Origin of the sequence: Actinotalea lenta (assembly GCF_030586465.1) — a bacterium.
GTDB classification, from domain to species: domain Bacteria; phylum Actinomycetota; class Actinomycetes; order Actinomycetales; family Cellulomonadaceae; genus Actinotalea; species Actinotalea lenta.
Window position 1 is genome coordinate 847,400 of the sequence record NZ_JAUQYP010000001.1, and the last position, 110,004, is coordinate 957,403.

The window sequence follows — 110,004 nt, forward strand, 5'->3', positions numbered from 1 at the left end:
CTCGGCGGCCCCGGCCCGGACGGCGAGGGATGGCTCGTCGGGGTCGAGGATCCGCGCCCGGACGCCACCGACCCCGTCCTGGTGCTGGCGCTGACCGACCTGGGCGTCGCGACGTCGTCCGTGCGACGGCGGCGCTGGCGCGCCGGTGCGACCGCCGTGCACCACCTGGTCGACCCCCGGACGGGCCTGCCCGGCGGCCAGGGGCTGGCCCAGGTCACCGTCGTGCACCAAGACCCGGCGTGGGCCGAGGTGTGGAGCAAGGCGCTCTTCCTCGCCGGAGCCGACTCGGTGGCCGCGCAGGCCGAGGCCCGCGACCTGGCTGCCGCGTGGGTCGACGCGGACGGGGTCACCCACACCTCGCCGGCCATGGATCCCCGTGTCGTCTGGAGGGCCGCATGAGGACCCACGAACGCCCCTCCCTCGCCCTGTCGCTGGCGACCGTCGCGCTCGCACTCGCCACGGTCGCGACGCTCGTCGCCGTCGGGTGGCTGGTGGCGGGCGCCATGAGCGCGGCCGGCAGCTCCGTCACCTGGATGCTCGGGCGTGCCGGAGGAGTCGCGTCCTACGTGCTGCTGGTGGCGCTGGTCGTCACGGGCCTGCTCCAGGCGCACCCGTGGTCACGGCACTGGCACCGGCCCTCGCCCCGGACGCGGCTGACGGTGCACGTCTCCCTGGCGACCTTCACGCTCGTGTTCACGGCGCTGCACGTGGTGGTCCTGGTGCTCGACCCGTGGGCGCACGTCGGGTGGCGCGGTGCGCTGGTTCCCCTGGCGTCCGGCTACCGACCGGTCGCGGTGACCCTCGGTGTGATCGCCGTGTGGGCGGGGCTCGTCACCGGGCTGACCGCGGTGCTCGCGGGTCGGGTCGCGGCGCGCGTGTGGTGGCCGATCCACAAGGTGGCGGTCGTGACGCTCGGGCTGGTGTGGGTGCACAGCGTGCTGGCGGGCTCCGACGCGGTCGCGCTGCGCGGGTTCTACCTCGCCACCGGGGCAGCCGTCATCGCCCTCGCGGTGACCCGCTACGCGGCGCGGACCCCGGCCGACCGGGTGGCCGAGCTGACCGAGGACCTCGCCGAGAGCCGCCGGGGTCTGCGGCCGACGTCCCTGCGCACCGACGCCTACACCCGCCTGGGAGGGCACCGATGAGCGAGACCGCGGTGGCCGGGACGGGCGTGCGCGCCGCACGCCTGCTGCTGACCGACGCGGTGCTCCCGGCGCACGGTCCGGCCGAACCCACCGATCCGACGCCGGCCGAGGGCTGGCGAAGCCACCTCGCGGCGTTCGGCCCGCGACCGGGTGGGACGCCTGCCCTGGTCGCCGCGCTGGAGCGCAGTCGACTGACCGGACAGGGCGGTGCTCACGTCCCGGTAGCGGCGAAGTGGCGGCGCACTCTCGCGGGCCACGGGCCGCTCACCCTGGTCGCCAACGGGGCGGAGAGCGAGCCCGTCGCTGCCAAGGACGGCACCCTGCTGCGTCAGCGTCCGCACCTGGTCATCGACGGCCTGCTCCTCGCCGCCGAGGCGCTCGGCGCCCAGCGCGCGGTGATCTGGTTGCACGGCGACGACCTCGGGGCGCGGCGTGCGCTACGCATCGCCCTCGCGGAGCGGCCGTGGGAGGGCACCGCCCCGAGCGTGGAGCTCCTGGACGGCCCGGTGCACTACCTGGCCGGGGAGGCGAGCGCCATCGCCCAGGCGGCCGCGGGCGGTCCTGCGCTGCCCACAGTGCGCAGGCGGGAGGTCCCCGGCCGGCCCAGGACCCTGGTGCACAACGTGGAGACGCTCGCCCGGATCGCGCTGCTCGCCCGGGACGTCGAGGAGACCGGGACGCGGCTGGTGACGGTGCTCGGCAACGGGCGGGCCGTCGTCGAGGTCGAGTCCGCCACCACGTTCACGGAGCTGCTGGCGGACCTGGGCTGGACGGAGGCACCCCAGGCGGTCCTGCTCGGTGGCTACGGCGGGCTGTGGGCTTCGTGGTCCCGCGTGGCGCACCTGTCGGTGGACGAGGCGGCGTTGCGCCGCGAGGGTCTGAGCCTGGGCGCCGGCGTCGTCGCGCCACTGGGCGCGTGGGCGTGCGGGATCCACCAGACCGCGCGGCTCGTGGACTACCTCGCCTCGATGAGCGCCCGCCAGTGCGGTCCGTGCGTGTTCGGCCTGCCGGCTCTGGGGGAGCGGTTGGGCGCGCTTGCGGTCGGCTCGGCGGACGTCGGCCGCCTGCTGGACGACGCGGCGAGCATCGAGGGCCGGGGCGCCTGCCACCACCCGGACGGGGCGACCAGGCTGGTCGCGTCCGCGGTGTCCACCTTCGCCGACGACGTCGCCGCGCACTCCGCCGGACGGCCGTGCGGGTCGGGCGCCCTCGCCTGGCCGGAGCTGGCGCTGTGAACCGCGCGCCGAGCGCAGGACTGGTGCTGCGCGTGGATCCCGTCGCCTGTGAGGGTGTGGGGCTGTGCGCCCAGGTCGGCGACCGCGTGGTGGATCTGGACCGCTGGGGCTACCCCGTGCTGGAGCCGCTGGGGAGTCCGGCCGACGTCCGGGCCGCGCGCCGGGCCGTGCGGGCCTGCCCCCGCCGGGCGCTGTGGGTCGAGGAGGTCGACCCCGGCCTCTGACCGCCGTCGCGCCCGACACCGTGCCACCCCTGAGAGTGGTGCGGCTTCCGGGGGATGCACAGGAGGCGTTCAGCGGCGGTTCAGGAGCGGCTGGCAGCCTGGCGCCGGTGCTCCGGCGGGAGGTGGGCGTGTGCGTGTGCGTGTGCCACAGCTTCGCCGCGCGGCCGTGTGGCCTGCCGTGCTCGTGAGCGCCGTGGTGGTCGTGGTCTCCGGCGGCGCGGTGGCGGCGATCGAGACCGACACGGTGGAGTCGTTCTGGCGGGGTCTGTGGTGGTCGATCAGCCTCGTCACGACGGTCGGCTTCCTCGGCTCTCCGCCGCGCACGGGTGCCGGTGCGGCGCTGTCGGTGGTGCTCATGGTGGTGGGATTCGTCCTGCTGGCGATGGTGTCCGCCGCGCTGGCCTCGCTGTTCGTGCGGCAGGACGAGCAGCCGCGCCAGGCTGCCGAGCGCGAGGTCGACCGCGCCGTGCTCGAGGCCCTCGCGTCCGTCGAGGCGCGACTGTCGGTCATCGAGGCCCGGCTGGACGACGCGGGGGGTCTCGACGGCGAGAACCTGGAGGCCCGGTCCGGCACTCTGGACGCTCGGCTCGAGGCGGGTGCCGGCGCGGACGGTGCAGCAGACCAGGTGGGTGCCGGCCCGGACTGACGCCCGGTGAGCGCGCGACGGGCTGCGGTCATGACCGCAGCCGCGCCCGGCCCCGCGACCGGCAGCAGGTCGTGCTCATGGAGCGCGGTGCGGTCCCGGACCGCCCGGAGGCGGTGACGTCGTCCGGTCCGGCATGAGGACGGTGGACAGCAGACGACGCGTGCGTCCCTCACCCGGTCCTCGGTTTAGCAGCCGGAGCACCGGCGCGGACATCTCGGCGGCGAGCGCGGCCATCTCCTCGTCGGTGACCCACAGGGCGACCGTGCGGTAGCCGAGCTGGTCGGTCGCCGGGTCGGATGTGCTGGAAGCCAGGTAGGCGTCCAGCTGGGCGAGCAGGCCCGCGACGAACGCGGTGAACCCCTGGCGGTGCTGCTCGGGGGTGAGCGCCGCGATGTCCTGTGCGGAGACCTGCGCGGCGGCGACGTCGAGCGCGTAGGTGCGCTGCACCGCCCCGCGCACCCGCTGCTCGTCCACGACCAGCAGGATGCCGGCGTCGGCGAGGGTCGAGACCTGCCGGTAGACGGTCGCCGGGGAGACCTCCGGGAGCTGGGCCACGAGGTCCGCGGTGGTCAGCTCGCGGCCCCCCAGCATCGCCTGGACGATGCGCAGCCGGACGGGGTGCAGGAGCAGCGCGGCGGTGTCCATGGCGCTAACAATCGCATGCTTGACAACATTCGCACAAGTGAGAACAATGGAGCCATGACAACGAGTGCAACCCACCCCGTCCCTGTCGTCACCGAGGTCCGCATCCCCGGGCCGGCCGGTGACCTCGCCGCCACCCTGCAGCTGCCCGCCGGCCCAGGGCCGCACCCCGCTGCGCTGCTGATCACCGGTTCGGGTCCCATCGACCGGAACTCCGACCACCGCCGCATGGCGATGGGTGCGACCCGCCAGGTCGCACAGGCGCTCGCTGACGTCGGCGTCGCCTCGCTGCGCTACGACAAGCGCGGCATCGGTGGTTCGGACGGCGACTACCTCTCGACCGGGTTCGGTGACGCGACCGCGGACGCCCGTGCCGCGCTCGCTTGGCTGTCCGCGCTGCCCGAGGTGGGCCCCGTCGTGGTGATCGGCCACAGCGAGGGGGCGCTGCACGCCCAGTCGCTCGCCGCCGACGGCGACGTGGTCGGCGCCGTCCTGCTCGCCGGCCAGGCACGTCCCGGCCGGGACCTGCTCGAGTGGCAGGGAGCGCAGGTGGCCGCGAGCCTGACCGGCCTGACCGCGCGCCTCGTGCGCCTGCTGCGGATCGACCTGCTCGCCAAGCAGCGTGCCGCGCTCGACAAGGCCGCAGCGACCACCAGCGACGTCGCGCGGGTCGGCGGTCGCCGGAGCAACGCCCGCTGGCTGCGCGAGTACCTGAGCTACGACCCGAGGCCCACGCTCGCCCGGATCGACGTACCGGTGCTGGCGATCACGGGCGAGAAGGACCTCCAGGTCCCGGCCGAGGACCTCGACGCCATCGCAGCCACTGTGCCGGGGCCGGTCGAGACCCTCCGGCCCGCCGACCTGACCCACATCCTGCGCCGCGACGTCGGCCGGCCCAGCCTGCAGGCGTACAAGAAGCTCGTCGCGCAGCCGGTGGACGCCGAGGTGCTCGCCGCAGTGACGGAGTGGGTGGCGCGCGTGGTCGGCGAGCACTGAGCCCGGTCGCCGAACCCGCGCCGGCGTGTCCCGGTCAGGGCGCCGCAGGACAGGAGCTGTACTGCGCGAGGTCGTCGGCGGTCCACATCGACGCAAGGAGGGGGACGTCGGCCCGGGTGCCGAGCGCCGTTCGGAGGTGGGCCACGGCCGCGTGCGGGTCCGGTGCGGGGTCGACGACCCAGCCCTGACCCTCTCCGGAGACCGCGTACGCGGCGCAGTCGGTGATCTCGAGCAGGGTGACCAGCTGGTAGTGCTGCCCTGGCGCGAGGCGCACCGGCAGCGAGTCCGGCAGGCCGGACGCCTCCGCGACACCGATGACACTGCGCTGGCCCAGGTCGCCGGACGGCACCTCGGACGCCGGCACCGCCCACACGTGCACCAGCCGGGCGCCGGCGGGCGGGGTGAGCTCCGCCAGGGTGAGCCCCGGCCAGCCGCTGGCCACCACGTCCGTGGTCAGCTCGACCCGCCGGTCCGGCAGCAGGCTCGAGCTGCCCCCGCCCGTGGCCAGCGACACCCGGCTGCCCGCGCCGACGACGCCGGCGAGCACCAGGACGCCCACGGCCACCACGGCCACGGCGGTGGCGCGCCATGTGGTGCGTGGGACGAGGATGTCCAGCGTCGGGTCTGGGCTTGACGGCTCGGTCTCAGCAGGCATGATTGGCACAGCATAGTGTGCCAATGTTGCTCGGCGGAAGGGATCGGGATGGCGGTCGCGGTGCTGACGCTCGCCGCGCTGGCGGTGCTCGTGCCCGTCGGGCTCGGGCTGGCGGTGCGCGTCCCCGCGACGGACCGGGACACCGCGTGGCTGGCCGGGGGCACCCTGCCGGCCGCCGAGCAGGTGCGCGACGTCTACCGGCGCTACCTCGTGCGGCACCGGTCCTACCGGCTGGCCGCCGCGTGGTTCGGGGCCCTGCTGGCCGTCGTGGTCGGTGTCACGGCGGAGGGCGGGGTGCATGCGGGGATCGGCCGCGGCAGCCCACTGGCCGATGTGTGGTTCTGCGCGGTCGCGGGCATCCTGCTGGGTGCCCTGCTGGCCGAGTCGTACCGGCTCAGCCAGCCGCGGGGGACCGTCGCGACGGCGTCCCTCGCACCACGGCCCGCGCCCGGCGAGACGGGGCGGGTGGTCGCCGCGCGGGTGCTGGCTGCCGCCTCCCTCGCGACCGGCGCCGGGGTGCTGGCGGCAGCGGGCGACGCGACGAGTCTGGCCGTCGCGGTCGGTGGCAGCGCGCTCGTCGGTGTCGCGGAGCTCACCCGGTCCGCCATCCGCAGCAGGCGCCGGCCCGTGATGTCCGAGCAGGCGGGCGAGGTCGACGTCCGGCTCCGCAGCTACGCGTGGCGTGCCGTCGCTCACCTCGAGCTCGCCGCGGCGGCGCTCGCGCTCGGCTGGGCGGTGTCCAAGACCCCGTCGCCCGGCGGCCCGCTGACGACGGTGGTGGTGCTGGTCCTGCTCGTGCTCGCCGTGGTCGAGCTGCACCGGGCGCGGCCCCGGCCCCCGCGGTCGTTCGTGCCCGTCCAGGAGCCCGCGGTCCCGTGATCGTCCAGGTCGACCCCGGCTCGCCGGTCCCCGTCTTCGAGCAGCTGCGTGCCCAGATCGAACGGCTGATCGTCTCCGGCCAGCTCGCCGTGGGCAGCACGCTCCCGCCCATCCGGCACCTGGCCACGGACCTGGGCCTCGCCCGCGGCACGGTCAACAAGGTGTACGAGGCCTTGGCGCGTGACGGGCTGGTCCAGACGGCCGGTCGCCACGGCACCGTCGTGCGTGGCGGGAGCGGGCGCGTCCGGCCCCCCGCACGGACGGACCTGGACGCGGCGGCGGACACCCTGGCTCTCGTCGCCCGGCAGCTCGGCACCCCGGCGGCCGAGGTCCACGAGGCGGTGGAGCGTGCGCTGGGACGCTGGTAGGTCCCGGAGCTCTCAGGCTTCGCCCAGGTAAGTTCGGCACCCTGCGACGCTGACGACCGATCGCGGAGGAACGCCGTGCCCACCCAGCTCACCAAGGCCCAGCTGCGCGCGCTGCCCAAGAAGCAGCGGCGCGAGGTCGCTCGCCAGGTCGCGCGCGAGCAGCGGATCGCCGAGCAGCGCCGCCGGCGTCGACGTCGCAACGTCGTGCAGGTGGTCGCCGTGGTCGTCGCGGTGGGCGTGCTGACCGGCGCCGTGCTGGGGGTGCGCACATGGGTGGCGGAGCGCAACCGCGGACCGCTGAACATGGCCTCCGACGGCATCCTGCTCAGCGGCTACCAGGGCAACGTCTACGGCGTTCCCACCGGGTCCGTCGCGCAGGGCGGCACCCCGACGGCGAACACCCCCAACCGCAACCTCGGTGTGCTCGACGCCGTGCTCTACGTCGACTACTCCAGCCCCACGGCCTCGACGCTGTGGTCCACCGCCGGCCCCGAGCTCGTCGCGGGGCTGAAGGCCGAGACGACGTCGCTGGAGATCCACCCGATCGCACCTGACGGGTCCGCCTCCGCGGTCCGTTCGGCAGCGGCCCTGGCGTGCGTCGCCGAGCTCGACCCCAACCAGGCGCTCCCTGCGCACCAGGCGCTCGTCTCGGGCGGCGCGGACTGGACCCCCGCGTCGGTGATGAAGGCGTTGACCGACGCGGGCGTCAAGGCCCCGGGGCTGGACGGCTGCATCACCTCGGGCAGGTTCACCGGCTGGGTGCGCGAGTCGACCGCCCGCGCCGCGCGCTCGGTGCCCTTCGACGTCGGCTCGGTCACCTCGACCACGCTCCTGCTCGCGGGGACCGCCTACACCGGGGCGCCGGACGACGCCAAGGCGTTCGCATCCGCGTACGCGGATGCGCAGGCGGTCGTGGCCAAGGCGTCGGCGAGCTCGTCGCCGAGCCCGACGGCCGGCGCCACGAGCAGCCCGACGAGCGGTGCCACGCAGGCGCCATCGCCTTCCACCAGCCCGACCTCGGGAGGCTGAGCCGTCCGGCGACCTGCGACGTGCTGGTTCGACCGGAACGGTCACTGGGCGGTCCAGCCGCCGTCCACCGGGAGCACCGTGCCGGTCACCATGCCGGACGACGGCGAGGCCAGGTAGAGGACGGCGGCGGCCACGTCGGCGGTGCTGGCGAACCGGCCGGTCGGGATGCGGGCGAGGATGTCGGCCGCGACGGCCGGGTCGTCAAGCCGGTCGGCGGTGCCCGGGGTGTAGGCGTACGTCGGCGCGACGGTGTTGACCGTCACACCGTGCGGCGCCCACTCCAGGGCGAGCACCTTGGTCAGCAGGTCGACCCCGCCCTTGCTCGCCGAGTAGACCGCGTGCCGCCGGATGCCGACCTCGCCCGCCTGAGACCCCAGGTTGACCACCCGCCCGTAGCCTCGCGCGACCATCCCGCGCGCCACGGCCTGCGTCACGAAGAACAGGCCCTTGAGGTTGACGTCCATGATCTGGTCCCAGTCGGCCTCGGTGACGTCCAGGGCGTCGTGGTTGAACCCGAGGCCGGCGTTGTTGACCAGCACGTCGATCCGGCCGTGGTCCGCCTCGACAGCGGCGACGGCAGCCTCGATCGAGGCATGGTCGGTGACGTCGAGCGCGACCGCCGACGCCGAGCCACCCGCGGCCCGTACCTGCGCGAGCAGCCTCGCCGCGTCGTCGGTACGCCGGACGCCCGCGATCGTGTGCGCCCCGGCGCCGGCGAGGGCGAGCACGAGGTCGTGCCCGATCCCGCGTGACGCGCCCGTGACGAGCGCGACCTGACCCTCCAGGGAGAACGACACCGTGTCCATGCCCCGACCCTAGGGCTCGGTGCGGCGCCACGTCTCGGACGGCCACGCCCGCGGGCGCCACGCCCCGAGTGGCGCACTCCCAGCCCAGAGGCGCACCCCCAGGCACACCCCTCGACTGGGAGCACACCGCTCGCGAGGAGGGGGTGCTTCCGCGGAACCCGGCTCCCGTGGGACCGGTGTCCCTGGTTTGCGGGCATCGCGTGCGGTACCCATGGCTGGCCGGTGCGCGCCGACGAGCGCCGGCCAGCCAGCACCCGGGAGGACACATGGCAGCGGTCGAGGTCGAGGGGCTGCGCAAGACCTACGGCGACGTGGTCGCCGTCGACCGGATCGACCTGGAGATCGCCGAGGGTGAGGTGCTTGCGATCCTCGGGCCGAACGGGGCCGGGAAGACCACCACGGTGGAGATCCTCGAGGGCTACCGCACGCCGGACGCCGGCAGGGTCCGGGTCCTGGGTGCCGACCCGCAGACCGGTGGCCGGGCGTGGCGCGAACGTATCGGCATCGTGCTCCAGGAGGCCGGGTTCGAGGAGCTGTTCACCCCGCGCGAGCTGATCCGGCTGCACGCCGGGTGGTACCCGCACCCGCGCGCCGTCGACGAGGTCATCGAGATGGTGGGCCTGGAGGACAAGGCCGACGCACGGGTGCGCACGTTGTCCGGCGGCCAGCGCCGACGGCTGGACCTGGCGCTGGGCATCGTCGGCTCGCCCGAGCTGTTGTTCCTGGACGAGCCGACCACCGGCTTCGACCCGTCGGCGCGGCGGCGGGCCTGGGAGCTGGTGGACCGGCTCCGGGACACCGGCGCGACGATCCTGCTGACCACGCACTACCTGGACGAGGCCCAGCACCTGGCCGACCGGCTCGTGGTCGTCGACCACGGGCGCGTCGTGGCGCAGGGCACCGCGGAGCAGCTCGCCGCGACGGCGGGCATGGGCGCGGTGATCTCGTTCCGGCTCCCGGACGGCATCGAGGTCGCTGACCTGCCGGACCTGGGCGACCCGGTGCGCGCCGTCGGCGCGGTGGCCGAGGTCCGCACCGTGCACGCCACCGCCGACGTCGCCAGGCTGGCGGGCTGGGCCGTGGAACGCGGCGTCGAGCTCGCCGACCTCACCCTCACCAGGCCCAGCCTCGAGCAGGTCTACCTCGACCTCGTCGGGGCGGAAGGGCTGGCCGAGGAGCCCGTCGCCGCCGAGCCGGGCGTCATGTGATGTCAGCGCTGCGGATGCTCGCCGCCCAGGTGTGGCACGAGCTGACCCGGCTTCGCCGCACCCCCGTGGTGATGGTCATGGGGATCGGCTTCCCTGTCGCGTTCTTCATCCTGCTGTCCTCGCTGCTGGGCAACGAGACGCTGGACACCCACCAGGGCATCCGTCTGGCGCAGTTCCTCGCGCCGGGCATGGCCTCGTTCGGGGTCGTGATGTCCACGTTCTCGTTCCTTGCGGTCGGGTTCGCCGAGGCGCGTGCCACCGGCGTGCTCAAGCGCACCGTCGGCACCCCGCTGCCGACGTGGGTCCTGCTCGGCGGCCGGATCGGTGCGGCGACAGTGCTCGGCCTGACCGCGGCCGCGCTCGTGCTGGGCATCGGCGTCGGGTTCTACGACGTCCAGCTGTTCGGCCGCGCGGCTGCGGCCGTCGTGGTCACGCTGCTGCTCGGCTCGCTGTGCTTCGCGGCGCTCGGCCTGCTGCTGGCCGCGCTCGCCCCGTCGCAGCAGGCCACGCTGGCGATCGCGAACGGCCTGGTCATCCCGCTGTCGTTCATCTCCGACGTGTTCATGTCCGGGTCCGGGATGCCGGACTGGATGGTCCGGCTGGGGTGGTTCTTCCCGCTCAAGCACATGGCGGTGCTGGTGGGCGACGCCCTGAACCCCTACCTGGCCGGCAACGGCTTCCAGGTCGACCACCTGCTCGCACTGGCCGGCTTCACGGTCGCCGGGGCGCTGGCGGCGGGACTGGCCCTGCGCCGCGGTCGCGATGCCGTGCGGCGTGCCAGGCGCACCCGGTCCCACCCCGCGGACCGGGTCGCTCGGAGCGGCGCGCCGTCGCCGGTGTCGCTGGTGCTCGGCCAGGTCAACCACACCCAGCTGGCGCTGCGTCGCGAGCCGTCCTCGCTGTTCTTCGCCGTGGTGTTCCCGGTCCTGCTGGTCGCGGTGATCCCCGTGGTCAACGGCGGGGGTGACCAGCTCATGTCGGACGGCCGTACGCTCGGCAGCCTCTTCGCCGCGACGATGGCGGCCTACGGCGCTGCGGTGACTGCCTACGTGTTCATGCCCACGGGTCTGGCCGAGGCACGCGAACGGTTGGTGCTCAAACGGCTGCACGGCACGCCGCTACCGGCCTGGCCGCTGCTGGCGGGCCGGGTGGTCGGTGCCGCGGTCATCGCACTGGCGACGCTGGTCCTCGCCTACGCGCTGGCGGCCGCCCTCTACGGGGTGGGCGTGCCGCCCCGCTGGCCGCTGGCGCTCGGGGTCCTGGTGCTGGGGACGAGCTGCCTGGCGGTGGTCGGGATGGCGGTCGCGTCGATGGTGCGCAGCGCGCAGTCCGGAGTCGGCCTGGCGCTCGGGACGCTGCTGCCGGCGGCGTTCATCTCGGACATCTTCGTGATCGGGGTGACGTTGCCACCGGTCCTCGACGCGATCGCCGGTGCCCTGCCGCTACGGCCGATGGTTCGCCTCATGGTCGCGGCCACTGCGCCGACACCGCAGCCACTGGACCCCGCGGAGCTGCTCGTGGTGCTCGCGTGGCTGGTGGTCGGTGCCGCGGTCGTCGCACGGCTGTTCGACTGGGCTCCCCGGGACGTGGGCGCCCGCACGCGCCGGGAGCCGGCGGACCAGGCATCATGACCGGGTGAGTGGCGCGGCGGGCTCGGACGGCGAGACACCCGCAGGCGCGGACGGTTCGGCGCCCCGCGCCCCGGACGGCTGGGCGCCCGCGGAGGCGGTCCCGGACGTCTGGGTGGTCTCCGCGGGCGAGGTGCGCACCGCGCGCCTGCTCGTGGCCGCGCAGTTCGTGCTGCTCGGCCTGATCGCGGTGCTCCCGGGCGGGTGGGGGTGGCCGGTGCCGGCGTGGCTGCGGTGGTCGGCGCTGGCCGGAGTGGTCGCGGGGCTGGTGGTCATGCTGCTGGCCGGGACGGCGCTGGGCCGCGGCCTGACAGCAGTGCCGATCCCCAACCGGCACGCCGTGCTGCGCACCGGAGGGCTGTACCGGGTGGTGCGCCACCCGATCTACACCGGGCTGCTGCTCGCCGCCGGCTCGTGGACCGTGGGCTCGGGTTCCGGGTGGCGGGCACTGGCGTTCGTCGCCCTGGTGGTGCTGCTCAGCGTCAAGGCGCGCTGGGAGGAGGAGCGGCTGGCCAGGCGGTTCGCCGCGTATCCCGACTACGCGTCGCGCACGCCCCGGTTCGTGCCGGGCTGGCGGGTGCGCTGACGGGCGGTCCTACCCCGGCAAGCACCCGTGGCACGACGTGGGACGCTCGGCCCGCTAGCCTCCGTCCATCCCCGACGACGAGGAACGACGATGGCCGAGAGCCCCGTGGCCGATCCGTACTCCGCGCCGGTCGCCGACCGGCCGCTCCCCCGAGCGCGGGTCGTGGTGGCCAGCACGGCCGGGATCTTCGTGGAGTCCCTGGACTGGGCGATCTACGGCCTGGTCGCCCCGTACTTCGCCGAGCAGGTGTTCCCGGGGGCGGACCAGACGGCGGCGCGGCTCGGGGCGTACGCGGTGTTCGCCGCGGGGTTCGTCGCGCGCCCGCTCGGCTCGTTCGTGATGGGCCGCATCACCGACGTGCGTGGTCGGCGCGCCGGCCTGACCGCGAGCGTGGCGCTGATCGCCGTTGGCTCGCTGCTCATCGCCGCCGCCCCGACGCACGCCGTCGCCGGCCTCGCGGCTGCGGGCGTCGTCCTGGTCGCACGACTGCTCCAGGGGATCGCGATGGGCGGCGAGGTCGCTACGGCCGCCACGTACGTGGTCGAGGTCGCACCGCCGAACCGCCGGCACCGCTACGGGGCCTTCGCCTACTCCGGCGACGCGCTGGGCACCCTGGTGGGCAACGTCCTGCTCGCCGTCCTGCTGGCCGTGCTGGGGACCGCGGGCGTCGAGAGCGGGGGGTGGCGGATCGCGTTCGCGGCCGCCGGGCTGTGCGGCGCGCTCGCGTTCTGGATTCGGCGCGGTGTGCCGGAGTCGGACGTCTTCGCGACGGCGCGCGAGGCCGGCTACCTGCCGGCCTGGCCGCAGATCGCCGCTCACCTGCCCCGCATGCTCCTGGCGTTCGGCCTGACGATCGGCTCGACGATGGGGATCTACTTCGGCTCGATCTACCTGCCCACCTGGGCCGCGCACACCGGCCGGCTCACCGAGGCGGCAGCGACCGGGCAGCACAACGTTGCGCTGATCACCCTGCTGATCGCGATGATCACCGCCGGGTTCCTGTCCGACCGGTTCGGACCCCTGGCGCTCATCCGCGCCGGGTTCACCGGGGCCGCGGTCCTCGTGCTGCCGCTGATGATCGGGTTCCAGACCGGCCACGTGCCATACCTGGTCGCGGCGCCCGTGTTCACCGCGTGCATCGGGCTCCAGCTCGGCGTCACCCCGGTGGCCGGCGCGCGCCTGTTCCCGGTGCCGATCCGGGCCGTGGCGCTGGGCATCCCGGCCGCTGTCGCGATCGCGGGCTTCGGTGGGACGTTCCTGTTCATCGCGGAGTGGCTGGTCGACCACGGTCACCTGCTGCTCGTACCCGGCTACGCGGCGGCGGGGCTGACCATCTCCGCCGTCGGGTCCTGGCTCGTGCGCTACTCGTTGCTGTATCCCGTCGACACGATGGTCGGCACCGGTGCCGACACCGACACTCGAACGGAAGGCTGACCGTGACCACGCTGCTCGACGACGCCCGCGCTCTCGCCCCGGACCTCGTGGCCCTGCGCCGCGACCTGCACCGCATCCCGGAGCTGGGTCTTCAGCTGCCCAAGACCCAGGCGCGGGTGCTCGAGGCGCTGCGAGGGCTCGGCCTGGAGATCAGCACCGGGGAGTCGCTCAGCTCCGTCACCGCCGTCCTGCGCGGCGCGCACCCCGGACCCGCGGTGCTGCTCCGCGCGGACATGGACGCGCTCCCGGTGACCGAGCAGTCCACCGAGCCAGTGCGCTCGGAGCACGAGGGTGTCATGCACGCGTGCGGGCACGACCTGCACACCGCTGGTCTGGTGGGCGCCGCGCGGTTGCTGGCCGCCCGGCGCGAGGAGATCGCCGGGTCGGTCGTCCTCATGTTCCAGCCCGGTGAGGAGGGCGACGGCGGGGCCCGGCTGATGATCGGCGAGGGCGTGCTGGACGCCGCGGGGGAGCGGGTCGTCGCTGCCTACGGGCTGCACGTCGCCTCCGCCCTGCTCCCGGCCGGGCTGCTCACCTGCCGTGCCGGGACGATGCTCGCGGCCGCCGACGAGATGTTCGTCACCATCCGCGGCCGGGGTGGCCACGGCTCGATGCCGCACCTGGCCGCCGACCCGGTCACCGTGATGGCGGAGACGATCCTCGCGCTGCAGTCGGCGGTGACCCGGCAGTTCGACGCGCTCGACCCGGTGGTGGTCTCGGTGGGCAAGGTGGCAGCCGGGACCGTCAACAACGTCATCCCGGACACCGCGCGGATCGAGGCGACCGTGCGCACGTTCTCCGAGGAGGCGCACGCAGCGGTCGAACCGAGGCTCCTGCGCGTCGTCGAACGCGTGGCGGACGCGCACGGCCTGACCGCGGAGATCGAGTACGCGCGCGGCTACCCGACCACCGACAACGACCCGGTCGAGGTCGAGCGCGTCGAGCGGGTGATCGGCGCGCTGACAGGTGGCCGGGGGTACCTCCCGCTGCCCCGCCCGCTGCCCGGAGCCGAGGACTTCTCCTACGTGCTCCAGCAGGTGCCCGGCGCCTACCTCGGTCTCGGCGCCACCCCCGCCGGCGCCGACCCGGCTACGGCTCCGTACAACCACTCGCCGCAGGCGACCTTCGACGAGTCCGCCCTGCCGGTGGGGGCCGCCGCGCTCGCGGCCCTAGCCCTGGACCGGCTCGCGCAGGGCTGAGCTCGGCAGCCAGGCGCGATCGGCTGAGTCGACGCGACGAAGCATCAGCGGGCCTCCACCTGGTGCGGGACCTCGACGGCACGGCGCCGCGCGGCGAGCCAGGGGCCGAGCTGCTCGGCCGGCAGCGGGGGGGACAGGTAGTACCCCTGCGCCTGGTCGCAGCCGATGCGTGCGAGCGTGCGGTAGGCGTGCCCGTTCTCGACTCCCTCGGCGACCATTCGCAGCCCGAGGCTGTGCGCGAGCCCGATGGTCGAGGAGACCAGCGCGACCGCGCGGGGGTCGTCGGACATGGGGAAGACGAAGGAGCGGTCCAGCTTGAGCTCGTCGATCGGGAGGTCGCGAAGGTAGGCCAGCGACGAGTACCCGGTGCCGAAGTCGTCCACCGCGATCCGTACCCCGTTGTCACGCAGCTCGGACAGGATCGTCCGGGCCCGCGCGCGGTCCGACATCAAGGACTCCTCGGTGATCTCCAGCTCGAGCGCGGTGGCGGGGAGCCTGCGTTCGGCGAGCATGACCTGGACCTGCGTGGGCAGGTCGACGTCGACGAGGATGCTCGCCGGGAGGTTCACGGCCACCGAGACGGCGGCGCCGGCCAGCCGCCAGGTCGCGACCTGGTCCAGCGCGGTGCGCAGCACCTCGTCGGTCAGCGCGCGCATCAGGCCCGTCTCCTCGACCACGTCGAGGAACGCGTCGGGATAGAGCAGACCGCGTGTCGGGTGCTGCCAGCGCACCAAGGCCTCCACCCCGACGACGACGCCGGTGCTCAGCGCGACCTTGGGCTGGTAGTGCAGCACCAGCTGGCCAGTGGCGAGTGCTGCGCGGAGCTCGGTCGCCGTCCGCTCCCGGTCCTCGCGCTCCGACCCGTGGGGGTCGCCGTGCAGGCACACGGGGCCGACCCGCTTGGCCCGGTGGGTCGCGGCGTCGGCCAGGCGCACCAGGGTCTCGACGTCCGAGGCGTGGTCGGGGTGCAGCGCCACACCGATGCTGACGTCGATGCCCACGGCGACGTCGCCCAGCCGGAACGGTGCGGTCAGCTGCTCGGCGAGCCCATCGGCGACCAGTTCGGCACGTTCCCGGTCGGCGTCGCGCAGCAGGACCGCGAACTCGTCGCTTCCCAGCCGCGCGAGCACGTCGTCGGGGGACAGGCCCTCCCGGAGCCGGCGGGCGACCTGCACCAGCAGCTGGTCGCCCGCGCTGTGCCCGAGGGAGTCGTTGACCTCGGTGAACCGGTCGAGGTCCAGCAGGAGCAGCGCGCCGCGTGAGCCCGGCGCCGCGAGTCGTTCGCCTGCCACGGTGAGCAGCGCGCGACGGTTCGACAGCCCGGTGACGTCGTCGGTGGTCGCCTGGCGGTTGATCTGGCGCACCATGGCGACCATCCGCACGGCCACCAGCACGACGATGACCGCGGAGAACACGGTCACGGATGCGGCGCTGATCGGTCGTCCGGTGCTCAGCTCCCAGCCGAGCAGCGCTGGGCCGGTCAGCATGGCCGCCAGCAGCCAAACCACGGCGCGCTCGCTGGCGGGTTCCCGGCTCGCGCGGGGCGCCGACAGCAGCCGCATCGACGGGTGTAGAGCGGCGGTGCCCGCGATCACGAACCCGATCAGCCAGCGGCCGTCGAACGGCACCGGGTGCAGGGACGGCAGGGCGACCCCCGAGACCGCCTCGACCGGCCCCAGGGCCACCATCGCGCCGACGAACGCCACCGCGGTCACGAGCGTGCTGCGGTACGCACCGGCCCGCGTGGACAGCCGCGCGAGGCCGCCAAGGATCGCGACGTCGCCCAGGGGCCACACGAGGTTGTACACGGCGGCGAGGTCGTACCCCGCGCGCGTCGTCCACACGGGCTCGACGATCAGCACCCAGATCGTGAGCCCCGCCGCCGTGGTACGGACCCAGGCGTCCAGCTGTGCGGTGCGATCCTCCGGCTCGTGGTGACCGACCGCGAGGACGAGGGCGACGAGCTCGAGCGGGTACATCGCCAGGAAGAAGGCGTCGCCCATCAGGGCACGGGCCCACACGTCGCCCGGCCCGATCACGGTGGGGACCACAGAGCCCGCGATCCAGCAGGCCATGCCTGCGGCGATCAGGCGCCAGATCGCAGGACGGTGGGGCCGGTTCCGCCGGACGCCCTCGACGACGGCGAGGACGCCGCTGGCCGCTGTGAGCGTGTACAGCGCGTCGTGGGCGGCGCCGGCCGGCGCGGCGACGACCGTGCCGGTCAGAGCGGTGCCCAGGATCAGGTACACCGCCCACGGTCGACTCACCCGGCTCACGTCAGCCCATCGGCTGGGTGCCGAGGTTGGTGAGGGACGCTGGCGGATCGGGACTGCTCGCTGCGCGGCGTGAGGCATCCTGGGCGCGTGGAGGACGACGTGCTGGACCGGGCCCGGTCGGGTTCCGCCGACGCCTTCACCGCGCTGTACCGCGAGCTCGCGGGGCCGGTCGCCGCCTACCTGCGGGCGAAGGGCGTGCCGGACGTCGAGGACGTGACGAGCGACGTCTTCGTCGCGGTGTTCACCGGGATCGCACGGTTCGAGGGGGACGCCGCGGGGTTCCGGGCGTGGGTGTTCACGATCGCGCACCGCCGCGTGGTCGACACGTGGCGGCGTGCGGGGCGACGTCCGGTCTCCGAGCCGTTCGAGGCGCACGAGGATCCGCGTGTGGTCCCCAGCGCTGAGCAGGAGGCGCTCGAGCGGGTCGGCCAGACGCGCGTGCTCGAGCTGTTGGGCCTCCTCACGGAGTCCCAGCGGGAGGTGCTCCTGCTGCGCATCCTCGCCGACCTCAGCCTTGAGGAGGTCGCGGCGGTCGTCGGGCGGCCGGTCGGCGCCGTCAAGTCGCTGCAGCACCGCGGCCTGGCCGCATTGCGCAGGATCCTGGCGAAGGAGGGCGTATCCCCGTGAACCCCCTCGACGATGATCCTGGTGTGAGCGACGCCCGGGACGAGGGTGTCATCGCCGGACGGGCGGTGGCACCGCAGGACGCTGCGCTGGCAGCGTTCGTCGCCGAGCTGCGGGAGAGCACATCGGCTCCGGCGCCGCAGCCGACCCCGGCGTTGGCGGCCCTGCTGTCCGATGGGCTCGCGGGTGGCACCGCCGAGGTCGCGGCGGACGCCGCCGGCTCGACGGCGGAGGTCGTCCCCCTGCGTCGTCGGCGTCGTGCGCTGCGCTACGTGGTCGGCGGCTCCGTGGCAGCCGCGCTGGCCCTGGGTGGGACGGCCGCGGCCGCGGCCGTCCGCGATGGCGTCCCGTTCTCTGAGCTGCCCGGTGCGATCGGCGAGCGCGTCGCCGCCACGGTGGGCGGCGCCTTGGAGGGGGTCGGGCTCCGGCACCGTGCGCCCTCCGACGACCACGGACCCGCCGACGACCGCGCGCCCGGGCCCGAGCATGTCGGCCCGGCCACGACCCCCTCCGACGACCGCGAGGGCGACGTCGCGCCCCTAGCGCCCAGCCCCTCCGGCGAGGTCCCGGGACGGCCCAGCGAGGTCCCGGGCCACGCGACGGACACGCCCGGTGACGGCACCGAGGCACCGGGCCGCTCGCAGGACGCGCCCGGGCGCGACCAGAGCCCGGCGGACGGGGGCTCGCACCCGACGGATCCCGGCACCTCCCCTGAGCCAGGCCGGGACGTCGGGGACGGGCAGGGAGAGGGCACGGGCCGTGACTCCGGCGCTACTCGCGGCATCGAGCCCGGCGACGGGGCGTCGGAGGGGAACGGTGCCGGAGGATCCGTCGGCGACGACGCGACCGCGCAGCCGTCCAGCGCCCCGACGAGCCCGCGCGCCTGAGGCCCGGCCCACCTGAGGTCCGGCCGGACGTTCTGGCGCGAGGCCGTATCCCGCGCGGCACGTCGGGCGATGACCAGGTCGGAAGCGGCTCACGCCGCTCGTGCATCAGCGGGCCACGTGCCCGGCCGAAGGAGGACAGATGAGCACCACCGCATTCGCCGCAGTGCTGGCGAAGTTCGCAGGCCTGAGCGCGGCCGCCAAGACCGCCGTGGGTGTCGCGGTCGCCGCAGGGGCGATCGGGGCGGCGACCGGGGTCCCGGCCGTCGTGGCCGACCTGCAGGGGCCCTCCAGCGAGCAGGTCTCGGTGGACGACGCCACGGCGACGCCGACCGCGGAGCCGACGTCGTCCGCGACGGACCAGCCGACCGCGACGCCGACCGACGAGCCGACCACGGACGCGACGCAGGAGCCGACGGCCGAGCCGACCGGCTGGCAGGACTACAGCACGTTCGGTGCCTGGGTGCGCACCCAGGCGCGCGAGGGGGGCGTCGACGGGCAGCAGATCGCGACCGCCGCGCACGAGCGCAACCAGGTCCGTGCCCAGAACCGGGTCGGTGACGACGCCACCGCCGAGCCGACCGAGGCGGCCACGTCCGAGAGTGACCAGGACCAGGTCAAGGACCAGACCAGGGACCAGCTCAAGGACGGGTCCTGCGACAGCACCTGCGACGGCGACCAGGCCGAGGACCAGGACCAGGTCCGCGACCAGGACCAGGTCCGCGACCAGGACATGAGCCACGACGGGACCGGTTCGGGTGAGGCCCACGGTCAGGGCCACTGAGCGACCCAACCGACGGCGCGGCCGTCCGGGACCATCCCGGGCGGCCGCGCCGTCGTCTGCCCGGCCGACGCGACGCGGTGAGCTCCCCTCACGGGGGTGGGCGGCGGTCCGCTGAGGGGCGGTCCTTGGGACGTTCTTGAGGCAATTGCGGACGTTGTGTGTAGGGTCGATGACAGCGGTGTCGGGCTGCCGCGGTCCGACCGACCGGGAGGAAGGCCTACGCGTGGACGGATTTTCGAGCTGGTTCGCCTATGTCGGGGACCACTGGTCCGACGTTCTGACGGGCACCCTCGAGCACGCCCGGATCGTCGCCATCGTCGTCGTGACGGCGACCGTGTTCTCCGTCATCCTCGGCATCCTCGTCGAGCGGCACCCCGCCGCCCGAGCGGCCTCGCTGAGCATCGCGGGGATCTTCCTGACCATCCCTTCGCTGGCCATGTTCGCGCTGTTCATCCCGCTGGTCGGGATCGGGAACCCCCCGGCGGAGATCGCCCTCTTCCTCTACGCGATCCTGCCCATCCTGCGCAACACCGTCACCGGGCTCGACTCGGTGAGCCCTGCGGTGGTCGAGTCGGCCAAGGGCATGGGCATGGGTAACACCCAGCAGCTGCTGCAGATCCGGCTCCCGCTCGCCTGGCCGATCATCATGGCCGGGATCCGGATCTCTACCCTCATCACCGTCGGTATCGCGGCCATCGCGGTCCTCGTCGGTGGGGACGGCCTCGGCGGGTTCATCCAGGGTGGGCTGACGCGGCTCGGCCTGCCCAACAGCTACGAGTCGGTCTGGGTCGGCACGATCTTCACGGTCGCGCTCGGACTTGTCCTCGACATCCTTTTGTCCCTGGCACAACGCCTGACCACATCCCGAGGCCTGCGTATCTGACCGGCCGACGTCCCGAGAGGCATCATGAGCTCCGAAGCCAAGATTCGACTCGATCGTGTTGAGAAGAAGTACCACGGCACGTCGGTACCTGCCGTCGAGGAGCTGTCGCTCGACGTGCACGAGGGCGAGATCCTCGTCCTGGTCGGCCCGTCCGGTTGCGGCAAGTCCACCACGCTGCGGCTGATCAACCGGATGATCGAGCCCACCGGCGGCAAGATCTACCTCGACGACGAAGACGTGACGACGGTGGACCCGGACAAGCTCCGGCGCCGCATCGGTTACGTCATCCAGCAGATCGGGCTGTTCCCCCACCAGACGATCGCCCAGAACATCGCCACCGTCCCCCGGATGCTCAAGTGGGACAAGGCCAGGATCGCCGCCCGCGCCGACGAGCTGCTCCACCTCGCGGGCCTCGACCCGGAGATCTACCGGGACCGTTACCCCAAGGAGCTCTCCGGCGGGCAGGCCCAACGCGTGGGCGTGGCCCGGGCGCTCGGTGCCGACCCGGAGATCATGCTGATGGACGAGCCCTTCGGGGCCATCGACCCGATCACGCGCGAGCGGCTGCAGAACGAGTTCCTCCGCCTGCAGGCCGAGCTGAAGAAGACGATCGTCTTCGTCACGCACGACATCGACGAGGCGATCAAGATGGGTGACCGCATCGCGATCCTCGGGGAGCGCAGCGTCATCCGCCAGCTCGACACTCCGGAGCGCATCCTCGCCTTCCCCGTCGACCAGTTCGTCGACGACTTCATCGGCGCCGGATCCACGATCAAGGGACTGAACTTCGAGCAGCTCAGCGGCCTCAGGCTCGGCGGTTACCCCACCATCCGGTCGGACCAGTCGCCGCAGGCCGGGCTCGAGGCGCTGAACGAGAGCAACAAGACGTGGCTCCTGGTCGTGGACGAGCAGAACCGTCCGATGCGCTGGATGCGCGAAGGCGACCTCCAGCAGTCGACCGGGTCCTACCAGGACGAGGGGTCGGAGGTCCGCATCCGACTCAACGCAGAGGACACGCTGTTCGACAGCCTCGAGCAGATGTTGCAGAGCGAGTCCGGGTCCTGCTGCGTGGTCGACCGGCACGGTGCTCTCACGGGCGTCGTCGAGATGGCCCACCTGAGGCGGGCGATCCGCCGCGCCCAGGTGGAGGCCCGGCGCCACTATGAAGATCTCGAGGACAACGCATGACCGACCAGATCACGCACCGGGAGATGCCGACGGGCACCGAGGGCTCGGAGGCCGGCCCTCCTGTGGTCCCGCGCGAGGGCTTCTTCGCCATGTGGCGCCGGTTGCAGCTGGGGCTGTGGCTTGCTCCGCTCGGCATCCTCGCGCTCGTCGGCGTGCTGTACATGTACTACCAGAACCTCGACCTGGCCAATGCCGTGCGCCAGACGCGGTCAGCGCTGCAGTGGGAGACGAAGCTCTGGCCGCAGATGCTCCAGCACGTCCAGATCGCGTTCGTGGCCACCGTGGTCGTGGTGATCGTCGCGGTGCCGCTCGGCATCATCTTGACCCGACCGGCGTTCCGGCGGGTCGGCCCCTACGTCGTCGCGGTGGCCAACTCCGGGCAGGCGCTGCCGGCCTACGGTCTGCTCGTGCTCTTCGGGGCTGCCATGGGGATGAACCGCACGGCGGCGATGTGGGCCTTCGTCGTGTACGCGCTGCTGCCCGTGCTGCGCAACACGATGGTGGGTCTGGACCAGGTGGACAGGTCGGTGATCGAGGCCGGCCGTGGGATGGGCATGACGAGGATGCTGGTCCTGACCCGGATCGAGCTACCGCTCGCCGTCCCCGTGATCCTCGCCGGCGTGCGCGTCGCGATGGTCCTCAACATCGGCATGGCCACCCTGGCCTTCCTGATCGGCGGTGGCGCGCTCGGCGTGACCATCTACTCGGGCATCGAGCTCAACCAGAACTCGGTCCTGATCGTCGGTGCCGTGCTCGTGGCGATCGTCGCGCTGACGTTCGACTGGCTGGGCGCGGTCGCCGAGCGGTACCTGCGCCCGCGCGGCATCTGACACGACGGCGCCGACCGGCGCTCCTGACGCGCGGTGTGGCGCCGCACTGCCACACCGTGCGTCTGGCGGTGCAGGGTGTGGCAGGCGGGGTGCGCGGTTGGTCCGGCACCCTGCGCTGCCTCTGGCGCCACGGCAGTGCCGCGGCGACCCACGGCGGGGTCGCCGCCGAGGCGACCCCTCTGCCCTGGGGGCGCCGTCCTGAGCGTCGGGCCCCTGCACCCCGCACTCGGTTCGCGCGCACCCGACTCCGCCTCGCGCCCTGTTGCGACCGGCCCCCGGCGCGGTCGACATGCCGGAGACGAGCGACGCCCCCGGCCGCAGGTGCGGCCGGGGGCGTCGGCGTTCACGGAGCGCTCCGCGCTCCGGACCCGTGCGGTCAGAGACCGATGGAGTCCAGGTAGGACGCTGCCACGTCCTTCGCATCCTTGCCTTCGACATCGACCTTCGCGTTGAGCTCGGCCATCTTGGTGTTGTCCAGCGAGTCGAGGATCGTGTTGGCAATCTTGTCGTACGTGTCGGCGTGCGCCTCGTAGACCTTGTCGCGGAAGGTGTAGGAGGCGTTGTACAGGATCATGACGCCCGGGTCGTTGACCAGGCTCAGGTTCAGGGCGCTGATGCGCCCGTCGGTCGTGAAGACCTCACCGAACTGGCACTCGCCCTGCGACGTCTGGGTGTAGATCAGACCCGTGTCCAGGATCTTGATCTGGCTCTGCGGCACCGAGTACCCGGTGGCGTTCTCGAACAGGATGAGCCCGTCCGGACGGTCCGGGAACTCGCTCTCCAGGCACAGCGTGGCGTCCGGGTTCGCCTTCAGGTAGTCGGCCATCGACTGGAAGTCGAAGCTGCCGTCGGGCTGCTTCTTGGCCAGGTCGCCGTTCGCCGCGAAGCCGTAGGTGTCGTTGAACTTCGACATCCCGACCCACTTGATCTGGTTCTTCTCAAGGTCCATCTTGGCGGTCTTGTCGAACAACGTCTGGGGGTCGTTGCTCGGGTCCTCCTGGCCAAGGTGCACGGTCCAGCCGGTGCCGTTGTAGTCCGGGTAGACGTCGATGTCCCCACTCATCAGTGCCTGGCGGTTGACGGACGTACCGCCGAGGTTGGTCTGGTCCGTGACGTTGGCGCCCTGGTGCTCGAGGGCCTGGACGAGCATCTCGCCGAGAAGGATGTTCTCGGTGAAGTTCTTCGAGCCGACGGTGATGCTCACGCCATCGAGCTCGTTGCCACCGGCCGAGCTGGACGTGCTCGAGTCGCCCCCCGCGGCGCTTGACGTGTCGGAGCTGCTGCTGCCGCTGGAGCACGCCGCGAGGCTGAGACTCGCGACGATGCCGAGACAGGAGATAAGTACGGACTTCTTACGGTTTCGCATCCTGTTCACCTTTGGTCGGGTTCAGAGCAATCCCGCGCAACGGGCCACACAGGGCCCCGGGCCTCACGTTGCCGGCCAACTCACAGGTGCACCTCTTGCGGCATCTCCCGCGAACACGAACGACAGCCAGACCCGGCTGCGGGGGTCTTCCAGCATACCGAGGGCTGTGGACGGGCCCCCGGGCAGGGAGGGCGATCAGGGAACCTGCGACCGGGTCGACACCTAACCGGTACCACATCGATATGCGCCAGCCCTGGACAAACGAGGCCTGATGTGCACAGGGGTACCTGCTCCGGCGCCTCGCCGGGGTCTCAAGTGTTCTGCGCCCTCTGTCCCGAGTCAATCCCCGCGGGAGGGCTTCGTCGTCGCGGACGCGTCACTCCGACCGCCCCCGACGCGGCCGGGTGGGCTGTCATCGCGGGCTCGTGACGACAGGCCGGCAAGGATCAGGTCGAGCCCCACGTCGAACGAGTCTGCGAACCGGTAACCCGGCTGCAGGACGTGCTCGACGGTGAACGCCACGAAGTGTGGGTAGCGATCCGTCGGCAGCGCCTCGGTGAGCTCGGAGGCGAGGTCGCCGAGCTCCTCTCCTCCGCCGAAGGGCAGCGCGGCCTCCTGGAGCGCGAAGCCGTAGACGAACGCGTCGAGCGTGGCGTACGCGTGGGCGGTCCACTGCCACGAGAGCCCTCCCTCGCGCAGGCAACGGATCACGGCGTCGTGGTGGGCCAGCGACAGCGGACCTGGTGACGTCCGGGACTCCATCAGCGGTGGTGCCCAGGGGTGGCGGCGAAGCACCTCCCGGGCGGAGCGGCACCGGCGGCGCATCGCCTCGGTCCAGGGCAGAGACGTCGGCGGGGCCTCGATCTCGCCGAACACCAGGTCGACGATGCCGTCGAGGATCTCCTCCTTGCCTGGCACGTGGTAGTAGATCGACATCGGCTTCGTGCCCAGCGCAGCGGCCAGGCGCCGCATCGTGAACGCCTCGACGCCGATCTCGTCGGCCAGCGCCAAGGCGCCCGCGAGCACGCGGTCCCGGGTCAGCGTGCGGTCGGCCATCGGTTCTCCTCCTCGTCACCGGCAGAGCCTTGACCATCGTACTAAGTACGGCTACCGTCAAGACGTTCTCGTACTAAGTACTACACGTCTATCGCCCAGGAGTGATCATGTCCACCACTACGGAGTCCGACACCGCGGTCCGATTCCCCCAGCCGGCCCCGCCGGCTGCGGCGGACCGGGCCGCCGGCGTCTTGCCTCGCCGCGCCGCCCGGGTCGCGGGGGTCGGCTACCTCGTCATCTACGTGCTGGCCGTGCTCGCGAACTTCGGCGTGCGCAACCGGCTCGTCGTCGACGGGGACGCGAGCGCGACCGCGGCGAACATCGCCGAGAACCTCGGGCTCTTCCGCCTCGGCCTGGTGGCGTTCCTGGCGGTCTTCCTCGTGGATCTCGTCATCGCCTGGGCGCTGCACGTGGCCCTGCGCCGGGTGCACCACGACCTGTCGATGCTCGCAGCGTGGTCCCGGCTGGCCTACAGCGTGATGCTGGGCGCGGGCCTGGTGTTCTTCGCCCAGGTGCCGGTCATGCTCGGCGGTGCGTACCCCGACGCGCTCGGGGCCGCGACCGATGCGCAGGTCATGCTCGCGGTGCGGTCGTTCGACGCCGCGTGGCTGATCGGGCTGGCCGTGTTCGGGCTGCATCTCGTGCTCGTGGCGGCGCTGCTGCTGCGCTCGGGGTACGCCCCGCGCGTCCTGGCTGCGCTGCTTGCGCTGGCGGGTGTCGCCTACCTCGCGGACACGGTCGCACACCTCGTGCTGCCCGACTACGGCGCCGTCGCGTCGGTGATGCTCGCGGTGGTCGCGCTGCCGTCCATGGTCGGCGAGGGCTGGTTCGGACTGTGGCTGCTGCGCACCCGGCGCCTGCCGGCCTGAGTCGCTGCTAGGTCAGGCTGATGCTGGTCGCCCCACCCGCGACCTCCTCGACGATGGTCGCGGCGCCGACGATGCTGGCCCCCTCGAGCAGGTGCTCGTCGGTGATCCCGCGCGGTCCGGTGCACGCGCTGCACAGCCAGATGGAGCCGCCCGAGGCCAGGAGGGTGTCGACCAGCTCCGCGACGGGCGTCATCCCCGGGGCGGTGACGTCGGTGGCGCCGCCCCGGGTGCCCAGCGGCACCGCGTCGCTCGTGCAGACCACGGTGACCGTGTGGCCCGAGACCGCAGCCGCACACGCCGCGTTGAACGGCACCGTGGCACGTTCCGGGTCGTCCGCACCGTGGCTGCAGGTGAACAGGAGTCGTGCCATGGGGTCCTCCGCCGTCGGGTGGCGCCAGTGTGGAGGACCCCGGGTGTCCGGTGCACGTCGGACCGGCGACCAGGGTCGGTGCCGTGGTCAGGTGGGCGGCCCGGCGCTGACGCGTTCGAGGAGCTCGGTGGGGCTGCCCCGTAGCCCGAACAGCGACTCGAACCACCACGTGGCGCCAGCCTCCTCGTACTGCGCAGGGAGGCGGTCGCCCGGCTCGGTCGTGCCGTTGACGGCGACATCCACCGGGGACGCGCCGTACCCGCGCAGCTCGTCGACGCGTTCGGCGATCCGTTCGGGTCCGACCAGGACTCGCCTGGCCTCGTCGATGCAGCCGGCGAACCAGCCGTCCCAGCGGGCCGCGCGCCGGAGTGCCGCACCGCTGCTCCCGCCGACCCACACCGGCACGTGGTCCTGGACGGGACCTGGGCACACCTGCACGGCCTCGGCGCGGTAGTGCGCGCCGGCATGGGTGACCGTCTCGCCGGCGAGCCATCTCGTGATCAGGGGGAGTGCCTCGTCGGTCATCGAGGCTCGGACTCGGGCGGCGGCACCGTCGCCCACCGGGTCCAGGTCCTCGTCCACCCCCAGGCCTGCGCCGAGCGTGACCCGCCCCTCGCTCAGCGCGTCGAGGGCGTGCAGCGTGCGGGCCAGCAGGTGCGGGCGGTACCGGGGCACGGGGGTCACGCCGGTCAGGAGTCTCAGCCGCGCCGTCCGCACCGCCACGGCCGCCAGCGTGACCCAGGGGTCGCCCACGCCTCCCCAGAAGTGCGCGTGGTCCCACACGGAGATGGCGTCCCACCCCGCGTCCTCGGCCGCGTGGGCGAGCTCCACCACCCGTCGTGGGTCGGTGTACTCGCCGAACGGCACGACCTCGATCCCGTACCGCATCATGCCTCCCAGGCGCCGCCCCCAGCGCCGACGACCCTAGGCCCGCCCACCGACACCCAAGCGGCACGCCCCGCCACCGCCCCGCCCGTCGAGATCGGGGGTGGGAATCCCCGGGCTCGGCGTAGCCCCGCGGGCTCGGCGCAGACCCGTAGGGGCGGATCAGGCGCTGATCGCGCCGTGCACCACCGCGAGGGTGCGGCTCGTCACCGCGTCGAGCGGCCGGCCGGCCAGCACGGCGTGCACCGCAGCCTGCACCACACCCATCAGGAGGTCCGTCGTGAGCTCCGGTTCGGCGACGTCGAGGTCGACGAGCGCCGCGCGCAGCGGTGCGGCCTGGTCGCGGTGCAGCTCCGCGAGCCGCGCGGTGCACTCCTCGGGTACGGCGTCCGCCGGTCCGGAGGTGAGCTCCGCCAGGGCCCGGTGGGTCGGGTCCGTGGCGGTCCGCAGCGCGGCCCGGACGAAGGCCTCGACACGGTCGGCCGGTTCGCCCGGGGTGGCGGCCGACGCGAGGTGCTCGGCGGAACGGGGCATGAGGTCTTCGACCAGGGCGGCGATCAGGGCGGCGGGGGAGTCGAAGTACTGGTAGACGCTCGACCGTGCCAGCCCGGCCGCACGTCCCACCGCGGTCAGCGTCAGCGACTCCAGACCGCCGGTGGCCACGAGCTCCTGGGCGGCACGCAGCAGGGCGGCCCGGCGCAGGCGGTGGTGCTCGGCCACCGTGGGGGCGTCGATCTTCGGCACGGGACCTCCTGTCCTGACGGGTCCGCCCGCTCGACTTGTTACCGACGCGCGCGTCGATAAGATGCCGACGTGAACGTCGACAAAACTACCGCACCCGCTCGACCCGCCCCTGCTCACCGCTGGTGGGCGCTCGCGGCGGTCGCGCTCGGAGTCTCGCTGATCATCATGGACGCCACGGTGGTGAACGTCGCACTGCCCGTCGTGATCGAGGACATCGGCCTCAGCGCCACCGAGGCCGAGTGGATGAACGCCGTCTACTCGCTCCTGTTCGCCGCCCTGCTGCTCACCCTGGGGAGGGTCGGCGACCTCTACGGGCGCCGTCGGCTCTTCGCGCTCGGGATGACGATCTTCGTGCTGGCCAGCCTCGCGGCCGGGGCCGCCGGTTCAGGTGCCCTGCTGATCGCCGCGCGGCTCGTGCAGGGCATCGGGGCGGCGATGATCCTGCCCGCGACGTTGTCCACCCTCAACGCGATCTTCGTCGGCCGGGAGCGGGCCATCGCCTTCGCGGTGTGGGGGTCCACGATCGGCGGCATGGCTGCCGTCGGCCCGCTGGTGGGTGGCTGGCTGACCACCGACGTCTCGTGGCGCTGGGCGTTCTGGCTGAGCGTCCCGGTGGGCATCGCGGTGCTGGCCGGCATCCTCACCGTGGTGCCGGAGACGAGGGACGAGAGCACCGAGCGGGGGCTCGACTGGGCGGGTGTGCTGCTGTCGGCCGTGGGCATGGGGGCGATCGTGTTCGCGCTCATCGAGAGCCGCACCTACGGGTGGTGGCGCCAGGGGTCCGGCACGCTGTCCCCCGTCCCGGTCGCGCTGACCGCTGGGGTCGCCCTCATGGTCGGGTTCGTGCTGGTGCAGCGCCGACGCCGCAGGACGGGGAAGGTCGTGCTCGTCGACCTGTCGCTGCTGGGCGTGCGGTCCTTCCGGTTCGGGTCCATCGCCGCGCTGATCGTCGCGCTGGGCGAGTTCGGGCTGATCTTCACCCTGCCGCTGCTGCTGCAGAACGCCCTCGGCTACTCCGCCCTGGGAACCGGATGGCTGATCGTCAGTCTCGCGATCGGCACGTTCCTGGTCTCCGGGGCGACCCCCGAGCTCACCGCCCGGCTGGGCGGCCGAGCAGTGGTCCGGATCGGCCTGGCGCTGGAGGCCGTCGCGGTCGGCGGCCTCGCCCTCACCCTGAGCCAGGGGCTCAGCGGCTGGGTGATCGCCGCGTGGCTGTTCGGGTACGGTGCCGGCGTCGGCATGGCCACGGCCCAGCTGACCAGCGTGATCCTCGCGGAGATCCCGGTCGCCGAGTCCGGGCAGGCCTCGGGCCTGCAGAGCACCTTCCGGCAGCTCGGGTCCGCCCTGGGGGTCGCCGTGCTCGGCACCCTCCTGCTCACCTCGCTCGGCACCACCACCAGCAGCCGGTTGGCCGACGCGGGCGTGCCCGCAGCCCAGCGCGAACCGGTGGTGCACGCGGTGACGAGCTCCGCCGGCTCGGCCATCCCCGGGCTGCAGGCCGACCCGGCCACCGCGACCGCCGGTGACACCGCCGCCGCCGCCCTGGTGCACGCGAGCAAGGTGACCACGGGCGGGGCAGCCATCGTCATCGCGGTCGGGCTCGCCGCCACCTGGGCGCTTCCGTACGTGCCCCCGACCCCGCGCGGCGCGGCCGCCGAGGCGGCGCGGGAGCCGCGCCGCCGTCGCCGCGCTCAGCCCATGTCGCGGTAGCGCTGCGCGCGGCCGGCGGCCTCGGCCAGGTCGCCGGCCGTGACCTGCCTCGGCGGCGCCGAGAACCAGTTGGCCGGGTCGGAGGCGTAGATCAGCCCGTACGCCGACGTGTCGCGCTGGGTGCGCCAGCCCTCGGCCAGCGGCCCCAGGTCGTACGCGTCGTACCCGATCTCGTCGAGCAGCCGCGTGACGGCCGCCTTGGCCTGAGCGTCGTCACCCGCGATCGCCAGGGCGCTGCGCTCCGGGCTCCCGGAGGGTCGCGCCAGCCCCGCGAGGTGCGGGTAGGCGATGTTGTTGAACACCTTCACCACGTGGCTGCCCGGCAGGTGCTCCTGGAGCAGCTCGGAGGTGGTGGTCGACTCCTCGTCGAGCTCCGGGATCTGCCCGTCGCGCTGCGGGTAGTAGTTCATGGTGTCCATGACCACCTTGCCGTCGAGCTCCGCCACCGGGACGTCGCGGTAGGCCTTGAGCGGGATGGTCACGACGGCGACGTCGCCCTCGGCGGCCGCGGTGCGTGCGTCCGCGGCGCGCGCGTGCGGTCCGAGCTCCGCGACCAGGTCCGCGAGGGTCTCCGGCCCTCGGCTGTTGCTCATCACGACGTCGTGCCCGGCGTCGACCGCCAGCCTGGCGACGGTGCTGCCGATGTTTCCGCTACCGATGAATCCCCATGTGGTCATACCTGCGGCAAGCGACGACGGGGTCGCGGAATTCCCGCCCTCGGCGCTCGGGATCGGCGGAGTGGGGTGCGAGGCGCGTCGCACGAGTGATCAACGGGCGGGAGCCTGGCGGCGCGATGCGCGAGCACGGCATGATCGACGGGTGCGACGACGCCGCGGGACGGCCTGGGTGGCCATGCTCGTGCTGTGTGCCGGCGTCCTCGGCGTCGCGGCCCCGACGGTCGCGGTCGCGTCCTGCGTCGCACCGCTGGTCTGGGTGGCTGCCGGGGAGGCCGAGCCGGTGGCCGCCGACGGCACGGTGGTGCTGCACGTCGAGGAACCGATGACCGTCTCGGGCGAGTGGTTCCGCAACGGTTGTGACGACACCGGGTCCGTCCAGATCGGCGGGCCGGGCTGCGGCGGACCCGTCGTCAGCCGGGGTGATACGGAGTCGCCGATGCGCGACGTCGCCGTGGTGCTCACCCAGGGGAGCCACCGCTGGGAGCTCGGCTCCGCGGACGCCGCCGGTGCCGCGGACCGCTACGCGCTGCGCTTCCACACGACGGTGCCGACGGACGCGGAGCCGGGTCCCGCGACGCTGGAGGTGGGCCCCGTGACCGTGAGCGTCCTGATCGAGCCGTGGCCTCAGGACGGCGGTTCCTAGCGCGGAGCGGTGACGCGGCTGCCCGGTCGGCGCGGTCGGGCGGGCCCCGGCGGGTGGCAGAGTTGCGCCGTGACGACTCCCGCGCTGGTCCAGGTGGAGGAGCTGCGGGCCGAGCTCGCATCGGGTGGTCGGCCCCTGCTGGTCGACGTCCGATGGGTGCTGGCCGGCTCCGACCACGAGAGCTACCTCCTCGGACACCTCCCCGGTGCGGTCTTCTGCGACCTGGACGCCGAGCTCGCGGCCCCTCCGGGCGACGGGGGTCGCCACCCGCTGCCCTCCTCGGCGCAGCTCACCGCGATGATGCAGCGGCTGGGGATCTCGCCGGACCGCGACGTCGTCGTCTACGACGGGGGTGCCGGTGGGCCGGCGGCGCGCGCCTGGTGGTGCCTGCGGTGGGTCGGTCACGAGGCCGTGCGGGTGCTGGACGGTGGCTATCAGGCCTGGGTCGGCGCCGGGGGCTGACCGAGACCTGCGAGGTCGTGCCCGAACCCACCGAGGACGTCGTCGTGCGCCCGGGCGCGATGCCCGTCGTGGACGCGGACCAGGTCCTGGCCGGTGGTCTGGGTCGGTTGCTGGACGCGCGGGCCGCGGAGCGGTTCCGTGGTGACGTCGAGCCGGTCGACCCGGTGGCCGGTCATATCCCGGGCGCGGTCAGCTGCCCCACCACGGCGGTGCAGCGTCCCGACGGCCGCTACCTGCCGCCCGACGAGGCCCGTGCGGCGCTGCTGCCCGACGGCGACCTCACGGGTGTGGTCGCCGCCTACTGCGGCTCCGGTGTCACCGCGTCCCAGCTGGTCCTGGCCGGGCGCGACGCCAACGTCGAGATCGCCCTGTACCCGGGCTCCTGGTCGCACTGGGTGCGGGATCCCCGCCGCCCGATCGCCACCGGCGACTGACGGTCAGCGGCGGGCGGCGCGGGCCTTGGCCGCGGCACGCAGCAGCGCGGCCGCTCGCGCCGACCGGCTGGGACCGACGTTGGCCGACCGTACGATCCGGCCGATCGCGACGAGCATCCCGACGCTCGTGAGCCCGGCCACCGCCATGATGCGGACGGGGTCGACCGCCGGGATCCACCGCACCTGGCTGCCGGTCACGACGTACACGCCGACAGGGCGGGCGTGCACCGCGAAGCCACCGCCCTCACCGTCGTCGCCGCGCGCGTTCTTGCCGCCGCCGCCCCCGGCGCTGCCGTAGACCTTGGCCACGGGCACGACGGTCCGGTCGCCCCGCTCGATCGGTTCGCCGAACACGCGGCGCACCGTGAGGGCATCGCGGACGCCCTGCATCATCTCGTCGACGTTCACGTGAGTCTCCTCCGCTCGGCGCGGGTGCGCCGTGGCGGTCCAGTCTGGCGTGCGGCAGCCGTGCAGGCGAGGGCCGTGCGACCCGGGACCTCACTCGGCGGGCGTCAGGCGGAGCGTCTGGAGGCGCCGGACGCCCAGCACCACTGCGCCCACCGTGACGACGCCGAGCAGCACGAGCGCGGCGGGCAGTGCGACGTCCGAGGTCACCCCCCACGGACCGGCGTCGCCCCCCAGCGTCCGTTCTCCCGCCGCGAGGGCCCACTGCCGGACGCTGACGTCCCGGACCCCGGGCACGTAACCGCCGAGCACCGACTCCCACAGCAGCGCGTACAGCAGCCCGAGGATGACCGCGTTGCGGGTCACCACCGACAGTGCGACGAAGATCGCCACGTAGGCCAGCGCCGCGAGCGCGGCGGTGACCCCCACCCCCAGCGCGAGTCGCGCACCCTCGTCGCCCGCGACCTCCACGGCGAGCACGGTGGGCAGCACCGCGAACACCAGCGCCGCGCCCCACGCGACCACGAGCTTCGACAGCAGGATCGTGCGCCGGGCAACGGGCTTGGCCAGCAGGTACACGATGGAGCCGTCGTCGATCTCGGAGCCGATCACCCCGGTGCCGATCAGCAGGCAGGTCAGCGGCAGCAGCGTGCCCAGGCCCAGCCCGTCGACCAGCGGCACGGTCTGGGCCGGGTCCGCGCCCGAGGCCCAGCGCACCAGGCCCGCCAGACCCACCAGCAGCAGCGGCAGCAGTACCAGAAGCACGGACCGGCGCCGGCCGAGCAGGCCGCGCAGGGTCAGGGACATCACGACGGGGTTCATCGGGCCACCAGGTAGGCGAAGACGCTCTCCAGCGACTCGTCGGCGGGAGAGACCTCGAGCAGTCGGACGCCGTGCTCGCGCGCGAGTCGAGGCAGGGCGTGCACGAACGCCCCCAGGTCCGGAGCCTGCACCGCGAGCGTGCCGGCGGTCAGGTCGACGGTGTCCGCGCAGCCGTCGGCGATGATCGCAGCCGCGAGGCGACGGTCGTCGCTCGAGGAGATCGTGTACTGGTGCGGCCGTTCCGTCATCAGACGGCGGATCCGCCGGAAGTCGCCCGACGCGGCGTGCCGGCCGGCCACCAGCACCTCGATGGTCCCGGCGATCTCCTCGACCTCCTCGAGGATGTGGCTGGAGAACAGCACCGTGCGGCCCTGGTCGCCGAGCCTGTGCAGCAGGTCCATCAGGTGCAGGCGCTGGCGCGGGTCCATCCCCGTGAAGGGCTCGTCCAGCAGCAGGACCGACGGGTCGTGCACCAGGGCCGTGGCCATCTTGACGCGCTGCTTCATGCCCTTGGAGTAGGTGGCCACCTCCCGGTCCTTGGCGTCCGTCATGCCCACGGTCTCCAGCGCGGCGCGGGCGGCAGCGGTGGGGTCCGCCAGGCGGTGCAGCCGGGCGTTCGCCAGCACCAGCTGCCAGCCGGTGACCATGTCGTACATCGCCTCGGTCTCCGGCACGAGGCCGATCTGGCGGTAGATGCCGGGGTGGCGCCACACCGGGGCGCCGTCCAGGGTGACCGTGCCCGTCGACGGCGCGAGGAAGCCGCCCATCATCGCGATCAGGGTGGACTTCCCGGCGCCGTTGGGGCCGAGCAGCCCGGTCACCCCGGGGCCGACGGTCATCGTCACGTCGTTGACCGCCACCACGTTGCCGTACCAGCGCGATACACGGTCCAGGACGAGCGTGCTCACAGCCCACCGCCCTTCCGGTAGCGCCGGACCAGGAGCGCGAGACCGCCCGCGACCACGGCCGCGAGGATCGCGGCCAGGACGAGCGCGCCACCCACACCGGCCGGGTAGGTCATGCCATCGGCCGCGCCCACGCCCAGCACACGCACCGCCAGGGCGTCGACCAACCGGTACGGGTCGAGCACGGGCAGGTAGGACGCCAGCGCGTCGTACCCGCGCTCCGACGCGATCGCGGTGAGCAGCTGGGCCACGCCGGTGATCACCACCAGGCCGGTGATGATCGCGGCGACCCCCAGGCCGCGCCGCGGGGTGACCGCGGCGACCACCAGGCCGATCACCGCGAGGAGCACGGACAGCACCGCCGCGGTGACCAGCCCCCCGGCCCAGCCACCGAGCTGGTCGCCCACCGGCAGCTTCGCCAGCAGCGCACCCACCAGCAGCAGCGTCTCGGCCGACGCGAGCACCGCGAACAGCGCCAGGCTCAGCCCCGCGACCTTGGCCAGCACGTAGTCCGCGCGGGTCATCGGGCGGGACAGGTACAGCGGCATCACGCCGTGCCGCAGGTCCCGCGACACGCAGTACGGCGCCGCGCCGGCCACGAAGAGCGTCACGACCAGCTGCATCGCCACGGGGTAGGCCGTGTAGGACAACGGCAGCTCCCGGCTGCGGGTCAGGAGCACGGACAGCGCGAGCACCAGCGGTGGTGCGAGCAGGATGCCGATCAGCACCCACGGCATGATCTTGGACCGGGCGGGTCTGCCGAGCCCGAACACCCCGCGCACGGTCTCCACCAGCAGCGAGCGCACCACCCACCCGCGGCCGAGCCGCGGCCCGTCGTAGTGCCGGAAACCGAGGTCGTGGATGACGTCTCCCGCTGGGCCGGGGTCACCGGGCGGCACGGGTGCACCGATGGGTTCAACGCCGGACATCGGTGACCTCCTGCTCCCGGAACATCTCGGTCAGGTGGTGGCGCCGCCGCTGCATGCGCACCAGGCCCACGCCCAGGTCGGCAGCGCCGCCCTGCACGGCGTCCAGGACCGCGTCGTCGGTGGGTTCGACGGTGAACGACTGCCCGCCGCCCTCGGCCACCCGGGCGCCGATCGCCCTGAGCCGCGCGACCAGCTCGTCGGCGCGGTCGGTCACCTCCACCAGGATCACCCCGCTGAGCCGCGTCGCGTCCGCGGTGGACGTCGAGCGCTGCAGCACGCCGCCATCGATCACCACGAGGTGGTCGGCGATGCGCTCCAGCTCGCCCAGCAGGTGCGAGGTCACCAGCACGGAGATCCCGAAGTCCGTGCTGATCCGCTGGATCAGGCCGAGCATCTCGTCCCGGCCCGCCGGGTCCAGGCCGTTCGTCGGCTCGTCGAGGAGCACCAGACGCGGGTCGTGCACGAGCGCCTGGGCGAGCTTCACGCGCTGCTTCATGCCGGTGGAGTACCCGCCGATCGGCCGGTAGCGCTCCTCGTGCAGCCCGACGTGGCGCAGGGTGTCCGCGGTGCGCTCGCGGGCGACCTCGGCCGGCAGCCCGGACATCCGGGCCAGGTGCACCACGAGCTCGGTGGCCGAGACGTCCGGGGGCAGGCACTCGCTCTCCGGCATGTAGCCGACGAGGCGCCGGATCGCCGGGCCGTCGGTGCCGCAGTCCAGGCCGAGCACCTCGGCCCGCCCGGAGGTGGGTCGCAGCAGCCCGAGCAGGATCTTGATGAGGGTGGACTTGCCGGCGCCGTTCGCGCCGACCAGGCCGACCACGCCGCGCGGCATCGTCACGTCGAGCCGGGAGAGAGCGGTCACCGGCCCGAACGTCCGGGTCAGCTCGTGGGTGGCGACAGCCTGAGCGGCGGCGGGTTCGCGGCCGGTGGTCTGCATGGAAGTGATCGTGGCGCACGCGTGCCCCCGACCACTATGAGGGAGGTCCCTGACCCGACCCTGAGCGACGCCCGGTCATGCCCTCGCGGGACGGCCCGCGCTCCGCGATCCTCGAGGCGTGAGGCTCGTGCTGCGTCCCGAGGAGCGACGCGACCACCGCGCGGTGGAGGTCCTGACCCGCGACGCGTTCTGGGGCACCAGCGGCCCGCGCTGCGACGAGCACCTGCTGGTGCGCCGGCTGCGGTCCGCGCCGTCGTTCGTGCGCGAGCTCGACGTGGTCGCGGAGGAGGACGGTGAGCTCGTCGGCCACGTGGTCTACTCGCGAGCCTGGGTGCAGGGCCCGCGGGCCCGGCACGAGGTCCTGACGTTCGGGCCGCTCAGCGTGCTCCCGTCCCATCAGGGACAGGGCGTGGGTTCCGCGCTGATGCGGCACACCTTGGCGCGAGCCGCCCGGCTGGGGCACCGCGCGGTCGTCGTGTACGGGCACCCGGACTACTACCCCCGCTTCGGGTTCGTCCGGGCCGCGAGCGTGGGGATCACCGCGCCGGGCGGCGCGACGTTCGATGCGCTGATGGCGCTCGCCCTCACGGCCGGGGGCCTGGACGGCGTGCACGGGGAGTTCCACGAGGACCCGGTGTTCCGTCTCGACCCGTCCGAGGTCGCCGCGTTCGACGCCACGTTCCCTGCCCGGGCCGACGCCCCGGCGCAGCCGCTCGCCGGCCTCGCCGGGCAGGTGCCGGACCGCCTCCTGGTGGCGTTGCGCGCACGCGGGATCGACGACCTGCGCGGCTTGCGGCGGTTCAGCCGCGCGGAGCTGTCGGCCTGGCCCGGCGTCGGGTCCGACGGTGCCGACCTGCTCAGGGACCTTGTGCTCACGCCACGCGCCCGCTGACGGCGTACCTCGGAAGAGGAACGTCGAGAGGAGGGGTCATGGACGTCTCGGTGCGCGAGATCGACGAGCAGCCGATGCTCGGGATGCACGGTGTCGTCGCGGTGCAGGACCTACCGGAGTTCTTCGGGCGGGCGTTCACCGCGGTGGCCGCGGCGCTGGAGGGACAGGGGCTCGAACCCGCCGGGCCGCCCGTCGCGGTCTACGACGCGGCCGTGGGGGCGACCGCCACGGTGACCGCGGGGTTCCCCACGACGGTGCCGGCCGACGCCCCGGAGGGACTGGTCGCCGAGGTGCTGCCCGGGGGCCGGGTCGCCGAGCTGGTGCACTGCGGCCGCTACGACGCGATGGAGACCACCTACGCCGCGCTGATGGCCTGGTTCGCGCAGCACGGCGTGCACGGCGGCCCGGTCATGTGGGAGCAGTACCTGGTGGGTCCGGACGCGTCGCCCGACCCGTGCGACTGGCGCACCCGGGTGGTCTGGCCGGTGGTCGGCGCCCTGGTGTCCGGGTGAGGGTCAGCTCGGTCGGCTGAGCCGGTCGAGCACGCCCAGCAGCAGGGCCTCGCGGACCGGTGCGGGGGCGGCGTCCAGCACGGCGTTCACGGCGGCCATCCGGTCCGGCAGCGCCAGGTCCCCGTCCTCGTCGGCCAACCCGGCCATCCGCAGCAGGCCTGCGAAGGCCGACTCGTCCAGGGACGCCGGGTCCAGGGTGGCGACGGCGTCGGCGAGCTGTGCCGGGACCCTCACGGGTCCGGCGTCCTGCGCGGCGGCGACCGACGCGCGCAGGGCGTCGACGAACTCCGGGACGCTCGGGGCCGTCGCCGCGCTGAGCGTGAGATGCAGCGTGGCGGGCATGTCCCGGAACGTCATCTGCGGCTGCACGAACCATCCGCGGGTGAGCATCTCGTCGGCGAGCGTGAACACGTCGCAGGACCCGTCCGTGACGAGCGTGAGCAGCGTCGCGTCGGGCGGGACCACCACGGACAGCGCCGGGATCTGCGCCACCGCGTCGGCGAGCTCCAGGGTCGCGCGGCGCGCGGCGCCCACCAGCCGCCGGTAGCCCTCGTCGCCGATGTGGTGCACCACGGCCCAGGCCGCAGCGAGCGGCCCGCCTGACTTGGTGGACTGCACCGTCGAGTTGAGCATCGTGTAGCCCGGCCAGCTGGCCGAGGCGAACAGCTGGGTGCGGCGCAGAGCCGCGTCACGGTGCAGCAGCAAGGAGACGCCCTTGGGGGTGTAGGCGTACTTGTGCAGGTCGACGCTCATGCTGGTGACGCCGGGGACGGCGAAGGTCCAGGGCTCGACGTGGTCCAGGTACGGCAGCACCCACCCGCCGATGCACGCGTCGACGTGGCACCGGACCCCGCGCTCCGCCGCTGCGGCCGCGATCTGCGGCACGGGGTCGATCACGCCGTGCGCGTAGGACGGCGCCGACGCCACCACCAGCACCGTCGTGTCGTCGATCGCCGCCGCCATGGCCGCGGGGTCCGCGCGATAGGTGACGGGGTCGACGTCCACCAGGACCGGCCGCACGCCGAAGTAGTGGGCTGCCTTGTGGAAGGCGGCGTGCGCGGTGGTGGGCAGGACCATCGACGGCCGCGCGATGTCCGGCCGGGCGTCCCGGGCCGCCAGCACGGCGAGCAGCAGCGACTCGGTACCACCGGACGTCGCCGAGCCGACGAACCCGTCGGGTGCGTCGAGCAGCCGGCCCGCCCAGGCGACCAGGTCGTTCTCCATGCGCAGCAGGGACGGGAACGCGGTGGGGTCCAGCCCGTTGGAGGCGGCGAACAGCTGGAGGGCCTCCAGGCCGATCGCGTCCGCCTGTGCCAGCCCCGAGTCGTAGACGTAGGCCAGTGTCCGACCGCCGTGCGCGGGCAGGTCGTGCGCGCGCAGAGCCTGAAGTCGCTGCAGGATCTCCGCACGCCCCCAGCCACCTGCCGGCGTCCCGACGTCACCGCTCATGTCGCCACCTCCCGTGCTCGTCGCACCTCGTCCTCGTCCAAGCCGTACCGGGTCACGACGATCAGCGACAGCGCGACCAGCACGGCGGGGACCACGGTGAACCCCCAGCCGATCGCGGTCAGCGCGGACGCAGGCTGCGTGACGTCACCCGTGGTCGAGGACACGTAGCCGCCCACGCCCAGGACCGCCGCGTATACGAACGGCCCGAACGCCAGGCCCAGCGTCTCGCCCGCGGTCCATACCCCGGTGTACACGCCGACCCGGTTGTGACCGGTGCGCAGTGCATCCACGGCCGCGGCGTCCGCGAGCATCGACAGCGGGAACATCTGGCAGCCTGCGTAGCCGACGCCCGCCGCCGCCAACGTGACCGGGACGAGCGCGTCGGCCAGGTGCAGTGCGCCCAGCGTCGACAGCGCGCCGCCCCCCAGCAGGACCGAAGCCACGACGAACCCGGTGCGCTTGTCCCGGGACGCCGCGTACCGCTGCCACAGCGGGGTGACCAGCAGCGCCGGTCCTACGAAGCAGACGAACAGCACGGTGGACATCCCGGAGCCGCCCAACAGCTCGCGGGACACGTAGTCCACCCCGGCGAGCATCGCCCCGGTGGCCAGGGCCTGGATGACGAACCCGGTCAGCAGGATCCGGAAGTCCCTCGCGGCGGCGACCACGCGCAGCTGCTCGCGCAGGCTGGTGCCCGCGGTGCCGTAGGAGTCCACCGGCGCGCGGCGGGTCCCCCACCACGCTCCCAGCGTTCCGGTGGCGATGAGCACGCCGACGAAGATGCCGACGCCCCGGTAGCCCCAGTCCGGGCCGAGCTGGTTGCGGATCATCGGGGACAGGCCTCCACTGACCAGGATCGCCAGCGCGAGGATCGCCACCCGCCAGCTCATCAGGCGCGTGCGCTCGGCGTAGTCGTCGGTCAGCTCGGCGGGCATCGCCACGTAGGGCACCTGGAAGAACGCGTAGGCCGTCGCGCACGCCAGGAACAGCACCACGACCCAGCCGGCCGCGATGCCGCGCGGGGACGTCGGCCCGGAGAACAGCAGCACGAAGAGCACCGCAAGGGTCAGGCCCGCGCGCAGCAGGAACGGGCGGCGACGCCCGGCGGGGCTCGTCGAGCGGTCGCTCACGCCACCGGCCACCGGGTTCATCAGCACGTCCCAGGCCTTGGGCAGGAGCACGATCACCCCGGCGAGGCCGGCCGCCACCCCCAGCCGGTCGGTGAGGTAGGGCAGCAGGAGCAGCCCGGGGACGGTCCCGAACGCGCCCGTCGCGACGGAGCCCAGCCCGTATCCCCGCCGCGCTGCGGGGTCCAGCGTCCGCGCCATGGGCCAGGACCCTAGCGGACGGGCCGTCCGGTACCCCGGTATGCAGTGCTCCGGGCAGGTCCCCGAGGGCCCGGGGCACCGGTCACGGCTGTGGTCGCATCCGCCCGGCGGCGCGTGACGTCCTCGCCTACGCTCGCAGTGCGGGGGCGCACTCAGTCGGTATCCAGGAACTGTCACTAGCGTCGCGTCGTCCCATGTCCAGGAAGGCGGCTCGGTGCGCGAGGCGATCAGGGAGCACACGGCCCGGCGCGGGCTGCTCTGGGCCTCCTTCCTGGCCGTGCACGCGTGGAACGCGCTGGTGGGCATCGCGATGCTCGCCCGGGCCTTCGGTGACCTGGAGCTGTACCGCTACTGGATGTGGCTGGGAGTCGACCACGGCTGGTGGCCGGTGCTCGACACCACCTCCGTCTACCCGGCCGGGGCCGTCCTGCCCCAGCTGGTCGCTGCCGTCGGGGGGCTGCAGTCCGGCGTCGGCTACGCGGTCGCGTGGTGCCTCATGGTCACCGCGCTGGACGCCGCCGCACTCCTCGTGCTGCTGCGTCGCCCGCACGGCATGGCCGGCGCGTGGTGGTGGACGGCGTTCCTGCTGCTGCTCGGGCCGGTGGGGATGGGTCGCCTGGACGCCGTCGTCGTGCCGATCATGCTCGCGGCGCTGCTGTGGGCCCTGGACCGCCCCGCCGTCGCGGCGGTCCTGCTCACCGCCGGGGCGTGGATCAAGGTCGCGCCGGGCGCCCTGCTCTGGCCGCTCTTCGCCGTGGCGCGCCGGCCGTGGCGCGAGGTGCTCGCCCCGGCGGTCGGCCTCAGCGCGCTCGTGGTGGGCACGGTCATGGTCGTCGGGGACGGACGCCACATCCTGTCCTTCCTCACCGACCAGGGCGGTCGCGGGATGCAGCTCGAGGCCGTCGGGGCGACGCCCTGGCTGCTCGCGTCCGTGGCCACCCCGGCCATCACCAGGGTGGACAACCGGGCGCTCAACGACTGGGAGCTGCACGGGTGGGGGACCCAGGCCGCGACCGTCGCGCTCGGCGGGCTCTTCGCGGTGGGCATGGTCCTGGTCGCCGGGCTCGTGTGGTGGCGACGCGAACGAAGGGGCGACTGCTGGTCGTCGGACCGGGCGGGAGCCGCCGAGCTGGTGGTCCGCGGCGCGCTGCTGGTGACCGTGGCCATGATCGTCCTCGACAAGGTCGGTTCCCCGCAGTACATGACGTGGCTCGCCCCTCCGGTGGTGGCCGCGCTCGGCCTCGGCCTGCCGGGCTGGCGGCGGACGGCCCGCTGGGTGCTGGTGGTCGCCGGGGTGACGCAGGCGGTGTTCCCGTGGCTCTACCCGGGCATCACCGCGGGGCTGGGGATTCCCGCGACCGTGCTTGCGGCGCGCAACGTGATCCTGGTCGTGCTCCTCGCGTGGACGGCCCGGGCGATCGTGACCGGCGCCGCGGTCGCGGACCACGTGCACCGGCGGACGGACCCCTCGTCGTCGGGCACCGACGGGCATGGCGCGCCCGTGCGGGCGCCGCTCACGAAGCGTGCCTAGGCTCGATCCATGACCTCCGATGCTGCCGCGTTGCGCTCCGTCGCCGCGATCACCTGGGTGCCGCTCGTCGCGGTCGGCGTCCTGGTCGCCGCCGCGGGTGGTCTGCTGCTCGCCGCGCCCGAGGCGACGGTGACACTCCTCACCGTCGCGGTCGCGCTGTGGTTGCTCATCACCGGGCTGGGCCGGATCGCGCTCGGCATGGCGGTGGCGAGCTGGTCGGGCCCGCGCCGCGGGGTCACTGTGCTGACCGGCGTGGTGCTGGCGGTGGCGGGCGTGGCCGCGTTGCTGAACATCTCCGGGTCCACCGACGTGCTCGGCTGGGCGATCGGGATCGGGCTCCTGCTGGGCGCCGCCGGGGATGTCGCGGTGCTGGTCTCCGGTCGCGCTCGCCGCAGCCGGACCACTCTTGTCGTGCTCGCCGTCGCGCAGCTCGCGCTCGGGGTGGTCTTCCTGCTGGAGCCCGGGGTCGGCCTGGTGGGGATCGCCGTGGCGCTCGGCGGGACGCTGGTCGCGGTGGGCGTCGTCGGCGTGGTCGCGGGCGTGGTGGTGCGCAGGCGGGTGAACAGGTTCGTCGACCGGTGGGCGGCCGGGAGCGCCGGGCCGGACCAGGACCAGCAGGGCCCCGAGGTGATCGAGGGCACGGTCCTGTAGGGATCGCCGGCGCGCGCTCCGCTCCGATCGCGGGCCGCGCAGCGCGTGCCCCGCCGGGTGGCGTAGCGTCGCGGTCATGCCTGCTCTGAACGACGGAACGACCATCCCGGACATCGGTTTCGGCACCTACCCGTTGCGTGGCGAGGAGGGTACCGACGCGATCCTCAGCGCCCTGGACGTCGGCTACCGGTTGATCGACAGCGCCGTGAACTACCGCAACGAGGACGCCGTCGGCCGTGCGGTGGCCCGCACCGGGGTGCCGCGCGACGAGATCGTGGTCACGACCAAGATCCCGGGCCGGGACCACGGATACGACGAGACGCTCGCCTCCTTCGAGCGCTCCGCGGCCGCGCTCGGGCTCGACACGATCGACCTCTACCTCATCCACTGGCCGAACCCGAGCGTCGACAGGTTCGTCGACACGTTCCGGGCGATGGTGCGGTTGAAGGAGGAGGGCCGGGTCCGCTCGATCGGCGTCTCCAACTTCACGCCCGAGTTCCTCACCCGGGTCGCCGACGCCACGGGCGTGATGCCCGCCGTGAACCAGGTGGAGCTGCACCCGTTCTTCCCGCAGGTCGAGCTGCGCGCGTTCCACGCCGAGCACGACATCGTGACCGAGTCGTGGAGCCCGCTGGGCAAGGGTGCACCGGTCAAGGAGTCGGCACCGGTGGTGGCCGCCGCTGAAGCGCACGGGGTGACCCCGGCGCGGGTGATCCTGCGCTGGCACCAGCAGATCGGTGCGGTCCCCATCCCGAAGTCCGGCAACCCCGCGCGCCAGCGCGAGAACCTCGACCTCGGGGGCTTCACGCTCGCGGACGACGAGGTCGAGGCGATCACGGCACTCGGCCGACCGGACGGGCGGCTGTTCGGAGCGGACCCGAACACCCACGAGGAGATGTAGCGGCCGGTGGCTCCGCGGCACGACCGCCGCTAGGCCACCACGCCCGCGTCCCGGTGGCGGAACGCCAGCATCCCCACGGCCGTGAGCCCCCCTGCGACCCCGAGGAGCACCAGCACGGGCGTGAGCTCGAACGCGTCGGCCGGGATCGCCGGGACGTGCGTGAACGGGGAGAGGTTGAGCACGGCCTGCGGCAGCTCGAGCAGCGCCCCGAGCTGGCCCACCACGAGGCTGCCCGCGAGGGCGCTCCACGCGAGCGCACCCGCCCAGCGGGGGATCAGCCCGAAGGTGGCCACCACGAAGCCGCCCAGCGCGAGCGCGGCGGCCGCGTTCGCCAGGGCCGCTGCGACCAGCCCCCCGACCCCGACCGCCCAGCGACCTGTCATCGCGCCGTAGACCACGCCACCGGCCAGGCCCGAGAGCGCGAGGATGACCGCCGTGCCCCCGAAGGCGATCGTCACGTGCCGGGTCATCCAGGCGTAGCGGTCGACCGCGGTGGCGAGCACGGGCTCCAGCCGGCCGGTGGTCTCCTCGGCACGCATCCTCAGCAGCACCTGGACGGTGTACCCGGCGGCCGCGATGCCGATGATCGCCATGGTCAGCGTGAAGTACAGGTCGACCACGGTGCCCTGCGGTGCGAGTCGCCCGAGGATCTCGGCGAGCTGGTCGTTCTCGGCCACGAGGTCCTCGGCGCTGTCGGCGACCGAGGCGAACACGGCGGTGAGCGCCACGAGGCCGCCGAGCCAGGTGAGCAGCGTGCCGCGCTGGAGCCGCCAGGCCAGCCCGAGGTCGGTGCCCAGCCCGGGTGCGGCGTGCGCCGGCCCTGGGCGGGGGGTGACCATGCCGGCGCCGACGTCGCGGTGGTCGGCCAGCACGTAGGCGACCGAGGCCAGCACCAGCGTCAGGCCGCCGAAGAGCCCGGCGATCCACCAGTTGTCCTCCTGGAACGGGCGCAGCTGCTGTCCCCACCCGATGGGTGACAGCCAGGACGGCCAGGCGCTGATCACCTGCACCCCGCTGTCCGCGACGTGTCCGAGCAGGTCGCCGACCGCGCGCAGCAGGAACGCCACGCCCAGGGCCGCGCCGACGGCCGCGTTGGCCGCGCGGGCCGTCCCGAAGACCTGGGACGCCACGGCCGCGACCCCCGCGAACACCCAGCCGAGGCCGGCCACGGAGAGCCCGGCCGCGAGCGCGCCGGTCGTCCCCAGGTCGCTCGCGACCAGGGCGGCGGCGACGGCGAGCCCCAGCACGACGTTCGCCCCCAGGGTGATGAGCAGCGCGGCCGACAACCGCGCGTGCCGGCCGACCACGGCCGAGCCGATGAGCTCCGCGCGGCCGGTCTCCTCGTCCTGGCGCGTGTGGCGCACGACGGCCTGGCCGCTCATCAGGGCGGTGAGGATCGCGAGCACCTGGTAGGACTCGACCATCGACATCGCGCCGAGGTCGGTACCCGCGGCGGGGCCGTCCATGAGCCGCGCGATCGGGTTCCCAGCGGCGTACGTCGCGGTGGCCAGGCGCTGCGCGGCGTCGCTCATCATCGCGGTGTAGCTCTCCACGGTGGCCCAGGCGATGCCGCTGATCGCGACGATCCACGTGGGCAGCAGGATCCGGTCCCGGCGCAGGGCGAGGCGGAGGAGCCGGGCCGTCCGCGTGAGCGTGGTCATGGCTCCTCCGACCCGGCGCGGGAGTGTGCTGCGACGAGGGCGTCGTGCTCGTGCGCGGCGGTCAGCTCCTGGCCGTAGTGCCGCAGGAAGAGCTCCTCGAGGGTGGGTGGCGAGCACGTGAGGCTGAGGACCCCGCGCGGGCCCAGGCGCTCGATGACGGCGCCGAGCCGGTCGGTGTCGACCTCGAGCTGGGCCGACCGCGCGTCCTGGGTCGACACGACCGTGACACCGGGCAGCGCCGCGAGGTCCGTGATCGGGTGCTGGGCCGTGACCTGCACCGACGTGCGGGTCAGGTGTCGTAGCTCGGCGAGCGTGCCGGACTCCACGACCCGGCCCTCGCGGATGATCGAGATCCGGTCGCACAGCGCCTCGGCCTCCGCGAGGATGTGGCTGGACAGCAGGACGGTCGCGCCGGCGTCGCGCATGTGGCGCACGACGTCCTGGAAGATCGTCTCCATGAGCGGGTCCAGGCCGCTCGTGGGCTCGTCGAGCAGGAACAGCTCGACGTCGGCCGCCAGCCCGGCGACCATCGCGACCTTCTGCCGGTTGCCCTTGGAGTAGGTCCCGCACTTCTTCGTGGGGTCGAGCTGGAAGCGTTCGACGAGCTCGTCCCGGCGCCGCCGGTCCGAGCGGCCGCGCAGCTCGCCGAGCAGGTCGATGGCCTCGCCCCCGGTGAGGGTGGGCCACAGGTGCACGTCGCCGGGGACGTAGGCGAGGCGGCGGTGCAGGGCCACGGCGTCGTGCCACGGGTCACCGCCGAGCAGCGTGGCCTCGCCGGCGTCCTTGCGCAGCAGGCCGAGCAGTACGCGGATGGTGGTGGACTTGCCGGCTCCGTTGGGCCCGAGGAAGCCGTGGACCTCACCGCGCGCGACCGTGAGGTCGACGCCGTCGAGGGCTCGCGTGCGCCCGAAGGTCTTGACCAGTCCTCGGGTGCGGATGACGTCGTCCATCTCGACCTCGCTCAAGTGACAGTCGCTGTCAAAAGCGAGTATCAGCGGGTTGATAGTAACTGTCAAGAGAAAGCCGCTGCCAGTGTCGTACCCTGGGGGGTGTGACAGACCTGGGGCAGGAGATCGGCCTGCGGCACCGCAAGCGCGCGGCCGCCATGGCGCGCATCCAGGACGTGGCGCTGGACCTGTTCGACGAGCATGGCTACGAGCGCGTGACGGTCGAGCAGATCGCGGACGCCTCGGACGTCTCACCGAGCAGCGTCTACCGCTACTTCGGGTCCAAGGAGCAGATCGTCCTGCTGGGTGAGTTCGAGTTCGACACCTCCGCGGCGCGCCTCGAGGACGACGCCGACGGCTCACCCCTCGACGTGACGCGCCGGATGCTGCGCGCGGTGATGGACCACCTCGTCGGGGACGAGGAGCGCACCCGTCGGCAGATGCGGCACGTCATGTCCGACCCCGCGCTCGAGGCCGCGCTGGCCCGGCAGGTCTACGCCGCCTCGGAGACCCTCGGGGAGGTGTTCGCCGAACGCCTGTCCCGGTCCGCGAACGACCTCGAGGTCCAGGTGCTCGCGCACGTCGTCGTGGGCGCGCTGCTCGGTGGGCTGCACCACTGGCAGGGCACCGCGTTCGCCGAGCCGCTGCGCGACGTCCTGGACCGGTGCCTGGACCTGCTCGAGCGCGGTCTGCAGATCGACGGCGCGGTCAGCCGCGCCGCGTCGCCCTGATCAGGTGAGCCCCGGGTTCCGCACCCAGCCGGCGACGCCCCGGTGATCACGCCGCGGACAACACCTGCAGCGCCCGGAGCGTCACCCACCGGCTTGGCTCGCCCTTGGTCTCGATCGGCACGACGAACCGGTCGTTGAACGTGCTCGCCAGGCTCCATCGGCCGTCCGCGTCCGCCGCGTCGGCGACGAGGTCCAGCGCCTCGACCATGCGTTCGTCGCGGTACCCGAGCGACGTGAGGATCCCCAGGACCTCGAGCACATCGGTCTGGTACATCAGCGGGAAGCCGAACCGCCGCCAGCCGGGCTTGGCGACCTTCGTCAGGTCGTGGCTGCGCTTGTGGACGTGGTGGCGCAACATGAACTCCGCGCCGTCCGCCAGGCTCTGCGCCACCGCGGGGGAACGCCGGTCCGGAGGGATCGCAGCGAGCGCCTTGAGCGCCTTGACCACGCCCATGTGGCAGGTGTGCCGGCCCCAGCAGATCTCATAGGGCTGATAGGGCCAACCCGTGGGGGCCTCGTCGTCGCCGTCGTCGAAGCGCTGGTACGTGGTGATCCAGTCGAGCGCACGCCGCACGCGCGGGTCGTCCGCCATGCCGAGCCGGATGAGGCTCCAGACCATGTTCCCGGTCAGGCACGGGATGACCTGGCGGTGCAGGCCACCGCCGGCGCGCTTGTCGCGGGCCATCGAGAAGGCGCCGGACTCGCGGTCCTGCGAGTCGCGCAGGATCGCCTCACAGGCTGCGCGCACCCGGGGCTCGGCCCCGTCGGCCACGAGCTCCGCGAGGATGACCAGCTGCCAGACCGTCCCCCGGTACTTGTCGGTGTAGAAGCGGTCGCGTGCCTGCCAGTGCCCGTCGTCCAGCTGCGCGGCGAGGATGCGCGGCACCGTGCCCTCGGTCATGATCGCGGCCCGTGCCGCCTCGACCTCGGGGGTCTCGGGCGGCATGCCGAGCAGGCTCGTCAGCGTGAGATACCGCACCGAAGCGTCGTCGCCGTCGAGCAGCCACGCGACGGTGCGCCGGTCGAGCTGCGCGGTCCGGCCGCCCATGCGACCACGCTACGCCGGCGCGCGAGCTGCTGGAGCCGGCCCGGCAGTCAGGCCTCTCGCCCGTAGCCGAAGACGTGCAGGCTGACGACGTCGATCTCGCGGCGCGGGTCGCCGAAGAACGAGCCGAGGCGGGTCAGGACGCGCGTGTAGGGGTGCTCGCGCGCCACGCCTGCCTCGTTCCAGTTGGCGTTGGGCACGATGAGGAACAGGTGTTGGGCGTCGCTGGCGATGTGGGTCTTCCACAGGTCCTTGAGGTCGTGGTTGTTCGTCGTGGTCCCGCCGCGCTCGACCTCGGCGATGATCCCGCGGCCGGGCCCGAGGCTGTAGACGAAGTCGGGCCTGGCGTGCGTGACGAACCCGTCCTGCGGCGTGAGCACGACCTCGTCGCGGAACCCGAGCTGTTCGCGCAGGAGGTCGGCAACGATCGACTGCACGGCGCTGGACTGGGCCCGGTGGACGTGGACCACGTCGATGCGCGCGGCCTGGGACACCAGGTGGTCGGCCAGCTCCTCGGCGAGGGCGTCGACCAGCTCGAGCTCGGCGACCCCTGCTGCATCCAGCCCGCTGCGCACGAAGCGCGCGTGCCGGACGTCCATGGCCGCGAGCTTCGCAGCTGCATCATGGGGAAGCTAGGGCCGAACAGGGCATCGTGATCGAGCGTGACGCGCCGCCGTCCGCGGCCCGGACCGGCGGGCGGCCGAGGGCTCCGCGACGAACGATGACGCGGGACACCCATGAACGATGTCCCGCGTCATCAGAGCGGAGGATGGGGGATTCGAACCCCCGAGGGCTGTTAACCCAACACGCTTTCCAAGTGGCCTGGAGGGGGTGCAGGCGGACCTGCGCGGGTACGTCAGTGCAGGTCATGCCCAGTGCAGCATCCGGCGGGGACGTCCCGAGATCGGCCTGTACCCAGAGAAACTGCTACCAGAACTGCTACCGACCTGGGGGCCGGAGTGGGCAGTGGCGACGGCCCCACATCGCCACGGCGCACCGACCTGTGAGGCGGACGTCTACGGTCCGGGGAATGCCTGCCTGAGCTTCTGCAGCGCCGCGTCCGCGTCCACGCCGGTCGGTGTGTGCGCTGCATCCAGTCGGCCGTAGACGAGGCGGGCGAAGGCCTCCCCGGGAAGCGTGAGGTCATGCGCCTCCGTTCCCGCCGCTTGGGGCGTGAGCACCGCGCTGGTCGGTGTCAGCTCGACGACGAAGGCGCGTGCTGGGTCGGTCGTGAGGACCGCGAAGGTCGCTGTGTCTCCGGTCGGTTGCCCTGTGAACCTGGCCACGAGCTCGAGGTTGTCGACGAGCAGCTCGGCGGCCGACCCGGGGATGGTGGCGGCCGGGTTCTGGACGACCTCGATGTCCCAGGTGTGGAAGGCGTGCTCGTTCAGCCGCATCCCGACGAACTGGGCGAAGTCGAGCGTCATGGGGCCCATGCTTGACGCGAAGGCCGCCCTCTCCTGGGCGGCCACGGCCTCGAGGCGCTCGAGCAGCTCCGCGTCGGCCGCCAGGGCGTCGTCGCGCTGCGCCTCCGGGCCCTTGGCGTTCCAGAGATCCCAGACGCCGGGCGCGAACTCGGCGGGGGTGTCCTGACCGGCGAGGGCGTCCTCGAGCCGGCGCTGGGTGATGACGGCTCCGGACCCCAGGTGTGACAGCACGTCCGAGACCGTCCACTCCGCGGGGTACGCCCGCGTCGTGAGCTGGTGGTCAGGCACGGCTGCGACCACGTCCTTCAGGCGGCGGACCGAGGCCTGGAGCGCGTCGACCTGCGCCTGGCCAACGGTCGCGTCGGGGGTCTGGCCGGGCGTGGCGTCATCGTGGAGCTGCGTCATGCTGCAGACTCTACGACAGGTGGGGAATACTCCCCACTTCTTGTCGGTTGGAGAGGTCATGACGCTGAGAGCAGACGCCGCCCGGAACCGGGAGGCCATCGTCGAGGCCGCCCGCGCGGTGTTCGCCGAGCAGGGCCTCGAGGCCCCGCTGGACGACATCGCCAAGCGGGCCGGCACGGGGAACGCCACCCTGTACCGCCGCTTCCCGACCCGCGCCGACCTCGTGGCTGCCGTGTTCGCCGAGCGGATGGCCGAGCACGTCGACGCGGTCGAGGCGGGCCTCGCGGACGTCGACCCGTGGGACGGTTTCGCGTCCTACATCCGGGCAGTGGGCGCGATGCAGGCCCGCGACCGCGGCATCGCGGACCTGGTCACCATGAACGTCGAGGCACCCGAGATCGAGGAGCTCCGAACCCGCGCGTACGAGGGACTGGTCCGGCTCGTCGCACGAGCCCACGACGCCGGCGTGCTGCGCGCTGACTTCACCGACCAGGACGTCGTACTGCTGCTGATGGCGAACGCCGGGCTGGTGGAGCGGGCGCACGGCATCACGGCCGAGGCCTCCGCCCGCCTGTTGGCCCTCGTCCTCGACGGCTTGCGCGCCGGCGCCGCGACCGCTGGCCCGCCGGCGCCGCCCGCGGGCCGGGTCGTCGCAGCGATGCGGCGCAACGGCGAACGCCGGCTCGGCTGCGGCAGCCGCCCAAAGCCAGGACCGGGATCCGCCCCCACCACCCAGACCCCCCACCACTTCCGCGAAGGACGCTTGACATGACGCTCGAGCTCGGTGTGTACAGCTTCGGCAACACCCCCCGCACCCTGGACGGCGGCTACGGCCCCACAGCCCAGGCCGTCCGCGACGTCCTGGAGGCCGTCAAACTCGCCGAGGAGGTGGGACTCGACTTCTTCGGCATCGGCGAGCACCACACGCCCTCGATGCCGCTGTCCTCCCCGACGTCCATGGTGACCGCGGCTGCGGCGTCGACGGAGCGGATCCGGCTCGGCACGACGGTCACCGTCCTGTCCACGGATGAGCCGCTGCGGGTGTTCCAGCAGCTGGCGACCGCTGCGGCGATCGCGCCGGGTCGCGTGGAGGCTGTCGCCGGTCGCGGTTCCTCGGCGATCACGTTCTCGCTGTTCGACGAGGACGAGGACCGCTACGACGAGCTCTTCTCCAGCAAGTTCGAGCTCCTACTCGCCGCGAACCGCCAGGAGCGGCTGACCTGGAACGGCCCGCACCGCGGCCGCCCGCTGCTTGACGCCGTGATCGTGCCGCGGCCCGAGGTGCCGCTGAAGATCTGGCTCGGCTCCGGCGGCAGTCCCGGGTCGGTCAGCCGTGCCGTCGAGCTCGGCGTGCCGCTGTTCCTCGGCATCCTCGGCGGCACCCCGCAGCACTGGGCGCAGTACGGCCACGCCTACCGCGAGGCGTGGACGCAGGTCGGGCACCCGGCGGACGGAGCGGACATCGCCGTCGCGGTGCACGGCTTCGTCGGAGCTGACAACGCCGCTGCGAAGGCGACCTACCTCGAGCACGAGCTGCGGATGTTCGCGACCGGCGCCGCCGAGGTCGGCCGACCCCCGATGTCCCCTCCCGGGCGCGACCGGCAGATGGAACCCGGCGGCATGGTCTTCGCCGGCAGCGCGGACGAGGTCGCCGACCGGATCCTGCACCTGCACGGCCTGCTCGGCCACACCCGCCAGATCCTGCAGATGGACGTCGGCGGCATGCCGCACGCGACCTACCTCAAGGCGATCGAGCTCCTCGGCACCCAGGTCCTGCCCCAGGTCCGCGCCGAGCTCGGGGCCTGACTCCCACCTACCCGACCGGCCTCGTCGGACGTCGACGCGCGCCACTCATCCAAGAAGGACACCCATGTTCATCGCACTCGTCGTCGTCACGGTGCTGCTCGCCGCGATCTGCCTCAACAGCGCCGTCATGAAGCTGCGCCAGGCCGAGGCCGTCGTCGCCGTGATCCACGGCACGGTCGGCGTCCCGAAGAAGTACCTGCCCGTCCTGGCCGCCCTGGAGATCGCGGGCGCGGTCGGCATCGTCGTCGGCCTGTGGCTCGAGCCCCTCGGCGTGATCGCCGCAGCGGGCCTGGTCGCCTACTTCCTTGGCGCGGTGATCGGCCACCTGCGCGTGCGGGACACCAAGAACCTCGCCATGCCGCTGCCGCCGCTCGTCCTGGCGATCGCCGTCCTCGTCCTGCGGCTCCTCACCGCCTGACCCCTCGGGGCACCCTGCTCAGCCACCACCTCACCAACATCACCATCACCGAAGAGAGAGAACCACCATGAAGGCTTTCGCCATCATCGATCGCGACATCCAGCCCGACGTCCAGGACCTCCCCCAGCCCGAGCCGGGCGCCGGTGAGGTGCTCGTCGAGGTCGAGGCGACCTCGGTCAACGGCTTCGACCTGTCCATCGCGGCCGGATACGTCTGGGACATGCTTCCGCACGAGTTCCCCGTGGTCCTGGGCCGTGACCTGGTCGGCGCCGTCACCGCCGTCGGTGACGGCGTCGAGACCATCGCGGTCGGTGACCGCGTCGCCGGCGTCATCCCCGGCATGGCGCTGGGCGCCCGCACCGGCTCCATCGCCGAGTACGTCGCCCTCGCGGCGACCGCAGTCACCCGGGTCCCGGCCGGTGTGGACGCGCAGCAGGCGGCGGTCATCGGTCTGGCCGGCGTCGCGGCCCACGACGCGGTCGAGGCCCTCGACATCCAGCCCGGGGAGACGGTCCTGGTCTCCGGGGCGACCGGTGGCGTCGGCTCGATCGCCGTCCAGCTCGCGGCGGCCGCCGGCGCGACTGTCATCGCTACCGCCCAGCCGGGCCAGGAAGAGGAGTACGTCCGCAGCCTCGGCGCCGCGCACACCGTCGACTACACCGGCGACGTCTCCGCAGCGGTCAGCGCCATCGCTGCAGACGGCGTTGACAAGGTCGTCCACGCAGCCGGCGACGGGGCAGCCCTTGCCGCCACCCTCCGCGCTGGTGGCATCCTCGCGTCCACCCTGGGCGCGACCGCCGAGGCGGTCGGCCGACAGGACGTGACCGTCGCCCCGATCATGGCCGAGGCCACAGCCGGGAAGCTCGCGGCGCTGCTCGGGCGCGTCGCCACCGGTGACCTGCGGGTCAACGTCTCGACCGCCATCCCGATCGATCGGGCACCGGAGGCCTTCGCCGCCTTCACCGGCGGAAAGCTCGGCAAGGTCCTCATCATCCGCTGAGCCACCGGCGCGGGGGGGGGGGGGGGGGGGGGGGGCGCGCCCCCCCCCCCCCCCCCCCCCCCCCCAGCGCGCCCCCCGAGCACGGCCCAACACCGCCCGGCCCCCCGCGGGGGGGCCCCCCCCCCCCCCCCCCCCGCGCCACCCCTCGCACGCCAAGCCAACCTTCTGGAGCACCCATGAACGTCACCGTCTTCGGCGCGACCGGAGCCATCGGCTCCCTGACCGTCACCGAGCTGCTCGAGCGCGGGCACACCGTCACCGCCTACGCCCGTAACCCCGCGAAGGTCCCGGCGCTGTGGCGGGACCTGGTCCGCCTGGTCGTCGGTGAGATGTCCGCCGCCGACGCGATCGACAGCGCCGTCGCCGGCGCTGACGTCGTGGTCAGCGCGCTCGGCCCGAGCATGGACCGCAGGGCCACCGGCGTGCCGCTGGTCGAGGGCACCGAGCACATCCTGGCCGCGATGCGCCGTCACGGCGTGACGCGCTACATCGGCCAGGCGACCCCAGCCGTGCTGGACCCCCAGGAGAAGCCGACACCGGTGACCCGGCTCATCGGGTTCATGCCCCGCACCTTCATGCCGCGCGCCTACGAGGAGATCCGCGGTATGACCGGGCCGGTGATGCGCTCGGACCTGGACTGGACGATCGTGCGGTTCATCGCCCCCAAGGACACCCCCAAGGGCAACGTCCGCACCGGGTTCTTCGGCACCGACAAGCTCGGCTTCGCCGTCAGCCGCGCCGACATCGCCGCCTTCACCGCCGCCCAGGTCGACGACGCTACCTACGTGCGCCGCGCCCCCGCCATCAGCAACTGACCTCGAGGAAGAACGACAGCCATGACCATCGCCATCATCGGTGCCACCGGACAGCTCGGTGCCCTGACCATCGACGCCCTGCTCGCCCGCGACGTCGCACCCGCCGACATCCTCGCCCTCGGCCGCAACCCCGAGCGCCTGGCCGCCCTCGCCCAGCGCGGCGTCCGCACCGCGGCCCTGGACCTCGACGACATCGAGGGCACCGCAGCAACCCTGAGTGGTGCCGAGAAGCTGCTGCTCATCTCCGTCGGTGCGCCCGGGCAGGCCCTGGCCCCGCGCGGCAACGCCATCGAGGCCGCGCGTCGCGCCGGCGTCGGGCACCTGGTCTACACGTCGGCCCTGCAGGCGCCCACGACCATCCTCGGCCTGGCGGCGGAGCACAAGGCCACCGAGGAGCTCGTGACCGCCTCAGGCCTGCCCGCGACGTTCCTGCGCAACGGCTGGTACACCGACAACCACCAGCAGGACTTCGCCACCGCCCGCGAGCACGGCGTCGTCGCCAACAGCGTCGGTGACGGGCGCCTGGCCACCGCCCCGCGCAAGGACTACGCCGAGGCGGCGGCGGTCGTCCTGACGGCCTCCGGGCACGAGGGCGCCGCCTACGAGCTGTCCGGGGACACCGCCTGGAGCTACGGAGAGTTCGCCGCCACCGCGGAGGACGTGCTCGGCACCCCTGTGCGCTACCAGCCCCTCACCTCCCAGCAGGAGCACGCCCAGCTCATCGGGTTCGGGCTGGACGAGGCCACCGCCGGGTTCCTCGTGGCCCTGAACGCCAACATGCGCGACGGCGCCCTCGCCCCCACAACCGGTGACCTCGCCCGCCTCATCGGCCACCCCACCGAGCCGCTCGCCACGACCCTGCGCCGCTGGGCCTGAACCCGCGCGTCTCACGGCCGAGGAGAACTGCATGATGCACGACGACCAAGCCCAGACCATCGGTGTCCTCGGGGCCGGCAAGGCAGGCAGCGCGATCGCTCGCCTGGCGCTGCGCGCCGGGCTGGATGTCCTGATGGCCTCCTCGAGGCCGACGGCTGACCTCACCGAGCGCCTACTCTGCGTCGCGCCGGGCGCCCGGGCGACGAGCACCGAGCAGCTCCTCGCAGAGGCGGAACTCGCGATCTTGGCCGTTCCCCTGCGCCGGTTTCGCGAGCTGCCCCTAGCGCTGCTCGCGGACCACGTCGTCGTCGACCTGATGAACGACTGGCCGTCCCACGATGGCATGCTGCCTGACTTCGCCGGCGCCGACCGGCCCTCGTCGGTGATCGTGCAGGACGCGCTCCCGACCACCGCGCGTCTGGTCAAGACCCTCAACCACCTCGGCTACCACCAGATCGAAGAGCTCGCCCGACCCGCCGGCTCGACCGACAGAGCCGCTCTCGCCGTCGCCGGCGACGACCCCAACGCTGTCGCGACCGTCGCCCGCCTCATCGACCGCCTCGGGTTCGACGCCGTCCGTGCCGGCACCCTGCACGACAGCGCCACTATGCAGCCCGGATCCGTCATCTTCGGGATGCACCTCGGCGCCGACTCGATGCGGCGCGCTCTGGTCGCGGCGACTGGCGACACCCGCGCTGCGTGACCCCTACGAGTCAGTCGGCACCCACGACGGCTGACTCCTCTTGCACGTCGTGCCGATGACGGCCGCGGTGGTCCCCGTCGTCGGCACGCCCGTTGTGGTGCGTGACACCACCGGCGGCGCGGCAGGCCCGCCCGATAGCGCCTCAACTGCGCCGCACGAGCCCGCACGGCACCACAGCCGGCACGTCCCATCCGTGCGGTTGCGCTCGGGCTCGCCTACCTGCCTGTAGACGCCGGCGTACGACCACCAAGCATCTTCTTTCCTCCTTCCGCACACCTGCGGGTAAGGGGCAGGTGGCTTCGTGCCTCTCGGGGTCCGCCGAGGAGGTGGTGCGAGGTGATGTCGATGCACAAGCTGACGGCTGGCGACGGGTACGCGTACCTGACCCGGCACGTGGCCGCGGGCGACGCAGGCCTCCGCGCGGGCGACTCGCTGACCGCCTACTACGAGCAGACCGGCGATCCGGCGGGGCGCTGGTACGGCGGCGGGCTCGCGGGGCTCGGTGGCGACGGGGGCAAACGGCTCCGCCCGGGTGATGCCGTCACCGAGCAGGCGATGACGGCTGTCTTCCGCGACGGAGTCGACCCGCTCACCGATGACGCGCTCGGCCGCCCCTATGGCCGGTTCGATGACGGGAAGCGGCACGCCGTCGTCGGCTACGACCTGACCTTCACCGCCCCGAAGTCCGCCTCCGTCCTGTGGGCGCTGGCCGATGACGCGACCAGGGCCACCGTCTATGGCGCGCACCGCGCGGCGCTCGCGTCGTCGTTGGAGTTCGTCGAGCAGCGCGTCATCCGCACCCGCGTGGGTGAGGCCGGCTGCCGGCAGGTTCGAACGCGCGGGATGGTGGCGGCAGCCTTCGACCACTGGGACACCCGGGCCGGCGACCCCAACCTGCACACCCATGTCGTCATCGCGAACAAGGTCCAGGGTCCCGACGGCGCCTGGCGCAGCGTCGACGGGCGCACGGTGCATGCCGCGGTCGTCACGGTCTCCGAGCTCTACGACGTCTTCCTGGCCGACGAGCTCGCCCGACGGCTCCCGGTCGACTGGTCGATGCGGGACCGCGGACCCCGGCGCAACCCTGCGTTCGAGCTGAGCGGCATCGGCGACGACGTCCTCGCTCACTTCTCCGCCCGGGCCGAGCAGATCCACTGCGCAGAGCAGCAGTGGCTCGCCGAGTTCGAGGCCGCTCACGGCCGCGCGCCGACGCGCGTCGAGACCACCAAGGCTCGGCAGCACCTCACCCGAGCGACTCGCCCGCCGAAGGTCGTGCGTCGCCTCGCCGACCTCCTGGCCGACTGGGGCAACCGCGCGCGCGCCCTGACCGGCGTCGAGCCGCGCGACCTCGCCTCCCGCGCGCTGACCGGCACGTACGGACGGCCGTTGCGGGCGCATGACGTCGGACCCGAGGTCCGGGCCGCGATGGTCGCCGGTGTCATCGATGTGGTTTCCACACGGCGCTCGGTCTGGACCACCTGGAACCTCGGCGCCGAAGCCGTGCGCGCCTCGAAGCTCCTCCGGATGGCCTCACCCACCGAGCGACGACACCTCCTGAACACCATCACGGCCGGCGCCGCGGCCGCCTGCGTCCACCTCGACGACAACCGGGACCCTGCCACCCGCCGGGCTGGAGAGTCCCTGTTCACGACCACCGAGCTCCTCGGCGCCGAACGCGTACTCCTTGACGCGTCCGAGGCCGGCGGCTTCCCGCACCGCCCACCTGAGGCGCTCGGCCACCCGACGATGCGCACCGAGCACCTCCTGGGCGCGCTCGCCGCAGACCAGCGAGCTGCTGCCGAAGCCGTCATCACTTCCGGGCACCTCCTCGACGTGCTTGTCGGTCCGGCTGGCTCCGGCAAGACGACGACGCTCGCCGCCCTCACCTCGTTCTGGCGTCAGAGCGTCGGACCGGTCGTCGGGCTGGCCCCGTCCGCCTCGGCCGCGCACACCCTGTCCGCCTCCCTCGGCGTCACCTGCGAGACGACCGCGAAATGGCTTCACGAGTCCACCGGCGACGGTGCCGCCGCACGCGCCGGTCGCTACGCGGAGACCCTCGAGCGGAGAGACACCGCCGGGGTGATCGAGGCGCGCGAACTCCACCAGGAGCACTGGCGGATCCGCATCGAGCAGGACACCTGGCGGTTCAGCCCCGGCCAGCTCGTCATCGTCGACGAAGCCTCACTCGCAGACACCCGCACCCTCGCGACGATCGTCGAGCAGGCACGCGCTGCCACGGCGAAGGTGCTGCTCGTCGGCGACCACCTCCAGCGCGGCTCCGTCGACGCCGGCGGGGCGTTCGCCATGCTCGCCCGCCGCGGACCCACCGCCGAGCTCACCAGCCTGTGGCGTTTCGCTCACCCGTGGGAGGCCCGCGCGAGCCTCGAGCTGCGCCGCGCCCACCGCGAAGCCCTCGACGCTTACGAGAACCACGGTGCGTTCAGCGCCGGCAGCCACGACGACGTGCTCGATGCCGCCCTGGCCGCTGCCAGCACCGCCCAGGGGCACGGCCGGGTCGCCATCGTCCAAGCCGTCGACAATCGCACCGTGCGCGACCTCAACGCCCGCGCCCGCTCCGACGGCATCCTGTCCGGCACGGTCGCCCGCGACGGCGTCGCGCTCCATGACGGTCTGACCGCCGGTGTCGGCGACCGCGTCGTCACCCGTCGCAACCACCGGCGCCTGCGGACCTCTGACGGCTACGTCCGCAACGGCGCACTGTGGGACGTCACCGAGGTCATGCGCGACGGCGCCCTGCGCGTCCGCCCCGTCCAGCGCGACGGCCGCTCGGACGTCAGCTCGCCAGAAGTTCGTCTACCGGCGTCCTACGTGACCGAGCAGGTCGAGCTCGGCTATGCCACCACCGTCGCCCGCACCCAAGGCATGACCGTCGATGAGACGCACACCATCGCCGCGCCCGGGATGGGCCGCGAAGACCTGTACGTCGCGATGAGCCGCGGCCGACACGCGAACCGCACGTACGTCGTCGTCGAGGAAGCCGACCCGGACTGCCTGCCGGGCCAGGCGCCTGCGTCGAGCCGCGAGGTGCTCGAGCAGATCCTGGCGACCAGCCACGCCGAGCCGACCGCGACCGAGACGTGGGAGACCTACCACCCGCACGAACACGCGCCGCTCTTGCCACCAGTCCATCCACATCAGCCCTGGGGCGCGCCCTCTCCACAGCCGGCGCCGAACCGCTTGACCACTACCCCGCCGCCAGTACCCGATGGTCGGGTGCTGGGCCTCTGATCGGCATCACCCAACCCAACCCAAGAGGAGAACAGCCATGAGTGACATCGAGATCATCGAGACCCCGCGCGTCATGCTCAGCGTCACCGACGCCGCCGCGTGCCTGTCGATCGGCCGCACCACGATGTACGAGCTGATCCACAGCGGCGCGATCGAGACCGTGCACATCGGCCGGCTCCGGCGCGTGCCCGCCGACGCGCTCACCCAGTTCGTCGAGCGGTGCCGCCGCGAACAGCACCCCAAGGTGCCGTGACCTGATGGGCACTCGGGCCGGCAACCAGCGCTCGTCGATCTTCCAGGGCAACGACGGGCGCTGGTACGGCTTCGTGACGATGGGCATCCAGCCCGACGGCTCGGTCGACCGCCGCAAGCGTTCGGGCGCATCACGGGCCGACGTGGTCCGCAAGGTCCGCGCGCTCGAACGCGAGCGGTCCGACCAGTCCGCCCTCCCAGCGGGCCCGTCACCGCGGCTGGAGACCTGGCTGACCGAGTGGCTGTCGGCCACAGCGCTGCGCGTCCGGCCGAGCACCCTCTCGGGCTACACCGTCGACGTCCACCGCCACATCAACCCCGCCATCGGCAAGCACCGCCTCGATGCGCTCCAGCCCGAGCACATCGAGCACCTCTACACCGCGCTGCTCGCCAACGGCCTGAACGCCGGCACCGTCCACCACGTACGCCGGACGCTGAACAAGGCACTGAACGACGCGTTCCGACGACGGCGCCTCCCGGGCAACCCCGTCGCGCTCGCCCACACGCCGCGATACAACCCGCCCGAGATCGAACCGCTCACGGTCGACGAGGCCCGCCGCATCCTCGCCGCTGCCGAGAACGAGCCCAACGGGGTGGCGTTCATGCTCGCCATCTCGCTCGGGCTGCGGCGCGGCGAGGTGCTGGGTCTGTCATGGGCCGACGTCGACCTCGACGCTGGCCGGCTGCAGGTGCGCCGTCAGCTTGAGCGACGGAACTGGCGGCACGGGTGCGCTGATCTAGACCGCTGCCACGAGCGGCCATCACGCTGCCCGCACCGCAAGGAGGGCGGGCTGGTCCTTACCGAGCTGAAGACGAAGCAGTCGCGCCGCACGCTGCCATTGCCAGAGCCGTTGCTGATCGCCCTGCGGCAGCACAGGCGTCGGCAGCGCGAGGCTCGCATCCACGCGGGGACGCTGTGGCGAGACTCCGGGCTCGTCTTCACGAACCTCGTAGGGCGACCGGTCGCCCCGCACGACCACTCGCTGCACTGGACGGCGTTCCTCGAACGGCTCGGGATCCGGCCGGCGCGGCTGCACGACGCCCGGCACACGGCCGCGACGCTGCTCCTGGTCCAGGGCGTCGACCAGCGCGTCGTCATGAGCATGTTCGGCTGGACGTCGCCGGCGATGACGACCCGCTACCAACACGTCGTGCCGGAGCTCGTGGAGGAGGCCAACCGTCGAATGGGGGTGCTCCTCTGGGGAGCGAGCGACCACGGGACCGGTTAAAGGAATTTGGCAGCCGTACCAGGTGCTCGCCACCCGGATCTGCAGAGGATGCCCGTCGCAGTGCCAATGACGCCCCACGTCGGGGACCGGTGAGTTTCAGGTGTCCTGCGACGGTCTCGTGAGTACGTGGCAGATGTCGTCGTCTGCGCAGTCGGCGGGGTCGAGCAGGTGGCTGTCCTCGAGGAGTGCTTCCAGCTCGCCTTGCATCGCCGCAAGGTGCCGGATCCGCGCCCGTACGTCGGTGAGCTTGGCGTCGATGAGCGCGACGACGTGCGCGCAGGGCACGGTCCCGTCATCACGGAGGTCGATGATGCTGCGGATCTCGGACAAGGTGAGACCGGCGGCCTGCGCCACGGTGATGAAGCGCAACCGGGTGAGCATGGACTCGTCGTAGACGCGGTAGCCGTTGGCGCCCCGATCGGCCACGGGCAGCAGGCCCTTGCGCTCATAGAACCGGATGGCCTGGCTGGTCATCCCGGCAACGTCGGCAAGCTCACCGATCAGCATCTCGTCCGTCCTTCACCCTTGACCTTCTACCACGGTACAAGGTCTAGCGTCGCAGGCATGGAGATCTCGCTGCTGTACTTCGATGGCTGCCCGAACTGGAAGGTCGCCGACCAGCGGCTCGCCTCGATCGCCTCCGAGCGCCCCGACGTCGTGGTGACGCGTCACCGCGTGGAGACCATGGAGGAGTCCGAGCGGCTGGGGTTCCACGGCTCGCCGAGCATCGTGGTGGACGGCGTCGACGTCTTCGCCGAGCCGGGCGCCGGCGTGGGGTTGTCGTGCCGGGTCTATCGCACGCCCGACGGCTTGGCCGGGGCGCCCACGATGGACCAGCTCAGGACGGCCCTTGGCGTGAAAGACGTGGCGGCGAGATGATGAACGCCTACGACCTGATCGTGATCGGCGCGGGGATGGCCGGCGTCTCGGCGGCGAACAAGTGCGCCGCTGCGGGTTGGAGCGTCGCCATCGTCGACGCGCTGCCCTACGGCGGCACCTGCGCCCTGCGCGGGTGCGACCCGAAGAAGATCCTGCGTCGCGGTGCCGAGATCATCGACAGCGCCCGGCTCATGCGGGGCAAAGGCATCGACGACGCCGGCCTGTCGATCGACTGGCCCGACCTGATCAAGCACAAGCACGCCTTCACCGACCCGGTCCCGGCCAATATGGAGCAGGGCCTGTCGAGCAACGGCGTCGACACCCTGCACGGCTCTGCGCGGTTCACCGGTGCGAACACCCTCGCGATCGACGGCACCACGTACGAGGCAGCACACTTCCTTATCGCCACCGGCGCACGCCCCCGTCCACTGGACGTCCCCGGTCACGAGCACCTGGTCGACAGCACCGAGTTCATGGACCTTCCCGAGCTGCCGAAGCGGATCCTATTCGTCGGTGGCGGCTTCGTCTCCTTCGAGTTCGCCCACATCGCGGCCCGCGCGGGCAGCACGCCGGTCATCCTCGACCGCGGTCCCCGGCCGCTCAAGGCGTTTGACCCCGATCTCGTCGAGCTCCTCATCAGCCGCGGCGCCGACGCCGGGATCGAGCTGTGGCGCTCCACCACGGTCACCGCGATTCAGAAGTCCGGGACCTCCTACCTGGTCCGCGTGGAACGCTCCGGCCAACCCGAGACGGTGGAGTTCGACCTCGTGGTGCACGGCGCGGGCCGGGTACCGGACCTATCCGGCCTGCACCTCGACGCCGCCGGCGTGGAGTGGGATGAGAGTGGCGTGCGGGTGGCTGATCACCTGCAGAGCACGAGCAACCCGTCGGTCTACGCGGCCGGCGACGCTGCCAACAGCCCAGGGATGCCGCTGACCCCGGTCGCGGTCTTCGAGGGCAAGGTCGCCGCGTCGAACATGCTCAAAGGCACCACGACCGTCCCGGACTACGCGGGCGTCCCGACGGCGGTCTTCACGATCCCCGAACTGACCCGGGTCGGGATGCTCGAACAAGAGGCCCGGGACCAGGGCATCGACGTCGACGTCCGTTACCGCGACACCAGCGGCTGGTACTCCAACTACCGGATCGGCGAGACCACTGCGGCCACCAAGGTCCTCGTGGACCGATCCAGCGACCGGATCGTCGGCGGACACCTCCTCGGCCCGGGGTACGGCGAACTCATCAACGTCCTTGGCCTGGCCATGAAGCTCGGACTGACCACCCGCCAGCTGAAGTCGATGACCGCTGCTTACCCGACCGTCGGATCAGACCTCGGCTCGATCCTCTGACGTGCCGTGGCGAGCCGGCTGGCGCACCTCGCCCGCACGTAGCGTCCAGGGGCAGATCCGCTCATGCCGCTGCAGCCACCACAGGCGCGACGACGGCATGCGCGCTCCAGCATCAGCTGGACACTCGCGCACAAACTGCTACCAAAACTGCTACCGCCGCCCCGCCGGCCGCCCGCACCCGCACACGACGAAGGGCCCGCAACCCACATCTCTGCAGGTCACGGGCCCTTCATGCGGCGGAGGATGGGGGATTCGAACCCCCGAGGGCTTGCACCCAACACGCTTTCCAAGCGTGCGCCATAGGCCACTAGGCGAATCCTCCCGGGCTGCGCAGTGCACCGATCCTCGATGCTCATGGCAGGCGCACACGGCCGGTGCGCGCACGGCAGTGTACGCGAGGATCGGGTCCGACCGCGAAGCCGCCCTGCGTCCCGCACGACCGGCCGGAGCCTTCGAGCACGGACACCGAGCCCCGGGTGTGAACGCCGAACCCCTTCGTGCGTGCCGGGGTGCCGGTGTCCGTGCTCGCGGGCCTCATCGGCACCGGCGACCCGGCGATGAGGGGAACCGACCGGGGATCGGCCCACGGGGCGTGTCGCGGCCCCGCAGCTGCTAGCGGGATCCGTCGCCGAGAGCCCGCAGCACGTCGACCAGGTCGGCCGGCGAGTCCGCGAGCGCCACCGCTCCGGCGTCGAGGAGCTCACCGGGCTCTCCGTACCCCCACGCGGCGCCGACGCACGCAATCCCGTGCTCGGCGGCGCCGCGCACGTCGTGCGCCCGGTCGCCCACCATGACGACTCCCGGACCCGCGGCGACGTCCACGGCGGACAGCGCCCGCGCGATGACGTCAGCCTTCGTCGCAACGGTCCCGTCCAGCGTCGCCCCGGCGACGTGCTCGAGGTACGGCGCGACGCCGAAGTGCTCGACGATGCGCCGCGCGTACGGCTCCGGCTTGGACGTCGCCAGGACCAGGCGGACCCCGACGTCGCGCAGTGCGGCCAGGGCGTCCAGCACGCCGTCGTAGAGCCGGTTCTCCAGGTACCCGGTCTCGCCGTAGAACGCACGGTAGGCGTGGATCCCCTCCTCGACCCGGTCCTGCGGCACCCCGAGGTCCGCCAGCACGTCCGCGAGCGGAGGGCCGATGCCGGCGCGGTGCTGGGCCTGGGTCAGCGGCCCCACCCCCACGGCCTGCGCCGCGCGGTCCAGGGCGTGCGAGATGCCCTCGATGGGGTCGGTCAGCGTGCCGTCGAGGTCGAGCAGGGCGGTGGAGATCACGGGCCCAGTCTGCCGTGGTCGGCCGACGGTAGCCTGGCCGGGTGACCAGCCTCCCCTTCGCCGACCGCACGCCCGAGGTCCATCCGACCGCCTGGATCGCCCCGAACGCCTCGATGATCGGCAAGGTCAAGGTCGATGAGCAGGCCAGCGTCTGGTTCGGCGCCGTGCTGCGCGGCGACATCGACGAGATCGTGCTCGGTCCTCGCTCCAACCTCCAGGACAACGTCGTGGTGCACACCGAGCAGGGGTCGCCGGCGATCGTGGGTGCGGACGTCAGCGTCGGGCACGGGGCTGTCGTGCACGGCTGCACCATCGAGGACGGCTGCCTGATCGGCATGAACGCCACCGTGCTCACCGATGCGGTGGTGGGCGCCCAGTCCCTGGTCGCCGCGGGCGCCGTCGTGCTGGAGGGCACGGTCGTCCCGCCGCGGTCGCTGGTCGCCGGCGTGCCCGGCAAGGTGCGCCGCGAGCTGACGGACGACGAGGTCGCCGCGATGCACGGCAACTCCGCCCGCTACGTCACGCGCGCCCGGGCGTACGCGGACCAGGGACGCGCGGAGTAGCCGCCGGGGCTCAGCCCGCCCCGGCCAGAGCCGCGGTCAGCGCCGGCTCCACGACGGGCCGCAGCGTCCGGGCGAACGTCGCGGTCATGTGCCCGTGGTCGAAGTAGACGATCGCCGATCCGATCACGCCGTGGCACACCTGTCCGTCGCACAGCAGGTCCGTGACGTCCAGGACGCTCACCTTGCCCGACGTGTCGGCCCGGGCCGCGGCCGCCAGCGGGTCCGGCTCGAGCCCGACGTCGCGCGGGGTGGTGCAGTCCTGCGCCGGTGAGGCGGCGACGCAGTCCGGGACGCTGCTGGGGAAGTTCGGGGTGTCGCGCAGCACGAGCACCTGCGAGCCCGCGGACGTGAACGCGCCGATGGTGCGGGCGTACGCCTGCTGCGCGACGTCGTCCTGCGCGCCCCGGGCGACCCCTGCCAGCAGCTGGTCCGTGCGCGAGGACATCACGACGAGGTCGTAGCCACCCGCCGTGACCTGCTTGCGCACCCACGCGTTCCAGTCCTCGCAGCCCGTCGTGGCCGCGGGATCGGCGAACGACAACGGGCGGTCGACGGGGTAGCACACCGAGGACACGTAGGTGGTGATCCGCCACCCCTTGGCCCGGGCGACCTGCTCCAGCGGTGGGAACCAGTGCCCGGCGTGCGAGTTGCCCACCAGGGCGACGGTCACGGTCGCGTCGGCGGGCCCGTACGTGCAGGTCCTGCGGGTGGTGTACGGCTCGTTGTTCCAGCAGTGGTCCTGGTACAGGCGAGGCTTGTCCGCTGCTGCGCTCACGGGGGCGGTCCACAGCTGGTGGGCGAAGGCCGAGCAGTCCGCACCGGACAGCTCGGCCGCGGCGCCGAAGCAGTCCGGGTGGGCGGCCAGCTCCCGGGCGGTCCGGGTGGCCGCGGCCGACTCCTGGTGCCGGGCGTAGGCCTGCAGGGCAAGCCCGGCGGTCACGCCGAGCCCGGTGCACAGGACGAGCACCAGAGCGGTCGCGCGAGCGGACCGGATCAGGCGGGGGCTGCGCCGGACGGGATCCTCCACCCACACCTTGGTGAGCCAGGCCAGCCCCACCGCCGCCAGGGCTATGCCTCCGAGCTCCCACCAGGTCAGCTCCCGGTGCACGGCGAACGGCACCAGCACCACCAGGGGCCAGTGCCACAGGTACGTGGAGTAGGACACGTCACCCAGGAACTGGGCGCCGCGCAGGCCGAGCAGCCTGCCGGCCACGGAGCCTCCACCCGCGTTCGCCACGATCACCGCGGCCGTCCCGAGCGTCGGCAGCAGCGCCGCAGCTCCCGGGAACGGCGTGCTGCCGGAGAAGGTGAGGACGGCGGCCGCGATCGCGGCCAGGCCGACCAGGGCGAGCGACCCGCGCGCCCGGTGCGGCACGCGCAGGAGCGGCGCCCGGGTGCCGAGCAGCGCGACGCCGCCACCGAGGGCGAGCTCCCACATCCGGGTCGTCGTCACGTAGTACGCGGCGGCCGGGTCGACGGCGGTCAGGTGCACGGACCACGCGAGCGACCCCAGCAGGACGGCCAGGACGACGACCTCGACGGTCGGCACCCGCGGCAGCAGCCTGCTCCGCTCACCGGCCGTCGCTCGGTGCACCCCCCACCCCACGATCGCCGCGAGGCCGATCAGGACCGGCCACACCAGGTAGAACTGCTCCTCCACCGACAGCGACCAGAAGTGCCGCAACGCCGTGGCGGCGCCCTCGGAGGCCAGGTAGTCCGTGGCGCTCGCCGCCAGGGACCAGTTCTGGACGTACAGGGCGGACGCGACCGCCTCGGCGCCGGCGCGGGCCAGCTGGGAGCTCGGGAGCAGCAGCGCTGCCCCGATCGAGCTCATCGTCACCACGAGCGCGGACGCGGGCAGCAGCCGACGGATGCGTCGTCCCCAGAACCGGCCCACAGCCCGCCAGGACCGGGGCTGGTCGCGCAGCAGGTGCGCGGTGATGAGGTACCCGGAGATCACCAGGAAGACGTCCACGCCGACGTACCCGCCGCTCACCTCGGCGGGCCACAGGTGGTACGCCAGCACCGAGCCGACGGCGAGCGCTCGCAGACCCTGGATGTCGGCGCGGAGCCCGGCGTGGGGGTCTGCTCGCGTCACCCCGCCCTGGCTCGTCGCCGGGCGGGTCGCGCGTTCGGTCACTGCGTGGGTGCGGGCTCGGTCACCGCGTCAGTATCAGCACGCTCGGCGGATCCCGCCTCCGGAGGTCTGGTCCGCGCCCGCGGGGCGGGAGATCCCGGTGCGACCATGGACCGATGGAGTCCTGGCTCCCGTGGGTCGTGATCGGGGCGGTCGTCGTCGTGCTCGTCGTGGTGGACCGGCTCACCGCGGCCGGGCTGTTCGACCGGCGCCGCCCCCGTCCGCCACGCGCGGGAGGCGGGGGAGGTGCCGGCGCCCTGGGCGCGGTCCTGGACTTCTACGATCCCAGCCACCGGCACGTCACCGAGGAGCAGCAGCGCGAGAAGTCGACCACCGTGCAGGTCCCGGGCGAGGCGCCGCCGTTGGTCGACCTGGACTCCGGGGTCGCGACCCTCCCCGGGAACTCAGCCGTTGGGCAGCAGCGTGGTCCACACCGCGGTGGCACCGCTGTGCCCGGCGAGCACCACGACGATGGTCACGCCGGCAGCGACGACCACCGCCAGAACGGCCACGACGGCGCTCCACCAGGTCGGCATCGCGACGGCGTCACCGGTCCGGACCCCGATGCGGTCGGGTAGCGCGGGCATCCACGGCAGTCGCCGCTCGACCCAGCTGGTCAGGGTCACCCCGCCCGCGACGACAACGAGCACCGCGGACCACAGCGCCACGTCGGTACCCAGGGCCATGTGCCGGGCCAGCTCGGCCGAGCCCGGAACCTTGGCCAGCAGCGCCTCGCCGGTCTCCTTGGCGACGGCGGCGGCACCGAACGCGCCGATCGCCAGGACGGCCGGGAGCCACCCGGACCACCGCCGGAATCGCGGCCACAGCGCCGCGAGCAGCACCGTCACGGCCGCGACAGGGACCAGGACGACCGCGGCGTGGACGACGAGCGGGTGGACGGGTAGGCCACCGATGGTTGCGGGCACGGTCGTCTCCTCCGAGGTGCGGGCCCTCAGGCCGTGGGGGTCAGGTTCCAGCTGAGCACAGCGGTGGTGCCGTGCTCGTGCCCGAGGCGGCTGATCGACGCCGCATCCAGCACGAGTCGTTGCCCGGCCTCCGGCGGCAGCTCCAGCCATCGGCTGGCCAGCACGCGCAGGAGGTGGCCGTGCGCGACCAGCACGACGGTGCCTCCCGCGTCCACCGTCGGGGCGACGTCGGCCAGGACGGCGGCAGCGCGCGCGGCGACCTGTTCGAGGCTCTCGCCCGGGGTGTCGCCGGGCTCCACACCGTCGCGGAACACGGTCCAGCGGTCACCGCGGCGTTCGCGGATCTCCGGAGTGGTCAGCCCTTCGTAGGCGCCGTAGTCCCACTCGACCAGCCGCTCGTCGATCTCGGGCACCAGCCCGCCCAGCTCAGCGGTCTCGCTGGCCCGGCGCAGCGGGCTGGCGACCACCCGGTCCGGGTGGAGGTCGGCCAGGCGAGCGGAGAGGTCCGCCGCCTGCCTGCGGCCGAGCTCGGTCAGGGGTACGTCGGTGAGCCCGGTGTGCCGCCCGCTCCGGCTCCAGGCCGTCTCGCCGTGTCGTACGAGCACGATCTCACCCATCTGGTCTCCGTCCGGGGTGGCTCAGACGGCGTTGGCCCAGCGGTGCACCGAGCCGTCCGCCAGGACCAGCAGGCCGCTGGTCCCGTGCAGAGTCGACACCCAGTCCACCGCGGACGCACCCCGGGCGATCGCGGCGGTGGCGAAGACGTCGGCCCACAGCAGTGACGGGCCGACCACCGAGGCCGCGAGGAGCTGGGTCGTCGGTGCACCGGTGCGCGGGTCCAGGATGTGGGCGCCGCGCGCGGCGGTGCCGGACGTGGCGACGGCACCTTCGGAGACCGGGACGGTGGCGAGCACGCGCGACCGGTCGCGCGGGTCCTCGATCCCGATCAGCCAGGGCTCGCCGTCCGGGGGAGGCGTCAGCAGCACGTCCCCGCCGGCGCCGATCGCGTAGCCGAGCCCTGGCAGACGGTCCAGGTGGCGGGCAGCGCGTGCCACGCCCCAGGTCTTGGTCAGGCCCGTGGGGTCGAACAGCCCGTCCGGTCGCGAGTGCCAGGCGTCGAACCACCCGTCGGTGCGCGCCCACGCGGTGCGACACAGGCGCTCGACCTCACGCATCTCGTCGGACGCGTCGGCCAGGTCGACCTCGCCGCGCTGCAGGTGGCGGAGCTCGGAGTCCTCGCGGTAGGGGCTGAACCGCGCATCGACCGCGCGGAGCTCGTCGAACAGGTCCGCGACGGCCGCGGCCACCACCTCGTCACGCGCACGGGGGCCGCGCACGTGCACGCTGATGGGCATACCCATGATCTGCTCGACCCACGCCCGGTGCGGCAGCCCCGGGGCGGGCGTCACCCCACGATCACGCCCCGGTGCGGCCTGATCGTGGGGCTCGTCGGTTCCCCGGTGCTCCTGCGTGGCCGTGCTCACAGCCCTGCCTTGTCCAGGGCGCTCTGCAGCGACTGCAGGTAGCCGTAGCTGGTGAAGGTCGCGCCGCTGACCATCTGGATGTTGGCGTTGCCGGCCTGGACGACCTCCTGGTTGAGGACCGGGATCGCATAGGCGTTGATCCGCTGGTCCGTCCGCGACCCGTTCGGGTAGTTGGTGGCCTGGGCGTCGCTGATCGCGCCGCCCTTGACGGTGATCTGGACCGTCACCGGGCCGTACCGGGTCTGGGCGGTGCCACCCGTGTACGTGCCGTCCTTGGCGCTGGACCCGCTCTGTGCGGAGGTGGAGCCCTTGCCCGTCCCGGACGAGGCGCCCGAGCCGCCCGACGTGCCGGACGAGGTCCCGGTCGAGCCGGTCGAGCCGGACGAGGTCCCCGATCCCGTGCCGCCCGCGGCGGGCTGCGCGGCGAGCGCCGCTCCGCGGTTCAGGCTCGTGGGCCAGGAGAACAGCAGCACCAGGCCCGTGATGGTGCTCGCGATGGCGATGACGATGCGTCGCACAGGGTTTCCTCCGGTCACCAGGTGAAGTTCTCGGCGTGCACGGCGTGCTTCGGGGCGCCGGCGGAGCGCAGGTCGTCCGCCACGGCCTCGACCCACGGCCCCGTCCCGCACACGTAGATGTCGGCAGAGGCGAGGTTCGGCACCAGCCGCCGCACGGCCTCGGTGCCAGGCAGGTGGCCGTGCTTCTGCGGCAGCCACGCCGTGCCGCTGCGGCTTCGCGGACCGACCAGGTCGACCACCTGGAGCGCGCCCGCGGCCGTCAGCCGGTCGACGTCGGCCTGCATCGGGGCGTCCACACCGGAGCGCAGGCGCCGGATCATCAGGGCCGGACCGTGCGTGAGCCGACCGGCCAGGACCGCCTCCTGGGCGAGGGCGACCAGCGGGGCCAGACCCAGGCCGGAGCCCATCAGCACCAGCTGCGGGCGGCTGCGCACCAGCGGGTGCAGGCGACCGTACGGCCCTTCGATCATGACCCGTGTCCCGGGTCGCATCCGGGCGATGCGCTCGCCGTCGTCGCCGGTGACCCCCATGGTCACGCGCAGACCGTGCGTGGTGGGCGCGGCGGACAGCGACAGCGGGTGCGGCCGTGTCCAGCCCGGACCTGTCATGAACCGGAACACGAAGAACTGTCCGGCGGCCACCTGCAGGTCCGCGAGGTGCGGGCCGTGCATCGCGACCGTCACCGCTCCCGGGCCGGCCGGCTGCACCGAGGTGACGCGCAGTCGCTGCTGCGCGGAGAGCCGCAGCGGGACGGCGACGCGGTAGACCAGCACCAGGGCCATCACCAGGCCGTAGGCCGACCACCAGTACACGGTGGCCCAGGTCGAGGCGAGGAAGTCGGTCCCGGTCCACAGCTGGTGCGGCAGCGCCAGGCCGGCGCCCAGGTAGGCGTACAGGTGCAGCAGGTGCCAGGACTCGTACCGCAGCTTGCGCCGCGCGACGCGGATCGAGGTCACCGTCACGAGCACCAGCAGCGCGGTGCCGGCCGTGGCCAGCAGCATGCCGGGCGCGGTCGTGATCAGGCTCCACGCCTCCGAGACCACGTTCCAGTGGTCGAGCTGGGCGTAGCCGACCGTGATGAACACGATGTGCACGACCATGAGCCAGATGGACGTGAAGCCCACCCAGCGGTGCCAGCGCGTCAGCCGGTCCTGCCCCAACGAGCGCTCGATGAACGGCACGCGCGCCATCGACAGCACCTGGAGCAGCAGCAGATCCGCGCTGAGCAGGCCGCTGAGCCGGCCGATCGAGTTCAGCGCGCTCGCACCGCCCGCGGCCAGGTCCTGGACACCACCGTGCTGCTCCCACAGTGCGACGACGATGAGCATCGTCGCCCAGACCACGAGGCCGGCCGCATCGGTCCACCACCGGCGCAGCATCGGCGGGCGCAGCCGTAGCAGCGGGGACGTGGAGCGGCCCGTCGACTCCTCCGGGAGGACGCGGCGGGCGCTCGACGACCCCCGCAGGGGAGCGCGTTCGGTGGCAACCGGGTTCATGCCGACGACCATGTCTAACGAACCTGGGAGGCTCCTGGACGCCACCTAGGGCGCCACTGGGACCTTCGTCGCAACTGGGGTGACCAGGCGGTTCGAAGCGGTCACCGGGGCTGCGTTACGCTGGGTGCAGACCCCTCGTACGGCGTCATCTCGCTGAACTCCCCCAGGGCCGGAAGGCAGCAAGGGCAGGTGAGCTCTGGCGGGTGTGCGGGGGGTCCTTGCATGTCCCGACGGGGCCGGTCCCGTCTCGCTCACCTCGCCGGCCTGAGGGGGCGGCGGCTCCGGAGAGGGTTGGGCGACTCGAGGCCCGACATGCCGTGGCAGGCCCGTCGGGAGCCTGGAAGCATGGGGGCACATGTGTGGACTGGTGGGTGAGATCAGGCTCGACGGCACGCGTGCCGACGTCCTCGCGGTCGACCGGATGGCGGCCACGATGGCCGACCGCGGCCCGGACGACTCGGGTGTCTGGGCGTCCGGGCGGGTTGCGCTCGGGCATCGGCGCCTGATGATCATCGACCTCTCCGCCGCGAGCGGCCAGCCCCTGGTCGACGCGGCGGCCGGGATCAGCGGCGTGTTCAACGGCTGCATCTACAACTACGTCGAGCTGCGGCGTGAGCTTGCGGACAAGGGCCACCGGTTCTTCTCGCACGGTGACTCGGAGGTCGTGCTCAAGGCCTACACCGAGTGGGGCGAGGACTTCGTCGACCACCTCGTGGGGATGTTCGCGGTCGCGATCGTCGAGCGTGACACCGGGCGCGTCGTGCTCGCCCGGGACAGGCTGGGCATCAAGCCGATGTATGTCGCCGAGGACGCCCACCGGGTGCGGTTCGCCTCCACGCTGCCCGCGTTGCTGGCCGGCGGTGGTGTCGACACCTCGATCGACCCGGTGGCGCTGGCGCACTACATGTCGTTCCACGCCGTGGTCCCCGCACCGCGCACGATCCTGCGCGGCGTGCGCAAGCTGCCGCCCGCCACCGTCCGCGTGTACGAGCCGGACGGCACGCACCGCGACCGGCTGTACTGGGACGCCGCGTTCACCCGCCGCGAGGACCGCGCGGACTGGTCGGAGACGGACTGGCAGGACGCGCTCCTGGAGTCGCTGTCCACGGCGGTCCGGCGGCGCATGGTCGCCGACGTGCCGGTGGGCGTGCTGCTGTCCGGCGGCCTGGACTCCTCGCTGGTCGTCGCGCTGCTGGCCGAGCAGGGCCAGACCGGGCTGTCCACGTTCTCCATCGGGTTCGAGTCCGTCGGCGGCCGCGAGGGGGACGAGTTCCGCTACTCCGACCTGATCGCGCAACGGTTCGGCACCGACCACCACCGGATCCACATCCCCGCCGCGGACCTGCTGCCGCCGCTCGAGGCCGCCGTCGGCGCGATGTCCGAGCCGATGGTCAGCCACGACGCGGTGGCCTTCTACCTGCTCTCCGAGCAGGTGGCCCAGCACCTCAAGGTGGTGCAGTCGGGTCAGGGGGCCGACGAGGTCCTGGGCGGGTACCACTGGTACCCGCCGCTGGCGGCCGTCAGCCGAGACCAGGCGGTGGAGACCTACGCCCGCGCGTTCTTCGACCGCGACGCAGCGGGCCTCGCGCAGGTGGTCTCGCCCGAGCACCTGCCCGAGGGCGACCCGGCCCGGGAGTTCGTCGCGGCGCACCTGGGCGCTCCTGGGGCAGAGACGGCGGTCGACGCGGCGCTGCGGATCGACACCGAGATCATGCTGGTCGACGACCCGGTCAAGCGGGTGGACAACATGACCATGGCGCACGGGCTGGAAGCCCGCGTGCCGTTCCTCGACCACGACTTCGTCGAGCTCGCCGCGAGCTGCCCGCCCGAGCTCAAGCTCGCCCAGGGTGGCAAGGGTGTGCTCAAGGAGATCGGTCGCCGGGTGCTGCCGTGGGAGGTCATCGACCGGCCCAAGGGCTACTTCCCGGTGCCCGGCATCACGCACCTGGAGGGCAAGGTGCTGGACCGGGTGCGTGACGCGCTGTCCGCTCCCGCCGCGCGCGAGCGCGGCCTCTTCCGCCCCGAGTACGTGGACATGCTCCTCGCCGACCCGAACGGGGAGCTGACGCCGCTGCGCGGCAACAAGCTCTGGCAGCTCGGCCTGCTCGAGATGTGGCTGCAGACCCAGGGGATCTGAGATGAGCACGACCGACGGTGCACCCCCGACGCCCCGCCAGGACATCGGCCCGGGTGGCGACCCCGTGATGGCCGCCGGCGAGCCGGATCGTGACGCGCCCGACGAGGGCGTCGTGCTGGACTGCGGGTGGGGCAGGATCGTGTTCGGCCAGACCTTCGCCCGGCGGACGCACGCGGCCGAGGTGCTGCGCAGCGAGGCTGCCGGAGCTCGCGACATCTGCATGTACCTGCGCGACGCGCACGTGTTCGTCGCCAAGCACTCCGACGAGTTCTTCGTCGACCCGTCGCTGACCTACCGGCTGGACCTGACCAGCACGGCGCTGGACGCCGAGCCGCCCCCCGGGGTCACGCTGCACGAGCTGACCCGGCTCGCCGAGGCCGACGCCGTCAACGCCATCTACGCCCGCAACCAGATGGTCACCGCGGCGGCCGACGTGCTGGTGGACGTCGCCGAGCGTCCCGAGGTGGTGCACCTGGTGGCCGAGCTGAGCACCGGCGAGATCATCGGCACGGTGACCGGGGTGGACCACGGCGCGCTGTTCGACGACCCCGCGAACGGTTCGTCGCTGTGGTGCCTGACGGTCGACCCGTCGATCGCTCCGCCCGGCGTCGGCCAGGCGCTGCTGGCCGCGATCGCCCGGGAGATGACCGCGCGGGGCCGGTCCTCGCTCGACCTGTCGGTGCTCGCGGACAACACCGGCGCGATCCGGCTGTACGAGCGGCTCGGGTTCCGCCGGGTCCCGGACCTGGTGGTCAAGCGCAAGAACCCCATCAACGAGCGGCTGTTCCGCGCCGCGGTGCCCGACCACTACGAGGAGCTGAACCCGTATGCGCGGCTCGTCGCGGACGAGGCGATGCGGCGCGGCATCCGGGTGGAGGTCACCGACGGGCCCTGGGGCGAGCTGCGCCTGACCCACGGTGCGCGCACCGTGCACACCCGGGAGTCGCTGTCCGAGCTCACCTCGGCGCTGGCGATGGCACGCTGCGACGACAAGCGCGTGACGCGGCGAGTCCTGTCCGACGCCGGGCTGCGGGTGCCGCGCGGCGCCACGTCGCGCGGTGGGGAGGCAGACCGTGCGCTGCTGGCCGAGCTCGGCCAGGTCGTGGTCAAGCCCGCGAGGGGTGAGCAGGGCCGCGGGATCACCGTCGGGGTCCGTGACCCCGAAGCGCTCGAACGGGCCGTGTCCGCGGCCCGGGCGCACTGCCCCGACGTGCTCATCGAGGAGATGGTCGCCGGGCAGGACCTCCGGGTGATCGTGATCGACCACGAGGTCGTGGCGGCCGCGGTGCGGCGGCCCGCGGCAGTGATCGGCGACGGGGTGCACACCGTCGCGGACCTCATCGAGCGCCAGAGCAGGCGGCGCTCCGCCGCCACGGGTGGCGAGTCCCGCATCCCGGTGGACGCCGGGACGCTGGACACGGTGGCGGCGGCCGGCTGGTCGATGGACGACGTGCTGCCCGACGGAGAGGCCCTCACGGTGCGCCGCACGGCCAACCTGCACACCGGTGGCACCATCCACGACGTGACCGCCGGGCTGCACCCGGTGCTCGCGGAGGCCTGCGTGGCGGCGAGCAGGGCGATCGCGATCCCGGTTACGGGGCTCGACCTGCTGGTGGCGGCGCCCGACCAGCCCGAGTACGTCATCATCGAGGCGAACGAGCGGCCGGGCCTGGCCAACCACGAGCCGCAGCCCACCGCTGAACGGTTCATGGACCTGCTGTTCCCCACGACGGCGGCACCGCCCCGGCTGTGGACCCCGCGCGGGCACGGCGACGGTGCGAGCCGATAGCGTGCCGCGGATGACCCCGGACCTGACGTACCTGCGCCGCGTGCTCGTCGAGCTCCTGGAGATCCCGAGCCCGACCGGACGCACCGACCACGTGCAGCAGTACGTGGGCGAGCGGTTGGACCGGCTCGGGGTGCCGTTCGTGGTGACCCGCCGCGGCGCGATCGTCGCGGACCTCGGCGGCCCGGCCGGGGACGGCGCGAGCCGCGCGATCGCGGTGCACACCGACACGATCGGGGCGATGATCCGCCGGCTGAAGGAGGACGGACGGCTGGAGCTCAAGCCGGTCGGCACGCACAGCTCGCGGTTCTCCGAGGGCGCCGCGGTGTGGGTCTTCCCCGACGACCTCGAGACCGTCTACACGGGTCAGGTCCTGCCCCTCAAGGCCTCCGGGCACCGCTGGGACGACGAGGTGGACAGCCAGGGCGTCTCCTGGGACCAGGTCGAGGTGCGGCTGGACGAGCACGTCGCGACCGCCGAGGACCTGCGCGCCCTCGGGCTCGACGTCGGCGACTTCGTGGCGCAGCTCGCCAGCCCGGTGATCACGGACCGCGGCTACGTACGGTCCCGGCACCTGGACGACAAGGCGGGTGTCGCCGCCACCCTCGCGGCGGTCAAGGCCATCAAGGACTCCGGCGTCGAGCTGCCGGTGCATGCCCGGCTGCTCGTGACCTGCACCGAGGAGATCGGGCACGGCGCCAGCCACGGGCTCGCCGAGGACGTCGCCGAGATGGTCTCGGTCGACGCGGCGGTGGTCGCGCCCGGTCAGCAGTCCCGCGAGCGCGCCGTCACGGTGGCGATGGCCGACGGCGTCGGGCCGTTCGACTACCACCTGAGCCGCCGGTTGCACGCGATCGGTCGGGATGCGGGCCTGGACGTGGTGCGCGACACGTTCGCGCACTACCGGTCCGACGCGGCGTCGGCCCTCGAGGCGGGCGCGCACCTGCGCGTCGCGCTGCTCGGGTTCGGGGTGGACGCGACTCATGGCCACGAGCGCACCCACCTGGACAGCCTCGCGGGGCTGTCGACGCTGCTGGCGTCGTACCTGGCCAGCGACCTGGTGTTCCCGCAGTGGGACACCCGGCCGCAGGGACCGCTGTCGGCGTTCCCGTCGCTCGCGGTCCAGCCCGCGCAGGAGGAAGGTCCGCAGGAGGGCCCGATCGACGTCGACTAGGTCCGACCGGGCGTCGCAGCGGCGGGGCCCGGCGCCCTCCCGCCCCGGTTCTCAGCGTCGGCGGCGGCGTCTAGGGTGGCCGCGTGAGTGAGGCCCTGTACCGGCGCTACCGGCCGGAGACGTTCGCCGAGGTGATCGGTCAGGAGCACGTCACCGGCCCGCTGGTGCAGGCGCTGAGCGCGGATCGCATCACCCACGCGTACCTGTTCTCCGGTCCGCGCGGCTGCGGCAAGACGACGTCGGCGCGCATCCTCGCGCGCTGCCTGAACTGCGCCCAGGGCCCCACGCCCACGCCGTGCGGCACGTGCGAGTCCTGCCTCGAGCTGGGCCGTGGCGGATCGGGCAGCCTGGACGTCGTCGAGATCGACGCGGCGAGCCACAACGGTGTGGACGACGCTCGTGACCTGCGCGAGCGCGCAGCGTTCGCGCCTGCGCGCGACCGCTTCAAGGTCTTCATCCTCGACGAGGCGCACATGGTGACCCCGCAAGGGTTCAACGCGCTGCTCAAGATCGTCGAGGAGCCGCCGCCGCACGTGAAGTTCATCTTCGCGACCACCGAGCCGGACAAGGTGATCGGCACCATCCGGTCCCGCACCCACCACTACCCGTTCCGGCTCGTGGCGCCGGACACGCTCACGCCGTATCTGGAGGAGCTGTGCGCGGCCGAGGGCGTCCCGGTGGGTGCCGGGGTGCTCCCGCTCGTGGTGCGTGCCGGCGGCGGCTCCGTCCGCGACTCGCTGTCGGTGCTGGACCAGCTCATCGCGGGCGCCGACGAGGGCGGCCTGGACTACGAGCGTTCGGTGGCGTTGCTCGGCTACACGCACGCCGCACTGCTGGACGACGTGGTGGACGCGATCTCGGCGCGCGACGGCGCCTCCGCGTTCCGGGTCGTCGACCGCGTGATCTCGTCGGGCCACGAGCCGCGCCGGTTCATCGAGGACCTTCTCGAGCGGCTGCGGGACCTCATCGTGATCGCGGCGTCGGGCGAGGCCGCGCGCGCTGCGCTGCGTGACCTGCCGGCCGACCAGCTCGACCGGATGCGGGTGCAGGCCGGCTCCCTCGGGCCGGCCGAGCTGTCCAGGTCCGCGGACCTGGTGAACACCGCACTGACCGAGATGACGGGTGCGACCTCCCCGCGGCTGCACCTGGAGCTGCTGGTCGCCCGGCTGCTGCTGCCGGCGCGAGACGACGGCGGCGTGGTCGCGCGCCTCGAGCGCGTCGAGCGGGCCGTCGAGCACGGAGCGCCCGCTCCGCATCCGTCGGGTGGACCGGCACCTGGGGCGCGGACCGAGCCCGGGGGGGCCGAAGGGGCGGGAACCCCGCAGCCTCAGCCCGATGCGGGGCGAGCGGAGGCCGAGCCACGCGTCGGGACCGGGCCGCGTGCCGACTCCGAAGCGCGGGCCGAGCCCGTGCCACCTGCCCGTCCCGAGCCGCCCGGACGCCCGGCGCGGACACCCGAGCCCGCTGCGGCCGAGGCGCGGCCTGCCGAGCCGGACCAGGCGGCTGCTCCCGAACCCACCGCCCAGGCCGGCCCCGCGTCACGACCGGCGGACCGACCTGCCGGTGTGGCGGCCCCCGAGGCTGAGACGATCCGACGCCGGTGGCCTGAGGTGCTCCAGACCCTGCGCGGCCTGCGGATGGCGACCTGGGTGCTCGTCAGCGAGAACGCCCAGGTGGCTGCGGTCGAGCCGGGAGTGGTCCGGCTGGCGTTCAGCACCCCCCAGCTGGCGACGACGTTCCGTACCGGAGCGCATGCCGATCCGGTACGCCGCGCCTTGCACGAGACGCTCGGTTTCGAGGCTCGGGTGGAGCCCGTGCTGGCGAACGACGCCGGACCTGCGTCGCCCGGTCCGGCGAGAAGGGGCCCGGCGGCGCCCGGCTCGGCCGCGAACACCGAGGACCGCCCTGCCCGTGGCATGAGCCGAGAGCAGGCAGAGGCGTCCTGGTCCGCCGCGCCGTCCTCGCGCGGTGCGGCCACGTCCGCGCCGCCCGCGTCCGCACCGCCCGGACCAGCGGCGGGGGCCGGCCGGAGCGCGGGGGTCGGCGCCGCCGACCGGCCGGGCCGTTCACCGGCCGCAGGGCCGCGGCGCGAGACACCGGCCGCGTCCGACGGTGTTCCGGACGGGCCCGAACCCGATCCGGAGCCCGAGCCGCCCGCGGAGCCCCCACCCGCCCGTTCGGAGGCCCGACAGACGCCGCCCGCCCGGCAGGTGCGGCCGGCCACCGGAGCACCGCCGCGGCAGGGCGCGCGCCCGTCGACCCCGAGCCGGCCAGCTCCGGAGGACGGCAGCGACGCGAGCCCGGACGACCCGGAGCTCGCGGGCTCAGGGCTCGTCGGCGCCCCGCTGATCGCCCAGATGCTCGGCGGTACCGTCATCGACGAGATCCCGGACGAGCCGGTCACCTGACCGGCGGATGGTCCCTTGTCCACCCCGGCGACCCGCCGGATGATCACGGAAGCCGGGTCGCGGGAGCCGGACGGGGGAGTGGATGCGCATCGATCACAGCGGTGCCCCGTGACGGTGCCGGAGGGTGTGGCCTCGCCGGCCCGGAGGCGTCGTCGTCGCCGGACTCCGCTCGTCGCCTCCGGCGGGGTCATCCTGCTCGCGGTGACCGCGGCGGCTGTGCCGCTCCTGGCCAGCCATTGGTGGCCGTTCGGCCCGTCGGGTCACGAGGTGGTGGTCCGGGCGGCGACGCCGGGCCTGACCGGTGACGAGACGCCGGACCGGATGCACGACGACCTGCTCCGCGGCTCATGGTCCGGCGCCGCGTCCTGGCCCCTGAGCCCGGCGCACGGCGACGTGACCGTGGACGCCTGGGTGGGCCGGCTCAGCGACGAGGACCCGATGGCGGACTACTACGTCGTGCACCTGGCGACCGCCTGGGTGCACCAGGGGGGCCTGGCCCGGCTGCCGGCGCCGGTGACGCTCACCGTGGTCTCCGACGTGGATGCGCTGGACGGCGTGCACGGTGCGACGCGCAGCTTCGTCTCCGGTGCCTCGTGCGACGACCTCGTGACGCTGCCGGCGACGACCGCCGCCCACGGTCGCGAGGCCGTGGCGTCCGTGTGCCACGGCTACGGCGTCCGGTTGCTGGGCCAGGACGCACGCTCGGCGAGCTGGCAGGTGGTGCGGCCCGCCGGCCTCCGGCAGGTCGAGCTCGTGTTCCTCCAGGAGGTCCCGCACGGCGCGCGCCCGACCTGGGCCGTCACGATCGCCACCCCGGCGGGCCTCACCGCGAGGCGCCCGTGGGACGCCGGGTCCGTGACGTGGTCGACGGTGACCGCAACGCTCGCGCCCACCACGTAGGCTGATCGCGTGTACGAGGGCGTGGTCCAGGACCTGATCGACGAGCTCGGGCGACTGCCCGGCGTCGGTCCCAAGAGTGCGCAGCGGATCGCGTTCCACCTGCTCGCCGCCGATCCGGCCGACGTACGACGACTGGTCGACGCCCTGACCGAGGTCAAGGCCAGAGTCCGGTTCTGCGCGGTGTGCGGCAACGTCGCCGAGCAGGAGCGCTGCCAGATCTGCCGCGACCCGCGTCGCTCCGCCGCCGTGATCTGCGTCGTCGAGGAGCCCAAGGACGTCGTCGCCATCGAGCGGACCCGCGAGTTCCGCGGGACGTACCACGTGCTCGGCGGCGCCATCAACCCGATCGACAACGTGGGTCCCGACGACCTGCGCATCTCCCAGCTCATGTCGCGTCTGGCCGACGGATCGGTCACCGAGGTCATCCTCGCCACCGACCCGAACGTCGAGGGCGAGGCCACCGCGACATACCTCGCGCGGCTGCTCGCGCCGATGGGGTTGCGGATCACCCGCCTCGCCTCGGGCCTGCCCGTGGGCGGGGACCTGGAGTACGCCGATGAGGTCACGCTCGGGCGGGCCTTCGAAGGACGGAGGCAGATCAGTGCCTGACACACCGACCCAGCCCGGTGAGGTCCCCGCCGATCTCGTCGACCTGGCGCAGACCGTCGCCGAGGAGGCGGGCACGTTCGTCGACACCCTGACGGAGGTGGCCGCCGGTGCCAACCCGGAGGCCGCCATCCCTCTGCTGCTCCTCGCCGTCTCCGACGTGCTGGGCGTCGGAGCCCGGCTGGGTGCCGTCGTCGACGTCGTCCCGGCGGAGCGCTTCGAGCCGGACGTCGGCCCCGAGGAGGACCTGGACCCGCTGCGCGCGGGCCTGGCGAACCTGTTCGAGGGTCTGGACACCTACCTCGAGGTCGCCGACCCGCTGCTCGGCGGCGACCCGGTCCAGTCCTCGCTGTCCGGGGACCTGGTGCTGGTCGCCGGGGCTCTGGCCCAGGGCCTGCAGCACTACGCCGCCGGCCAGGTCACCGAGGCGCTGTGGTGGTGGCAGTACTCCTACCTGTCCAACTGGGGCGAGCGGGCGTCGTCGGCGCTACGCGTGCTGCAGACCGTCCTGGCGCACCTGCGGCTGGACGTGGACGAGGACGTCGCCGCCGAGGCGGAGTTCCGCGCCCTGCACCCCTGAGGGCGGGCGGCCCACGGCGTCGAGCGCCGGCGGTCACATGGCTGCGGTGTCCCCGAGCACAGGCTGCAGAGCGTTCCAGCGGTTGATCTCGCAGCCGTTGTTCCGGGTGAAGTCGGCGTCAACCGGTGTGCCGTCCACGGTTCCCTCGACGTGTGCCGTCTGGGGGCCACCGTAGATCTGCGTGCACGCGGTGTCCCGCGGCACCGGGTCGAAGGCCGAGGCCCCACCCGCCTGCTCGATCGCCACGCACGCCCACGCCGGGTCGGGGTGGGCGCCGCCGGGCGGGTCGCACGTGAGCGACCAGGTCCGGGTGTCCCCGTCACCAGTCCGGTCCACCGTGACGGTCAGCCGGGCCGGCAGGCCGGTGGGTGACAGCACCCCGGAGGGGCGGGTGCCGGCGGCTCCGCCGTCGGACGGTCCCGGCAGGCCGGTGCTCGTGTCGGGCGGCACCGAGGTCGTCGGGGCGCCGGGGGGAGCGCCACCCCCCGAACCTGGGTCGGTCGAGCCGCTGCCGGTGGCACACCCGGCCAGCAGCAGGCCGGGCAGCAGGAGTGCCATGGTCACTCGTGGGTCCCGCATGGGCCCTCCCCTCGGGTGGTCGGACGGTGTCCGCTTCTACCCCCGTCCATGTTCCCAGCGGGTCCCGCACCTGCACCGGCGGCCCGCACGCCCAGATCCCGGAATGGATGCCGTCCACCTGGTGGGCGGAACTATGCTCGCGGGGACTGCCGGGCTCGTGTCCCGCCGCCCGGCCCCCACCAGTTCCGGAGTATTCGCCGTGGCCGTGATCGTGCAGAAGTACGGAGGTTCCTCCGTCGCGGACGCCGACGCGATCAAGCGCGTCGCCAAGCGGATCACCGAGGCCAGGCGGGCCGGCGACGACGTGGTCGTGGTCGTCTCCGCGATGGGTGACACCACCGACGAGCTGATCGACCTCGCGCACCGCATCACGCCCACCCCGCCGCTGCGCGAGATGGACATCCTGCTCACCGCCGGTGAGCGGATCTCGATGTCGCTGTTGGCGATGGCGATCGCCAACCTGGGCGTGCACGCGCAGTCGTTCACCGGCCAGCAGGCGGGCGTCATCACGGACGACTCGCACGGCCGGGCGCGGATCATCGCGGTCAAGGCGGACCGGATCACCCGCGCGCTCTCGGACGGCAACGTCGCGATCGTGGCCGGCTTCCAGGGGGTCAACGAGGCGAGCAACGACGTCACCACGCTCGGCCGCGGCGGTTCGGACACCACCGCCGTCGCGATCGCCGCGGCGATCGGCGCCGACGTGTGCGAGATCTACACCGACGTCGACGGCGTGTTCACGGCGGACCCGCGCATCGTGCCCACCGCCCGCAAGATCTCCCGGATCAGCTACGAGGAGATGCTCGACATGGCGGCCAGCGGCGCCAAGGTGCTGAACCTGCGGTGCGTCGAGTACGGGCGCAGGCACGGCGTGGACATCCACGTCCGCTCGTCCTTCTCGGCACACACCGGCACGCTGGTGACCGACCGACCCCGTCCCGAGGGAGACCCGATGGAACAGCCGCTGATCGCCGGCGTCGCGCACGACCGCAGCGAGGCGAAGGTCACCGTCGTCGGCGTGCCGGACGTGCCGGGAACGGCCGCCCGCACCTTCGAGGTCGTCGCCGCGAGCGGCGTGAACATCGACATGATCGTGCAGAACGTCTCTGCCGCGGCCACCGGTCTGACGGACATCTCGTTCACGCTGCCCGCGGCGGACGGCCAGCAGGTCATCGAGGCGCTGACGTCGCACCGCGAGGAGATCGGCTACGACTCGCTGCAGTACGACGACCAGATCGGCAAGCTGTCGCTGATCGGGGCGGGCATGAAGTCGCACCCGGGCGTCTCCGCCAAGCTCTTCGGGGCGCTGCGCGACGCCGGGGTCAACATCGAGATGATCTCCACGTCGGAGATCCGGGTGTCCGTGGTGACGCGCGCGGACCAGCTCGACGACGCCGTGCGCGCGGTGCACACGGCCTTCGACCTGGACTCCGACGAGGGCGAGGCCGTGGTGTACGGAGGGACCGGACGATGAATCACCCCACGAGGTCGCTCGCTCCGCTCACGATCACGAGGGGGCCCCGATGAACGGCTTCAACGTCGCGGTGGTCGGAGCGACCGGCCAGGTCGGTGGCGTGATGCGGCGACTGCTGGTCGAGCGCGACTTCCCGGTCGACCGGATCCGGTTCTTCGCCTCGGCGCGCTCCGCGGGCACCGAGCTGCCCTGGCGGGACACCACGGTGGTGGTCGAGGACGTCGAGACCGCCGACCTGTCGGGCATCGACATCGCGCTGTTCAGCGCAGGGGCCACGGGCTCGCGAGCGCACGCACCGCGGTTCGCCGCTGCGGGCGCGATCGTGATCGACAACTCCTCGGCCTGGCGGCGTGACCCCGAGGTCCCGCTGGTGGTCGCCGAGGTCAACCCCGACGAGGTCGACCAGACCGTCACGGGCATCATCGCGAACCCGAACTGCACGACGATGGCCGCCATGCCGGTGCTCAAGCCCCTGCACGACGAGGCAGGCCTGGTCCGCCTGGTGGTCTCCACCTACCAGGCGGTCTCCGGCGGCGGCCTCAAGGGCGTGCGCGAGCTCGCCTCGCAGGTCGAGGCCCTGCGCGACGCCGACGTGGCCGCGCTGACGCACTCCGGGGACGCCGTGGCGTTCCCCGAGCCCGGCGTCTACGCGCGTCCGATCGCGTTCAACGTGCTGCCACTGGCCGGGAAGATCGTCGACGACGGCCTGAACGAGACCGACGAGGAGCAGAAGCTGCGCCACGAGTCGCGCAAGATCCTCGACGTCCCGGACCTGCTGGTGTCCGGGACGTGCGTCCGCGTGCCGGTGTTCACCGGGCACAGCCTGTCCATCAACGCGGAGTTCGCCCGGCCGATCTCGCCCGAGCGCGCCACCGAGCTCCTGGCCGCTGCCCCGGGCGTCGAGCTGAGCGACATCCCGACCCCGCTCCAGGCCGCCGGTCGGGATCCCAGCTACGTCGGCCGGATCCGTGCCGACGAGGGTGTGCCGGGCGGCCGCGGCCTGGCGCTGTTCGTCTCGAACGACAACCTGCGCAAGGGCGCCGCGCTCAACGCCGTCCAGATCGCCGAGCTGGTGGCCGCCCGGCGCCAGTAGCCCGTCTCCGGACCGAGGCTCGGAACGCTCACGGGTGCCGGGCGCCCGGAACGATCGAGCGGTGGGGGTCAGCGCGCGAAGTACGGTCCGTGTGGGCGGCCGGCGTCGAGCGCCGCCATGTGCGCGAGCGTGCGGTCGATGCGCTCGCGCGTGCTGGGGTTGAGTGGCTCGGGAAGCGCATCGGGCGGGAACCAACCGACGTCCGTGGACTCGTCGTCGGCCACCCGCGCCTCACCGGCGACGGGGCGGCACCAGAAGCACACGTCGAGGTACTGCGCCCGGTCGCCGTTGGGGTAGACCACGGGCTCGCTGCAGGCCACCGATGTCAGGGCGAGCACCTCGACCTCGACGCCCGTCTCCTCGCGGCACTCCCGCGCGACCGCGACCCCGGGCTCCTCGCCGGGCTCGAGGATGCCGCTCACCACGGCCCAACGACCGTTGTCCGCGCGGCGCCCGAGCAGGACTTGCCCGTCGCCGTCGATCACCACGGCGGAGACGCCGGGTAACCACAACGGGTCGGTGCCCACGTGGTCGCGCAGCCGCAGGACGAACTCGGGAACGGGCATGGAGGCGAACTTACCGGCCACGCAGCACCGCGGGGGGACCGGGGCGTGCGCGGGTGTGACGTACGGAACTCGTCCTCTGCCCCGCAACTGCTGGTGCCGGGCCCGACGCGACCGATCTGTCATCCGGAGTCGTCAACGGAAGGCACAGCATGATCGTCGGTCAGAGAGCAGGAATCCGTCGGCTGCGCGGGAGGTGGCTGGCCGTGGTGGCGGCGGCAGGGGTCGCCACAGCGTTCTTCCCGAGCCCGGCGACCGCGGCGAGCACGCCCGTCGTCGCCGGCACCGACGCGACGGTCACGGTCGCGGGGACGAGCGTGACGGCGACGGCGTCGTTCGCGTCGTGGCCGTCGCTGTCGAGCGTCACGTACGGCGTGTGCGTCCTGAGCGAGTCCGGCGCCCGGGCCGACTTCCCGGCGGTCACCGGCCCGCTGTCCGGGTCCGCCACGTCCTACCGCCAGTCGCGCACGCTGCCGGCGGGTAGCTACTGGTACGCGCCGTGCGCGCAGGGTCCGAGCGGATGGGTGCAGGTCGGGTCGTCGGCTCCCCTGACCGTCGCCGCGACGACGTCGGCCCCCGCCGCCATGCCGGTGGGCGACCTCCCCGGCTGGCACCAGGTCACGGCCGAGGACTTCACCACCCCGGTCGCCCTGGGCGGCTGGATGAGCTCGCCGTACACCGCCCGGTGGTTCGCGTACGACGGGTACGGGGACACCTCGGGTCACGGCGTGTACGACCCCGCCAAGGTGCTCTCGGTGCACGACGGCACGCTCGACTGGTACCTGCACACCGAGAACGGCTCGCACCTGGTGGCGGCGCTCGTCCCCGGTATCCCGGCGACGGGGTGGGGGCAGAGGTACGGCCGGTACTCGGTCCGGTTCCGGTCCGACACGATCCCCGGCTACAAGATGGTGGCGATGCTCTGGCCTGACAGCGACAACTGGGGCGAGGGCGAGGTCGACTTCACGGAGGTCGGTGAGCTCACCGCGGGCAACACGATCTACGCGAACATGTACGCCACGGGCGACACCTCGACCGGGACGCCCGGCAGCCCCAGCGGGTTCCGGACCCCGGTCCGCGCCGACGGCAACGGCTGGCACGTCGCGACGGTCGAGTGGGCGCCGGGATCGGTGAAGTACTGGCTGGACGGGGTCGCGCTCGGGACGACGACGCAGGGCGTGCCGGACACCTCGATGCACCTGGTGCTCCAGGTCGAGACGGCCATCGGCCTGCCGGCACCGGACGACGCGACCGTCGGCCATGTCCAGGTGGACTGGGTGGTGCAGTACTCACCGGCCGCCGGCTGATCGCCCTGCGTGGGCTCGGTGCTTTGCCGACGGGTACCGACGGAAGGCCCCTGGTGACCAGGGGCCTTCCGGTGCACTCCACGAGTCGGGGTGGCGGGATTCGAACCCACGACCTCTTCGTCCCGAACGAAGCGCGCTACCAAGCTGCGCCACACCCCGATGAGCCTGGCAAGGATAGCCCAGCCGTCGTCGACTCGTGAAACTCAGCGGGGCACGAGGGTGAGCAGCGTCGCCTCGGGTCGGCACGCGAACCGGACGGGTGTGAACGGCGACGTACCCAGCCCGGCGGACACGTGCAGCCAGACGGACTCCTCGCCGCCCGGCTCGTCCGGCCGCGGTCCCGGCCAGCCGTGCAGACCCTTGGCTCTGCCGGCGTCCAGGTCGCAGTTCGTGACGAGCGCACCCCAACCCGGTAGGGCGAGCTGGCCGCCGTGCGTGTGGCCGGCCAGCACCATGTCGACGCCGTCATAGGCCATGGTGTCCAGGACCCGCTGGTAGGGCGCGTGCGTGACGCCGAGCCGGAGCGCAGCATCCGGGTGGTGCCGACCCTCAGGGAACCGGTCGAGGTCGAGGTGGGCGTCGTTCACCCCGACCAGCGACACGAGGCGTCCGTCCGCCACGGCGACGCCGCGGCGGTTGTTGAGGTCCACCCATCCCGCGCCGGTGAGCAGCCGCGCGAGATCACCGGCCGGGAGGCGGGGATGGTCACGCTCGACGGGTCGGCGCCCGTCGGGCAGCAGGTAGCGCGCGGGGTTCTTCAGTACCGGGGCGTGGTAGTCGTTGGACCCCATCGCGAAGGCCCCCGGCGTGTGCAGCAGGGGTTCCAGCGCGTGCGCGAGGGCCGGCATGGCGTCCACGTGCGCCCAGTTGTCCCCGGTGTCGACCACCAGGTGCGGCTCGAGCGTGGCGAGCGAGCGCAGCCACTCGATCTTGTCGTCCTGGCGAGGCGTCAGGTGCAGGTCGGACAGGTGCAGGACGCGCAGCGGCTCCTGGCCCGCCGGCAGCAGGGGGACGGTGACCCGCCGCAGGGTGAACAGGTGGGCCTCGGCGAGCGCCCAGGCCAGCCCGGCACCGGCGGCCAGGGCCGCTGCGCCGAGCGTGCGCGCTGGCGAGATCGCGCCCACTCAGCCGCCCGTGGTCTGGCCGGGCGGAGGTGTCTGGTCCTTGCCTCCACCGTGGCCCGGCTTGTCCGTGGGTGTGGGCGACGGCGACGGCGACGGCGGGGGCGGCGGGGGCGGTGCCGCCCCCTGCGACACGGTCAGTGTGACCACGGAGCCGCGCGTCACGCGCGCCCCGGGGCCGGGCGACGCGGCCGCGACCGTCCCGGCCGGGTAGCTCGAGTAGATGGTGGCGGCGTCCACCTTGACGTGGAACCCGGCCGCCTCGAGCGTCTTCGTCGCGGCGTCGGGCGACATCCCGAGGATCCTCGGCACGGTGACCTGCACGCCGTAGACCATCGAGGACGGCGGGGCCGGGAACTGCTCGACGGGCATGCCCTGGCTCGCGGGAGCCATGAACGCGCGCCACGCGGGGGCAGCGATCGTGGACCCGTACACGTAGCGCCTGAAGACGCCGTTGATCGTCACGTCGTGCATCGGCGTGAACGAGTTCGGGTACCCCACCCAGACCGCGGAGCAGAGCTGCCGCGTGAAACCGACGAACCAGGTGTCCTCGTTCGCGCTCGTCGTGCCGGTCTTGCCGGAGGCGGGGCGTCGGTCCGGCAGCGGCTGGACGTTCCGCGCGGTACCGCTCCACACCTTGCTCAAGCCGTACGCCATCGCGTGCGCGAGCTCGGGGCTGATCGCCTGGTGGCACCCGGCGTCCGGGACCGGCAAGGACTTGCCGGTCCGGTCCTTGACCGACTCGATCGCGATCGGCGAGCAGAAGGTCCCGTCGGCGGAGAACGCCGCGAACGCGGCGGCCATGGTCAGCGGAGCGACGCTGTCGGTGCCGATGACGTTGGACGGGTAGATCCCGAGCTTGCCGCCGTCGCCCTTGTGCACGCCGAGCTCCTCGGCACCCTGGAACACCTTGCACAGGTCCAGCTTGGTGGCCATGTCCGCGAAGGCGTTGTTGACGGAGTTCTTCGTCGCGTCCTGGACGGTCATGTAGGCCGGGGATCGCTCCGCGTTCCCGAGCTTCCAGGGCTTGCCGCCGAACCCCGTGCAGGACGCGTGGAAGTCGCTCATCGGGTAGGTGCGGGGGCTGCCGGCAACGACCTCCTGCAGCGAGTGGCCCTCCTTGAACCACTCGAGCAGGGTGAACGGCTTGAAGGTCGATCCTGGCGGGAAGCCGCTGGAGCCACCGTAGGCCTGGTCCGTGTTGTAGTTCACGGCGGTGTGGCCGGCCGGCGGTTCGGGTGACGGGTCGAACGCGCGGTTCTGCGCCATCGCCTTGATCTTCCCGGTGCCCGGCTCCACGACGGACATCGCCACGCCGACGCCGGAGGGGTCCTCGGGCGGCACCGCGCCCTTCACGGCCGCGTCGGCGAGGCCCTGCATCGTCGGGTCCAGGGTGGTCGTGATCGACAGGCCGCCCGTGTACAGGAGGTTGTTGCGCTTCGCCTTGGTGTCCCCGAACACCGGGTCCTGCGCGATGATCTTGGTGACGTAGTCGCAGAAGTATGCCGAGCCGGGCACCGAGTCGTCGGCGGTGACGCAGCCCTGCCGGTCCTTGCCGATGTTGAGGGTCTTCTCGATCGGGGTGGCGCGGCCCTGGTCGTACTGCTGCTGCGTGATGTCCTTCTCCCGGAGCATCGCGGCGAGCACGACGTTGCGACGCTCCTGGGACTTCTTCGGGTTACGTTCCGGGTCGTACAGGATCGGGCTCCGGGTGATCCCGGCGATCGTGGCGGCCTGGAGGTAGTCGAGATCCTTGGCCGGGACGCCGAAGTAGTGCCGCGCGGCGGCCTCGACGCCGTAGACCGAGGCGCCGAACTGCGCGATGTTGAGGTAGCCCTGCAGGATGTCGTCCTTGCTGAGCTTCTTCTCCAGGGTGACGGCCAGCTTCGCCTCGCGGAGCTTGCGGGCGTAGCCCTCGACGCCCGTGGCATCACGCGCGTCGTTGATCGCCTTGGCGCGAGCCACCGGGTCGTCGATCTGGTTGGCGGCCTGGATGAGCATGTTCTTGACGTACTGCTGGGTCAGCGTCGAAGCGCCCTGGTTGGAGTCGGTCAGCTGGTTCTTGACCAGCGCCCGGGCCATGCCCGCGAGGTCGACCGCGCCGTGGTCGTAGAACCGGCGGTCCTCGACATCGATCACCGCGTGCTGCATGGGCAGCGCGATGTCAGCGAGCGGGACCACGATGCGGTTCTGCGAGTAGAACGTGGCCAGCAGTGTGCCGTCGGCCGCGTAGATGAAGGACTTCTGGCTGAGCTTGGGCAGCGCCAGCTCGTCCGGCAGGTTGTCGAACATCCCGACGCTGGTCTTCGTCAGCGCGCTGGTGCTGGCGACGGCAGGCATGAACAGACCGGCGGACAGCACTCCGCCGACGGTCGCGACGAGCAGGAAGGCGAGCAGCAGCCCGACCGCCTGCAAGGCATTGACCTGCCGGGCGGACGCGGGACGGCGGGACGGCATGGCCACCAGGGTACGGGAGGGCTCCACCACCCCTTCACCCGGACGCGTGAAGGGGTGGTGCAGGTTGGCTCTCTCGGGGTCTGACAAGGGCCCGAACGGCCCATATCAACCTGGGGTGTGACGAACTACCGTGACCTGAAGGGGAGAGGAGCATGACCGTGCAGGACCAGCACTGGACCGCGTACGGCGCCTGCGGCAAGGCTTCCCCCGACGACCTGTTCGTCGAGGGCGCGGCGCAGCGGGCTGCGCGCGAGGTGTGCCTGCGCTGCCCGGTGCGGTTCGAGTGCCTGGTGGACGCGCTCGATCACCGGGTCGCCTTCGGGGTCTGGGGCGGGATGACGGAGCGCGAACGCCGCGCCCTCATGCGCCGGTTCCCGGACGTCGAGTCCTGGCGGGAGGTCCTCGAAGCCACCCCGGAGCTGGCGCTGGTCGGGGGCGCGCGGCCGCTGCCCGGCACGGACCGTGAGCGTGGGATGGTGCACGGCGGGTAGCGTGCCGCTCATGACGACCTGGGAGTACGCGACCGTTCCGCTCATCGTGCACGCGACCAAGCAGATCCTGGACCAGTGGGGCTCCGACGGATGGGAGCTCGTGCAGGTCGTGCCCGGGCCCGACGGCTCGGGCCTGGTGGCCTACCTCAAGCGCCCGACGGGTGGCCAGGGATGACGACGAGCCCCTCGCACCGGCTTCACGAGCTCGGCCTCACCCTTCCCCCGGTGCCTGCACCCGCCGCCGCCTACGTGCCCGCGGTACGGACGGGCGGCTACGTGTGGACCGCCGGTCAGCTGCCGTTCGTCGACGGTGCGCTGCCCGTGACGGGCAAGGTGGGCGACGGGGACGGGCTGGTGCCGCCCGGCGTGGCGTACGAGCAGGCCCGCGTCGCCGTGCTCAACGCCCTCGCCGCGGTCGCCGAGCAGGCCGGGAGCATCGACCGGGTCGCCAGGGTGGTCAAGCTCATCGGCTTCGTGGCCAGCGACCCGTCCTTCACCGGTCAGCCCGCCGTGATCAACGGGGCGAGCGAGCTGGTGGGCCAGGTGTTCGGGCCCGCGGGCCTGCACGCCCGCACGGCGGTCGGCGTCGCGGTGCTGCCGATGGACGCGCCCGTCGAGGTCGAGCTGGTCGTCGAGCTGACCTGACGGTCGGCGTCCCGGTCCGGAGCAGGGCCCAGGTCCGGGCCGTCACTTGGCGCGGCGCTCGAGGCGTTCGATGTCCAGCAGGACGACGGCTCGTCCCTCGCGTCGCAGCCACCCGCGCGACGTGAAGTCCGCCAGTGCCTTGTTGACGGTCTCTCGCGAGGCGCCGACGAGCTGGGCCAGCTCCTCCTGGGTCAGGCCGTGCGCCACGCGCAGGCCGTCCTCGGCGGGCTCGCCGAACCGGGTCGACAGGTCCAGCAGCGCCTTGGCCACGCGGCCCGGCACGTCGGCGAACACGAGGTCGCCCATCGCCTCGTTGGTGCGGCGCAGCCGGTGCGCGAGCGCCTGGAGCAGGTGGGTCGCGACCGGTGGGTGCTCGCCGATCCAGTCGATCAGCTCGGCATGGCTGAGCTCGAACAGCAGGGCGTCGTTGACGGCCGTCGCCGTCGCGGTCCGCGGACCCGGGTCGAACAGCGACAGCTCCCCGAACATCTCACCGGGCCCCAGCACCGACAGCAGGTTCTCCCGCCCGTCCGGCGCGCGGCGCCCGAGCTTCACCGAACCGGCGCCGATGACGTAGAGCCGGTCACCCGGGTCGCCCTCCCGGAACACGGCGCGCCCGCGCGGGAGGTCGATCCGCTCCATCGTGCGCAGCAGGGCCCGCGAAGCGTCCTCGTCGATGGCCGCGAACAAGGGGGCCTGCAGGACAGCGTCGTCGTTCACCGGAACCTCCGCTGGGTGTGACCCACGTCTCGTTCGGCTCCACCCTAGGCGCACATCGGTGCCGATGGTCCAGCCCGGCCCATTCCGCGGCGCGCGGGGCGTCAGCCCTCCTCGGCGCTGCGTTCCAGCTCGTCGAGCACCAGCCGCATCACGAGCCGCTCGGTCGTCTTCTCCTCGGCGGTGTCCAGCCGGGCGGCGTACGTCGCCAGGCGCCGGTCGAGCTCGCGCAGCCGGTGCATCGCCCCGACGCGGTCCTCCGCGGGATCCCGGCAGACGGCGGTCCGCAGCTCCTCCACCACCGGGACGTCGGCATGGGCGGGCAGGACGTCCCAGGTGAGCTCCCCGATGGCCTCGGGCGGGGCGTAGCTGGCCACCAGGAGGTCGAGACGGGCGCGCACCAGCCGGCGCCACCGGTTGACCGTGGCGCGCTCGGCGCGGACCGCGCGGCGGGTGGCGGCGGAGTCCAGGCCGGTCGAGGGCTCGCCGTACGCGATCGTCATCGCCGTCCTTCGCTCGGGAGTCGGTGCGAGCGCGGTGGCGCCCGATAGACGGATCGGTGCCGGTGCGACGGTGCTTGAGCCGGCGCGGCGCGGTTCACCCCAACGGTCGTCAGCTGTCCCCCATCCGTACGCAGCGGTGTGGGCGACGGCGCCTAGGGTGGGCGCATGCCGCCTGCCTCGCCGCCGCACGAGACGCCGTTGGCGCGGACGCGCCGCGCCAGGAAGATCGACCGCGCGCTGGCCGAGCGCTACCCGGATGCCCACTGCGAGCTCGACTTCCGCACCCCGCTCGAGCTGCTGGTCGCCACGCTGCTGTCCGCCCAGACGACCGACGTCCGGGTGAACCTCGTCACCCCGGCGCTCTTCGCGCGGTACCCCGACGCCGAGGCTTACGCGGGTGCCGACCAGGCCGAGCTCGAGGAGCTGATCCGCTCCACCGGGTTCTTCCGGTCCAAGGCACGTGCGCTGATCGGTCTCGGCCGCGCCCTGGTCGAGGGCTTCGACGGCGAGGTCCCCGGACGCATGACGGACCTGGTCTCGTTGCCGGGTGTGGGACGCAAGACGGCGAACGTCGTGCTCGGCAACGCGTTCGGGGTGCCGGGCCTGCCCGTCGACACCCACGTGCTGCGGGTCACGGGCCGGCTCGGGCTGATCGACTCCGAGGACCCGGTGCAGGTCGAGGCGGAGCTGTGCGGCATGCTCCAGCGCCGCGACTGGACCATGGCGTCGCACCGGTTCATCGCGCACGGCCGGCGCACCTGCCACGCGCGCCGCCCGGCGTGCGGCGCCTGCCCGGTGGCGCGCTGGTGCCCGTCGGCCGGACTCGGACCGATGGATCCCGAGGAGGCCGGCCGCCTGGTGAAGGCGTCGGCGCACGTCGTCGGCGTGATCGCCGGGGGCTGACGGCGCGTCAGGCCAGCGAGCCGAGCCAGTCCAGGAGCAGCGCCCCGGTCTCCTCGGGCGCTTCCTCCGGGAGGAAGTGCCCGGCACGGGAGACCACCTCGAGGCGGTAGGGACGGCCGCCCGCCCAGCCGCCCACCGTCCGCAACGGCAGGCATCGGTCCTGGTCGCCGTGGACCTGAAGGACCGGCACGTCCAGCGGCTCGCGCACGGCCGCGAGGTAGCGCCGGCCGTCGACGCGGGGAGTGGACCGCACCAGCCAGCGCAGCGTCTCCATCGACGAGTGCGCCGCGAACGGAACCTGCATCGCTGTGCTGTACGTCGTGGCCTCGTCCGCCGTCGGCCAGTCCCCGGCTCCCCACTCGCGCAGCAGGCGGGCGGCGAGGTCCCCGTGGGTCAGCCGGCGTTCCGGAAACCACGGGAGCTGGAAGAAGGCCAGATGGCGCGTCGTGGGCCGCAGCAGCAGGGGTCTGGCGGCCGCGGCCGTGTGCAGCCGTGCGGGATGCGATGCGGAGAAGGCCGCCACCGCGCGCGTGACCCCCGGACGCAGCCCAGGCATCGACCACGCGACCGTGCCGCCCAGCCCGTGGCCGACCACCACCGCCTCGCTGCGGCCCAGGGACCGGATCACCCCGGCGACGTCGCGCGTCAGCGTGGGCACGTCGTAGCCCTGCGGCGGCTTGTCCGAGGCGCCCGAGCCGCGCAGATCCATCGCGGCCACGCGGTACCCGGCCTCGGCGAGCCGGGGGATGTGATGGCGCCAGGCCCACCACATCTGCGGGAACCCGTGCAGCAGCACGACCAGCGGCCCGTCACCCGCCTCGGCCACGTGGAACCGGGCCCCGTTCGCGGCCACGAAGCGGTGCTGCCACGGCCCGTCCACCAGGACGGACGACGACTCCGGTGCGGTACGCACCTAGGCCGCCGCAACCGAGGCGTGGTGGCGGTCACGACGGGCCAGCAGGGCGCCGCCGATCGCGGCGGCCACCGCCGAGGCCACCACGATCGCCGCGCGGACGTGCTCCTCGGTCGCCGTGCCCTCGCCGTACGCGAGCGAACCGATCAGCAGCGACACGGTGAAGCCGATCCCTGCGACGAACCCGACGGCGAGCACGTCGCCCCACCCGAGGCCGCGTGCCAGGGGTGTGCGGGTGAGTGTGGAGACCACCCACGTGCCACCGAGGATCCCGAGAGGTTTGCCGAGCACCAGCCCGAGCACCACCCCCTGGGCGACGGGGTCCTTGGCGGCCGACGCGAGCGCGTCGCCGCTCAGCGACACCCCGGCCGCGAAGAGCGCGAACACCGGCACCGCCACGCCCGCGGAGATCGGACGCCACCGGTGCTCGATGTGCGCCGCGAGGCTGTGCTCCTCGCTCGCGTCCGGCGTGGCCGGCACCACGAGGCCGAGCACGACGCCTGCGATCGTGGCGTGCACCCCCGAGGCGTGCATGAAGCCCCAGGCGAGCAGGGCGAGCGGGACCAGGAGCCAGGGTGTCGTGACCCGGCGGCGGGTGAGCAGGCCGAACACGGCTGCCACGGCCAGTGACGCCGCCAGCCAGCCGATCGAGATCGACTCTGAGTAGACGATCGCGATCACGACGATCGCCAGGAGGTCGTCCACCACGGCCAGCGTGAGCAGGAAGGCGCGCAGGGAGTTCGGCAGGCTCCGGCCGACCACCGCGAGCACGGCGATGGCGAACGCGATGTCGGTCGCCGTGGGCACCGCCCAGCCCCGCAGGTCGCCGCCGTCGAGGTTCACCAGCACGAACAGCAGCGCCGGGACCGCCATGCCCCCGATCGCCGCGACCACGGGCAGGGCGGCGCTCGCCGGGCGGCGCAGCTCGCCCGCGACGATCTCGCGCTTGAGCTCGAGGCCCACCACGAAGAAGAACACGGTGAGCAGGCCGTCGGTGGCCCAGTGCGCGAGCGTCAGGTCCAGGTGCAGGGCCGCCGGCCCGACGACGGTGTGCAGCACGGTGCGGTAGCTGTCCGACCAGGGCGAGTTGGCCCACAGCAGGGCTGCCACGGCTCCGACCAGCAGCAGTGCGCCACCGGCCTTCTCGGTCCGCAGGACGTCGACGATGTTGCGCTCGTCGTCCGGTGCGATCCGGGCGAACAGGCCGGAGACGGGGCGTGCGGCCAGGCGTGCCAGTCGGGCTCGGCGCGACATGCGACTCCTCGGGTGGATGACGTGCCGACCAGACTTCCCGGCTCTCCCGGCTCCCAGGATAGGCGAGGGCGCATCAGGCCGGTTCCTCGGCTCCCCGCGAGGCATCCTGGTCGGTCCGGCCGCGGGGCGGGTCGAACCGGTAGCCGACGTTGCGGACCGTCCCGATCAGCTGCTCGTGCTCCGGGCCCAGCTTGGCGCGCAGCCGCCGGACGTGGACGTCCACCGTGCGGGTGCCGCCGAAGTAGTCGTATCCCCAGACCTCCTGGAGCAGCTGCGCGCGGGTGAAGACGCGGCCCGGGTGCTGGGCGAGGTACCGCAGCAGCTCGAACTCCTTGTAGGTCAGGTCCAGCGCACGGCCCCGGACCCGAGCCGTGTAGCCGCCGGGGTCGATGCTCAGGTCCCCCGACGAGATCTCCTCGGGCTCGTCCCGGTCGCCGCCGGCCGCCGCGCGCTCCATGACGAGGCGCAGCCTGGCCTCGACCTCGGCGGGCGACGCGTCCTCGAGCAGCAGGTCCGCCGCGCCCCACTCGTCGGTGACCACCGTCAGACCGCCCTCGGTGAGCACGAGCACGAGCGGCACCGAGAGCCCGGTCGCGCGCAGCAGACGGCACGTGGACCGGGCCGTGGCCAGGTCGCGTCGGGCGTCCAGGAGGAGCACGTCCGCGTCCGGAGCGTCCAGCAGGGCCGACGGCTCGACGGGCAGCACCCTGACCCGGTGGGCGAGCAGCCCCAGCGCCGGCAGCACGTGGGCCGAGCCCCCGGTCGACGGTGTCAGCAGGAGCAGGTCTGCCACTGTCGGTCCTCCAGAGGTGGGCGCCCCAACGGTACCGGGGTGTCGCCCGTGCCCGGCGCGGTTTCTGCGACACTGCTGCCCGTGCCTGCACCCCCTGCCCGGCCCGAGCACTGATGCACGTCACGACACGGGCCGTCCTGACCGCCGCGGCCGCCGCCGCCGTGGCGGCTGCCGGGGTGTTCGGAGAGCCCTGGCTCACGGCGGTGTCGGTGCTGGTCGCCCTCGGTTTCGCGACCGGGTGGCCGCGCCTGCTGCGACTGCCGGCACCGCAGGGCTCGGCGGTGGTCGTCGCCCTCGGCGGAGCTGGGGGCGTGCTGGCCGTGAGCCTGACGCGAGGAGACCCGGTGCTGCGTGGCCTGCCGGAGGTCGTCGCGCTCGCGGTCCTCCTGGCCTTCGTCAACGAGCTCGTCAGGACCGACGGCCGGCGACGGCTCGTCGAGTCGGTCGCCGGCGGGGTGAGCGGCGTGCTCATCGGTTCGGCCGCAGCAGGCTGGCCGGCCGCGCTGCGGACACCGGCCGACGTCGGCCTGGTCGTGACCGGTGCGCTGGCACTGTTCTTCGCTGCTGCGGCGTCCGCCGTGCCGTTCGGGGGCTGGACCGCGGCGGGTATCACCGTGTTCGCCGGAGCTCTCGGCGGGCTCGGCGCGGGCATCGTGATGGCTCCGGTCGGGCCTGCCGCGGGCACCCTGCTTGGGCTCGCCGTGGGTCTGCTCGTCGCGGTGCTGCACGTCCTCCTGGACCGCGTGCCCGCGCTGGCCCGCCGGTCGGCGTCCGTCGCGGCCCTGCTGCTGCCCGTCTCGGTGAGCGGGATCCTCGTGTACATCGTGGGGCGTGTCCTGCTCGGCTGACCGCGCCGACCGGCGCGGCACGGCCGACGGCCCGTAGGATCGCGGACATGACCGGTCTCGAGCTGTTCTACATCGGCCTTCTGGTGGCGACCACGGTGACCATCGGCTGGTTCGCCGTGTACGTCGTCCTCAAGCTCTTCAAGGGCCAGCGCTGAGCGATGCCCTTCGTCATCCCCGAGGGGCTGGCTCCCGAGGTGTACCCGCTCGCCTGGCTGGTGGGGCGGTGGCGGGGCACCGGTGAGGTCTCCTACCCCCAGGTCCCGCGCGTCGAGGTCACCGGGCAGGTGGAGGTCGACCACGACGGGGGCCCGTACCTGACCTGGCGATCCACCCTGACCCTGGCCGGCTCCGACCGGGTGTGGGGGACCGAGCAGGGCTTCTGGCGCGTCCCGGCGGACCGCCCCGACGACCTGGGGGAGGGTCAGTTCCCGGTCGAGCTGATGCTCACCGACCCGGCCGGATACCTCACGCTGTACGCCGGCGTGGTCGCGGGGGGGCGCATCGACCTGGCGTCGGACCTCATGGCGCGTACCCCCGACGCCGCGGAGCTGACGGCCGCGACGCGGCTGCTGGGCCTGGTGGACGGGGAGCTGATGTGGACCTGGGACATCGCGGCGTTCGGCGAGCCCCTGCAGTCCTACGCGGCGCTGCGGATGGAGCGGCTCGCATGAGCAGCCCCCTGCTCGCGCGGCCCGGCGCGGTCGAGGCGTCCGGTCCCGACGCCGGCGTGGCCTGGCACTACGGGGACCCGACGGGCGAGCAGCGGGCGCTCGAGGCCGGCGGTGCGGTGGTGGACCAGTCGCACCTCGGGGTGGTCACCGTCACCGGCCCGGACCGCCTGACCTGGCTGCACTCGATCACGTCCCAGCACCTGGAGGCGCTGCCCCCGCGTACCTCCACCGAGACGCTCGTCCTCAGCCCGCACGGGCACATCGAGCACGCCGCGGGGGTCGTGGACGACGGCGAGACGACGTGGCTGATCACCGAGACCGCGCCCGCGCTGGCCGCCTGGCTGGACTCGATGCGGTTCACCCGCCGGGTCGAGATCGCCGACGTCACCGAGGCCTGGGCCGCGGTGGGCGAGGCGGTTCGCCAGGAGGGTGCCGAGGGCGAGCCCGTCACCTGGGCGGACCCGTGGCCGCAGGTCGCGGCCGGGGGGACCCGTTACGGGGCGCCCGACCAGGAGCACCCCGGCCGGGAGCGCGCCTGGCGGCTCGTGCTGGTCCCGCGCACGGCGCTGGCCGACGAGGTCGGCGCGCGCGAACGCGCCGGCTGGCGACCCGCCGGGACCTGGGCGCTGGAGGCCCTGCGCATCGAGGCCTGGCGGCCGAGGGCCGCAACGGAGGTCGACCACCGGACCATCCCGCACGAGCTCGACTGGCTGCGCACCGCGGTGCACCTCGCCAAGGGCTGCTACCGGGGCCAGGAGACGGTGGCCCGCGTGCACAACATGAGCCGTCCGCCGCGTCGGCTCGCCCTGCTGCACCTGGACGGCTCGGGACACCTGCTGCCTGAACCGGGTGCACCCGTGCGGGCCGGGGAGCGTGAGGTGGGGCGTGTGACGACGGTGGCCCGCCACCACGTGCTGGGCCCGGTGGCCCTGGGTGTGCTGCGACGCGGCACGCCGAGCGACGTCGAGCTGCTCGTGGACTGCGACGGTGGGCCCGTGGCCGCCGGCCAGGAGGTCGTCGTGCCGGCCGAGGGCGTGTCGAGCGACCGCCCTGCGCCGCGTCCACGGCTGGGGATCACCCCGCCGGGTCGGTGACCCGGGTGAGTCGCCGGTGAGGTTCGGGCCGGAGCTGGCGGCCCGTGCGCGCCAGGGATGGGCACGGGTGCGCAGGGCGGCGGTCCCCGTCGCGCTCGCGTCGGTCGGCGCCGGGGGCGCCTACGCGATCGCACGCTACGGGCTCGGCCACCCCAAGCCCTTCTTCGCCCCGGTGGCGGCGTGGATCGCGCTCGGGTTCAGTGCGGACCGCAACCTGCGTCGCGTCGCCGAGCTCGCCATCGGGGTGGCGATCGGGGTGCTGGCCGGGGACCAGCTCGTGCACCGGATCGGCACGGGGGCGATCCAGGTGGCCGTCGTGCTCGCCCTGGCGGTGCTCCTGGCCAGGTTGCTGGACCGCGGTGACCTGCTGGCCGTGCAGGCCGGCGTCCAGGCCATGATCGTGGTGGTGCTGCCGGCGTCCGGTGCGGGCGGTCCGGTGGGTCGGTGGCTGGACGCGGCCGTGGGTGGCCTGGTGGCCCTGGTGATCGCCGCCCTGACTCCGCAGGACCCGCGGCGCCGCGCCCGCTCGGTCGCCGAGGAGGCCATGACGGAGATCGCCGAGGTGCTCGGCACGTTGGCGCAGGGGTTGCGCACCGGTGACCCCGCCTTGGCCCGGCAGGCGCTGCTGCGCGGGCGCGCGTCGCAGCCGGTGCTGGACGCCTGGCACGCCGCGGCCGTCAGTGCGCGCCAGGCGGCGCGCCTCTCGCCTGCGTTCCGGCGGCATCGTGACGAGCTCGCGGCCCTCGTGGCGGCCGCGACGCTGGCCGACCGGGCGATGCGGAACGCACGCGTGCTGGCGCGGCGCGCGGAGAGCGTGGCGGGCGACGAGGACGTCGCCGCCCTGGCCGAGGTCGTGGAGCTGGCGCGGCGCGGTGCCCAGGAGACCGCGGCGGCGTTGTCCACCGGCGCGGGGACGGGCGCCGCCGTGCGGACACTCGCCAGGGCCGCGGAGCAGAGCGACCCGTGGCACCTCGCGCCGGGCGGCGACCTGCACGTCCAGGGCCTGGTGCTCCTGCTGCGCTCCCTCGTGGTGGACCTCGCCGAGACCGCGGGCGTGGAGCCGGAGGCGGCGCGCGCGATGCTCCCGGAGATCTGACGGGATTCACCCGCCGGGTCACCTGGGCGGAGTACCAAGGTCATCCGGCGAGGGGTCGATGGAGAGACATGCCCTCCGACGGTCTGCTCGAGCCCCGGGACCATGTGTCCGCGGGGCGCACGGGCGCCGCCGTGACCCTCCTGGCCGCCGGGGCCATGGTGGGCTACGAGGTGCTCGGCGCCGTCCTGGGCCTGTCCCGCTCCACCCCCACGACGCTCGTGCAGGCCACCGTGATCGGGTCGGTCCTGGTGCTTGCCGGCACGTTGGTCGGGTCCGTGCCGGACCGCGTGCCGCGGTGGGTGTGGACGGCGGGCTCGGTCCTGGGGGTGGCCGTCGTGCTGTGGCTGGGGCTGGTGACCCACGACTCCCGGGCGGCGGGGCAGATCGGCTTCATCTACCCGGTGGTCTTCGCCGCGGCCAACCTGCGCGCACCGGTGGCGTGGACGGTGTCCGCGCTCGCAGCGTCGAGCGACGTCGTCCTGTCCGTGGTCGTCCTGCCCGCCCGGGAGGCTGTCGCGGACGCCTTCGTGATGACGGCAGCCCTGGCGATGGTCACGGCCGCGCTCCAGATGGTGGCGGACCGCCAGGATGCCCTGACCGGCCGGCTCAGCGAGATCGCCGCGATCGACCAGCTGACGGGGCTCGCCAGCCGGCGGCGGCTGGAGGAGGTGGCGCACGAGGTGCTCGCCACCCCGTGCCCGGCGGAGGACCTCGCGCTGGGCACGGGGCTCGCGATCGTGGACCTGGACCACTTCAAGGCCCTCAACGACACCTACGGACACCCCGTGGGCGACGCGGCGCTCGTGCACGTCGCAGCGTTGCTGCGCACCTCGTGCCCGAGCAAGGCGACCGTCGCGCGGCTCGGCGGGGACGAGCTCGCCGTCCTGCTGCCGTGCGGGCCGCCGGAGGAGGTGGGGACCGTGATGGAGCGGTTCCACGACGCCGTCCGCACGAGCCCCATGAACCATCTGGGACGCGTCCTCGCGCTGAGCGTCAGCGTCGGCGGGACGCACGTGCCCGCGATGCAGGAGCCGGACCTCGCGGTGCTCTACGCGCGCGCCGACGAGGCGCTCTACCAGGCCAAGCTCCAGGGCCGTGGGCGCGTGGTGGTCGAGTAGCGTCCGCGGCCGGGCGTCGTGGCCGGCCGGAGGGCGCCCGTAGGCTGGTCCCGTGATCCGCACCGCTCAGCTCCTCGTGTTCGGCCTGCTGTACCTGGCCGTGTTCGTGTTCAGCCTGCTCGCGCTGATCGACGCCGCACGGCGGCCCTCCCAGGCCTTCGTGGCAGCCGGCAAGCGGACCAAAGGCTTCTGGGTGGGCGTCACCGGGGCGTGTACCGCGGTGTCCTTCGCGGCGATGCCTCCGCTGGGCGCGCCCCTCGGGTTCCTCGTGCTGATCGCGGCCGTCGGCGCGATCGTCTACCTGGTCGACGTCCGCCCGGCGCTGGGATCCGGACCGCGGCGTCCGGGCCCGCGCCGCTCCGGCGGCTGGTGACGTGCGCGCCGTCGTGCAACGGGTGACCCGGGCGGCGGTCCGGGTCGACGGTGAGGTGGTCGGAGCGATCGACGAGCCGGGGCTCGTCGTCCTGCTCGGGGCGACCCACGACGACGGTCCGGCGGAGGTGGCATGGATCGCGCGCAAGGTGGCCGACCTGCGCATCCTGCGGGACGAGCAGGCCGCCGTCGACGCGGGCGCGCCGGTGCTCGTGGTCAGTCAGTTCACGCTCTACGCCGACGTGCGCAAGGGCCGCCGGCCCACCTGGAACGCCGCGGCCCCCGGCGCGGTCGCCGAGCCCCTCGTCGACCAGGTCGTCGACGAGCTGCGTGCCCGGGGGCTGCGGGTGGCGACCGGCGTGTTCGGAGCGGACATGGCGGTGGAGCTCACCAACGACGGACCCGTGACCCTGGTGCTGGAGACCCCTGCGCGCGCCTGACCGAGGGTGCAGGCTGGTCGGATGCGGATCACAGCGGAACGCGGAGACCTCACCCGGACGAGGGCCGACGTGCTGGTCAACGCCGCCAACTCCAGCCTGCTCGGAGGCGGCGGCGTGGACGGTGCCCTGCACGCGGCGGCGGGGCCGGCCCTGCTGGCCGCCTGCCAGGAGGTGCGGCGGACCACCTGGCCGGACGGCTTGCCGGTGGGTGAGGCCGTCGCGACCGAGGCCGGCGATCTCCCGGCGCGCTGGGTGGTGCACACCGTGGGGCCCAACCGGCACGCCGGGCAGACCGACCCCGACCTCCTCGCGTCCTGCTTCCGCCGTTCGCTGGACGTCGCGCACGGTCTGGGTGCGGCGTCGGTCGCGTTCCCGGCCGTGAGCGGTGGTGTGTACGGGTGGGCGATGGCGGAGGTCGCGCGGATCGCGGTCGACGCGGTGCGGCGGTGGTCCCGGGGCCACGCCGGAAGCAGCGTCGCCGAGGTGCGCTTCGTGCTGTTCTCCGACGACGCGGCGAACGCGTTCGTGGCGGCACTGGAGGGCTGAGGGCTCCGGGCTCGCCCCGGTTGGCCGACCGCCGTGCGGGCGCGTCAGCGGGTGCCGGGCCCCATCAGGTCCAAGAGCTCCTCGAGCACGCGCACCACGCCGGCCTCGGTGTTGGCCGGCGCGCGGAACCGTGCGGCGGCGGCGGCCCGGGGGTGCGCGTTGCCCATCGCGAACGAGACCCCCGCTGCGGCGAGCATGCCCAGGTCGTTGAGATGGTCGCCGAAGGCGGCGGTCTGCTCGCGTGTGACGCCCAGCTCGAGCTGGAGCCTGCGCAGGGCGGCACCCTTGTCGGTGCCGGCGCCGGTGACGTCCGCCCAGTGGTCGTGCCCCTGGACCACCGCGTACCCCGGGGCCGTCCGGTGCAAGCCCTCGAGCAGCGCGGCGTCCACCCCGTCGGCGCTGTAGACCGAGACCTTGAGCGCGTCCGCGGCGCCCTCGAGCACGTCGGGCACCCGCACGACGGAGTGGAAGAAGCCCGCGGCGCGGGCGGCCACGGCGTCCGAAGGCGTCTCCAGCAGCACGGTGCCCGGCCCGGACACCGCGATCGCCAACCGGTCGGCGAACCCGGGCAGGTCCCGCATCCCGCGCACCGTCCGGGCGACCGCCTCGGTCCCCAGGACCTCGGCGTGCAGCACCTGGCCGCGGTGCTCGAGGAAGGCGCCGTTGTCGCAGATCAGCGACATGCGGGCGAGCCGCCCCCCGAACACCTCGACGAGCGTGTGACGTTGCCGTCCGCTCGCTGCGCACAGCTGCACGCCCCGCTCCTCCAGCCGGTCGGCGAGCGACCAGAAGCGTGGGTCCACGGACACGCCGTGGCCGAGCAGCGTGCCGTCCAGGTCCACTGCGACCAGGCGCAGGGCTGCGGCCTCGGCGGTCGTGGGCAGCGAGGTCGGGGCCCCGGCCGTGGGTGGGCGCGTCATCCCACCATTGTGCCCGTGCGCGGTAGCGTCGGGCGCGTGATGGACGAGGTCGCGCGGGGGTCGGCGGGGCGCGGGGTGCTGCGCACCCAGGTGCGGTGGTCGGACGTCGACCTGTTCGGGCACGTCAACAACGCTGCCTATCTGCGCTACCTCGACGACGCGCGGTTCGCGCTGTTCGACATGGGCGTCGATGAGGACGGGCAGCTGACGTCCTCCAGGCTCGTGGTGGTCAAGCACGAGATCGACTACCTCGGTCGGCTGACCTACCGGCCGCAGCCCATCGACGTCGAGGTGTGGGCGCCGCGGGTCGGCCGGACCTCCGTCGACATGGCCTACGAGGTGCTCGACGCCGCGCGCACGGTCTACCTGCGCGCTCGCAGCCGGATGGTCCAGCTCGACGCGGCAAGCGGCACACCCCGGCCCTTCACGCCCGACGAGCGAGCGGCGTTCGAGGCCTACCCGGGTGACGACCCGGTGCTGCACGCCTGGTAGGTGGGCGTGCACGGGGGATCGCCGGCGGCGGCTGAGCGAACGGATCACGCCGGGGGCGAACACGGGACGTCTCGGGCAGGTGCCGCGGTTAGCCTTGCAGAACGCCGTCCCAGGCACGCGGGAGACCTTCCTGCGGCCCACCCCCCGGCAAGGAGTGCTGATGTTCGAGAGATTCACCGACCGGGCCCGCCGCGTGGTCGTCCTCGCCCAGGAAGAGGCGCGGATGCTCAACCACAACTACATCGGGACCGAGCACATCCTCTTGGGCCTGATCCACGAGGGTGAGGGCGTCGCGGCCAAGGCGCTCGAGTCGCTGGGGATCTCGCTGGACGCCGTGCGCTCGCAGGTCCAGGAGATCATCGGTGAGGGGCAGCAGGCCCCGTCCGGTCACATCCCGTTCACCCCGCGCGCCAAGAAGGTGCTCGAGCTGTCGCTGCGTGAGGCGCTGCAGCTGGGCCACAACTACATCGGGACCGAGCACATCCTGCTCGGTCTGATCCGCGAGGGTGAGGGCGTCGCCGCCCAGGTGCTGGGCAAGCTCGGCGCCGACCTCAACCGGGTCCGCCAGCAGGTCATCCAGCTGCTGTCCGGCTACCAGGGCAAGGAAGCGGTCGCTGCGGGTGGCCCGCAGGAGGGCACCCCCTCCGGCTCCGCGGTGCTCGACCAGTTCGGCCGCAACCTCACCCAGGCCGCGCGCGAGGGCAAGCTCGACCCGGTCATCGGGCGCGAGAAGGAGATCGAGCGGGTCATGCAGGTGCTCTCCCGCCGCACCAAGAACAACCCGGTGCTGATCGGCGAGCCCGGCGTCGGCAAGACCGCCGTCGTCGAGGGTCTCGCGCAGGACATCGTGCGCGGCGACGTGCCCGAGACCCTCAAGGACAAGCAGCTGTACACGCTCGACCTCGGCGCCCTGGTCGCCGGGTCCCGCTACCGCGGTGACTTCGAGGAGCGGCTGAAGAAGGTCCTCAAGGAGATCCGGACGCGCGGCGACATCATCCTGTTCATCGACGAGATCCACACCCTCGTGGGTGCGGGCGCCGCCGAGGGCGCGATCGACGCCGCGAGCATCCTCAAGCCGATGCTGGCCCGGGGCGAGCTGCAGACCATCGGTGCGACCACCCTCGAGGAGTACCGCAAGCACGTCGAGAAGGACGCCGCGCTGGAGCGCCGCTTCCAGCCGATCCAGGTCGCCGAGCCGACGCTGCCGCACACCATCGAGATCCTCAAGGGGCTGCGCGACCGCTACGAGGCGCACCACCGGGTGTCCATCACCGACGGTGCGCTGGTGGCCGCCGCTCAGCTGGCGGACCGCTACGTCAACGACCGGTTCCTGCCGGACAAGGCGATCGACCTCATCGACGAGGCGGGCGCGCGCCTGCGCATCCGTCGGATGACGGCCCCGCCGGAGCTGCGTGAGCTCGACGAGCAGATCGCCGAGGCGCGCCGCGACAAGGAGTCGGCGATCGACGAGCAGGACTTCGAGAAGGCCGCGCGGCTGCGCGACACCGAGAAGCAGCTCACGGCGCGCCGCTCCGAGCGCGAGAAGGCCTGGAAGTCCGGTGACCTGGACTCGGTGGCCGAGGTCGACGAGGAGCTGATCGCCGAGGTGCTCGCGCTGGCCACCGGGATCCCCGTGGTCAAGCTCACCGAGGAGGAGTCCAGCAGGCTGCTGCGCATGGAGGACGAGCTGCACAAGCGGGTCGTCGGCCAGAACGACGCGATCAAGGCGCTGTCCCAGGCCATCCGGCGCACGCGGGCCGGCCTGAAGGACCCCAAGCGTCCGGGCGGGTCGTTCATCTTCGCCGGGCCGACCGGCGTGGGGAAGACCGAGCTGGCCAAGGCGCTCGCGGAGTTCCTGTTCGGCGACGAGGACGCGCTCATCCAGCTCGACATGAGCGAGTTCTCCGAGAAGCACACCGTCTCGCGGCTGTTCGGCTCGCCCCCCGGCTACGTGGGCTACGACGAGGGCGGCCAGCTCACCGAGAAGGTGCGCCGCCGGCCGTTCTCCGTGGTGCTGTTCGACGAGGTCGAGAAGGCCCACGCGGACATCTTCAACTCGCTGCTGCAGATCCTCGAGGACGGGCGCCTGACCGACTCCCAGGGCCGGGTGGTGGACTTCAAGAACACCATCATCATCATGACCACCAACCTCGGCACGCGGGACATCGCCAAGGGTGTGCAGACCGGCTTCCAGGCCGGCGGCGACCTGTCGACGTCCTACGAGCGGATGAAGGCGAAGGTCAACGACGAGCTCAAGCAGCACTTCCGGCCCGAGTTCCTCAACCGCGTCGACGACGTGGTGGTGTTCCCGCAGCTGTCGCAGGACGAGATCATCCGGATCGTCGACCTGATGATCGCCAAGCTGGAGACCCGCCTGAAGGACAAGGACATGGGCATCGAGCTCACGCCCGCGGCCAAGCAGCTGCTCGCCGAGAAGGGTTACGACCCGGTCCTGGGAGCCCGGCCGTTGCGCCGCGCGATCCAGCGCGAGGTCGAGGACACCCTGAGCGAGAAGATCCTGTTCGGCGAGCTGCGCCCGGGCCAGACCGTCGTGGTCGACGCCCAGGGTGAGGGGCTCCTCGGGGAGTTCATCTTCCACGGCCGCGGCGGTGACGCCGAGACCGACTCCGGCGAGCCGGTCGGGGTCTCGGTGGCGTCCATGCCGCCGCTGACCACCACGGACGAGGCGTCGTCCGGGGACGACCAGGACTGACGACGCCGGAACGACCGACGCCCGGCCCCGCAACCGCGGGGCCGGGCGTCGGTCGTCTCCCGCCGGACGTGACGGCGGGCGCCCGCCCGACTGGCACAGTGGCGCCATGAGGCCGCCCGTCACGGTGCCCTACGGCACGCAGCACCCCGCCCAGTTCGCCGAGCTGAGCCTCCCGGACGGACCGGCGCGTGGCGTCGTCGTCCTGGTGCACGGCGGGTTCTGGCGTGCCCGGTACGGCCTGGAGGGTGCGCGGCCCCTCGCGACGGACCTCGCGCGGCGGGGATGGGTCGCGTGGAACCTCGAGTACCGGCGGGTCGGTGACGGCGGGGGCCACCCGGCGACGTTCGACGACGTCGCGGCGGGGATCGACGCCCTGCGCCCCGCGGCCCACGAGCACGAGTTCGGGCTCGACACGGTGCTCGCGCTCGGCCACTCGGCCGGCGGTCACCTGGCCACCTGGGCGGCGTCGCGCACGCGCTGCACGAGGTGGGCGCACGACGATGCGGTCGAGCTGACCGGCGTGGTCGCGCAGGCCGCCGTGCTGGACCTGGTGGCCGCCGCCGACCTCGGCGCGGGGGCGGTCGCGCAGCTGCTCGGGCACGCGCCGGGCACGGCCGACGTCGCCCTGGACCCCATCCGGCAGGTCCCGCTGGGCGCGCCCGTGCGATGCGTGCACGGCCGGGCCGACGACGTGGTCCCGCCGACGCAGTCCGAGGCGTACGTGTCCGCCGCGCGCGCGGCGGGAGGAGACGTAGCGCTCCTCCCGGTCGACGGCGGCCACTTCGCAGTGATCGATGTCGACGACCCGTCGTGGCCCGTCCAGCTCTGGGCGCTCGCGTCCATGACCCACCCGCCGGACACCGTGCGCAGGTTCCTGGACCGGGGACGTCTCGAACGCATGCCGCGACGGCAGGCGGACCGCGCCCTGGTGCGGCGCTGGCTGGCCACCCGGGTCAGCGCGGTGCAGGACCCGGTGTCCGAGCGCGCGCTCACCGACCGGCTGGCAGCCGTCGTGCGGGACCCGGTGGGCGTCCGCCGGGACCTGGTCGATGCGGGTCTGCTGTCGCGGACGCGCGACGGGGCGGAGTACTGGCGTACGCACGTCACGGAGTTCGACGGGCTGGAGATCACCGAGGTGATCGACGCCGCGCTCCACGACGCACCCTGAGGGCGGACGCGCGGCGACCGCGCCGAAGGTCCCTTCATCGGCCCTGATCGTTCCTCCATCCTGGGGCGCATGCGCATCGCCGTGCTCGGGGCCACCGGATTCCTCAGCAGTGCCGTCGTGGATGCCGCGTTGGCGGCAGGTCACGACGTGATCGCCGTGTCGCGCGGCAACCAGGGAGAGCCTCCGCCCGGCACCACGTGGGTGCGTGCGGACCGCGACGACGTCGCGTCGCTGTCGGGAGCGATGGCGCCGTTCCTGGACACCATCGACTCGGTGATCGACTGCAGCGGGTTCACCGTCGAGGGAGCGATCGCCGCGGCCGCCGTGTTCAAGAAGGTCCCGCACTACGTGTACGTGTCGAGCATCTCCGCGTACCGCAACTGGCCCCCCGGACCGATCCAGGGTGAGGACGACGAGCTCGCACACCCGGACGACGACCTGACGCACGCGGGCCCCATGAAGGCGCAGAGCGAGCGCATCCTGCGCGCCGCCGTGGGCAAGCGACTGCTCGCGGTCCGCGCCGGGATCATCATCGGGCCCGGTGACGACACCCACCGGCTGACCACGTGGCTGCACCGGATCGCGACCGAGCGGTGGGTCGGCGTGCCGGCGGCGCGGAGCCAGCCGATCGCCGTGATCGACGTGCGCGACCTCGCCTCCTGGATGGTCACCGCCGCCGAGGAGCTCGTCATCGGTCCGCTCAACGCGACCGGACCGGAGGGCATGTGCACGTTCGGCGAGATGCTCGAGGCGTGCGCCGACGCGGTGCGGTCCACCGGTCGTGAGCCGGCCACGTTCGTCAACCTGCACGACGCAGAGATGCGCGCAGCCGGCGTCAAGCCCTGGTCGGACCTGCCCTTCGTGCTGCCGGGCGACGTCGCGCACACCGTGTGGCAGGTGGACACCACGCGGGCTCGTGAGCTCGCGGTACCCGTGCGGCCCATCGCCGACTCGGTCGCGGACACCTGGGCGTGGCAGATCAAGGCGAACCTCCGGCACCCCCCGGTGCCGCGGGTCGTGCAGGACCTGACCACCCGCAAGGTCGCGGAGAAGCTCGCCAAGGAGGCGGCTGCAGCCGAGGAGACCGCGAACGTCTGACGCGTCCCGCGTCGCCTCGGCGTGACGACCGCTCGGCGACCCGGCGTCTCAGGAGGCGCCGGGGAAGCCGAGGCGACGCCACGCCTCGTACGTGGCGACGGCCGCGGCGTTGGCGAGGTTCATCGAACGTCGACCCGGGACCATCGGGATGCGCACCTGTCCCGTGACCCGTGGGTGGGCGAGCACGTCCTCGGGCAGCCCGCTGGGTTCGGGGCCGAACAGGAGCGCGTCGTCGTCACGCCAGTCCACCTCGGTGTTCCAGCGCGGTGCGCGGGTGGTGAACGCCCAGACCCGCGCGCGTGGCAGGGCTGACAGCAGGGCGTCCACGTCCGGGTGCACGACGACGTGCGCGAGGTCGTGGTAGTCCAGTCCGGCCCGCCGCAGCCGCGGCTCGTCGAGCGTGAACCCGAGCGGCTCGACCAGGTGCAGGGTTGCGCCGGTGCCGGCCACCATCCGGATCGCGTTGCCGGTGTTGCCCGCGATCCGCGGCTCGAACAGGACGACGTGCAGCACGCCACGAGTCTGCCAGCCCCCCGCGCCCGAGGCCGGAGCGGCATGCCCCAGGGGGTATCTCCGCAGGTCAGCGCGCGACGAAGGTCCCTGGAAACGTGCCGGTCAGCAGGAGAAACGTGAGGAGCACTATCGGCGAGGAGGCGTCCAATGACGGACGGACCACGGATCATCGGCCGGGACCAGCTGGCCCGGCTCGTCGAGGTGCTGACCGCCCGGGGCTATGCGGTGGTGGCGCCTACGGTGCGCGCGGGGGCGGTGGTGCTCGACGAGGTGGTCGGTGCGGACGATCTGCCGTGGGGCGTCGGTGACGTCCAGGATGCGGGAACCTACCGGCTGCGCGAGCGGGACGACGAGGCCGTGTTCGGCCAGGCCGCGGCGGTCCGCGCGGTCAAGCCGGTCCTGTTCCCCGCCGACGAGCTCATCTGGCGCGGTCATCGCAGCGGCACCGACTTCGCCGTGACCGACCGCGAGGGCTCGCCTCAGCGGCCGGTGGCCTTCCTGGGGGTGCGCGACTGCGACCTGCGGGCCCTGGCGCGCCACGACGAGGTCCTGGCGGGGCGTGCCTTCGCCGACACCCGCTACCAGCGCCGCCGCGCGGGGACGTTCCTGGCGGCGGTGACGTGCGCCGAGCCGGGTGGCACGTGCTTCTGCACCTCGATGGGCGGCGGTCCGCACCCGGAGAACGGCTACGACCTGGCGCTGACGGAGCTGCTCGACCCGCACCGCTTCGTGGTCGAGGTAGGTTCGGACACCGGCGCGGACGTGCTCGCGGAGCTGGACTCGGAGCCGGCCGGAGCCCAGGACCTGGCAGCGGTGCACGACGTCGTCGCGCACGCCACCGAGTCGATGGGTCGGTCCATGGACACCGAGGGCCTGCGCGACCTGCTCTACGCCTCGGCGGAGAGCCCGGTCTGGGACGAGGTCGGCAATCGCTGCCTGACCTGCATGAACTGCACCATGGTGTGCCCGACCTGCTTCTGCACCACCGTCGAGGACGTCTCCGCACTCGGGAGCGCCGATGCCGAGCGCCGCCGGGTCTGGGACTCGTGCTTCTCCGAGGAGTTCGCCCACATCCACGGTGGCAGCCTGCGCACCGAGGTCAGGTCCCGGTACCGCCAGTGGATCACGCACAAGCTCGCCGCCTGGCAGGACCAGTTCGGATCGCTCGGCTGTGTGGGCTGCGGTCGGTGCATCACCTGGTGCCCGGTGGGCATCGACATCACGGCGGAGGCCGCCAAGCTCCGCGCCGCCGCGCCGCTCACCGTGGGAGGTGCCCGATGACCGCAACGCTGGACCGCCCCGTCGCCCCCGACGCGATGGCGCCCGCGCGCTACCGGATCGGACGCACCCGCCAGGACACGCGGGACACCTTCACCATCGAGCTCGAGCCGGTGGACGGCCCCATGCTGCGCTACCGCGCCGGTCAGTTCACCATGCTGGACGCGTTCGGTGTCGGCGAGGTCCCGATCTCGATCTCCGGCGACCCGACCCGCCCCGGCCCGCTCGAGCACACCATCCGTGACGTCGGAGCTGTCACCCACGCCTTGATCGCCGCACCGCGCGGTGCCGTGCTCGGCGTCCGCGGCCCGTTCGGGACGTCCTGGGACGTCGCGGACGGCATGGGCGGCGACGTCGTCCTGGTGGCCGGCGGCATCGGGCTCGCGCCGCTGCGACCGGCCCTGCTCGAGATCGTCCGGCACCGGGACCGGTACAACCGCGTGGTCCTGCTGTACGGCGCTCGCACCCCCGAGGACATCCTGTTCGGCGACGAGCTGCGCAGCTGGGCCCACGACCACGGCATCGTCGTCGAGGTCACCGTGGACAACGGGCAGCACGCCTGGCGCGGCAAGGTCGGCCTGGTCACGAACCTGGTCCCGCGGGCCGGGTTCGACCCGCACTCCACCCTCGCACTGGTCTGCGGCCCGGAGGTGATGATGCGCTCGGCCGCGCAGGCGCTCGTGGCGCGCGGTGTGCCCGGCGACCGCGTCCGGCTGTCGCTCGAACGCAGCATGAAGTGCGGCGTGGGGCTGTGCGGCCACTGCCAGCTGCGTGACCTGTTCGTGTGCGTCGACGGCCCGGTGCTCGGGTACGACCGGTTGGCGCCGCTGCTGAGCGTGAGGGAGCTGTGATGTTCGACGAGTCCCTGAAGTCCTCCGCCCGGCCCAAGCTCGCCGTGTGGAAGTTCGCGTCCTGCGACGGCTGCCAGCTCAGCCTGCTCAACTGCGAGGAGGAGCTGCTCACGGTCGCGGGCGCGGTGTCCATCGCGTACTTCCCGGAGGCCACCCGCGGCGTGGTCGAGGGCCCGTACGACGTGTCCCTGGTCGAGGGTTCGGTGACCACGCCGGAGGAGATCGAGCGGATCGCCCAGATCCGGGAGATGTCCCGGGTCGTGGTGACGCTCGGCGCGTGCGCTACGAGCGGCGGGATCCAGGCGCTGCGCAACTTCGCCGACGTCGCCGAGTTCCGCTCGGTGGTCTACGCGCACCCGGAGTACCTGTCCACGCTGGCCCGCTCCACGCCGATCTCCGCGCACATCAGCGTCGACCTCGAGCTGCGCGGCTGCCCGATCGACAAGGGGCAGCTGCTCGAGGTCCTCGGGGCCCTCGTCGAGCACCGCCGCCCGCGGATCCCGTCGTACTCGGTGTGTGCCGAGTGCAAGCGCCGCGGCACGGTGTGCGTCGCGGTCGCGCACG

At 73.1% G+C, this 110,004-nt stretch carries 114 protein-coding genes, 2 tRNA genes, 1 other RNA gene and 1 pseudogene (1 of these 118 running past the window's edge); 75 read left to right on the forward strand and 43 right to left on the reverse strand.

The features are described 5' to 3' along the window. From Q6348_RS03915 to Q6348_RS03935, 5 genes are all read left to right on the forward strand, one after another. On the forward strand, positions 1 to 399 hold a 399-nt coding region (locus Q6348_RS03915), incomplete at its 5' end, for an FAD:protein FMN transferase (protein ID WP_304600012.1). Further along, entirely contained in the window at positions 396 to 1,145 is a 750-nt protein-coding gene (locus Q6348_RS03920) for a ferric reductase-like transmembrane domain-containing protein (protein ID WP_304600013.1), read from the forward strand. The genes Q6348_RS03915 and Q6348_RS03920, both read left to right, overlap by 4 nt. After that, positions 1,142 to 2,380 carry an NADH-ubiquinone oxidoreductase-F iron-sulfur binding region domain-containing protein gene (locus Q6348_RS03925; protein ID WP_304600014.1) on the forward strand — a complete coding sequence of 413 codons (1,239 nt, stop codon included), beginning with the start codon at positions 1,142 to 1,144 and terminating at the stop codon, positions 2,378 to 2,380. Before Q6348_RS03920 ends, Q6348_RS03925 begins: the two co-directional genes overlap by 4 nt. After that, positions 2,377 to 2,604, forward strand: a complete 228-nt coding sequence (locus Q6348_RS03930; RefSeq protein ID WP_304600015.1) for a ferredoxin — start codon at positions 2,377 to 2,379, stop codon at positions 2,602 to 2,604. The genes Q6348_RS03925 and Q6348_RS03930 overlap by 4 nt, the downstream gene beginning before the upstream one ends. Before the next feature lie 130 nt (positions 2,605 to 2,734). Beyond that, on the forward strand, positions 2,735 to 3,250 hold the full coding sequence (locus Q6348_RS03935) for a potassium channel family protein (RefSeq protein WP_304600016.1): 516 nt from the start codon (positions 2,735 to 2,737) through the stop codon (positions 3,248 to 3,250). A gap of 75 nt (positions 3,251 to 3,325) precedes the next feature. Here the strand turns inward: Q6348_RS03935 and Q6348_RS03940 are convergent, their stop codons facing one another. Further along, a complete protein-coding gene (locus Q6348_RS03940) occupies positions 3,326 to 3,895 on the reverse strand; it encodes a helix-turn-helix domain-containing protein (protein WP_304600017.1) in 570 nt (189 codons plus the stop codon). 54 nt (positions 3,896 to 3,949) lie between these two features. Here Q6348_RS03940 and Q6348_RS03945 point away from each other — a divergent pair, with 54 nt between their 5' ends. Next, the gene (locus tag Q6348_RS03945; protein ID WP_304600018.1) at positions 3,950 to 4,888 is read left to right on the forward strand and encodes an alpha/beta hydrolase; all 939 of its coding nucleotides are present in this window, start codon (positions 3,950 to 3,952) and stop codon (positions 4,886 to 4,888) included. Positions 4,889 to 4,922: 34 nt separating this feature from the next. Here the strand turns inward: Q6348_RS03945 and Q6348_RS03950 are convergent, their stop codons facing one another. Next, the gene (locus tag Q6348_RS03950) at positions 4,923 to 5,543 is read right to left on the reverse strand and encodes a hypothetical protein (RefSeq protein ID WP_304600019.1); all 621 of its coding nucleotides are present in this window, start codon (positions 5,541 to 5,543) and stop codon (positions 4,923 to 4,925) included. A gap of 48 nt (positions 5,544 to 5,591) precedes the next feature. Between Q6348_RS03950 and Q6348_RS03955 the strand changes: the two genes are divergently transcribed. From Q6348_RS03955 to Q6348_RS03965, 3 genes are all read left to right on the forward strand, one after another. After that, entirely contained in the window at positions 5,592 to 6,422 is an 831-nt protein-coding gene (locus tag Q6348_RS03955; protein ID WP_304600020.1) for a hypothetical protein, read from the forward strand. Then, the gene (locus tag Q6348_RS03960) at positions 6,419 to 6,790 is read left to right on the forward strand and encodes a GntR family transcriptional regulator (RefSeq protein WP_304600021.1); all 372 of its coding nucleotides are present in this window, start codon (positions 6,419 to 6,421) and stop codon (positions 6,788 to 6,790) included. Before Q6348_RS03955 ends, Q6348_RS03960 begins: the two co-directional genes overlap by 4 nt. A gap of 75 nt (positions 6,791 to 6,865) precedes the next feature. Beyond that, positions 6,866 to 7,819, forward strand: coding sequence for a DsbA family protein (locus tag Q6348_RS03965; RefSeq protein ID WP_304600022.1), 954 nt, complete (start codon positions 6,866 to 6,868; stop codon positions 7,817 to 7,819). 41 nt (positions 7,820 to 7,860) lie between these two features. Here the strand turns inward: Q6348_RS03965 and Q6348_RS03970 are convergent, their stop codons facing one another. After that, positions 7,861 to 8,625 (reverse strand): SDR family NAD(P)-dependent oxidoreductase, encoded by a 765-nt coding sequence (locus Q6348_RS03970; protein ID WP_304600023.1) that lies wholly within the window; start codon positions 8,623 to 8,625, stop codon positions 7,861 to 7,863. A gap of 266 nt (positions 8,626 to 8,891) precedes the next feature. On the opposite strand from Q6348_RS03970, the gene Q6348_RS03975 reads away from it, so the two are divergent. From Q6348_RS03975 to Q6348_RS03995, 5 genes are all read left to right on the forward strand, one after another. Further along, positions 8,892 to 9,833, forward strand: coding sequence for an ABC transporter ATP-binding protein (locus Q6348_RS03975; RefSeq protein ID WP_304600024.1), 942 nt, complete (start codon positions 8,892 to 8,894; stop codon positions 9,831 to 9,833). Continuing rightward, a complete protein-coding gene (locus tag Q6348_RS03980; protein WP_304600025.1) occupies positions 9,833 to 11,464 on the forward strand; it encodes an ABC transporter permease in 1,632 nt (543 codons plus the stop codon). The genes Q6348_RS03975 and Q6348_RS03980 overlap by 1 nt, the downstream gene beginning before the upstream one ends. A 4-nt stretch (positions 11,465 to 11,468) precedes the next feature. After that, positions 11,469 to 12,047 carry a methyltransferase family protein gene (locus Q6348_RS03985; RefSeq protein WP_304600026.1) on the forward strand — a complete coding sequence of 193 codons (579 nt, stop codon included), beginning with the start codon at positions 11,469 to 11,471 and terminating at the stop codon, positions 12,045 to 12,047. Positions 12,048 to 12,137: 90 nt separating this feature from the next. Next, a complete protein-coding gene (locus tag Q6348_RS03990; RefSeq protein ID WP_304600027.1) occupies positions 12,138 to 13,481 on the forward strand; it encodes an MFS transporter in 1,344 nt (447 codons plus the stop codon). A 2-nt stretch (positions 13,482 to 13,483) separates the two neighbouring features. After that, positions 13,484 to 14,680, forward strand: coding sequence for a M20 metallopeptidase family protein (locus Q6348_RS03995; RefSeq protein ID WP_350339638.1), 1,197 nt, complete (start codon positions 13,484 to 13,486; stop codon positions 14,678 to 14,680). Positions 14,681 to 14,724: 44 nt separating this feature from the next. Here Q6348_RS03995 and Q6348_RS04000 read toward each other — a convergent pair whose 3' ends face one another. Beyond that, positions 14,725 to 16,947: a putative bifunctional diguanylate cyclase/phosphodiesterase gene (locus tag Q6348_RS04000; protein WP_304600028.1), complete on the reverse strand. Its 2,223-nt coding sequence runs from the start codon at positions 16,945 to 16,947 to the stop codon at positions 14,725 to 14,727. A 96-nt stretch (positions 16,948 to 17,043) separates the two neighbouring features. On the opposite strand from Q6348_RS04000, the gene Q6348_RS04005 reads away from it, so the two are divergent. The 6 genes from Q6348_RS04005 (at position 17,044) to Q6348_RS04030 (ending at position 22,149) form a co-directional block, all read left to right on the forward strand. Beyond that, positions 17,044 to 17,583, forward strand: coding sequence for an RNA polymerase sigma factor (locus tag Q6348_RS04005; protein WP_304600029.1), 540 nt, complete (start codon positions 17,044 to 17,046; stop codon positions 17,581 to 17,583). A gap of 23 nt (positions 17,584 to 17,606) precedes the next feature. Next, complete coding sequence (locus Q6348_RS04010) at positions 17,607 to 18,467, forward strand: hypothetical protein (RefSeq protein WP_304600030.1); 861 nt, start codon at positions 17,607 to 17,609, stop codon at positions 18,465 to 18,467. Between the two features lie 139 nt (positions 18,468 to 18,606). Further along, positions 18,607 to 19,248, forward strand: a complete 642-nt coding sequence (locus tag Q6348_RS04015; protein ID WP_304600031.1) for a hypothetical protein — start codon at positions 18,607 to 18,609, stop codon at positions 19,246 to 19,248. 223 nt (positions 19,249 to 19,471) lie between these two features. Further along, complete coding sequence (locus tag Q6348_RS04020; RefSeq protein ID WP_304600032.1) at positions 19,472 to 20,131, forward strand: ABC transporter permease; 660 nt, start codon at positions 19,472 to 19,474, stop codon at positions 20,129 to 20,131. Between the two features lie 24 nt (positions 20,132 to 20,155). After that, the gene (locus Q6348_RS04025) at positions 20,156 to 21,319 is read left to right on the forward strand and encodes an ABC transporter ATP-binding protein (protein WP_304600033.1); all 1,164 of its coding nucleotides are present in this window, start codon (positions 20,156 to 20,158) and stop codon (positions 21,317 to 21,319) included. Continuing rightward, the gene (locus Q6348_RS04030) at positions 21,316 to 22,149 is read left to right on the forward strand and encodes an ABC transporter permease (RefSeq protein WP_304600034.1); all 834 of its coding nucleotides are present in this window, start codon (positions 21,316 to 21,318) and stop codon (positions 22,147 to 22,149) included. The genes Q6348_RS04025 and Q6348_RS04030 overlap by 4 nt, the downstream gene beginning before the upstream one ends. A gap of 376 nt (positions 22,150 to 22,525) precedes the next feature. On the opposite strand, the gene Q6348_RS04035 is transcribed toward Q6348_RS04030, so the two are convergent. Further along, the gene (locus Q6348_RS04035; RefSeq protein ID WP_304600035.1) at positions 22,526 to 23,515 is read right to left on the reverse strand and encodes a glycine betaine ABC transporter substrate-binding protein; all 990 of its coding nucleotides are present in this window, start codon (positions 23,513 to 23,515) and stop codon (positions 22,526 to 22,528) included. Between the two features lie 339 nt (positions 23,516 to 23,854). Next, positions 23,855 to 24,571: a TetR/AcrR family transcriptional regulator gene (locus Q6348_RS04040; RefSeq protein WP_304600036.1), complete on the reverse strand. Its 717-nt coding sequence runs from the start codon at positions 24,569 to 24,571 to the stop codon at positions 23,855 to 23,857. 107 nt (positions 24,572 to 24,678) lie between these two features. Between Q6348_RS04040 and Q6348_RS04045 the strand changes: the two genes are divergently transcribed. Next, on the forward strand, positions 24,679 to 25,440 hold the full coding sequence (locus tag Q6348_RS04045; protein ID WP_304600037.1) for a DUF4386 domain-containing protein: 762 nt from the start codon (positions 24,679 to 24,681) through the stop codon (positions 25,438 to 25,440). A 7-nt stretch (positions 25,441 to 25,447) separates the two neighbouring features. Here Q6348_RS04045 and Q6348_RS04050 read toward each other — a convergent pair whose 3' ends face one another. From Q6348_RS04050 to Q6348_RS04060, 3 genes are all read right to left on the reverse strand, one after another. After that, complete coding sequence (locus Q6348_RS04050; protein WP_304600038.1) at positions 25,448 to 25,810, reverse strand: DsrE family protein; 363 nt, start codon at positions 25,808 to 25,810, stop codon at positions 25,448 to 25,450. 87 nt (positions 25,811 to 25,897) lie between these two features. Beyond that, a complete protein-coding gene (locus Q6348_RS04055; protein ID WP_304600039.1) occupies positions 25,898 to 26,698 on the reverse strand; it encodes an LLM class flavin-dependent oxidoreductase in 801 nt (266 codons plus the stop codon). 159 nt (positions 26,699 to 26,857) lie between these two features. Then, positions 26,858 to 27,439, reverse strand: a complete 582-nt coding sequence (locus Q6348_RS04060) for a TetR/AcrR family transcriptional regulator (protein WP_304600040.1) — start codon at positions 27,437 to 27,439, stop codon at positions 26,858 to 26,860. A gap of 69 nt (positions 27,440 to 27,508) precedes the next feature. On the opposite strand from Q6348_RS04060, the gene Q6348_RS04065 reads away from it, so the two are divergent. Further along, positions 27,509 to 29,149, forward strand: a complete 1,641-nt coding sequence (locus Q6348_RS04065) for an MFS transporter (protein ID WP_304600041.1) — start codon at positions 27,509 to 27,511, stop codon at positions 29,147 to 29,149. On the opposite strand, the gene Q6348_RS04070 is transcribed toward Q6348_RS04065, so the two are convergent. Beyond that, on the reverse strand, positions 29,131 to 29,826 hold the full coding sequence (locus Q6348_RS04070) for an NADPH-dependent F420 reductase (RefSeq protein WP_304600042.1): 696 nt from the start codon (positions 29,824 to 29,826) through the stop codon (positions 29,131 to 29,133). The genes Q6348_RS04065 and Q6348_RS04070 overlap by 19 nt on opposite strands. A 142-nt stretch (positions 29,827 to 29,968) precedes the next feature. Here Q6348_RS04070 and Q6348_RS04075 point away from each other — a divergent pair, with 142 nt between their 5' ends. The 3 genes from Q6348_RS04075 to Q6348_RS04085 all read left to right on the forward strand — a co-directional run bounded on the left by Q6348_RS04075 (position 29,969) and on the right by Q6348_RS04085 (position 31,365). After that, positions 29,969 to 30,469, forward strand: a complete 501-nt coding sequence (locus Q6348_RS04075) for a hypothetical protein (protein ID WP_304600043.1) — start codon at positions 29,969 to 29,971, stop codon at positions 30,467 to 30,469. Between the two features lie 69 nt (positions 30,470 to 30,538). Beyond that, positions 30,539 to 30,931 (forward strand): sulfurtransferase, encoded by a 393-nt coding sequence (locus tag Q6348_RS04080; protein ID WP_304600044.1) that lies wholly within the window; start codon positions 30,539 to 30,541, stop codon positions 30,929 to 30,931. A gap of 17 nt (positions 30,932 to 30,948) precedes the next feature. Next, positions 30,949 to 31,365 (forward strand): sulfurtransferase, encoded by a 417-nt coding sequence (locus Q6348_RS04085; protein WP_304600045.1) that lies wholly within the window; start codon positions 30,949 to 30,951, stop codon positions 31,363 to 31,365. A 3-nt stretch (positions 31,366 to 31,368) separates the two neighbouring features. Here the strand turns inward: Q6348_RS04085 and Q6348_RS04090 are convergent, their stop codons facing one another. The 5 genes from Q6348_RS04090 to Q6348_RS04110 all read right to left on the reverse strand — a co-directional run bounded on the left by Q6348_RS04090 (position 31,369) and on the right by Q6348_RS04110 (position 35,363). Continuing rightward, complete coding sequence (locus Q6348_RS04090; RefSeq protein WP_304600046.1) at positions 31,369 to 31,773, reverse strand: GerW family sporulation protein; 405 nt, start codon at positions 31,771 to 31,773, stop codon at positions 31,369 to 31,371. A gap of 90 nt (positions 31,774 to 31,863) precedes the next feature. Continuing rightward, positions 31,864 to 32,592 (reverse strand): ABC transporter permease subunit, encoded by a 729-nt coding sequence (locus Q6348_RS04095; protein ID WP_304600047.1) that lies wholly within the window; start codon positions 32,590 to 32,592, stop codon positions 31,864 to 31,866. Then, positions 32,589 to 33,500 (reverse strand): ABC transporter ATP-binding protein, encoded by a 912-nt coding sequence (locus Q6348_RS04100; RefSeq protein WP_304600048.1) that lies wholly within the window; start codon positions 33,498 to 33,500, stop codon positions 32,589 to 32,591. The genes Q6348_RS04095 and Q6348_RS04100 overlap by 4 nt, the downstream gene beginning before the upstream one ends. Then, a complete protein-coding gene (locus Q6348_RS04105) occupies positions 33,497 to 34,426 on the reverse strand; it encodes an ABC transporter permease subunit (RefSeq protein ID WP_304600049.1) in 930 nt (309 codons plus the stop codon). Before Q6348_RS04105 ends, Q6348_RS04100 begins: the two co-directional genes overlap by 4 nt. Continuing rightward, on the reverse strand, positions 34,413 to 35,363 hold the full coding sequence (locus Q6348_RS04110) for an ABC transporter ATP-binding protein (protein ID WP_304600050.1): 951 nt from the start codon (positions 35,361 to 35,363) through the stop codon (positions 34,413 to 34,415). The genes Q6348_RS04105 and Q6348_RS04110 overlap by 14 nt, the downstream gene beginning before the upstream one ends. A gap of 118 nt (positions 35,364 to 35,481) precedes the next feature. Here Q6348_RS04110 and Q6348_RS04115 point away from each other — a divergent pair, with 118 nt between their 5' ends. Together Q6348_RS04115 and Q6348_RS04120 are read left to right on the forward strand one after the other, a co-directional pair. Beyond that, complete coding sequence (locus tag Q6348_RS04115) at positions 35,482 to 36,255, forward strand: GNAT family N-acetyltransferase (protein WP_304600051.1); 774 nt, start codon at positions 35,482 to 35,484, stop codon at positions 36,253 to 36,255. Positions 36,256 to 36,293: 38 nt separating this feature from the next. Then, a complete protein-coding gene (locus tag Q6348_RS04120; protein WP_304600052.1) occupies positions 36,294 to 36,767 on the forward strand; it encodes a GyrI-like domain-containing protein in 474 nt (157 codons plus the stop codon). 3 nt (positions 36,768 to 36,770) lie between these two features. On the opposite strand, the gene Q6348_RS04125 is transcribed toward Q6348_RS04120, so the two are convergent. Together Q6348_RS04125 and Q6348_RS04130 are read right to left on the reverse strand one after the other, a co-directional pair. After that, the gene (locus Q6348_RS04125; protein ID WP_304600053.1) at positions 36,771 to 38,216 is read right to left on the reverse strand and encodes a pyridoxal phosphate-dependent decarboxylase family protein; all 1,446 of its coding nucleotides are present in this window, start codon (positions 38,214 to 38,216) and stop codon (positions 36,771 to 36,773) included. Next, the gene (locus Q6348_RS04130; RefSeq protein ID WP_304600054.1) at positions 38,213 to 39,544 is read right to left on the reverse strand and encodes an MFS transporter; all 1,332 of its coding nucleotides are present in this window, start codon (positions 39,542 to 39,544) and stop codon (positions 38,213 to 38,215) included. Before Q6348_RS04130 ends, Q6348_RS04125 begins: the two co-directional genes overlap by 4 nt. Positions 39,545 to 39,758: 214 nt before the next feature. On the opposite strand from Q6348_RS04130, the gene Q6348_RS04135 reads away from it, so the two are divergent. The 3 genes from Q6348_RS04135 to Q6348_RS04145 all read left to right on the forward strand — a co-directional run bounded on the left by Q6348_RS04135 (position 39,759) and on the right by Q6348_RS04145 (position 42,627). Then, on the forward strand, positions 39,759 to 41,075 hold the full coding sequence (locus Q6348_RS04135; RefSeq protein ID WP_304600055.1) for a hypothetical protein: 1,317 nt from the start codon (positions 39,759 to 39,761) through the stop codon (positions 41,073 to 41,075). A 9-nt stretch (positions 41,076 to 41,084) separates the two neighbouring features. Next, complete coding sequence (locus Q6348_RS04140) at positions 41,085 to 41,726, forward strand: DUF308 domain-containing protein (protein ID WP_304600056.1); 642 nt, start codon at positions 41,085 to 41,087, stop codon at positions 41,724 to 41,726. Positions 41,727 to 41,802: 76 nt separating this feature from the next. Continuing rightward, entirely contained in the window at positions 41,803 to 42,627 is an 825-nt protein-coding gene (locus Q6348_RS04145; RefSeq protein WP_304600057.1) for an aldo/keto reductase, read from the forward strand. A gap of 29 nt (positions 42,628 to 42,656) precedes the next feature. Here the strand turns inward: Q6348_RS04145 and Q6348_RS04150 are convergent, their stop codons facing one another. Beyond that, positions 42,657 to 44,288, reverse strand: a complete 1,632-nt coding sequence (locus Q6348_RS04150; protein ID WP_304600058.1) for an ABC transporter permease — start codon at positions 44,286 to 44,288, stop codon at positions 42,657 to 42,659. After that, positions 44,285 to 45,238 carry an ABC transporter ATP-binding protein gene (locus tag Q6348_RS04155; RefSeq protein WP_304600059.1) on the reverse strand — a complete coding sequence of 318 codons (954 nt, stop codon included), beginning with the start codon at positions 45,236 to 45,238 and terminating at the stop codon, positions 44,285 to 44,287. The genes Q6348_RS04150 and Q6348_RS04155 overlap by 4 nt, the downstream gene beginning before the upstream one ends. Before the next feature lie 101 nt (positions 45,239 to 45,339). Here Q6348_RS04155 and Q6348_RS04160 point away from each other — a divergent pair, with 101 nt between their 5' ends. Then, positions 45,340 to 45,966, forward strand: coding sequence for a TetR/AcrR family transcriptional regulator (locus tag Q6348_RS04160; protein ID WP_304600060.1), 627 nt, complete (start codon positions 45,340 to 45,342; stop codon positions 45,964 to 45,966). Between the two features lie 46 nt (positions 45,967 to 46,012). On the opposite strand, the gene Q6348_RS04165 is transcribed toward Q6348_RS04160, so the two are convergent. From Q6348_RS04165 to Q6348_RS04175, 3 genes are all read right to left on the reverse strand, one after another. Continuing rightward, positions 46,013 to 47,014 (reverse strand): prenyltransferase/squalene oxidase repeat-containing protein, encoded by a 1,002-nt coding sequence (locus tag Q6348_RS04165; RefSeq protein ID WP_304600061.1) that lies wholly within the window; start codon positions 47,012 to 47,014, stop codon positions 46,013 to 46,015. Between the two features lie 47 nt (positions 47,015 to 47,061). After that, positions 47,062 to 47,610, reverse strand: a complete 549-nt coding sequence (locus Q6348_RS04170; RefSeq protein ID WP_304600062.1) for a hypothetical protein — start codon at positions 47,608 to 47,610, stop codon at positions 47,062 to 47,064. A gap of 417 nt (positions 47,611 to 48,027) precedes the next feature. Beyond that, positions 48,028 to 48,843 (reverse strand): maleylpyruvate isomerase N-terminal domain-containing protein, encoded by an 816-nt coding sequence (locus Q6348_RS04175; protein ID WP_169322606.1) that lies wholly within the window; start codon positions 48,841 to 48,843, stop codon positions 48,028 to 48,030. A 58-nt stretch (positions 48,844 to 48,901) separates the two neighbouring features. Here Q6348_RS04175 and Q6348_RS04180 point away from each other — a divergent pair, with 58 nt between their 5' ends. The 10 genes from Q6348_RS04180 (at position 48,902) to Q6348_RS04225 (ending at position 59,191) form a co-directional block, all read left to right on the forward strand. Beyond that, a complete protein-coding gene (locus tag Q6348_RS04180; protein WP_169322607.1) occupies positions 48,902 to 49,615 on the forward strand; it encodes a TetR/AcrR family transcriptional regulator in 714 nt (237 codons plus the stop codon). Next, positions 49,612 to 50,649 (forward strand): LLM class flavin-dependent oxidoreductase, encoded by a 1,038-nt coding sequence (locus Q6348_RS04185; protein ID WP_169322608.1) that lies wholly within the window; start codon positions 49,612 to 49,614, stop codon positions 50,647 to 50,649. The genes Q6348_RS04180 and Q6348_RS04185 overlap by 4 nt, the downstream gene beginning before the upstream one ends. A gap of 64 nt (positions 50,650 to 50,713) precedes the next feature. After that, positions 50,714 to 51,067 carry a DoxX family protein gene (locus tag Q6348_RS04190; RefSeq protein ID WP_169322609.1) on the forward strand — a complete coding sequence of 118 codons (354 nt, stop codon included), beginning with the start codon at positions 50,714 to 50,716 and terminating at the stop codon, positions 51,065 to 51,067. Positions 51,068 to 51,134: 67 nt separating this feature from the next. Then, positions 51,135 to 52,067 carry an NADP-dependent oxidoreductase gene (locus tag Q6348_RS04195; protein WP_169322610.1) on the forward strand — a complete coding sequence of 311 codons (933 nt, stop codon included), beginning with the start codon at positions 51,135 to 51,137 and terminating at the stop codon, positions 52,065 to 52,067. A 176-nt stretch (positions 52,068 to 52,243) separates the two neighbouring features. After that, the gene (locus tag Q6348_RS04200; protein WP_169322611.1) at positions 52,244 to 52,882 is read left to right on the forward strand and encodes an NAD(P)-dependent oxidoreductase; all 639 of its coding nucleotides are present in this window, start codon (positions 52,244 to 52,246) and stop codon (positions 52,880 to 52,882) included. 21 nt (positions 52,883 to 52,903) lie between these two features. Next, positions 52,904 to 53,758, forward strand: a complete 855-nt coding sequence (locus Q6348_RS04205) for an NAD(P)H-binding protein (RefSeq protein ID WP_169322612.1) — start codon at positions 52,904 to 52,906, stop codon at positions 53,756 to 53,758. A 31-nt stretch (positions 53,759 to 53,789) separates the two neighbouring features. Next, on the forward strand, positions 53,790 to 54,461 hold the full coding sequence (locus Q6348_RS04210; protein WP_211373598.1) for an NADPH-dependent F420 reductase: 672 nt from the start codon (positions 53,790 to 53,792) through the stop codon (positions 54,459 to 54,461). A 345-nt stretch (positions 54,462 to 54,806) separates the two neighbouring features. Beyond that, positions 54,807 to 57,710, forward strand: coding sequence for a MobF family relaxase (gene mobF / locus Q6348_RS04215; protein ID WP_249051432.1), 2,904 nt, complete (start codon positions 54,807 to 54,809; stop codon positions 57,708 to 57,710). Positions 57,711 to 57,747: 37 nt separating this feature from the next. Further along, entirely contained in the window at positions 57,748 to 57,963 is a 216-nt protein-coding gene (locus tag Q6348_RS04220) for a helix-turn-helix domain-containing protein (RefSeq protein ID WP_169322614.1), read from the forward strand. 4 nt (positions 57,964 to 57,967) lie between these two features. Continuing rightward, positions 57,968 to 59,191 (forward strand): tyrosine-type recombinase/integrase, encoded by a 1,224-nt coding sequence (locus Q6348_RS04225; RefSeq protein WP_304600063.1) that lies wholly within the window; start codon positions 57,968 to 57,970, stop codon positions 59,189 to 59,191. Between the two features lie 96 nt (positions 59,192 to 59,287). On the opposite strand, the gene Q6348_RS04230 is transcribed toward Q6348_RS04225, so the two are convergent. Then, positions 59,288 to 59,698 (reverse strand): heavy metal-responsive transcriptional regulator, encoded by a 411-nt coding sequence (locus tag Q6348_RS04230; RefSeq protein WP_169322616.1) that lies wholly within the window; start codon positions 59,696 to 59,698, stop codon positions 59,288 to 59,290. Between the two features lie 57 nt (positions 59,699 to 59,755). Between Q6348_RS04230 and Q6348_RS04235 the strand changes: the two genes are divergently transcribed. Together Q6348_RS04235 and Q6348_RS04240 are read left to right on the forward strand one after the other, a co-directional pair. After that, positions 59,756 to 60,070 carry a thioredoxin domain-containing protein gene (locus Q6348_RS04235; RefSeq protein WP_304600064.1) on the forward strand — a complete coding sequence of 105 codons (315 nt, stop codon included), beginning with the start codon at positions 59,756 to 59,758 and terminating at the stop codon, positions 60,068 to 60,070. Next, a complete protein-coding gene (locus Q6348_RS04240; RefSeq protein ID WP_169322618.1) occupies positions 60,067 to 61,419 on the forward strand; it encodes a dihydrolipoyl dehydrogenase family protein in 1,353 nt (450 codons plus the stop codon). Before Q6348_RS04235 ends, Q6348_RS04240 begins: the two co-directional genes overlap by 4 nt. A 237-nt stretch (positions 61,420 to 61,656) precedes the next feature. Here the strand turns inward: Q6348_RS04240 and Q6348_RS04245 are convergent. Both Q6348_RS04245 and Q6348_RS04250 read right to left on the reverse strand, forming a co-directional pair. Continuing rightward, positions 61,657 to 61,741: transfer RNA gene (locus tag Q6348_RS04245), tRNA-Ser, on the reverse strand. Between the two features lie 290 nt (positions 61,742 to 62,031). Further along, entirely contained in the window at positions 62,032 to 62,694 is a 663-nt protein-coding gene (locus tag Q6348_RS04250) for an HAD hydrolase-like protein (RefSeq protein ID WP_304600065.1), read from the reverse strand. A gap of 41 nt (positions 62,695 to 62,735) precedes the next feature. Between Q6348_RS04250 and Q6348_RS04255 the strand changes: the two genes are divergently transcribed. After that, on the forward strand, positions 62,736 to 63,257 hold the full coding sequence (locus Q6348_RS04255; RefSeq protein ID WP_304600066.1) for a gamma carbonic anhydrase family protein: 522 nt from the start codon (positions 62,736 to 62,738) through the stop codon (positions 63,255 to 63,257). Positions 63,258 to 63,267: 10 nt separating this feature from the next. Here Q6348_RS04255 and Q6348_RS04260 read toward each other — a convergent pair whose 3' ends face one another. Beyond that, positions 63,268 to 65,355 carry an acyltransferase family protein gene (locus tag Q6348_RS04260; RefSeq protein WP_304600067.1) on the reverse strand — a complete coding sequence of 696 codons (2,088 nt, stop codon included), beginning with the start codon at positions 65,353 to 65,355 and terminating at the stop codon, positions 63,268 to 63,270. A gap of 155 nt (positions 65,356 to 65,510) precedes the next feature. Between Q6348_RS04260 and Q6348_RS04265 the strand changes: the two are divergent. Continuing rightward, positions 65,511 to 65,777, forward strand: a pseudogene (locus Q6348_RS04265) (DUF6191 domain-containing protein); the annotation flags it as partial. Between the two features lie 21 nt (positions 65,778 to 65,798). Here Q6348_RS04265 and Q6348_RS04270 read toward each other — a convergent pair. From Q6348_RS04270 to Q6348_RS04290, 5 genes are all read right to left on the reverse strand, one after another. Beyond that, positions 65,799 to 66,320: a DUF2231 domain-containing protein gene (locus tag Q6348_RS04270; protein WP_304600068.1), complete on the reverse strand. Its 522-nt coding sequence runs from the start codon at positions 66,318 to 66,320 to the stop codon at positions 65,799 to 65,801. Between the two features lie 26 nt (positions 66,321 to 66,346). Then, positions 66,347 to 66,937, reverse strand: a complete 591-nt coding sequence (locus tag Q6348_RS04275) for a histidine phosphatase family protein (protein ID WP_304600069.1) — start codon at positions 66,935 to 66,937, stop codon at positions 66,347 to 66,349. A gap of 21 nt (positions 66,938 to 66,958) precedes the next feature. Further along, positions 66,959 to 67,729, reverse strand: coding sequence for an FAD:protein FMN transferase (locus Q6348_RS04280; RefSeq protein ID WP_304600070.1), 771 nt, complete (start codon positions 67,727 to 67,729; stop codon positions 66,959 to 66,961). A 71-nt stretch (positions 67,730 to 67,800) separates the two neighbouring features. Beyond that, on the reverse strand, positions 67,801 to 68,322 hold the full coding sequence (locus Q6348_RS04285; protein ID WP_304600071.1) for an FMN-binding protein: 522 nt from the start codon (positions 68,320 to 68,322) through the stop codon (positions 67,801 to 67,803). A gap of 14 nt (positions 68,323 to 68,336) precedes the next feature. Next, positions 68,337 to 69,818: a ferredoxin reductase family protein gene (locus tag Q6348_RS04290; protein ID WP_304600072.1), complete on the reverse strand. Its 1,482-nt coding sequence runs from the start codon at positions 69,816 to 69,818 to the stop codon at positions 68,337 to 68,339. A gap of 126 nt (positions 69,819 to 69,944) precedes the next feature. Here Q6348_RS04290 and ffs point away from each other — a divergent pair. The 8 genes from ffs (at position 69,945) to Q6348_RS04330 (ending at position 79,409) form a co-directional block, all read left to right on the forward strand. Further along, an RNA gene (gene ffs / locus Q6348_RS04295) (signal recognition particle sRNA small type) lies at positions 69,945 to 70,041 on the forward strand. A 132-nt stretch (positions 70,042 to 70,173) separates the two neighbouring features. Further along, positions 70,174 to 71,955 carry an N-acetylglutaminylglutamine amidotransferase gene (locus Q6348_RS04300; RefSeq protein ID WP_304600073.1) on the forward strand — a complete coding sequence of 594 codons (1,782 nt, stop codon included), beginning with the start codon at positions 70,174 to 70,176 and terminating at the stop codon, positions 71,953 to 71,955. 1 nt (position 71,956) lies between these two features. After that, positions 71,957 to 73,744: an N-acetylglutaminylglutamine synthetase gene (gene ngg, locus Q6348_RS04305; RefSeq protein ID WP_304600074.1), complete on the forward strand. Its 1,788-nt coding sequence runs from the start codon at positions 71,957 to 71,959 to the stop codon at positions 73,742 to 73,744. A 10-nt stretch (positions 73,745 to 73,754) separates the two neighbouring features. Further along, the gene (locus Q6348_RS04310) at positions 73,755 to 74,915 is read left to right on the forward strand and encodes an osmoprotectant NAGGN system M42 family peptidase (protein WP_304600075.1); all 1,161 of its coding nucleotides are present in this window, start codon (positions 73,755 to 73,757) and stop codon (positions 74,913 to 74,915) included. Between the two features lie 83 nt (positions 74,916 to 74,998). After that, complete coding sequence (locus Q6348_RS04315; RefSeq protein ID WP_304600076.1) at positions 74,999 to 77,323, forward strand: DNA polymerase III subunit gamma and tau; 2,325 nt, start codon at positions 74,999 to 75,001, stop codon at positions 77,321 to 77,323. Positions 77,324 to 77,524: 201 nt separating this feature from the next. Then, a complete protein-coding gene (locus Q6348_RS04320; RefSeq protein WP_304600077.1) occupies positions 77,525 to 78,223 on the forward strand; it encodes a hypothetical protein in 699 nt (232 codons plus the stop codon). A 9-nt stretch (positions 78,224 to 78,232) separates the two neighbouring features. After that, positions 78,233 to 78,832 (forward strand): recombination mediator RecR, encoded by a 600-nt coding sequence (recR, locus tag Q6348_RS04325; RefSeq protein ID WP_304600078.1) that lies wholly within the window; start codon positions 78,233 to 78,235, stop codon positions 78,830 to 78,832. Further along, positions 78,825 to 79,409, forward strand: a complete 585-nt coding sequence (locus Q6348_RS04330; protein WP_304600079.1) for a DUF5063 domain-containing protein — start codon at positions 78,825 to 78,827, stop codon at positions 79,407 to 79,409. Before recR ends, Q6348_RS04330 begins: the two co-directional genes overlap by 8 nt. Before the next feature lie 33 nt (positions 79,410 to 79,442). On the opposite strand, the gene Q6348_RS04335 is transcribed toward Q6348_RS04330, so the two are convergent. Then, entirely contained in the window at positions 79,443 to 79,988 is a 546-nt protein-coding gene (locus Q6348_RS04335; RefSeq protein WP_304600080.1) for an SSI family serine proteinase inhibitor, read from the reverse strand. A gap of 199 nt (positions 79,989 to 80,187) precedes the next feature. Here Q6348_RS04335 and Q6348_RS04340 point away from each other — a divergent pair, with 199 nt between their 5' ends. Both Q6348_RS04340 and Q6348_RS04345 read left to right on the forward strand, forming a co-directional pair. Further along, entirely contained in the window at positions 80,188 to 81,462 is a 1,275-nt protein-coding gene (locus tag Q6348_RS04340; RefSeq protein WP_304601909.1) for an aspartate kinase, read from the forward strand. Positions 81,463 to 81,511: 49 nt separating this feature from the next. Further along, positions 81,512 to 82,555 (forward strand): aspartate-semialdehyde dehydrogenase, encoded by a 1,044-nt coding sequence (locus Q6348_RS04345; protein WP_304600081.1) that lies wholly within the window; start codon positions 81,512 to 81,514, stop codon positions 82,553 to 82,555. A 68-nt stretch (positions 82,556 to 82,623) separates the two neighbouring features. Here Q6348_RS04345 and Q6348_RS04350 read toward each other — a convergent pair whose 3' ends face one another. After that, a complete protein-coding gene (locus Q6348_RS04350; RefSeq protein WP_304600082.1) occupies positions 82,624 to 83,121 on the reverse strand; it encodes an NUDIX hydrolase in 498 nt (165 codons plus the stop codon). A 149-nt stretch (positions 83,122 to 83,270) separates the two neighbouring features. Between Q6348_RS04350 and Q6348_RS04355 the strand changes: the two genes are divergently transcribed. After that, positions 83,271 to 84,425, forward strand: a complete 1,155-nt coding sequence (locus Q6348_RS04355; protein ID WP_304600083.1) for a glycoside hydrolase family 16 protein — start codon at positions 83,271 to 83,273, stop codon at positions 84,423 to 84,425. Between the two features lie 85 nt (positions 84,426 to 84,510). On the opposite strand, the gene Q6348_RS04360 is transcribed toward Q6348_RS04355, so the two are convergent. From Q6348_RS04360 to Q6348_RS04370, 3 genes are all read right to left on the reverse strand, one after another. After that, a tRNA-Pro gene (locus Q6348_RS04360) sits at positions 84,511 to 84,584 on the reverse strand. Between the two features lie 44 nt (positions 84,585 to 84,628). Further along, the gene (locus Q6348_RS04365) at positions 84,629 to 85,549 is read right to left on the reverse strand and encodes a metallophosphoesterase (RefSeq protein WP_304600084.1); all 921 of its coding nucleotides are present in this window, start codon (positions 85,547 to 85,549) and stop codon (positions 84,629 to 84,631) included. Next, complete coding sequence (locus tag Q6348_RS04370; RefSeq protein WP_304600085.1) at positions 85,550 to 88,003, reverse strand: penicillin-binding protein; 2,454 nt, start codon at positions 88,001 to 88,003, stop codon at positions 85,550 to 85,552. A gap of 152 nt (positions 88,004 to 88,155) precedes the next feature. Here Q6348_RS04370 and Q6348_RS04375 point away from each other — a divergent pair, with 152 nt between their 5' ends. The 3 genes from Q6348_RS04375 to Q6348_RS04385 are packed head-to-tail and all read left to right on the forward strand — an operon-like array spanning position 88,156 to position 89,139. Further along, the gene (locus Q6348_RS04375; protein WP_304600086.1) at positions 88,156 to 88,494 is read left to right on the forward strand and encodes a WhiB family transcriptional regulator; all 339 of its coding nucleotides are present in this window, start codon (positions 88,156 to 88,158) and stop codon (positions 88,492 to 88,494) included. 10 nt (positions 88,495 to 88,504) lie between these two features. Continuing rightward, positions 88,505 to 88,669 carry a Sp36 family protein gene (gene sp36, locus Q6348_RS04380; protein WP_304600087.1) on the forward strand — a complete coding sequence of 55 codons (165 nt, stop codon included), beginning with the start codon at positions 88,505 to 88,507 and terminating at the stop codon, positions 88,667 to 88,669. Then, positions 88,666 to 89,139, forward strand: coding sequence for a RidA family protein (locus tag Q6348_RS04385; RefSeq protein ID WP_304600088.1), 474 nt, complete (start codon positions 88,666 to 88,668; stop codon positions 89,137 to 89,139). Before sp36 ends, Q6348_RS04385 begins: the two co-directional genes overlap by 4 nt. 42 nt (positions 89,140 to 89,181) lie before the next feature. Here the strand turns inward: Q6348_RS04385 and Q6348_RS04390 are convergent, their stop codons facing one another. Then, positions 89,182 to 89,859 (reverse strand): Crp/Fnr family transcriptional regulator, encoded by a 678-nt coding sequence (locus Q6348_RS04390; RefSeq protein WP_304600089.1) that lies wholly within the window; start codon positions 89,857 to 89,859, stop codon positions 89,182 to 89,184. A 101-nt stretch (positions 89,860 to 89,960) separates the two neighbouring features. Further along, positions 89,961 to 90,359, reverse strand: a complete 399-nt coding sequence (locus Q6348_RS04395; protein ID WP_304600090.1) for a hypothetical protein — start codon at positions 90,357 to 90,359, stop codon at positions 89,961 to 89,963. A 165-nt stretch (positions 90,360 to 90,524) separates the two neighbouring features. On the opposite strand from Q6348_RS04395, the gene nth reads away from it, so the two are divergent. Next, a complete protein-coding gene (gene nth / locus Q6348_RS04400) occupies positions 90,525 to 91,262 on the forward strand; it encodes an endonuclease III (RefSeq protein ID WP_304600091.1) in 738 nt (245 codons plus the stop codon). A 7-nt stretch (positions 91,263 to 91,269) separates the two neighbouring features. Here nth and Q6348_RS04405 read toward each other — a convergent pair whose 3' ends face one another. The 3 genes from Q6348_RS04405 to Q6348_RS04415 form a co-directional block, all read right to left on the reverse strand. After that, on the reverse strand, positions 91,270 to 92,175 hold the full coding sequence (locus tag Q6348_RS04405) for an alpha/beta fold hydrolase (RefSeq protein ID WP_304600092.1): 906 nt from the start codon (positions 92,173 to 92,175) through the stop codon (positions 91,270 to 91,272). Continuing rightward, positions 92,176 to 93,429, reverse strand: a complete 1,254-nt coding sequence (gene nhaA, locus Q6348_RS04410; RefSeq protein ID WP_304600093.1) for a Na+/H+ antiporter NhaA — start codon at positions 93,427 to 93,429, stop codon at positions 92,176 to 92,178. A 73-nt stretch (positions 93,430 to 93,502) separates the two neighbouring features. Next, a complete protein-coding gene (locus Q6348_RS04415) occupies positions 93,503 to 94,222 on the reverse strand; it encodes a winged helix-turn-helix transcriptional regulator (RefSeq protein WP_304600094.1) in 720 nt (239 codons plus the stop codon). Between the two features lie 113 nt (positions 94,223 to 94,335). On the opposite strand from Q6348_RS04415, the gene Q6348_RS04420 reads away from it, so the two are divergent. The 8 genes from Q6348_RS04420 (at position 94,336) to Q6348_RS04455 (ending at position 100,407) form a co-directional block, all read left to right on the forward strand. Further along, positions 94,336 to 95,070, forward strand: a complete 735-nt coding sequence (locus Q6348_RS04420) for a hypothetical protein (protein ID WP_304600095.1) — start codon at positions 94,336 to 94,338, stop codon at positions 95,068 to 95,070. Between the two features lie 158 nt (positions 95,071 to 95,228). Next, positions 95,229 to 95,741: a heme-binding beta-barrel domain-containing protein gene (locus tag Q6348_RS04425; protein WP_304600096.1), complete on the forward strand. Its 513-nt coding sequence runs from the start codon at positions 95,229 to 95,231 to the stop codon at positions 95,739 to 95,741. Next, positions 95,738 to 96,835 carry a CAF17-like 4Fe-4S cluster assembly/insertion protein YgfZ gene (ygfZ, locus tag Q6348_RS04430; protein WP_304600097.1) on the forward strand — a complete coding sequence of 366 codons (1,098 nt, stop codon included), beginning with the start codon at positions 95,738 to 95,740 and terminating at the stop codon, positions 96,833 to 96,835. The genes Q6348_RS04425 and ygfZ overlap by 4 nt, the downstream gene beginning before the upstream one ends. 16 nt (positions 96,836 to 96,851) lie before the next feature. Continuing rightward, positions 96,852 to 97,931 (forward strand): FUSC family protein, encoded by a 1,080-nt coding sequence (locus Q6348_RS04435; RefSeq protein ID WP_304600098.1) that lies wholly within the window; start codon positions 96,852 to 96,854, stop codon positions 97,929 to 97,931. A 68-nt stretch (positions 97,932 to 97,999) separates the two neighbouring features. Further along, complete coding sequence (locus Q6348_RS04440) at positions 98,000 to 99,049, forward strand: GGDEF domain-containing protein (protein ID WP_304600099.1); 1,050 nt, start codon at positions 98,000 to 98,002, stop codon at positions 99,047 to 99,049. 52 nt (positions 99,050 to 99,101) lie between these two features. Next, positions 99,102 to 99,422: a DUF2516 family protein gene (locus Q6348_RS04445; RefSeq protein ID WP_304600100.1), complete on the forward strand. Its 321-nt coding sequence runs from the start codon at positions 99,102 to 99,104 to the stop codon at positions 99,420 to 99,422. A gap of 1 nt (position 99,423) precedes the next feature. Continuing rightward, positions 99,424 to 99,861, forward strand: coding sequence for a D-aminoacyl-tRNA deacylase (gene dtd / locus Q6348_RS04450; protein ID WP_304600101.1), 438 nt, complete (start codon positions 99,424 to 99,426; stop codon positions 99,859 to 99,861). 21 nt (positions 99,862 to 99,882) lie between these two features. Beyond that, positions 99,883 to 100,407: an O-acetyl-ADP-ribose deacetylase gene (locus tag Q6348_RS04455; RefSeq protein WP_304600102.1), complete on the forward strand. Its 525-nt coding sequence runs from the start codon at positions 99,883 to 99,885 to the stop codon at positions 100,405 to 100,407. 44 nt (positions 100,408 to 100,451) lie between these two features. Here Q6348_RS04455 and Q6348_RS04460 read toward each other — a convergent pair whose 3' ends face one another. Further along, entirely contained in the window at positions 100,452 to 101,327 is an 876-nt protein-coding gene (locus Q6348_RS04460; RefSeq protein ID WP_304600103.1) for an HAD hydrolase family protein, read from the reverse strand. A 15-nt stretch (positions 101,328 to 101,342) separates the two neighbouring features. Here Q6348_RS04460 and Q6348_RS04465 point away from each other — a divergent pair, with 15 nt between their 5' ends. The 4 genes from Q6348_RS04465 (at position 101,343) to Q6348_RS04480 (ending at position 106,798) form a co-directional block, all read left to right on the forward strand. Continuing rightward, entirely contained in the window at positions 101,343 to 101,819 is a 477-nt protein-coding gene (locus Q6348_RS04465) for an acyl-CoA thioesterase (RefSeq protein ID WP_304600104.1), read from the forward strand. A gap of 160 nt (positions 101,820 to 101,979) precedes the next feature. Then, complete coding sequence (locus Q6348_RS04470; RefSeq protein ID WP_304600105.1) at positions 101,980 to 104,532, forward strand: ATP-dependent Clp protease ATP-binding subunit; 2,553 nt, start codon at positions 101,980 to 101,982, stop codon at positions 104,530 to 104,532. Between the two features lie 106 nt (positions 104,533 to 104,638). Further along, positions 104,639 to 105,700 (forward strand): DUF2087 domain-containing protein, encoded by a 1,062-nt coding sequence (locus Q6348_RS04475; protein WP_304600106.1) that lies wholly within the window; start codon positions 104,639 to 104,641, stop codon positions 105,698 to 105,700. Between the two features lie 69 nt (positions 105,701 to 105,769). Next, the gene (locus Q6348_RS04480) at positions 105,770 to 106,798 is read left to right on the forward strand and encodes an NAD-dependent epimerase/dehydratase family protein (protein WP_304600107.1); all 1,029 of its coding nucleotides are present in this window, start codon (positions 105,770 to 105,772) and stop codon (positions 106,796 to 106,798) included. A gap of 48 nt (positions 106,799 to 106,846) precedes the next feature. On the opposite strand, the gene Q6348_RS04485 is transcribed toward Q6348_RS04480, so the two are convergent. Next, on the reverse strand, positions 106,847 to 107,311 hold the full coding sequence (locus Q6348_RS04485; protein WP_304600108.1) for a tRNA (cytidine(34)-2'-O)-methyltransferase: 465 nt from the start codon (positions 107,309 to 107,311) through the stop codon (positions 106,847 to 106,849). 147 nt (positions 107,312 to 107,458) lie between these two features. Here Q6348_RS04485 and Q6348_RS04490 point away from each other — a divergent pair, with 147 nt between their 5' ends. The 3 genes in view from Q6348_RS04490 to Q6348_RS04500 are tightly spaced (each overlapping or abutting the next) and all read left to right on the forward strand, a layout consistent with a single transcriptional unit that may run on beyond the window. Beyond that, entirely contained in the window at positions 107,459 to 108,592 is a 1,134-nt protein-coding gene (locus tag Q6348_RS04490; protein ID WP_304600109.1) for a 4Fe-4S dicluster domain-containing protein, read from the forward strand. After that, complete coding sequence (locus Q6348_RS04495; protein ID WP_304600110.1) at positions 108,589 to 109,440, forward strand: FAD/NAD(P)-binding protein; 852 nt, start codon at positions 108,589 to 108,591, stop codon at positions 109,438 to 109,440. Before Q6348_RS04490 ends, Q6348_RS04495 begins: the two co-directional genes overlap by 4 nt. After that, positions 109,440 to 110,004: the 5' portion of an NADH-quinone oxidoreductase subunit B family protein gene (locus Q6348_RS04500; RefSeq protein WP_304600111.1), read on the forward strand. Its footprint extends 263 nt past the window's final position; the window shows 565 of its 828 coding nt (coding positions 1–565); the start codon lies at positions 109,440 to 109,442; its stop codon lies beyond the right edge, outside the window. Before Q6348_RS04495 ends, Q6348_RS04500 begins: the two co-directional genes overlap by 1 nt.

Coding starts and splice junctions, on each gene's coding strand:
- Q6348_RS03920 (WP_304600013.1), top strand. CDS start 396: ATGAGGACCCACGAACGCCCCTCCCTCGCCCTGTCGCTGGCGACCGTC.
- Q6348_RS03925 (WP_304600014.1), top strand. CDS start 1,142: ATGAGCGAGACCGCGGTGGCCGGGACGGGCGTGCGCGCCGCACGCCTG.
- Q6348_RS03940 (WP_304600017.1), bottom strand. CDS start 3,895: ATGGACACCGCCGCGCTGCTCCTGCACCCCGTCCGGCTGCGCATCGTC.
- Q6348_RS03945 (WP_304600018.1), top strand. CDS start 3,950: ATGACAACGAGTGCAACCCACCCCGTCCCTGTCGTCACCGAGGTCCGC.
- Q6348_RS03950 (WP_304600019.1), bottom strand. CDS start 5,543: ATGCCTGCTGAGACCGAGCCGTCAAGCCCAGACCCGACGCTGGACATC.
- Q6348_RS03955 (WP_304600020.1), top strand. CDS start 5,592: ATGGCGGTCGCGGTGCTGACGCTCGCCGCGCTGGCGGTGCTCGTGCCC.
- Q6348_RS03970 (WP_304600023.1), bottom strand. CDS start 8,625: ATGGACACGGTGTCGTTCTCCCTGGAGGGTCAGGTCGCGCTCGTCACG.
- Q6348_RS03975 (WP_304600024.1), top strand. CDS start 8,892: ATGGCAGCGGTCGAGGTCGAGGGGCTGCGCAAGACCTACGGCGACGTG.
- Q6348_RS03980 (WP_304600025.1), top strand. CDS start 9,833: ATGTCAGCGCTGCGGATGCTCGCCGCCCAGGTGTGGCACGAGCTGACC.
- Q6348_RS03990 (WP_304600027.1), top strand. CDS start 12,138: ATGGCCGAGAGCCCCGTGGCCGATCCGTACTCCGCGCCGGTCGCCGAC.
- Q6348_RS04015 (WP_304600031.1), top strand. CDS start 18,607: ATGAGCACCACCGCATTCGCCGCAGTGCTGGCGAAGTTCGCAGGCCTG.
- Q6348_RS04025 (WP_304600033.1), top strand. CDS start 20,156: ATGAGCTCCGAAGCCAAGATTCGACTCGATCGTGTTGAGAAGAAGTAC.
- Q6348_RS04030 (WP_304600034.1), top strand. CDS start 21,316: ATGACCGACCAGATCACGCACCGGGAGATGCCGACGGGCACCGAGGGC.
- Q6348_RS04035 (WP_304600035.1), bottom strand. CDS start 23,515: ATGCGAAACCGTAAGAAGTCCGTACTTATCTCCTGTCTCGGCATCGTC.
- Q6348_RS04040 (WP_304600036.1), bottom strand. CDS start 24,571: ATGGCCGACCGCACGCTGACCCGGGACCGCGTGCTCGCGGGCGCCTTG.
- Q6348_RS04045 (WP_304600037.1), top strand. CDS start 24,679: ATGTCCACCACTACGGAGTCCGACACCGCGGTCCGATTCCCCCAGCCG.
- Q6348_RS04050 (WP_304600038.1), bottom strand. CDS start 25,810: ATGGCACGACTCCTGTTCACCTGCAGCCACGGTGCGGACGACCCGGAA.
- Q6348_RS04055 (WP_304600039.1), bottom strand. CDS start 26,698: ATGCGGTACGGGATCGAGGTCGTGCCGTTCGGCGAGTACACCGACCCA.
- Q6348_RS04070 (WP_304600042.1), bottom strand. CDS start 29,826: ATGACCACATGGGGATTCATCGGTAGCGGAAACATCGGCAGCACCGTC.
- Q6348_RS04095 (WP_304600047.1), bottom strand. CDS start 32,592: ATGAACCCCGTCGTGATGTCCCTGACCCTGCGCGGCCTGCTCGGCCGG.
- Q6348_RS04105 (WP_304600049.1), bottom strand. CDS start 34,426: ATGTCCGGCGTTGAACCCATCGGTGCACCCGTGCCGCCCGGTGACCCC.
- Q6348_RS04110 (WP_304600050.1), bottom strand. CDS start 35,363: ATGCAGACCACCGGCCGCGAACCCGCCGCCGCTCAGGCTGTCGCCACC.
- Q6348_RS04120 (WP_304600052.1), top strand. CDS start 36,294: ATGGACGTCTCGGTGCGCGAGATCGACGAGCAGCCGATGCTCGGGATG.
- Q6348_RS04125 (WP_304600053.1), bottom strand. CDS start 38,216: ATGAGCGGTGACGTCGGGACGCCGGCAGGTGGCTGGGGGCGTGCGGAG.
- Q6348_RS04130 (WP_304600054.1), bottom strand. CDS start 39,544: ATGGCGCGGACGCTGGACCCCGCAGCGCGGCGGGGATACGGGCTGGGC.
- Q6348_RS04140 (WP_304600056.1), top strand. CDS start 41,085: ATGACCTCCGATGCTGCCGCGTTGCGCTCCGTCGCCGCGATCACCTGG.
- Q6348_RS04145 (WP_304600057.1), top strand. CDS start 41,803: ATGCCTGCTCTGAACGACGGAACGACCATCCCGGACATCGGTTTCGGC.
- Q6348_RS04150 (WP_304600058.1), bottom strand. CDS start 44,288: ATGACCACGCTCACGCGGACGGCCCGGCTCCTCCGCCTCGCCCTGCGC.
- Q6348_RS04155 (WP_304600059.1), bottom strand. CDS start 45,238: ATGGACGACGTCATCCGCACCCGAGGACTGGTCAAGACCTTCGGGCGC.
- Q6348_RS04165 (WP_304600061.1), bottom strand. CDS start 47,014: ATGGGCGGCCGGACCGCGCAGCTCGACCGGCGCACCGTCGCGTGGCTG.
- Q6348_RS04170 (WP_304600062.1), bottom strand. CDS start 47,610: ATGGACGTCCGGCACGCGCGCTTCGTGCGCAGCGGGCTGGATGCAGCA.
- Q6348_RS04175 (WP_169322606.1), bottom strand. CDS start 48,843: ATGACGCAGCTCCACGATGACGCCACGCCCGGCCAGACCCCCGACGCG.
- Q6348_RS04180 (WP_169322607.1), top strand. CDS start 48,902: ATGACGCTGAGAGCAGACGCCGCCCGGAACCGGGAGGCCATCGTCGAG.
- Q6348_RS04185 (WP_169322608.1), top strand. CDS start 49,612: ATGACGCTCGAGCTCGGTGTGTACAGCTTCGGCAACACCCCCCGCACC.
- Q6348_RS04190 (WP_169322609.1), top strand. CDS start 50,714: ATGTTCATCGCACTCGTCGTCGTCACGGTGCTGCTCGCCGCGATCTGC.
- Q6348_RS04195 (WP_169322610.1), top strand. CDS start 51,135: ATGAAGGCTTTCGCCATCATCGATCGCGACATCCAGCCCGACGTCCAG.
- Q6348_RS04200 (WP_169322611.1), top strand. CDS start 52,244: ATGAACGTCACCGTCTTCGGCGCGACCGGAGCCATCGGCTCCCTGACC.
- Q6348_RS04205 (WP_169322612.1), top strand. CDS start 52,904: ATGACCATCGCCATCATCGGTGCCACCGGACAGCTCGGTGCCCTGACC.
- Q6348_RS04210 (WP_211373598.1), top strand. CDS start 53,790: ATGATGCACGACGACCAAGCCCAGACCATCGGTGTCCTCGGGGCCGGC.
- mobF (WP_249051432.1), top strand. CDS start 54,807: ATGCACAAGCTGACGGCTGGCGACGGGTACGCGTACCTGACCCGGCAC.
- Q6348_RS04220 (WP_169322614.1), top strand. CDS start 57,748: ATGAGTGACATCGAGATCATCGAGACCCCGCGCGTCATGCTCAGCGTC.
- Q6348_RS04225 (WP_304600063.1), top strand. CDS start 57,968: ATGGGCACTCGGGCCGGCAACCAGCGCTCGTCGATCTTCCAGGGCAAC.
- Q6348_RS04230 (WP_169322616.1), bottom strand. CDS start 59,698: ATGCTGATCGGTGAGCTTGCCGACGTTGCCGGGATGACCAGCCAGGCC.
- Q6348_RS04235 (WP_304600064.1), top strand. CDS start 59,756: ATGGAGATCTCGCTGCTGTACTTCGATGGCTGCCCGAACTGGAAGGTC.
- Q6348_RS04240 (WP_169322618.1), top strand. CDS start 60,067: ATGATGAACGCCTACGACCTGATCGTGATCGGCGCGGGGATGGCCGGC.
- Q6348_RS04275 (WP_304600069.1), bottom strand. CDS start 66,937: ATGGGTGAGATCGTGCTCGTACGACACGGCGAGACGGCCTGGAGCCGG.
- Q6348_RS04290 (WP_304600072.1), bottom strand. CDS start 69,818: ATGAACCCGGTTGCCACCGAACGCGCTCCCCTGCGGGGGTCGTCGAGC.
- Q6348_RS04300 (WP_304600073.1), top strand. CDS start 70,174: ATGTGTGGACTGGTGGGTGAGATCAGGCTCGACGGCACGCGTGCCGAC.
- ngg (WP_304600074.1), top strand. CDS start 71,957: ATGAGCACGACCGACGGTGCACCCCCGACGCCCCGCCAGGACATCGGC.
- Q6348_RS04310 (WP_304600075.1), top strand. CDS start 73,755: ATGACCCCGGACCTGACGTACCTGCGCCGCGTGCTCGTCGAGCTCCTG.
- Q6348_RS04335 (WP_304600080.1), bottom strand. CDS start 79,988: ATGCGGGACCCACGAGTGACCATGGCACTCCTGCTGCCCGGCCTGCTG.
- Q6348_RS04345 (WP_304600081.1), top strand. CDS start 81,512: ATGAACGGCTTCAACGTCGCGGTGGTCGGAGCGACCGGCCAGGTCGGT.
- Q6348_RS04350 (WP_304600082.1), bottom strand. CDS start 83,121: ATGCCCGTTCCCGAGTTCGTCCTGCGGCTGCGCGACCACGTGGGCACC.
- Q6348_RS04355 (WP_304600083.1), top strand. CDS start 83,271: ATGATCGTCGGTCAGAGAGCAGGAATCCGTCGGCTGCGCGGGAGGTGG.
- Q6348_RS04370 (WP_304600085.1), bottom strand. CDS start 88,003: ATGCCGTCCCGCCGTCCCGCGTCCGCCCGGCAGGTCAATGCCTTGCAG.
- Q6348_RS04375 (WP_304600086.1), top strand. CDS start 88,156: ATGACCGTGCAGGACCAGCACTGGACCGCGTACGGCGCCTGCGGCAAG.
- sp36 (WP_304600087.1), top strand. CDS start 88,505: ATGACGACCTGGGAGTACGCGACCGTTCCGCTCATCGTGCACGCGACC.
- Q6348_RS04385 (WP_304600088.1), top strand. CDS start 88,666: ATGACGACGAGCCCCTCGCACCGGCTTCACGAGCTCGGCCTCACCCTT.
- Q6348_RS04395 (WP_304600090.1), bottom strand. CDS start 90,359: ATGACGATCGCGTACGGCGAGCCCTCGACCGGCCTGGACTCCGCCGCC.
- nth (WP_304600091.1), top strand. CDS start 90,525: ATGCCGCCTGCCTCGCCGCCGCACGAGACGCCGTTGGCGCGGACGCGC.
- nhaA (WP_304600093.1), bottom strand. CDS start 93,429: ATGTCGCGCCGAGCCCGACTGGCACGCCTGGCCGCACGCCCCGTCTCC.
- Q6348_RS04420 (WP_304600095.1), top strand. CDS start 94,336: ATGCACGTCACGACACGGGCCGTCCTGACCGCCGCGGCCGCCGCCGCC.
- Q6348_RS04425 (WP_304600096.1), top strand. CDS start 95,229: ATGCCCTTCGTCATCCCCGAGGGGCTGGCTCCCGAGGTGTACCCGCTC.
- ygfZ (WP_304600097.1), top strand. CDS start 95,738: ATGAGCAGCCCCCTGCTCGCGCGGCCCGGCGCGGTCGAGGCGTCCGGT.
- Q6348_RS04440 (WP_304600099.1), top strand. CDS start 98,000: ATGCCCTCCGACGGTCTGCTCGAGCCCCGGGACCATGTGTCCGCGGGG.
- Q6348_RS04455 (WP_304600102.1), top strand. CDS start 99,883: ATGCGGATCACAGCGGAACGCGGAGACCTCACCCGGACGAGGGCCGAC.
- Q6348_RS04460 (WP_304600103.1), bottom strand. CDS start 101,327: ATGACGCGCCCACCCACGGCCGGGGCCCCGACCTCGCTGCCCACGACC.
- Q6348_RS04470 (WP_304600105.1), top strand. CDS start 101,980: ATGTTCGAGAGATTCACCGACCGGGCCCGCCGCGTGGTCGTCCTCGCC.
- Q6348_RS04475 (WP_304600106.1), top strand. CDS start 104,639: ATGAGGCCGCCCGTCACGGTGCCCTACGGCACGCAGCACCCCGCCCAG.
- Q6348_RS04480 (WP_304600107.1), top strand. CDS start 105,770: ATGCGCATCGCCGTGCTCGGGGCCACCGGATTCCTCAGCAGTGCCGTC.
- Q6348_RS04490 (WP_304600109.1), top strand. CDS start 107,459: ATGACGGACGGACCACGGATCATCGGCCGGGACCAGCTGGCCCGGCTC.
- Q6348_RS04495 (WP_304600110.1), top strand. CDS start 108,589: ATGACCGCAACGCTGGACCGCCCCGTCGCCCCCGACGCGATGGCGCCC.